The following is a 115343-nucleotide window of genomic DNA, read 5'->3' on the forward strand; positions in this document are numbered from 1 at the left end:
ATTGAGTCGTTTTTCGGGCCGACCTGGCCGGCCGTTTGGGCCCTGATCAAGATCGTGGCCATTGTGGCCCCCTTGATGCTGTGTGTGGCTTATCTGACTTACTTCGAGCGTAAGGTCATTGCCTACATGCACGTCCGCCTCGGCCCCAATCGGGTCGGGCCCCTGGGCTTGCTCCAGCCTATCGCCGATGCCCTGAAGCTTTTGATGAAGGAAATCGTCCTGCCTACGGGAGCGGATAAGCCGGTTTATCTGCTGGCGCCCATGCTGGCTATTGCGCCGGCCCTGGCTGCCTGGGCGGTTATCCCTTTCACCGATCATCTGGTGCTCGCCAATATCGACGCCAGCCTGTTGTACATCATGGCCATCTCTTCCCTGGGGGTGTACGGCATCATCCTGGCGGGCTGGGCCTCCAACTCCAAATACGCCTTCCTCGGCGCCATGCGTTCTGCTGCCCAGATGGTTTCCTACGAAATCGCCATGGGCTTCGCCTTGGTGACCGTGCTCATGGTGTCCAACAGTCTTAACCTGGTGGAAATCGTTCAGGGGCAGGGCAAGGGGCTGTTCGCGGCCAACGGGGTTTCCATTCTGTCCTGGAACTGGTTGCCCCTGTTGCCCATGTTTGTGGTCTATCTGGTGTCTGGCGTGGCGGAAACCAACCGGGCTCCGTTTGACGTGGCGGAAGGGGAGTCGGAAATCGTGGCCGGTTTCCACGTGGAATACTCCGGCATGGCCTTCGCCGTCTTCTTCCTGGCTGAATACGCCAACATGATTTTGGTGTCGGCCCTTACCTCCCTGCTGTTCCTGGGGGGGTGGTTGTCCCCGGTGTCCTTTCTGCCGGACGGCTTTTTCTGGTTGGCGGTGAAGATGTCCTTCGTGCTGTTCCTGTTCCTCTGGTTCCGGGCTACTTTCCCCCGTTACCGGTATGACCAGTTGATGCGCCTGGGCTGGAAGGTCTTCATTCCGGTTACCTTGATCTGGTTTATTGTGGTGGGCGTCTGGATGGTTTCGCCGCTCAATATTTGGAAGTGAGGAGTGCTGCCACATGGGCGCGATGAAAGATATATTTAAAAGCCTCTTCCTCAAGGAGCTTTTGCAGGGCATGTCGGTGACCGGCCGTTATTTCTTCGGCCGCAAGATTACCGTGCAATATCCGGAAGAAAAAACTCCCTTGAGTCACCGGTTCCGTGGGCTACACGCCCTGCGCCGGTACCCCAACGGGGAAGAGCGGTGCATTGCCTGTAAGCTGTGCGAGGCTATTTGCCCTGCCATGGCGATCACTATTGAAGCCGCTCCCCGGGAAGACGGTTCCCGGCGTACGACCCGCTACGACATTGACCTGACCAAGTGCATTTTCTGCGGTTTCTGTGAAGAAGCCTGCCCGGTGGATGCCATCGTGGAAACTCGGGTCTTTGAATATCACGGGGAGTCCCGTGGGGATTTGTATTACACCAAGCAAATGCTCCTGGCCAACGGGGATCGATATGAATCCCAGATTGCCGCCGACCGGGAAGCCGATGCCAAATACCGCTAACGGATAGAGCGATGGAATTCAAAACCCTGGTTTTTTACTTTCTCTCGGCGATTCTGCTGTTCGCCGCGTTGCGGGTGATTACTGCCCGTAACCCGGTGCATGCCGCTCTTTATCTGGTGCTGGGCTTTTTCACCGCCGGTGGGGTCTGGGCCTTGTTGCAGGCGGAATTTCTGGCCATCGCCATCATCCTGGTTTACGTGGGGGCGGTGATGGTGCTGTTCCTCTTCGTGGTGATGATGCTGGATATTAATCTGGAGCGCTTGAAGCAGGGCTTCTGGAGCTACCTCCCCCTGGGGGCCAGTATCGGGGTGCTGATGGCCATCGAGATGGGCCTCATTGTCGGGGGCCAGTATTTCCGGGTGTTTGATGTGGCCGGGAACGAAGCGGTGGGTTCCAACACCAAAGCCCTGGGTCGCCTCATTTATACCGATTACGCCTATCCCGTCGAACTGGCTTCCGCCATTCTCTTGCTGGCCTTGGTGGCGGCTATTGCCCTGACTTACCGGGGTGCCAAGAAGACCAAGTACACGGATCCGTCCCGGCAGGTATTTGTCAATGCCAAGGATCGGATACGCATCGTGAAGATGGAAGCGGAAAAGCAGGACTGAAACTTTCACAGTGCTTTAGCAAAAAATCGCTATTAGGAAGGCAAATGCTAACTCTGTCGCATTTCTTGGTGCTCGGCGCCTTATTGTTCGCCATCAGCGTGGTGGGGATATTCCTCAATCGGAAAAATCTCATCGTGCTGCTCATGGCCATTGAGTTGATGCTCCTCGCGGTCAACATGAACTTCGTTGCTTTCTCCCATTACCTGGGGGATTTGGCCGGGCAGGTGTTTGTCTTCTTTATTCTCACGGTCGCGGCAGCTGAATCGGCTATTGGTCTTGCCATTCTGGTGGTCCTGTTCCGTAACTTGCGCACCATCCACGTGGATGATCTGGATAGCCTTAAAGGTTGAGCACCCATGGACATGAAAAGCCTTTATCTTCTGGTTCCCCTGGCACCCCTGTTCGGTGCCCTGGTGGCCGGTCTGTTCTGCCGCATTTTGCCTCGCTGGATCGCCCACACGGTGGCGGTGCTTGGGGTCGCGGTGGCCTTTGGTGCCTCTGTCCTGATTTTTCAGGATGTGCTGGCTGGCCATGTGTTCAACGGTGCGGTCTATCAATGGCTGGCTGTCGGGGAATATAAATTTGAGGTGGGTTTCCTGATCGATACCCTGACCGCTACCATGATGCTGGTGGTCACCTCCGTTTCCCTGATGGTGCATATTTATACCATCGGCTACATGAAGGAAGACCCGGGCTATAACCGGTTCTTCAGCTACATCTCCTTGTTCACCTTCAGCATGCTGATGCTGGTGATGAGCAACAACTTCATGCAGCTGTTCTTTGGCTGGGAAGCGGTGGGTCTGGTTTCCTACCTGCTGATCGGTTTCTGGTTTACCCGTCCCACGGCCATCTTCGCCAACCTGAAGGCGTTCCTGGCCAACCGGGTGGGGGACTTCGGCTTCCTGCTGGGTATCGGCCTGATTATGGCCTACACCGGCAGCCTGGATTATCAGACTGTCTTCGCCAAGGCCCCGTCCCTGGTGGGGATCAATCTGCCTATTTCCGCCCACTGGCAGGTGGATCTGCTGAGTATTTCCTGCATCCTGCTGTTTGTAGGGGCCATGGGTAAATCTGCCCAGGTGCCGTTGCATGTGTGGCTGCCCGATTCCATGGAAGGCCCGACCCCGATCTCCGCCCTGATCCACGCGGCCACCATGGTGACCGCCGGGATTTTCATGGTGGCTCGGATGTCCCCCCTGTTTGAACTATCCGATACGGCCTTGTCCTTCGTTTTGGTGATCGGTGCTACCACGGCGCTGTTCATGGGCTTCCTGGGCATGATCCAGCACGACATCAAACGGGTCATTGCCTATTCCACCCTGTCCCAACTGGGTTACATGACTGTGGCCCTGGGGGTGTCCGCCTATCCGGTGGCTGTGTTCCATCTGATGACCCACGCGTTCTTCAAAGCTCTGCTGTTCTTGGGCGCTGGCTCCGTGATTATTGGTATGCACCATGACCAGGACATGCGCCATATGGGTGGGCTGCGCAAGTACATGCCTATCACCTGGATTACCACCCTGATCGGCTCCCTGGCCTTGATCGGTACCCCCTTCTTCTCCGGTTTCTATTCCAAGGATTCCATTATTGAGGCGGTGGCCCTGTCCCATCTCCCCGGTGCGGGTTACGCCTACTTCGCCGTGGTGGCCGGGGTTTTTGTGACCGCCTTCTATTCCTTCCGCCTCTATTTCCTGGTCTTCCACGGGGAAGAACGGTTCGGCAAGGCGGCTGAGCACGGTCACCATGACCATGAAGAAGAGCACCATGGCCTGCAGCCCGGGCAAAAGCCCCATGAATCTCCCTTGGTGGTGACCCTGCCCCTGATCGCCTTGGCCATTCCGTCCGTGGTGATCGGTTACTTCGCCATTGAGCCCATGCTCACCGGCGAATTCTTTAAGAACGTGATTTTCATCAACAGCACCGCTCACCCGGTAATGGAAGAGTTGGGTAAGGACTTCCACGGCGCTGCCGCCATGGGCTCTCAGGCCTTTACTTCCCTGCCGTTCATCCTGGCTCTGGCCGGGGTCGTGATCGCTTGGTTCTTCTACATGAAGCGTCCGGATATTCCGGCCACCATTCAAAAGCGTTTGGGCCTGATCAACACGGTGCTGGAAAACAAGTACTACTTCGACAAGTTCAACGAAGTGGTGGTGGGCGGTGGTGCCCGTCTGCTGGGCAAAACCCTGTGGAAGGTGGGGGATGTGACCATTATCGACGGCTTCTTCGTCAATGGTGCCGCCCGGGTGGTGGGCTGGGTGGCTTCGGTCATCCGCTTCTTCCAATCCGGGTACATCTACCATTACGCCTTCACCATGATCATTGGCGTGTTTGTGTTGCTGACCCTTTGGTTCAACCGCGTATAAGCTAGAAAAAGACTGGGAACGATATGTCTGGTAACTTGCTATCCCTTGCAATTTGGCTTCCTATCCTGGCCGGGGTGGTGGTCCTTGCCACCGGGTCGGATCGGAATGCGCCCCTGGCCCGCGTGTTGGCCCTGGTCGGAGCTGTCATCGGTTTTCTGGTGACCATTCCCCTCTATACCGGCTTTGACGTCAAGGCCAGTGGTATGCAGTTCGTGGAATTGTTGCCCTGGATTCCCCGCTTCAACATCAACTACCACCTGGGGGTGGATGGCATTTCCGTGCTGTTCCTGCTCCTCAACAGCTTCATTACCATTCTGGTGGTGTTGGCCGGCTGGCGGGTGATTCAACAGCGGGTGGCCCAGTACAATGCGGCCTTCCTCATCATGTCCGGCCTACTGAACGGCATTTTTGCCTCCCTGGACGGCATGCTGTTCTACGTCTTCTTTGAAGCTTCCCTCATCCCTCTCTACCTGATCATCGGTATGTGGGGCGGTCCCAACCGGGTTTACGCGGCCCTTAAGTTCTTCCTTTACACCCTGGCCGGTTCCCTGCTGTTCCTGCTGGCCCAGCTGTACCTGTTTTTCCAATCCGGGGGCTCTTTCTCCATCCAGGATTGGCAAAACCTGCCTCTGCCCATGACCGCCCAGATCTGGCTGTTCCTGGCTTTCCTGATCGCTTTTGCGGTGAAGGTGCCCATGTGGCCGGTCCATACCTGGCTGCCGGATGCCCACGTGGAAGCGCCTACCGGCGGTTCCGTGGTGCTGGCCGCCATTGCCCTGAAGCTGGGTGCCTACGGCTTCCTCCGCTTCTCCCTGCCCATTGCTCCTGATGCAGCCCATTCCCTGTCCGGCCTGATGATCGCCCTGTCCCTCATTGCCGTGATCTACATTGGCTTCGTTGCCCTGATTCAGGCCGATATGAAGAAGCTGGTGGCCTATTCCTCCATTTCCCACATGGGCTTCGTTACCCTGGGCTTTTTCCTCTTCTCCTCCCTGGGGATGGAAGGGGCCCTGGTACAGATGATTTCCCACGGCTTTGTGTCTGGCGCCATGTTCCTTTGCATCGGGGTGCTTTATGACCGCATGCACACCCGGCAGATCGCCGATTACGGTGGCGTGGTGAATACCATGCCTAAGTACGCTGCCTTCGCCATGTTGTTTGCCATGGCCAACTGCGGCCTGCCCGCCACCTCCGGCTTTGTGGGGGAATTCATGGTGATCCTGGGCTCCGTCAAGTACAACTTCTGGATTGGTCTGGCCGCCGGTACCACCCTGGTGCTGGGCGCTTCCTACACCCTGTGGATGTACAAGCGGGTTATTTTCGGCGCCGTGGCTAACAAGCACGTGGCGGAGCTGACCGATATCAACGGGCGAGAATTTTTCATCCTCAGTCTTCTGGCGCTGTGTGTATTGGCCATGGGGCTTTATCCTCTGCCCATTACCGAAGTGATGCATGTGTCGGTAAACGACCTCCTGCAGCACGTTGCCCAAAGCAAACTCCAATAATTGGTAGCCGACATGCTGAACTTTGTCTTGCCTGATTTTTATCCCGCCGCTCCCGAGATTTTCTTGCTGGTGATGGCGAGCGTGATTTTGCTCGTCGATCTCTTCGTCAAGGGGAGTAAGCGCACTCTGACCTTCCTCCTGACCCAGGCGGCCTTGGTGGGATGTATGGTGCTGACCTTCACCCATAGCGGGGTGGAGCCCACCTACACTTTCAGCAATATGTTTGTCAGCGATTTGCTCGGTGACCTGCTGAAGTTGATGCTCTACATCACCGTCTTCGTGGTTCTGGCCTATTCCTGGCGCTACGTTTCCGAGCGTCCGGAAATGGCCAAGGGCGAGTTCTACGTGCTGACCCTGTTTGCCACTCTGGGCATGATGGTGATGATTTCCGCCAACAATTTACTGACCATTTACCTGGGTCTGGAAATGTTGTCCCTGGCCGTTTATGCCATGGTGGCGATTAACCGTACCTCGGTGCAGGCCACGGAAGCGGCTATGAAGTATTTTGTTCTGGGCGCCCTGGCTTCCGGTTTGCTGCTCTACGGTATGTCCATGATCTACGGTGCCACCGGCACCCTGGAAATCACCAAGATCGCCGAGGCCATCAGTTCCGGTGCCGTAAATCAGGTGGTTCTGGTCTTCGGGTTGGTCTTCCTGGTGTCCGGCCTAGGTTTCAAGCTGGGCGTGGTGCCCTTCCACATGTGGATTCCTGACGTCTATCACGGTGCGCCCACCCCCGTAGCCATGTTCCTGGGCTCTGCGCCCAAGTTGGCAGCCTTTGCCATGGCTATCCGTCTGCTGGTGAATGGGCTGTTCCTCATGGCCCATGATTGGCAGCAAATGCTGATCATCATGTCCGTGCTGTCCATGGCCATCGGTAATCTGGCGGCCATTGCCCAGACCAATATCAAGCGCATGCTGGGCTATTCCGCCATTTCCCATATGGGCTTCATGTTGCTGGGGCTGGTGGCCGGTGTGGTGGGAGGGGATCCCCGCTATGCCCTGAACGCCTATAGTTCCGCCATGTTCTATGTGGTGACCTACGTGGTGATGAGCCTGGGCGCTTTCGGCGTCATCCTGCTCCTCTCCCGGGAAGGTTTTGAAGCGGACAACCTGGACGATTTCAAGGGCCTTAACAAGCGCAGCCCCTGGTTTGCCGCCGTGATGATGATGGTCATGTTCTCCATGGCCGGCGTGCCTTTCTTTGTGGGCTTCTTCGCCAAGTTCTCCGTTTTCCAAGCCATTATCGCCGCTGGCTATTACTGGATCGCCATCGCCGGCATCCTGTTCTCCCTCATTGGTGCTTTCTACTACCTGCGGGTGGTGAAGATCATGTACTTTGAGGCACCCACGGATGAAACGCCCCTGGCCGCTTCCCTTGGGGTCAAGGCGCTGCTTTCCGTCAATGGCTTGGCGGTGGCGGTCCTGGGGGCCTTTCCCCAGGTGCTAATGTCCCTCTGCGCTTATTCTTTACTGCGCTCTGTCTGAGGCTTACGCTCAAGCATCTCCACGCCCCGGCAATCCCGGGGCGTTTTTGTTTCCGTCCCTTGAAAAGGTAAGTGATGAAAGAATTTTCGGATCAGGAATTGGCCGAGCCCACCTTGAGTGAGGAGCAAATCTGGCGGGGGCGGTTGCTGGATGTGCGACGGGACCGGGTAGCCCTGCCGGACGGCAGGGAGGCGGTGCGGGAATATGTGGTCCATCCGGGGGCGGTGGTGATCATTGCCTGCCTGGAGGATGGCTCCCTGCTGTTTGAGCGCCAGTTCCGTTACCCACTGCATCGGGTCTTTCTGGAGCTCCCCGCCGGCAAGATTGATCCGGGGGAGGACATTCTCGCCACGGCCCGTCGGGAATTGCTTGAGGAAACGGGCTATGAGGCGGCCAGTTGGCGCCATCTGGGGGTCATGCATCCTTGCATCGGTTATTCCAACGAGCGCATTGAGATTTTTCTCGCCCAGGGACTACAGGAGCGGGGTCCGGCTCAGTTGGACGAAGGGGAGTATTTGACCTTGACCCGTCTTTCTTTGGAGGAAGCGGTGGCCCGGGTATTGGCTGGGGAAATTACGGACGCCAAGACCATTACGGCCTTGTTTTGGGCGGAGAAAGCACTGGCCGGGCAGGTTTAGGAAAGCCGGCGCGAAACTTTAGCCAGGAAGCCCCTGGCTGTTGGTGACCACCCGATCCCGGCCATTGTTTTTGGCCAGATACATGCGGGCGTCTGCCAGCTCCACCAGGGATTTCCAGTCCTGAACCCGGTCCTGGATACGCTCCGAGACGCCAATGCTGGCCGTGACTGGGCGGCCATCCGGTTTGGGCCCCAGACCACTCTGGCGCAGCCGTTGCAGGGCGGAAGTGGCCTGGCCCATGTCCGTATTGGGCATGATCAGCATGAACTCTTCCCCGCCCCAGCGGGCCAGGACATCGCCCCGCCGCAGGGTGTTGCTGATGGCCGTGGTGGTGGAGAGGAGCACCTCGTCCCCCGCTTCATGGCCAAAGGTGTCATTTACCGCCTTGAAGTTGTCCAGGTCGATAAAGGCCACCGTCAAAGGGGTGTTGGTGCGGGTGGAAATGACGTATTGGAGTTCCAGCACTTCCTCCCCGCTGCGTCGGGAAAAAATCCCGGTGAGAGGGTCCCGCACCGCCTGGCGCACCAGGGCGATCATGAAGGCCAGCTGGCTCAGGCCGGAAAGGGCGGAGACCCCGGCGATCAGGGTCAGGAGCCAGAAAGTGCCCGTGAAGGCAGGCCAGTCCTGGCTGGCCCGGGTGAGCAATCCCGCCAGTCCCTGGGCAATAAGCATGGGGGTAGCGAACATAATGCTTTCCACCAGGGTCAGGGGAAAGACAGAAAGTCCCGCCAGCAGCACAAAGGGCAGGAAGGCATACCCGGCTCCAATGGCTGCCTGGAGACCGGATAGGTGATAGGTCTGAAGCAGCTGATGGGAGGCGATATAGAACACCGTGGGAATGGCGAAGAGCAGGGCCATGGCCCGGTAGGCGTTGGGCAGGCTGCCCGTGGGGCGGTAATACAGGAGCAGATAGCTGAAGGCGGCGCAGGCTGCTAGCCGCATGCCCGCCAGATGGAGCCAGAGGGGAAAGGGGAAAAAGAGGTAATCCACCACGCTCCACAGGGGAGTGAGCACGGCGAAAAGAAAAGCCACCAGGCGCACCCGGTTCACGATCATGGTAGCCCGGCGACGAGTCAGCAGGGCCAGATGAAAGTGGGGAGACAAAAGCCAGGCCAGTTCCGCCTTATTCAATTCCCCCGGCATGAGCCCCGTCAGGCGATGCCAGACGATAAGGGCGAGCCGGGAGTCACTGGAAGAAGTGTCCTTGTATTCCACGATCGACTAAAGGCTTTCGGGCAGGCGTTGGTCTTGTGAAAAGGGGGCAGCGGGTCGCGTCCGCTACAAAAAAACGTTGTTGTAAAAGCATTTAACAGCGACATCCGAGAGAATACCCGAATTTGGTCCCAGGCAGGTTACGATAGCAAGCTTTTCGGGGGAGGTATGGGGCGCCAGCTGGCATCTTTGCAGGGATTGTCCGAGGCCATGGGGGAAATGGTGCAGAGCATCACGGCTCGCCGCCAGAGCCAGCCGGAAAAGGCGCTGGCGCACCTGGATCGGGCTCTGGCCCATACCCCCTTGTTCCTGCCAGCCTACATGGCCAAGGCGGAGCTGCTGCAAAGCCAGCACCGTTATGACCTGGCCCTAGCCGCCCTGAACCGTTATCTCCAGTATGTGCCGGATGAACCCCAGGCCCGGGAGCGGCGCCAGTCCCTGATCCGGGAAGGGGAAGCCTACTGGGGGGCGCAGATAGGGGCCCATGGAGAGGTGGGGGCGGCCTGGTTGTCCCGGGGGCGTTTCCGGCTGGAATTGGGGGATTATGAAGGGGCCCAGGCAGACCTGGAGCGAAGCCTGGCTTTGTCCCCGGACCAAGGGGAGGCATGGCTGGCCCTTGGCCAGGTTCTGGAAGCTCGGGGAGGGCTCCAGGCCGCCCTGGAAGCCTTGGCCCAGGCCGCCCGCCGGAATCCGGACCAGGCCTTGGCCTATCTCCATCAGAGCCGGGTACTCCGGGCCCTGAGGCGCCATCCGGAAGCCCAAGCCGCCGGGGAGCGGGGTACCGCCCTGGCCCCGGATATGGCGGCCGGATGGGCGGAATTGGCCCTGGCTTGCCTTTCCCGGGGAGATTTTCCCCGGGGCTGGGAACTCTGGGAATGGCGCTGGAAGACGGATCAGCTGCGGGGCTACCAGTTTTCCTCCCAGCCCCTGTGGCTAGGGGGGAGCCCCCTGAAGGGCAAGGTGCTGCTGCTCTGGGCGGAGCAGGGGCTGGGGGACAGCCTGCAGTTCTGCCGCTATGGGGCCGCCCTGGCGCCTTTCGCCGAGCAAATTTATCTGGCCGTCCCTTCGGGACTGGTTTCCCTGTTGGCCGCCCAGGGGTGGGGCCTTCAGGTTCTGGATATGGACGGCGCATTGCCGGATCACGATTACCAGTGTCCCTTGATGAGCCTGCCCCTGACCTGGTACCTGCTTACCGGGGAGGCCCGACCGCTGGCCTTCCCTAGCCCCTATCTTCGTGCTCCCATGGACCTGGGGGCGCGGACTTTCCCGAGCTCGAGCCAAAGCCAAAGCCAAAGCCAAAGCCAAAGCCCGTCCGGTTTGGCGGTGGAGGTCTGGTCGGCCGCCTTACCCCGTATCGGCCTGGTCTGGGCGGGGCGGCAGGTGGGGCTGGCCAATCCTTTCCGGGACATGCCCCTGTCTGCTCTGGCCCCCCTGCTGGATTTCCCGGCCCAGTGGTTTTCTCTGCAACCGTCCTTGCCCGAGGCAGACCAGAACAGTCTTTTGCTGGCCCGTTTTTGCAACGGACGCCCCCATTTCGCCGATTTTTCCCAGACTGCCGCCCTGGTGGATTCCCTGGATTTGGTCATTGCGGCCGATACGGCGGTCGCCCATCTGGCGGGAGCCCTGGGTAAGCCCTGTTGGCTCCTGCTGCGCAGTTCCGGGGAATGGCGCTGGGAAGTGGCGGCGGACCATTCCCCCTGGTATCCCAGTCTGCGCCTGTTTCGTCAAAGCCAGCTGGGGCAATGGGGGCCGGTGGTGGCCCAGGTGCTTACCGCCCTGAAAGAACGTTATCCGGCGGGGGCGCCCCAGGATCGGGGGGCTCAGTCTTCCCGGATATCCCCGTCCACGTAATACCAACGCTCCCCTATTTTGCGGAAGCGGCTGATTTCCTCCAGCCGGTGGGCTCGGCCGTTGAGTTTGTAGCGGGCCCGGTAGTGCACCTTGCCGGTTTCCCCTTCTCCGTCCCGACCTTGCTCCCGGGCCAGAATCTCCAGCCCTATCCATTGGGGGATGGGGGGGACGGCCAGATCCAGGCTGGCGGGGCGGGTATCCGGGGCCCAGGTGGCCAGTAGATAGTCCTCCAGCCCCCGGGCGTAGGCGCTGTAGCGGGAACGCATTAGGGCTTCCGGCGTGGGGGCTGGCTGGCCCCCGTGCCAGGGAGCACAGCACTCTTCATAGGTGTGGCCGGAACCACAGGGACAGACTTGGGGTTTCCGGGCTTTCATGACCCTTCCCCTTTAACCAGTTGGGCCACGGCCTGGAGGGGGGAGAGGATGAGAAATTGGGCGGGGGCCAGCTTACGCCGGGCCAGACGCAGCACTTCCTTATCCTTGCTGATCAGCCATTGGGCCCCGCCGACCGCGGCCAGCTCGAGAAATTTCTGATCGTCCCGGTCGCGGCAGCGGGGCAGGGGGGGAATGTCCGTCACTTCCACCAGGGTTACCCGTTGCCGGTAGGCCTGAAAAATGGCCGCCTGGGCCGGTGGATCGAGGCGAAACTGGGGATAGCCCAGGACCCGGGCCAATTCGTCCAGGGTGGCCGGGCTGGACAGGCAGCGCACTCCAGTGTCTTGCAGGGCGGCGGCCAGGGGGGCTAGGGCAGATTCCCGGAAGTGGTAGATATCCAGGACGATATTGGTATCCAGCACCCAGCTGGCCTGATTGGTGGGAGACGGCATGGGGGAGGGGAGCAAAACCCCCATTTTACCCGTTGGGGACGTGAAGCCCAGGAAACCCCTGTCCGGATGCCCAGGCGCTTGGGCTTCCCTGGCTGTTTTCTTGAGCTTTTCCGGTGCGGGATTTCCTTCTCCGGGCCCCAGGAAGGGGGACCGGGATGGCCGGATTTATTTGGAGTGGGGCTCCAGGGGGGAAATCATCTCCCGGCTTAAGGCCTGGGTCAGGCCTTCCAGCTCCCTTTCCGGGGAGGACGTTGAACTGGGCGCCTCCGCCACTTCGGCGGCGCTGGCGGTAACGGGGGCATTGCCCCAGGTGATGAGTTCCAGCCGCCCGTCCAGGTGTTCCACGATGCCGGTGCAGGAATCCACCCAGTCTCCGCAGTTGATGTAGAGCACCTCCTCCACTTGGCGCAGGGCGGCCCAGTGGATGTGGCCGCAGACCACCCCATCCAGCTGGCGCTCCTTGACGGCCCGCACCACCGAATCTTCGAAATTGAAGATGAAATTGATGGCGGTCTTTACCTTGCGCTTGGCGTAACCGGCCAGGGACCAGTAGCCGGTGAGGCCCAGGCGGCGGCGGAACCAGGACAGGCTGGTATTGATGCGCACCAGCAGGTTGTAAGCCATGTCCCCCAGCACCGCCACCCAGCGGTGGTAGCGGGTGACCTGATCGAATTCATCCCCGTGGACCAGCAGCAGGCGTTTGCCGTCGGCGGTGACGTGGATGTGTTCGTTTTGCACCCGGATGCCGCCGAAATCCAGGCCGTCGTGGGCCCGCAGGGCCTCATCGTGATTACCGGGAATAAGCATGACCTGACCGCCGTGGCGGGCCCGGCGGAGGATTTTCTGGACCACGGTGTTCTGGGCGGGGGTCCAGTAAATGCCCCGGCTCATGGACCAGAAATCCACGATGTCGCCGATCAGGTAAAGATGTTCGGAAGGATGTTCCCGCAGGAAATCCAGTAGCCGGTCCGCCTGGCAGGCCCGGGTGCCCAGGTGGACGTCAGAAATGAAGATGGCGCGTACTTGAACCATGATTGGGCGCCAAGCTTAGGCCCCCTGTGTGACGGCCGTATGAAGGGGCCCAGGGAATCCCGGGGGCGGATTTTTCCTCAGAAAGCGGGAAAAGTCGCCGGGGCCGGGCTGGTGCGGCGTCCTTGGCGCCAGGTTAAAGGGGGGGACTGCCGGGCGCCGCCGTCCCCTATACCCCCAGGGTCTGGCACACCGCTTCCCCCAGGGCCAGGGAGGCGGTAAGGCCTGGGGATTCAATACCGAAGAGATTTACCAGCCCGGGGACCCCGTGGTGGGCCGGGCCCTGGAGCTGAAAGTCGGCCCAGGCCCCGGGGGCGGCGATTTTGGGGCGAACGCCGCTGTAGGCCGGTTGCAGGGCTCCCTCCGCCAGCCCCGGCCAGTATTTGCGCACCTCTCCGTAAAAGGACTGGGCCCGCTCGGGAGCCACCCCGTAATCCAGATGCCCGGGATCGGCGCCGGGTAGCCATTCCACATCCGGCCCGAAACGGGCCTGGCCCCCCAGGTCCAGGGTCAGATGAACCCCCAGGCCCCCGGGCTCGGGCAGGGGATAGATAAGGTGGGAAAAGGGGGGGCGGCCACTCAGGCTGTAATAATTGCCCTTGGCGTAATGGGGGGCGGGCAGGGGGCCGGGAAAGCCTCGCCAGGCCCGGGCCACCTGGGTGGCCTGGAGTCCGGCGGCATTAATAACCAGCTCCCCGGCCAGGGCCATGGTTGCCCCCTCGCTGCCTTCCTCCCCCACCTGGAGGGCCAGCCGCTTGCCGTCCCAGTCTCCCCCCAGCACTGGGCTGTGGCAGACCAGGGTGGCGCCCCCCGCTTCCCCTTCCCCCAGTAGGGCCAGCATCAAACCATGGCTATCCACAATGCCCGTGCTGGGGCAGAGGAGGGCCGCCGTGCAGTGCAGGGCGGGCTCCAAGGCCTGGGCCTCCGGGCCGGAGAGGCGCTCCAGATCGGTGACCCCGTTGGCCAGCCCCTGGGCGTGGAGCTGTTCCAGGCGCCGCTCGCCCTCCCGGTCCGTGGCCACGATGAGCTTGCCGCAACGCCGGTGTCCGATCCCGTGGCTGGCGCAAAAATCGTAAAGCAGCTCCCGACCCTGGACGCAGAGCTGGGCCTTGAGGGAACCAGGGGGATAGTAGATGCCGCAGTGGATCACCTCGCTGTTTCGGGCGCTGGTCTCCTGGCCAAAGGCGCCGTGCTGTTCCAGGATGAGGGGGGGGATGCCCCGCCTGGCCAGGGCCCGGGCGCAGGCCAGGCCGACAACGCCGGCACCGATGACGATGGCGGGAACGGTTTCCATGGGGAGTCCGGGGGAAAGGGAAGGCCTCATTTTAACGCCACCCTGCTTCCCGGCTGGCCTGGGGACGGCCGGGAAAAGACCCTGGCGCGTTGAGGCCCCCCGGGGGGCGCGGTATAGTGCGGCATTCCCATGCTGCCCGAATGGCTTAAAGACGACCATGCCCGAAGTCCTGATGGATCACCGCCTGACCTTGACCGAAGTGCTGAAATTGCTGGTGGCGGACCATTGGGTGTCCAGTTCGGAGGCCAAGGCTCTGTCGGCGGAGCGCAAGCTCTATCGGGGAGATGCCCATCCCCTGGTGGTGATCGGGGAGCAGCAGTGGAAAAGCCTCCAGCCCCCCCATGCGGTGCTGACCACGGAGGTGCTCACCGAGTGGCTGGCGGACAAGGCGGATCTGGAATATCTGCACATTGATCCCCTGAAAATCGACTTTTCCTCCGTCACCGATGTGATGTCCAGCGCCTACGCCGGGCGCTTCAAGATTCTGCCCGTGGGGGTGACGGCCAGCGAAGTGGTGGTGGCCACCGCCGAACCCTTCATGCGGGAATGGGAAAAGGAAATGCAGCCCATCCTGCGCAAGGATATTCGCCGGGTGGTGGCCAATCCGGTGGATATCGCCCGCTATCTGGTGGAGTTTTACAACCTGGCCCGGTCGGTGAAAAAGGCCAACCGGTCCGGCGGGGAAAAATCCGGCCTGTCTTCCTTTGAGCAACTGGTGGAACTGGGCCGGGGCAACCGCCAGTTCGATGCCAACGACCAGCACATCGTCCATATTGTGGATTGGCTCTGGCAGTACGCCTTCGAGCAACGGGCCTCGGATATCCACCTGGAGCCCCGGCGGGACGTGGGCATTGTGCGCTTCCGCATCGACGGGGTGCTGCATCAGGTGTACCAGATTCCCATGGCGGTGCTCACCGCCATGACCAGCCGCATCAAGCTCCTGGGGCGCATGGACGTGATCGAAAAGCGCCGTCCCCAGGACGGCCGGGTAAAGACCCGGATGCCCGACGGCCAGGAGGTAGAACTGCGCCTTTCTACCCTGCCCACGGCCTTTGGGGAAAAGCTGGTGATGCGGATTTTCGATCCGGAAGTGCTGGTGCGGGATTTTTCCGAACTGGGTTTTTCCGACGAGGACCGGCTGCGTTGGCGCCAGATGACCGGCCACCCCAACGGCATTATCCTAGTCACCGGCCCCACGGGGTCGGGGAAGACCACCACCCTTTATTCCACCCTGAAGGCCCTGGCTACCCCGGAGGTGAATGTCTGCACCATCGAGGACCCCATCGAAATGGTGGAGCCCGCCTTTAACCAGATGCAGGTGCAGCACGCCATTGACCTGGGCTTTGCCGACGGGGTGCGGGCCCTGATGCGCCAGGACCCGGACATCATCATGGTGGGGGAAATCCGGGATCTGGAAACGGCGGACATGGCCATCCAGGCGGCTCTGACGGGCCACCTGGTGCTCTCCACCCTGCACACCAACGATGCCCCTTCCGCCATTACCCGGCTGCTGGACCTGGGCCTGCCCCCCTATCTGATCAACGCCACCCTGCTGGGGGTCATGGCCCAGCGCTTGGTGCGTACCCTTTGCCCCCATTGCAAACAGTCCGTGCCCATGAGCGAAACGGACGTGGCCACCTGGAATGCCCTGGTGTCCCCCTGGAAATCCCGTCGTCCGGCTCACATCCACCAGCCTGTGGGCTGTCTGGAATGCCGCATGACCGGCTACATGGGCCGGGTGGGGCTCTATGAACTGCTGCCCCTGACCCCGGAACTCAAGCATCTGATCCATCCCGATGCGGATGTGGCCAAAATCCGGGATCAGGCTTACCGCCAGGGCATGAAGCCCCTGCGGATTTCCGGGGCCATGAAGGTGGCGGCGGGCATTACCACCCTGGAAGAGGTGGTGAAGGTGGCGCCCCCCGCCGTTCAGCCCGAATAGGGCGGTTAGGCCAAGGGGGCGGCGGGCCGGACTTGGCCGAAAGGGCCGCGTTAGGGGCTCCTGAACCTACCGATCCCGCCTGGTTCCTGCTGTGGCAAAGGGCCGCAAGGGAGGGGAAAGGGCTGTTTTCTTGACCGGGATCAAGAAAGCTCGAGCCTTGACGGGGAAAATAGCGGCCCGTATGCCGAAAGTACTGGTATCGGTCCCCGGTTTCCCCTTTCCCCCGAGAGATTCCCATGGCTGTTGAGCTTTACAACGACGGCAAGCACGTCTGCCTTGCCTTCTACGACCTGATCGACGACGACCAGGACAATGTGGTCCAGTCCAACCAGTTCCTCATTGCGGACAATGGCCACGGCGCCCTGATCGACCCGGGCGGCAATATGACCTATTCCGGGCTGCTCATGGGCATGCAGAAATATTTCTCCTCCCGGGATCTGGACCTGCTCCTGGCCTCCCATGCGGACCCGGACATTATCGCTTCGGTGAATAAGTGGTTCGTGGCCTCCCACTGCAAGGTCATGATTTCCAATCTATGGATTCGTTTCGTCCCCCACTTCACCACGGGCCGGGACATTAGCGGCCGGGTCATCGGCATTCCGGACCGGGGCGCAGAAATTCCCCTGGGCAACTGTAAGCTGCAAGCCCTGCCGGCCCACTTCCTCCACGCCGAAGGTAATTTCCAGTTCTACGATCCGGTCTCCAAGATTCTCTTTTCCGGGGATCTGGGCACCTCCATCGTGACCCAGAAGGAAGCCCTGGAACCGGTGACGGACTTCGACGCCCATCTGCTCAAGATGCAGGGTTTCCATCACCGCTACATCGTTTCCAACAAAATCTGCCGTTACTGGGCGGCCATGGTCCGGCCCCTGGACATTGAAATGATCGTGCCCCAGCACGGCTGCCGTTTTGAAGGCAAGGAAATGGTCAAACGCTTCATCGACTGGGTGGAAGGCCTGGAGTGCGGGGTGGATCTGATGAACCAGTCCGATTATTCTCTGCCCGGCCTGCTCTGATCGGGGCGGGTTTCCCAAAAAGCCGGACCTCAGGTCCGGCTTTTTTATGGGTGTTGGCCGGATGTGGGTGGTAGCCGGGTGTTTTCCCTGGCCAGTTACAGCGTTTCGCCTCCGGCCTATTTCAGGCAGCGGATGGCGGCTTCCAGGCCCGCCGGGCTCAAGGGAAACATGCGTTGCCCCAGCAGCTGCCGGATGAGCCGGTTGGACGGGTGGAAAGACCAGTATTCCGGGGGCTCCGGATTTAGCCAGACGGCCCGTGGATAGGCGTTTAACAGACGCTGGAGCCAGACCTGACCCGCTTCCGGGTTCAGATGTTCCACGCTGCCATGGGGATGGGTGAGTTCGTAGGGGCTCATGGCCCCGTCCCCCACAAAGATGAGCCGGTAATCCGGGCCGTAGGTGTGGATCAGGTCCAGGGTGGCCAGGCCCTGGTCCCGGCGCCGCCGATTGTCCCGCCACAGTCTTTCATAGACGCAGTTGTGGAAGTAGAAATGCTCCAGGTGCTTGAATTCCAGGCGGCAGGCGGAAAACAGGGCGGCGCAGCGGGCCACGTGGGCGTCCATGGAGCCTCCCACATCCAGGCAGAGGAGAACCTTGACCCCATTGCGCCGTACCGGCCGCAGGCGAATATCCAGCAGGCCACCCTGGCGGGCCGTGCCCTTGAGGGTGGCGTCCATATCCAGTTCTTCCGCCGCCCCTTCCCGGGCGAAGCGGCGCAGCCGACGCAGGGCCAGCTGGAGATTCCGGTTATCCAGTTCGACCTGATCGTCCAGATTGCGGAACTCCCGCTTTTCCCAGACCTTCACCGCCTGGCCCTGGCCCCCCGGGCCGCCGATGCGCACCCCTTCTGGATGGTAGCCACCGTGGCCAAAGGGGGAAGTGCCGCCGGTGCCGATCCACTTGGCGCCCCCGGCGTGGCGTGCCTTCTGTTCTGCCAGACGCTGGGCTAGGGTGGCCATGAGCCGTTCCCAGCCTAGTTTTTCCAGGCGTGCCTTGTCCGCCTCCGAGAGGAGGCGTTGCCCCGCCAGCCTCAGCCAGTCTTCCGGCAGTTCCCGTTCCAAGCCCGCCGCCTGGGTGGTGGCTTTGAAATAGCTGGCGAAGGCCTGATCAAAGCGGTCATAGCGGCTTTCGTCCTTTACCAGGCAAAGCCGGGCCAGGTGGTAGAAATCTTCCAGCCCCGGGGGGATGAGCCGGGCTTCCAGGGCCGCCAGCAGGGTCAGGAGTTCGGTGGTGGAGACGGGCAGGCCCTGGCGCCGCAGGTGGAGAAGAAAGTCAGTCAGCATGGGCCGGGTCGGGGGCCCCCATGACCTGGTTGCGGCCCGCTTCCTTGGCCCGGTAGAGGGCGCTGTCCGCCGCTTCCACCAGGCGGTCCGGGGTGGTGCCGTGGTCCGGGTAGCAGGCTACCCCGGCGGAGACCGTGGCCTGCAGCTTGTCCCCTTCAAATTCCACGATCCGTTCGGCAAATTCCTGCCGCCAGGTTTCCGCCCGTTCCAGGGCGTGGGCCATGTCCATCTGGGGCAGGACCAGGAGAAATTCTTCCCCCCCGTAGCGGCAGGGCAAATCCCCGGCCCGGGCATGGTGGCGCAGGAATTCTCCCAACTGGCGCAGCACCTCGTCCCCGGCCCGGTGGCCGAAGCTGTCGTTGAGGTTCTTGAAGTGGTCGATGTCCAGCATCACCAGGGCCAGGGGATAGCCGTCCCGCTCGGCCCGGGCCATTTCCCGCTCCAGGGTTTCGTCCAGGTAGCGGCGGTTGTAGAGGCCCGTCAGGCCGTCCCGGGTGGCCTGATCCTTGAGCTTGTCCTGCAACAGGTTGATTTCCCGCAGCTGGGCTTCCAGACGCCGGTTCATGGCCTGGAGGGCGTCTTCATGGCGCTTCCGGGCGCTGATGTCCCGGGTGACGCCGCAAATGCCCACCCGACGACCATGGGCATCCACGATATTGGTGGCGTGGACCTCGGTCCAGATGGTGCTGCCGTCCCGGCATTTTTGCTCCAGCTCCATGAGCAAATAGGGGGTCTGCTGGCCCGCATCCCGCAGTTTCTGGTGTTCCAGGGTGATCTGGCGTACCTGGGCCATGGCCTGGGGGGGGAGCAAATCTTCCAGGGGATGGCCGATCACCTCGCTGGCGGGGAAGCCCCGCAGCCGCTCATCTGCCCCGTTGATATAGGTGAAGATGAAGTTACTGTCCATTTCCCAGATGATGTCGGCGGAGCGTTCCGCGATAAAGCGGAAGCGGGCCTCGCTTTCCCGCAGGGCCTCGTCCGCCTCCCGGCGCCGGGTAATATCGTTGCAGGCCACGATCATGGCCTCTTCCCCATCAAAGCCGGACAGGGCGGCGGAAATCAGCACCCAGCGCTCTTCCCCCCGGCCGTTGATGAGGCAGGCCTCAAAGTCCGTGACCACACTCCGGCTCTGGACCTGGGCTTTAAGCCAGGCCCGGTCCGCCGGGGTTTTGTAATAGGAAGGGGCGGGGCGGCCGATGCATTTTTCCTGGGACTGGCCCAGGAGCTGGGCGGCTCGCTGGTTGATGTAGAGCATCCGGTCGTTGTCCAGGCGGGTGATGAGGACCGGAAAGGGGGCGCTTTCCACCAGCAGGCGGTAGCGCCGTTCGCTTTCTTCCAACGCCCGCTGGATGCGGCGCCGGTCCGTTACGTCCTCCGCCAGGGAAATGGCAAAAGCCCCTTCCGGGGCGTCGGCCCCCCGCACCACCGCATTGCTCCAGTGGCACTGGATAATGCGGCCGTCCTTGGTGAGGTTGGTATTCACTTGGTAGAGGGGCACCGGGCTGTCGAACAGGGTGGCGGCGATGCCCAGCACCGTGGCCCGGGCTTCGGGGGCGACGATCAGGGAAAGGAAGTCCTGGCCCAGTACGTCTTCCCGGCGCCAGCCGAAGACCTCTTCCGCCCGGTGGTTCCATTCCAGCACCCGCATTTCCTTATCCCAGGCGAAAGCCGCCAGGGGCAGGGTTTGAAAGGCCACCCGGAAGCGGGCTTCGCTGGCCTGGAGATGCTTTTCCGTTTCCCGCAGGGCCCCCATTTGGCGCCCCATCTGCCGTTGCAGGCGGCGCAGATAAAGGGCGGCGAAGAATCCCCCCAGGGCCAGAAGGGCGGTGAGGAGAAAGAGCACCTCATGCCAGGGGGTAAGGCGGGGCGCCTCCGGCGGCTGATAGACGAAATCGGGCCAGGCCGTGGGCCCGGGGGCCAGCAGGCCCAGGGACTGGTAGGTGGCGACGATTTTCTGCCAGCGCTCTGGGAGCATGGTGCCCACGGCGATGATGTCCGGTTCCACCAGGGCCCGGGTGTGTTCCGCCTCGTAGCGCAGGTGGTCGTAGCTGTGGCGGGGAGAATAGTTGGCCTGAATGATGCGGATGGCTTCTTCCGGGTGCTCCAGGGCGTAATTCCAGCCTTGCAGGCTGGCCTGGCGGAAGGCTTCCACCTGACGGGGGTGGCGGTCCAGCTCCTGGCGGGAGGTGAACAGGGTATCCCCGTAGAAATCCACTCCCCCTTCCCGGGGGGTGAAGGCGAAATAGGGAATGCGGGCTTTTTCCAGATCGTAGGTTTCGTCGGTGACGTAGCCCGACAGGGCGTCCACCTTGCCCCGGATCAGGTCATCCGGAGTGAAGTCCCGCTCCACCGTATAGACCTTGGATAAATCCACCCCCTGGCGGCGCAGATAGGCCAGCAGCTCGGTTTCCCAGGGCTGGAGCCCCAGACGGCGGCCTTCCAGGTCTTTGGGGATGCGGATATCCCCCCCAGCCCGGACCAGGAGTACCAGGGGGGAGTGCTGGAAAATGGTGGCCAGGGCCACTACGGGCCTCCCCTGACCCCGGGCCAGGGCCAGTTCCGAATCGCTGATACCGAATTGGGCCCGGCCGGAGCAGACCTCCGTAATGGGGTTCTGGCCGGGGACAATTTCCTTGATATTCACCGCCAGCCCGGCTTCCCGGTAGTAGCCCTTGACCTGGGCCACGTAATAACCGGCGAACTGGAACTGGTGGCGCCACTTGAGTTGCAGGGTGATGGGGGTGAGCTGGGCCCAGGCCGCCAGGGGCAGGAGCAGGCAGCCCAGGGCCAGCCAGGCCCGGGGGCGGCGCCGGAGGGGGCGATGGGTTGGTGGCCGGGACGTGGGGCCCATGCCTAGGGCTCCCGCCGGTTAAAGGGAAGCCGGCCCAGGCAGAGATGGACATCCTGCTCGTTTTTCAGGAGGGCGCCGTGGAGGGGAGGCAGGGGGGCCGTGCCGCTCTCCGGGTGGAGGGCGGCGGGGGGGACTCCTTCCGCCAGGAGCAGTTTGAGCCAATCCAGGAGTTCGGAGGTGGACGGCTTTTTCTTCAGGCCCGGAATGTCCCGGAGCTGGAAAAATACCTTCAGGGCTTCCTTTAACAGGGCCTGGTGCAGATCGGGGAAATGGACTTGGACAATGGCCGCCAGGGTTTCCCGGTCGGGAAAACGGATGTAATGGAAGAAACAGCGGCGCAGGAAGGCGTCCGGCAATTCCTTTTCATTGTTGGAGGTAATGAACACCAGGGGCCGTTGCCGGGCCCGGACGGTCTGGCGGGTCTCGTAAACGTGAAATTCCATCCGATCCAGCTCCTGGAGCAGGTCGTTGGGGAATTCGATGTCCGCCTTGTCGATTTCGTCGATGAGCACCACCGCCCGAGTGTCGCAGTCAAAGGCCTGCCAGAGCACCCCTTTGACCAGGTAATGGGCGATGTCCTGGACCCGGGGATCGCCCAATTGGGAATCCCGCAGCCGGGAGACCGCGTCGTATTCGTAGAGCCCCTGTTGGGCCTTGGTGGTGGATTTGATGTGCCAGGTGTAGAGGGGCAGGTTCAGGGCCCGGGCTACCTCCTCCGCCAGCCGGGTTTTGCCCGTTCCCGGCTCCCCCTTGATGAGCAGGGGCCGCTCCAGAGTCAGGGCGGCGTTCACCGCCAGCATCAGCTCCGGCGGCGCCACATAGTCGGGGGAGCCTTGAAAACGTAGGGGGGTGGGGGTGGCGGTCATGGTTAATGGTGGCAACGGCAGCATGGCAGTATCCGGGAGCGCCGGAAGATTGGCAATGCGGCGGGCCGGGAGCCGGGGCGCTCCGGGAGGCGGGGGGAAGTCCGGGCATGGGCTTTGCTCCCCCGCTTGGATGTGTCCGGAATGTCCGCAATCCAACAGGGGTGCCCTTTGGGTTTTTCCATGGCAACCCGGATTTTAGACAAGAGATGGGGCCTTCCCCATCCCCATTCCTGGCGATGGGGGCGGGCTAGGAGATTGTACATAATGGTCCCTCTGGTACCCGGCCCGTCCCAAATCACCAGCCTGGGCGGGCTATTTCGAGAAAGTCGCTGCCGCCATGAAAATCAATCAGCCGGTTACCCAGCAAGAAATCCCCGTGCCCGAGGATGAATATCTGGTCTCCAAAACCGACCTCAAGGGCATCATTACCTACGCCAATGATGCCTTTGTAGCGGTGAGCGGTTTTTCCCGAACCGAGCTGATGGGCAAAAATCACAACGTGGTGCGCCACCCAGACATGCCGCCCCAGGCCTTTGCCGACCTGTGGGAGACGGTGAAAGGGGGCAATCCCTGGCGCGGGCTGGTGAAAAACCGGGCCAAGAACGGCGGTTTCTACTGGGTGCGGGCGGTGATTGTGCCCATTACCCGGGAGGGGCGGATCGAGGGCTACATGTCCGTGCGCACCCCTCCCAGCCGGGACCAGATCCGGGAAGCGGAGATTCTTTACCGGGATCTCCTGGCCCATCCGGAGCGCTCCCTGGGCAATACGAGCCCCTTCCGCCGCAGCTTGTCCCTGCGTACCCGCTTAAGGGCCATGCTCGGGGCCTTTGTACTGGTGGCTCTGATTCTGGCCGGTCTGGGCCTGTACGGCATGAACCAGTCCAACCAGGATCTGGTGGATCAGTATCAGCGGGAGCTGGTGCCCGCCGTCCAGGCCAATCAGGTGGCCCAACTGCTGGCGGAAAGCCGCAGCCAGGTGCTGCTGGGCTTGCAGCACGATCCGGCGGGCAATCTGGCCCGGCTCCACGACCATAGCATCCAGGTCCATGTGGGCCACCTGGAAGAAAACCGCCAGCGCACTTGGGAACTGCTTCGGGCCTTGGAACAGCAGGCCCAGGATTCGGTGGTGCGCCGGGATTTGGGAGAACTGATCCGCCTGCGCCAGATGTACAGTGACGAGGCCATGAAGCCCGCCCAGGAAGCCCTGAGCCGGGGGGATTTCCGGGCCGTGGAAAGCCTTCTGGTGAGCCGCATCAATCCCCATTACGCCCGGGTGGAAGAGGCCTGCCAGCGCCTGGCGGAGGATTTCAAGGGCGTGGCCCAGCGGGAATTTTCCCAGGCCAAGGCCCGTTATGAGCGTTTCCTCCTGTGGATGGGGGGCATCACCCTGGGAGTCCTGGCCCTGGCTTTTGGGGGTGGCTGGTTGCTGATCCGGGCCATCATCGAGCCGATCCGCCAGAGCGTGAATATTTTCCGGCGCATTTCCGAAGGGGATCTGCGGGGGGATATCGACATTTCCCGCCGGGACGAACTGGGCCGCCTGCTCTGCCAGCTGGCCACCATGCAGGTGCGCCTCAAGGTCATGCTGGACCAGATTCGCAATGCCACCGCTGGGGTGGAAGACCGCTCCCACGGTCTGCGGGAGGACATGGGGGGGGTGGTGGCCAAGTCCCAGCAGCAATTGTCCGACGTCCAGTCCGTGGCCGCTGCCACTGAAGAATTTTCCCAATCCGTGGCCGAGGTGGCCAGCCATGCGGGAGATACCGCTGGGGCGGCGGAGCAATCCACCACTCTGGTGCTCTCCAGCAATAGCCAGCTGGATCAGAGCATGGCCGCCACGGCCCAGGGGGTGAGCACGGTGAATGCGGCCAGCGCCAGTCTCCATGAGCTGAACGACGCCATTGTGCGCATCGGGGACGTAACCCGGGTGATCCAGGAAATCGCCAGTCAGACCAATCTGCTGGCCCTGAATGCGGCCATCGAAGCTGCCCGGGCCGGGGAGGCGGGCCGGGGCTTTGCCGTGGTAGCAGATGAGGTGCGCAAGCTGGCGGAGCGCACCACGGCCAGCACGGGGGACATTACGGCTACGGTGGAAGCCATCCAAAGCACCACCCGGGAGGCGGTGAGCCGCATGGAAAGCGCGGTGACCGAGGTGGAATCGGGCAATCAGTTGATGGGGGAGAGCGTGGCCGGGCTGGCGGGCATTACCCAGTCTTCCCGCCAGGTGACGGACATGGCCCGGCAGATTTCCGACGCCGCCCAGCAGCAGACCGTGGCCAGCCAGGAGGTAAGCCGGAGCATGGAACACATTTCCAGCCTCATCGAGCAGAACACGGCGGCGGCCCAGGATGCGGAACAGGCCACGGCAGCCCTGCTGGAACACACCAATCTGCTGCGGGAACTGCTGGCCGGCTTCCGCCTGAGGGCTTGAGGCAGGGGGCGGGGGTATTCGGGGCCCGGTTCCCCGGGGAACCATGGCGAGCGCGGGGGACAGGGCGATGCCCTCTCTTGAGGGCTCCCGGTCTAGGTTCCAGGCCCCGGGGCGATGAGATCCGCCTAGCGGGCCAGACTCTGGACCGCCGCCAGATATTCCTGGGGATCCACGGGGGCGCTGGCGGTCTGGGCCCGGTACACCGTTTCCCCCAGACATTCCAGAAGCCGGTGCTGGGCCTCGTGCTCATCCGTCAGCTTGCGGCAGAGCCGCTCATAGGCGTCCCGGATGCCCGGGGGCTGGTCGATGGAGAGCTGTTCCTGAATGGCCAGGTGGAGGGACAGATGGAGGAAGGGGTTCATCTGGCCTCCTTCCGGCGGCCATTCCCGGGCCAGGGCCTGGGCCTCGTCCTCTAGCAGTTCCCGGTATTCCGGATGGGGCAGAATGACCGCCACCGCCTGCTGTTCCATGGGCTCCAGGGGTTGCTGTTGCTGGTACTTGCGCCAGGCGGTGCAGAAAAATTGACGGACTTGATCGCGGCTGGGGCTAAACACGGGGGGCGGTCTCCGATGGGTGACTGAAGAGGGCGGTGAGGACCGTATTGTGCACCAGGGTACGGCCTTTCGGGCAGGGCAGGAGCTGGCCGCTGCCATACACCCCCAGGAGGGGCAGGTTGGGGAACTGGGCCTTCAGGGCCAGCCAGTCCCGGTCCTCGCCCCCATAAAAATAGGGGCCCCGGCCAATGCAGGAAAAAACCAGGGCGAAATCCGGGGCTGCCACCTCCTGGGCCAGGGCGGCGAGCCGGTCCCGCAATTCCTGTTCCGCCGCCAGGGGCTGGCGGATGGCCCAGACCAGCTGGCGTCCGGGGCGCAAAGGGGCGGCCAGGGTCAGGGACCGGTCCCCGTTGGCGGTGAGCAGGGGCACCAGTTCCGCCTCCTGGCGGGCCAGGGCCGCCGCCGGGGGGCTGTCCGCCAGCACGGCGGTGAGCTGGTGCAGGGGCAGGGGGGAACGCTGGCGCAGATCCGGGGGAAGGCGCCGCAGCAGGGCGTCCAGGGCCGGCTGGCCATCCACCTGGGTCAGATCGTGCCCCTGGCAGCGGGTGACCGTCGCCCCTTCTCCGAGAAAGCGTAGGCCGTGGGCGGCAGCGTAGTGGCCCCGGCTTCCCTTGAGGCGCAGATGGAGGGGGCCGGGAGCCAGGAGGCGACCGCCCTGCCAGAGGGGTAGGGGGGCCTGGGTGTTGCTATAGACCCCTCCCAGCCAGGAACCCGGGCCGGGAAGATGGTCCGGACTGCCGTAGGCCAGCCCGGGAAAGCCGTCCTCCGGGCCATGGGCGGTCTCCAGACCGAAGGGAGCGGCCAGGGCCAGGACGGCGACGGCGGGCCGGTCCAAGACCCAGCCGTCTTCGGTGAATAGGCCCGCCCCTATGCCCCCCGCCACCTGGAGACAATCGGCGGCCCGGGAGGCGGTGAGTACGGCGGCGGCTCCTGCCCGGGCGAAATCCGGGGTGAGGAAGAGGAGGAGGGCGCTGGCCCGGGCTGCGCCCTGGGCGGACAGGCGCGCCAGGGCCTGGTTTACGGCCTGATCCACCAGGGCGGGATGGGCGTCGTTACCGGAAACCAGGGCGGTGGCGGCGTACATGGCGGGTCCTTGGCCAGGGCTCAGGGGTGAAAGGGATAAGGGGAACGCCGCCCCCCCAGGGATGGGGCCTGGGCGGCGGGGTCAGACATGGGCGGGCTGGTCCGCCGTCTTCTCCGGATTTTCGCAGAGATCGGCGATGAGGCAGCGTTCGCAGTCAGGCTTTCTGGCCTTGCACACGTAGCGGCCCAGGAGAATGAGCCAGTGGTGGGCGTGTTGCTTGTATTCCCCGGGGGTGAATTTTTCCAGCTTGGTTTCCACTTCCAGGGGGGTCTTGCCAGGGGCCAGCCGGGTCCGGTTGGCAACCCGGAAAATATGGGTATCCACCGCAATGGTGGGATGGCCAAAAGCCACGTTGAGCACCACGTTGGCGGTCTTGCGGCCTACTCCGGGCAGGGCTTCCAGGGCGTCCCGGTCCTCTGGCACCTGGCCTCCATGGCGTTCCAGAAGCAGGTGACAGGTGGCGATGACGTTTTTGGCCTTGGTGCGGTAAAGGCCGATGGTCTTGATGTAATCCGCGACCCCGGCTTCCCCCAGAGCCAGCATGGCTTCCGGGGTGGGGGCGGCGGGAAAGAGGCGGCGGGTGGCTTTATTGACCCCCACATCCGTGGCCTGGGCCGAAAGGAGAACGGCGATGAGGAGCTGGAAGGGGGTGGCGTATTCCAGTTCCGTGGTCGGCGCCGGGTTGGCCGCCTGGAGCCGGGCGTAGATCTGGGCGCGTTTGGCGGCGTTCATGGCGGGCTTGGGGGCCGGGGCCTAGTGGCAACCGCCGGCGGTCACCGGTTCGGGAATGGGGCGCTGGGCCCGGCGGGCGGCCCGGGCTTCCACCCAGTTTTTCCAGGCCACCAGGCAGCCCAGCACAATGAAGGCGCCGGGGGGCAGGATGGAGACCAGGAAGCCCGGGTAGTTTTCCGGCAGAAGGCGCAGATGGGAAAGGCTGGGGACCACCAGTTCAATGCCGCCGAACAGGTTGCCCGTGCCGATCAGTTCCCGCAGCCCCCCCAGGAGGGAGAGGGTCCAGATCATGCCGACCCCCATCATGGCTCCGTCCAGGGCGGAGGCCAGGGGACTGTTCTTGGCGGCGAAGGCTTCGATCCGGGCCAGCACCAAGCAGTTGGTAATAATCAGAGGAATGAAAATGCCCAGCACCAGGTAGAGGCTGTGCAGGTAGGCATTCATGGTCAGGTCCACCATGGTCACCACGGCGGCGGCGATGAGGATGAACACGGGAATGCGGATTTCATGGGGAATGAAATTCCGCAGACAGGCCACAAAGAAATTGGACAGGGCCATGACTAGCAGGGTGGCCAGGGAGAGCATGAAGCCATTGACCAGACTGGTGGTGATGGCCAGCAGGGGGCACATGCCGAGAATCTGGACCAGGCTGCTGTTCTGCCGCCAGACCCCATTGAGCATGATGTCCTTGATTTCGGCGCGGCTGGGAAGAAAGGCCATGTTTTGTCTCGTGCAACGAAGAGTGGGTTATTTGGCGGGAACGGCCGGGGCGGCGAACAGCTCGTCCCGGTGGGCGTTGGCGTAGGCCAGGGCTTTTTTCACGGCCTTGACCACGGCCCGGGGTGTGACGGTGGCGCCGGCCACGGAATCAAAATGGCCGCCGTCCTTCTTCACCTTCCAGCCCTTTTCCTCCACCCGGGCGAAGGAAAGACCGGTGAATTGCTCGATCCAGGGATGATCCTTGTGCTTATTGTCTTTCTTGGGGTCGATGTAATCCCCCAGCCCCGGGGTTTCCTTGTATTCCGTCACCCGCACCCCGGCCAGTTCCCCGTTGGCCTTGACCGCCACCAGCATGCGGATTTTGCCCGCGTAGCCGTCCGGCGCCACCGCTTCCATCACCAGGGCGGCGGGCTGGCCCTGGAGCCGGGCCCGATAGATGAGGGATTTATCGTCCTGGCCCAGTTCCGGCGTGGGGGGAATCTGGGTTTCGTCCTGGAGCAGATTGTTGTCGTACAGGGCCTGGGGCAGCACTTCGCCGATGCTGCGCTGCTTTTCCTCGGCGGCGGAAGCTTCAATACCCGGCCGGGTGAGGGCGTAAATGGCTGCCAGCACGGCGGTAAAGACAATGACGAAAAGGAACAGGATGACGGCGGTGCGCGCCGCCAGAGTGGTGGCGCTGGGGTCTTTGACGGTCACCATGGCCTTAATCCTTTTGACCGAAAACCGGGGGTTGGGTGTACATGTCGATGAGGGGCACGCAGATATTCATGAACAGCACGGCAAAAGCCACCCCATCCGGATAGCCGCCGAAGACCCGGATCAGGTAGGTGAGCAGGGCCGCCCCGGCGGCGAAAATGATCTTGCCCCGGGGCGTGGTGGCGCCGGACACCGGATCGGTGGCGATGAAGAAGGCGCCCAGCATGGCGCCGCCGGAAAAGAGGTGGAACAGGGGATTGGCGAAAGCCGCCGGGTGGAAGGCCCAGAGCGCCCCGGAAAAGAGGGCCAGCACGGCCAGGAAGGTGCAGGGCACATGCCAAGTAAAGACCTTCTGCTGCCACAGCCACAGGCCGCCCAGCAGGTAGCCTCCGGCCACCCATTCCCAACCCTGGCCCGCCATGGTGCCGAACACCTTGGGATTGGCCAGAATGCCCGCCACGGTGGCATGGCCTTCACCCAGCTTCAGGGCGGTCTTCAGGCTGTCCAGGGGGGTGGCGCTGGTCACCGCATCCACCCGGGGCAGGCAGCCGAAAATGATTTGCAGCTGCTGGCCGAAATCCCCGCCGATCCCGGGCCACTGGGACATGAGGGAAGGGAAGGAAACGATGCATACCGCAAAGGCGATCATGGCCGGGTTGAAGGGGTTTTGCCCCAGGCCGCCATAGAGCTGCTTGGCGATGACGATGGCGAACAGCACTCCCACCACGGTGAGCCACCAGGGGGCCAGGGGCGGGAAGGTGAGGGCGATGAGCCAGGCTGTGACCAGGGCGGACAAGTCCCCCAGGAAGAGGCCCAGGGGCTTGCCCCGTACCTTGAGCATGGCCCCTTCCGCCACCAGGGCGGTGAGGCTGGCCAGGGCCAGCTGGACCAGGACGGCTGGGCCGAAGAAAAACACGTAGGCGACAATGCCGGGCAGCAGGGCCGCCAGCACTTTGAACATGACCCGCTGGACCGAGGCGCCCTTGAGCAGGTAGGGAGGGGTGGTGAAATCCATGGGAGATCCGTGCATCAATCCTGGGAATCGGCCCGGTCGGTCGTCTCGGGGGCGACCGCCGGAGCGGCGGGTGGGGTGGCCATTTCCGTCTTGGCCACTTCCTGGAAGCGGGCGCGGCGGGCCGCCAGGTCTTCTTCCTTGGCCTCGTCGGTGGGGGCTGCGGCCTGGGCCTGTTCATGCTCGGCCTTTTGCGCCCGGGCCCGGGTCAGGGCGGCAGCGATGGCGGCTTTTTTCGCCGCCTCCGGATCGTCGCCGGCAGCCGGGGCGGGAGTGCCTTCGCCAGCGGCGGCATCCGCCGCCTTTTTTGCGGCCTGGGCGGCCGCGGCTTTGGCCAGCTTGGCGGCTTTTTCCGCCTTTTCCCGTTCATCCCGAGCCTGCTTGAATTCGAACCGGCTCTTGGCCGCCTCCGCTGCCTTTTTCTCCTGTTCCCGGCTCCAGATTTCGCTCTTGGCGAAGCGGAAGTACTGCACCAGGGGAATGTGGGAGGGGCAGACAAAGGAGCAGCAGCCGCACTCGATGCAATCGAAGAGCTTGTAGGCCTGGGCCTTGCCGAAATTTTTGGCCCGGGAATGCCAGTACAGCTCAAAGGGCTGCAATTCGTGAGGGCAGGCCTTGGCGCATTCGCCGCAGCGGATGCAGGGCATTTCCGGGGGCGCCGGGGGAAAGAGGGCAGGGGAATGGGCGATCAGGCAGTTGGTGGCCTTGACCACCGGGGCCGCCAGGTCGGGCACCATGAAGCCCATCATGGGGCCCCCCATGAGGTAGCCGTCCGTATCCGCCTTGGGCTCGGCCAGCTTGACCAGTTCTTCCATGGGGGTGCCGATCAGCACTTCCCAGTTGCGGGGGGTGGCCACATTGCCGGTGAGGGTCACCAGGCGGGAGATCACCGGTTCCCCGTGGGCCAGGGCGCGCCAGGCGGTGTAGGCGGTGGCCACGTTGAAGCACTGCACCCCCAGGTCCGTGGAGCGCTTGCCGTTGGGCACTTCCTTGCCGGTGAGGACCCGAATCAGCTGCTTGGCGCCCCCCGCCGGGTAGCGGGTGGGAATCTGGATGATCTGGAAGTCTTGAAAGTCCGGCCCCAGGGCGGCCAGGGCGGCATTCATGGCAGCGTAGGCTTCCGGCTTGTTGTCCTCAATGCCCACCAGCACCTTCTTGGGCTTGAGCAGATCCCGGAAAATTCCCGCGCCCCGCAGCACTTCCTCGGCCCGTTCCCGCATCAGCAGGTCGTCGCAGGTGATGAAGGGCTCGCATTCCGCCCCGTTGATCACCAGCTCTTCCATGGGCACGGTCTTGCCCGCCTGGAGTTTGACGTGGCTGGGGAAAACGGCGCCCCCTAGGCCCACTACCCCGGCGTCCCGCAGCAGTTCCCGCACCTTCTCCGGGGCTAGCTGGTGGTAATCCACGGGCTGGCGTTCGATCCACCGGTCTTCCCCGTCCGGGGTAATGACCACGGAGGCGGTGCCCAGGCCCGAGGGATGGGGCGCCGGATGGAGGGCCACTTCTACCACCGTGCCCGAGGTGGGGGCATGGACGGCGGAGGAGACCCAACCGTCTGCCTCGCCAATGGGCTGGCCTTTGAGTACGTGGTCCCCGGTCTGTACCAGGGGACGAGGCGTGCCGCCGATGCTCTGGTGCAGGGGCACCACCACCCGGCTGGGGAGGGGCGCCACGGCAATGGGCTGGGTGACGGATTGGGCTTTGTTGTGGGGCGGCTTGACGCCCCCTTTGAATTTGAAAAGTTGCAGCATCAGGCGGCCTTTTTCACTTCAATGACCGGATATTTCCATTTCCAGTTATCCACCGTTTCCCGGACCGGTTCCATGGCAATGCATTCCACCGGGCAGGGGGCGACGCACAGCTCGCAGCCGGTGCAGAGGGAGGCGACCACCGTATGCAGCTGCTTCGCTGCCCCCACAATGGCATCCACCGGGCAGGCTTGCAGGCAGAGGGTGCAGCCGATGCAGGTGGCTTCATCCACCACCGCCACCTGCTTGGGTTTTTCCTCCCCGTCCAGGGGCTTGGCTTCCCGGCCCAGGAGTTCGGAGAGCTTGCGGATACCTTCCGCGCCCCCCGGCGGGCAGCGGTTAATGTCCGCTTCCCCCTTGGCGATGGCTTCCGCGTAGGGGCGGCAGCCGGGGAAGCCGCACTGGCCGCATTGGGTTTGGGGCAGGATGGCTTCCACCTTTTCCACCAGGGGGTCCCCCTCCACCTTGAATTTGATGGCGGCAAAGCCCAGGGCGGCGCCCAGAATGACGGCCCCCAGGGCCATGATGGCAACGGCGATCAGCATGTCAGTCGTATTTCGCGAACAAGGCGCTCCGGACGGCGGGCGCCGGGTTGAAAGTCATTGGTATTTGTCCAGGCCGGCAAAGCCCATGAACGCCAGGCTCATGAGGCCGCCGGTGACCAGGGCGATGGCGGTGCCCTTGAAGTAGGTGGGCACGTCGGCCCCCTGGATGCGTTCCCGGATGCCCGCAAAGAGGATCAGGGACATGGAAAAGCCGATGGAACTGGCGGCGCCGAATACCAGGGATTCCATGAAATTGAACTTGTAGCCCAGGGCCAGCAGGGGCACCCCCAGTACGGCGCAATTGGTGGTGATGAGGGGCAGGTAAATGCCCAGCACCTGGTGCAGCATGGGGCTGGTCTTCTGAATCACCATTTCCGTGAGCTGGACGATGGCGGCGATGGTGACGATGAAGGCGATGGTGCGCAGGTAAATGAGGTCGAAGGGGATCAGCAGGGTGTGGTCGATGATCCAGCTGGCCCCGGTGCCCAGGGTGAGCACGAAGGTGGTGGCCGCCCCCATGCCGAAGGCGGTTTCCAGCTTCTTGGAAACCCCCATGAAGGGGCACAGGCCAAGAATGCGCACCAGCACCACGTTATTGACCAGGGCGGCGCCGACGAAAAGGAAAATGTAGTGAGCGATCATGATGGGGTATCCGAACCGGGCATTATGGGGGGGCGAGGGGTAGGGAACAACCGCGTTATCAGTAGGCCTTTCCGTCTCCGGAACGGGATTGGATCAGGGGGCGCAGGGCGTTGACCGCTTCCCCCACCAGGGGCGGGCCCTGGTAAATGAAACCGGTATAGAGCTGGACCAGCTTGGCGCCGGCTTCCAGCTTCTCCCGGGCATTGGCGCCGGAGAGAATGCCGCCTACGCCGATGATGGGCACTTCCCCTTGCAGGGCCTGGGCTAGACGGCGGATGACGGCGGTGGACCGGTCCTTCAGGGGGGCGCCGGACAGGCCGCCGGTTTCATTCCCGTGGGCCAATCCCTCCACGCCCTGGCGGGAAAGGGTGGTGTTGGTGGCGATGACTCCGTCCATGTGGTGGCGGCGCAGCAGATCGGCGATGGCCTGGATTTGACCGTCTTCCAGGTCCGGGGCGATTTTCAGGACCAGGGGGGTGTGCTTTCCGTGGCGGTCCGCCAGGCGCTCCTGGGCCGCCTTCAACTGGCGCAGCAGGGCGTCCAGGGCTTCGTCTTCCTGGAGGCTGCGGAGATTCTTGGTATTGGGGCTGGAGATGTTGATGGTGACGTAGCTGGCCGCCTCGTACACCTTGTCCAGGCAGATCAGGTAGTCGTCCGCCGCCCGCTCAATGGGGGTGTCGAAGTTTTTGCCGATATTGATGCCCAGCACTCCCCCCCGTTTGGGGAAGGCCGCATGGGAAACGTTTTCCAGCAGGGCATCCACCCCCTGGTTGTTGAAGCCCATGCGATTCACGATGGCCTGGCGCTCCGGGATGCGGAACAGCCGGGGACGGGGATTGCCGGGCTGGGGCCGGGGGGTCACCGTGCCCACTTCAATGAAGCCGAAACCCACGGCGGCCAAGCCGTCGATGCAGGCCCCATCCTTATCCAGCCCCGCGGCCAGACCTACCGGATTGGGAAAGCGCAGGCCCATGATTTCCACGGGACAATCGGGCACTTTGCCTCCGGCCAGGCAGGAAAGCCCTGCGGCCTGGAGAAAGGACAGACTCCCCAGACCGAGGCCGTGGGCCTTTTCTGCGTCCAGGGAAAAAAGGATTTTGCGGGCGAGCTGATAAAACATAACCGGGCATTTTACCTCAAGCCCTGGTTTTTCCTCTCACTTTTGGCTTAAATTTTGCCGTGGGGACGGGGCCGGGCGGCCTTTTCCCGGTCAGCGCCCGTAGTCCAGGTCCGGCGGCAGACCGGCCCAATCCACCCATTCCCCCTCCCAAAGGGCTTCCATGGGGCGAAAGCGGGCTTTATAGGACATTTTCCGGCAATCCCGAATCCAGTAGCCCAGATACAGGTAGGGCAGGCCCAATTCTCCGCATAGGGCGATCTGCCAGAGCACGTTGTAGGTGCCCAGGCCCTGGCGGGCTCCGGGCTCAAAAAAGGTATAGACCGAGGAGAGGCCGTCTTCCAGCAGGTCGATGATGCTTACCATGACCAGCTCTTCCCCGTCCCGGAATTCCACCAGCCGGGTATCCACCCGGCTTTGCAGAAGAAACTGGGCGTATTGCTCCCGGTTGTCCTGGTCCATGCCGCCCCCGGAGTGGCGGGCCGCCTGGTAGCGCTGGTAGAGCTGGTAATGGCTGTCTTGGTAGAGCAGGGGCTGTTCCCGGGCTTGCAATCCGGCGTTGTCCCGAATTGCCCGGCGCTGGCTCCGGTCCGGCTGGAAGCGGGCCACGGGCAGGCGCACGGGGACGCAGGCCCGGCAACGGTCGCACCAGGGCCGATAGGTAAAAATACCGCTGCGGCGAAAGCCGGTCCGCACCAGTTCCCCATAGACCTCGCTGGTAATCAGGTGGGTGGGGGTGGCCACCTGGGAACGGGCTTCCCGGTCGTCCAGATAGCTACAGGGGTAGGGGGAAGTGGCGTAGTACTGGAGCAGGGAAAAGGGCAGCTCGGAATCGTTAAGCTGGGACATGGGGCTCCTTCCAGTCGAAATCCTCCTCCGCCCCGGTCCATAGGCCGGCGGGAGGTCCATCCCCGGTGTGACTCTCCAGCAGGGCCACAAATTCCTGCCGGGGAATGAGGCGGGCTCCCAGGGAAGCCAGATGGGGCGTGTGCATCTGACAGTCGATGAGCCGGAAACTCCGACGCTCCAAGAAACGGGCCAGATAGGCCGCCGCCACCTTGGAGGCATCCGTTCTGTGGGAAAACATGGATTCCCCATAGAACACCCGGCCCAGAGCCACCCCGTAAAGACCGCCCACCAGGGTATCCCCCTCCCAAGCTTCGACCGAGTGGGCCAGACCGAGTTCATGGAGATGGCGGTAGGCGGCCTGCATTTCCGGCACGATCCAGGTGCCCTGCTGGCCGTTGCGGGGGGTGGTGGCACAGGCCGTCAGTACCTGGGCAAAACTCCTGTCCAGACGCACCCGGTAGGTGCCCCGGACCAGGGTCTTACGGAGGGAATGGGAAATGTGAAACTGGTCCGGAAACAGCACCATGCGGGGGTCCGGGCTCCACCAGAGAATGGGGTCCCCGGGGGCGTACCAGGGAAAAATACCCTGGCGGTAGGCGGCCATCAGGCGCCGGGGGGACAAATCCCCTCCGGCGGCCAGAAGTCCGTTGGGCTCGGTCAGGGCCAGGTCCACCGGGGGAAAGCGTTCCGGAATGTCCGATAGCCAAGGAATCATGATCGTCCTTTTCCCCCCAAAGCCTCGGGCCGGGCCCTGGCCTCCCCGGGGAAAAGGGCGTGGCTGCTGGAGGCGGGGGAGGGGGAAAGAAAAGAGCCCATGGGCGGGGTTGGGGGTGGGGTCGGACTGTTCCTATAATGTCGCCTTTCTCGCCCAGCGTCGATCCCCCTGATGGGGAACGGGGCGGGAAGCGGCCCCGGGGGCATATCCCCGTCCGGTGGGCCGGTGTGGGGGCTTGCACCCCCTTTGTGCTTGGCCCTGTTTCGGAAAAAAAGGGCCCTTTTTTCTAGGATTTCCCGTGTTGTCTCGTTGCTATCGCTTTCTCTCCCTCCTCCTTTGTCTCTTTCTGGCTGCCTGCGCCACCGCCCCCAAGGGGCCCCAGCCCGGGGCCCAGGCACCCCAGGCCAAAACTCCCAAAATCGCCCTGGCCCTGGGGGGCGGCGCCGCCCGGGGCTTTGCCCATGTGGGGGTGATCAAGACCCTGGAAGCCCATGGCATCGTTCCCGACATGGTGGTGGGCACCAGCGCCGGTTCCGTGGTGGGGGCCCTCTACGCCGCCGGTTACAGCGGCTTTGAATTGCAGAAAATGGCCATGAAGCTGGATGAGGGCTCCATTACGGACTGGATGTTGCCGGAACGGGGGCTGCTCAAGGGAGAGGCTTTGCAGAAATTCGTCAATGACGCAGTGCGCCAGCAACCCATCGAACGCCTACGCAAGCCCTTCGGCGTGGTGGCCACGGATCTGCGTAGCGGCGACCCGGTGACTTTCCGCACCGGCAATACGGGCATGGCGGTACGGGCCTCCAGTACGGTGCCCGGGGTATTCCAGCCGGTGCGCATTGCTGGGCGGGAATATGTGGATGGGGGCCTGTCCAGCCCGGTGCCCGTGCGGGCCGCCCGGGCCATGGGGGCGGACATCGTCATTGCCGTGGATATTTCCGGCAAACCCAATAACGCCAAGGTGGGCGGGATGCTGGATGTGCTGCTCCAGACCTTCACCATCATGGGCTACCACCTGGGCCAGGAAGAACTGAAGAGCGCGGATATCGTCATCCGCCCCCGTATGCCCAGCATCGGTTCCACGGACTTCAATGCCCGTAACGAAGCCATTATGGAGGGGGAAAAAGCAGCCCTGGCGGCCATTCCCCTGATCAAGGCCAAGCTGGGACGGCGCTGAGCCGGAAGCCAGGGACTTCCGCCTTCCCTTTGATTCGGGGGAGCGGGAGTGCCCGGGGGATGGGGCCGGGCCCTTGCGGCCGTTGTCCCGTCCCATGCCCTACGGTGCCCCGCTCAAGCTTGAGTGGGGCTCTAAAGGGTGATGGGCAGGAGGCCCAACCCTTTTCCCCCTATACCGGATGCGGTTTTAGGGCAGGTCTGCCCGGTAGCCGTGGGAAGAAATAGGGGAAAGCTAGAAATCGACCAGGCAGGGAAGGGCGAGGGACGGACCTTAATGCTCAGAAAACGGGGTTGATCGCTGCGCCGGGGAGCCTGAAAAACAGGGGCTCGGAGAAAATCAGGGCGAAAAAAAACGGCGGAAATTCCGCCGTTTTTCTTGAATGGGATAAGTCTTACCGTTCCAGGATACGGCGGGCGCCGTCGAAGCGGGTCAGCCAGTAGCTCTGGCGCATGTCCTCCACCCGGACTTCGGCGCCGGGCTTGGGGGCATGGAGGAATTGGTTATTGCCCACGTAGATACCCACATGGGAGAAGGTACGGCGCATGGTGTTGAAAAACACCAGATCGCCAGGCTTCAGATCCCGGGGATCCACCTGGGTGCCGATTTCACTCATGGAACGGGCGGTGCGGGGGAGAACGGTGCCCAGGGATTCCCGGAACACATAACGGACGAAACCGCTGCAATCCAAGCCTTCTTCCGGATTGTTGCCGCCGTAACGGTAACGCACCCCTACGAATTCCAGGCCTTTGATGATCAGATCCTGAACACCGCTGGTGTAGCGCTTCAGGAAGGTGGGTTCGTCGCCCCGATCCGCCTTGGACTCTTCCGCTGCGGCAGGATGGGCCAGAATGGCCAGGGCCATGAGCGGAACCGCGAACTGGGATAGGAGTTTGCGTTTTTTAGCCATGGGTCCGGACTCTATTGGAAAATCAGCCCCTTGTAAACCGGTTTTACACTTCCTCTTAAGGGTTTGGCATGGCGGAAATGGCTATAATCCCTTGTCCCATTTAGGGAAAACCCTAGGTGGAAAAAGGGCTTTTGCCCGATCTTTGCCGGGGACAAAATCCCCAGACAGGCGTGGTCCCCGGTTTCATACAAAAACAAGGAGACAAACCCATGCAACAGCCGTTCAAGGCCTTTCTTATCGAAATGGTGGAAGGCAAGACCCTCAGCCATTTTGTCCAGCTGGAAGAAACCCAGCTGGACCCGGGAGATGTGCTGATCCGGGTGGCCTATTCCAGTGTCAATTACAAGGATGCTCTGGCGGCCACGGGCCAGGGCAAAATCATCCGCCGCTTTCCCTGTGTGGGGGGCATTGATCTCTGCGGCGTGGTGGAAGAAAGCGGCGATCCCCGCTATCGGCCCGGGGACCGGGTGGTGGCCACCAGCTTCGATATTGGGGTGGCCCACCATGGGGGTTACAGCCAGTTCGCCCGGGTGCCCGGGGATTGGGTGGTGCCTTTGCCGGCGGGTTTAAGCCTCTATGAGTCCATGGCCCTGGGCACGGCGGGTTTTACTGCCGCCCTGGGCATTATCCGTATGGAAGAAAACGGCCTCCGGCCGGACAAGGGGCCCGTGCTGGTCACCGGCGCCACCGGTGGGGTGGGCAGTCTGGCCATCGACATGCTGGCGGGCCTGGGCTACCGGGTCACGGCCCTCACGGGCAAGCCGGAAGAGGCGGATTATCTCCGTTCCCTGGGGGCGGAGGCGGTGGTGCTGCGCAGCACCCTGCCCCTGGATGAGCCCCGGGCTCTGGATAAGGGCCAGTGGGCGGGGGCGGTGGATAACCTGGGGGGCAATGTGCTGGCCTGGGTGGCCAGTACCATGCTCCAGGGGGGTACCATTGCCAGCATTGGCTTGGCGGCAGGCATGACCCTGAATACCACGGTGGCGCCCTTTATTTTGCGGGGGGTGAGCCTGTTGGGGGTGGATTCGGGCTATATCGGTGAACCTTACCGCCATGGGGTCTGGCAGCGTCTGGCCACGGACCTGAAGCCCCGCCATCTGCTGGAATTGACCCGGGAAGTGGGCTTTGACGACCTGCCCGGGGTATTCGATAGCTTTATCCAGTCCCGCTCCCGGGGCCGTCTGGTGGTGAAAATCGGGGAGGTGTGAGACGACCATGGAAAATGCCGCGCCGGAACTGCCCCGGCTACTGATCGTGGATGATTCCCGCATGGTGCGGGCGTCCATTATCAAACATCTGAAGGGCCGCTATGCCTACCGGGAAGAGGTGAATGGGGAGGCGGCCTGGCAGACCCTGGTGCTGGACCCCACCATCCGGGCGGTAATTTCCGATCTGGGCATGCCCGTGCTGGACGGCTTTGGCCTGCTGGAGCGGGTGCGTCAGTCCAAGCTGGCCCGGGTGCGCCAGTTGCCGGTGATCATGATTTCCGGCGACGAGGACGAGGAATCCCGGCAGCGGGCCAAGGCCCTGGGGGCTACGGACTTCATCACCAAGGGCATCGGCACGGTGGAACTTCTGGCCCGGCTGGAATCCCTGGTGCGCCTGGGCCGGGTGCAGGACGCCCTGGCCCAGAGCCGGGCGGCCCAGGTGAAAAATCCGGAGACGGGCCTATTTACCCGGGCCTATCTCACCGAGCAACTGGCCCAGGCCCTGTCCCTGGCCCGCCGTCATGGCCAGTCCCTAAGCCTGGTGGCCCTGAGCTTTGATCATTACGAAGCTCTTTGCCAGGCCCAGGGGCCAGCCTGGGTCAAGCTCCTGGAGGGACGCTTTCTGGAAATCCTGGGGGGCAATATCCGTAAGGAAGACAGCCTGGGCCATTACGCTCCCGGGGCTTACCTGATCCTCTGTCCGGAAACCTCCCTGGCGTCCAGCGAAGCCTTTTGCGAACGCCTGCGCCGAGCCGTGGCCACCGCCCAGGTGTCCGCCCAGGGCCAGCGCCTCCACCTTTCCGTGAGCATCGGTATCGCCAACAGTCTGCACACCCCGGAAGGGGAGGCCGAGGCCTTTCTCGGCCAGGCCGTGTGGCGCATGGAATCGGCTCTGGTGGCCGGGGGGGATCGGGTGGTGAGCCACAGCGGCGGCGCCTCTTCCGCCCCTGCCTGTCCCTCCCTGGAACAAGCCCTGGCTTGGCTGGCGGCGGGGGAAGGGGCCCAGCTCCGACCCCATCTGGGGGCCTTGGAAAGCCGGGTTTTCCCTATCCTGAAATTTTTGAATACTGAATTACAATGGGGCTTCCCGGTCACCGACCTGGAGCGCCGATTGGAGGACAAAGCGGAAGGGCGACATTAAAAAATCATAGGCCCGACGGCGTCCGCTCATAACCGTGTAGGAAGACAAAAAGGAAGGCCATGACCAGCTATCAAGCGTTTCACCGTCGTTCCATTGAACAGCCCGACGCCTTTTGGACCGAGCAGGCCCAAATGGTGGACTGGCACAAGCCCTTCGAGAAAGTGTGTGACTTTTCCCGTCCCCCTTTCGCCAAGTGGTTCGTGGGCGGAGAAACCAATCTTTGCTACAACGCGGTGGATCGCCACGCCGCTCAGCGCCCCAATGACCGGGCCCTGATCTACATTTCCACGGAAACCAACGAGGAAAAGATTTACAGCTTCGCCGAACTGCAACGGGAGGTGGAGCGCATGGCCGCCATCTACCAGAGCTTGGGGGTGAAGCAGGGAGACCGGGTCCTGATCTACATGCCCATGATCGCCGAGGCCTGCTTTGCCATGTTGGCCTGCGCCCGGATCGGGGCCATCCACTCCGTGGTGTTCGGTGGCTTTGCCTCCGGCTCCCTGGCTACCCGGATCGACGATGCCAAGCCCGTGCTGGTGGTTTCCGCCGACGCCGGGATGCGGGGCGGTCGGGCCGTGCCCTACAAGCACCTGCTGGATGAGGCCATTGAACTGGCCCAGAACAAGCCGGCCAAGGTGCTGATGGTGGACCGGGGCCTGGACCCGGACTTTAACAAGGTGCCCGGCCGGGATCTGGATTACGCCACCCTGCGGGCCCAGTTCATGGATGCCCAGGTGCCCGTTACCTGGGTGGAATCCTCCCATCCCTCCTATATTCTCTACACCTCCGGCACCACGGGTAAGCCCAAGGGGGTACAGCGGGATACCGGTGGCTACGCCGTGGCCCTGGCCTCCTCCATCAAGCACATCTACTGCGGTGCCCCGGGGGAAACCTTTTTCTCCACCTCCGACATCGGCTGGGTGGTGGGCCACTCCTACATCATCTACGGTCCCCTGATCGGTGGCATGTGCACCATCATGTACGAGGGCACCCCCCTGCGGCCCGACCCGGGCATCTGGTGGCAGATTGTGGAAAAGTACCGGGTGAACGTCATGTTCTCCGCCCCTACCGCCGCTCGGGTGCTGAAAAAGCATTCCCCCGACTACCTCCACAAGTACGACCTTTCCAGCCTGAAGCACCTGTTCCTGGCCGGGGAGCCCCTGGATCAGCCCACCCATGAATGGATCATGGGGGAACTGAATAAGCCGGTGATCGACAATTACTGGCAGACCGAAACCGGTTGGCCCATGCTCTCCACCGTGCGGGGCGTGGAAGACACCAAAATCAAGTTCGGCACCCCGGCCTTCCCGGTGTACGGCTACGACGTGCGCATTTTCCGGGAAGACGGTTCTGAGTGCGACGCCAACGAAAAGGGCATTGTGGGCGTGGTGCCGCCCCTGCCCCCGGGCTGCCTGTCCACCGTGTGGGGGGACGACGAGCGCTTCATCAACACCTACTTCAGCCTCTTCAAAGACCCCCTGGTCTATTCCTCCTTCGACTGGGGCATCAAGGACGAGGAAGGCTACCACTTCATCCTGGGCCGGACCGACGACGTGATCAATGTGGCGGGCCACCGCCTGGGCACCCGGGAAATTGAAGAAGCGGTCCAGGGCCATCCCGCCGTGGCGGAAGTGGCCGTGGTGGGGGTCAATGACCAGCTCAAGGGCCAGCTGCCCGTGGCCTTTGCCGTGGTCAAAGATCCGGCCCGGATCGCCACCCCCGAACTGGTGGCGGCCCTGGAAAAGGAAGTGATGAAAAAGGTGGACGAAAACCTGGGGGCCATCGCCCGCCCGGGTCGGGTCTACTTCATCGCCAACCTGCCCAAAACCCGCTCCGGCAAGCTGCTGCGCCGTTCCATCCAGGCCCTGGCGGAAGGCCGGGACCCGGGGGATCTGACCACCATCGAAGATCCGGGCGCCCTGGAGCAAATTCGCGCCGCCCTGGCCCACTAAAAGCCTGGGGCCGCCTCCGGGCGGCTTTCCCCGTATCGGCCCGCCGCCCTTCGCGGCGGGCTTTTTTCTGCCTGTTTTCTGAGCATTTCCCGGTCGCCTGGGGTATCCTTGGGCGCCCCCGGCCTCCCCAGTCCCGCTGGGCGGGCTTCTCCGGCCGCCTTTCCGGCCCCGGCGGGCTCTCAATCGCGCCCCTATTTCGCCTGACTGAATTTCTCCATGTCGTTTGCCTGGTTGTTTACCAATGCCCTGGCCTGGTGTCTCCTGCCACCGGGCAACAGTCTCCTGTTATTCCTCGTAGCCTGGGTGCTGCGCCGGGCCTGGCCCGAAGTTGCCCGGCTGGCCGCCCTGGTGGGCGGCGCCATGCTCCTTTTCCTCTCCCTGCCCGTGGTGGGGGAAGGCCTGCTCATCGCCCTGGAACCCGCGCCCCTGATGCCAGCGGAACTGGCCCAGGCCCAATGGAAAGCCGGCGCCATCGTGGTGCTGGGGGGCGGTCGGGATTTGGTGGCCCCCGAATACGGCGGCGAAACCGTCTCCCGGGAAACCCTGCAACGGCTCCGCTACGCCGCCTGGCTTCAGCGCCAGACCGGCCTGCCCATCCTGGTCACCGGCGGACGGCCCGACGGGGGCAAGGAAGCGGAAGGGCGCCTCATGAACCGGGCCCTGGAAGACGATTTCGGCGCCTGGGTGCGCTGGGAAGAAGACGGAGCCCGGAGCACCCGGGAAAACGCCAACAACGCGGCGGTTCTCCTGGCCCGGGACCATATCGGCACGGTGCTGCTGGTGAGCCACGGCTGGCACCTGCCCCGGGCCCAGGCCGCCTTTGAACGGGCCGGCCTCAAGGCCATTCCGGCGCCCACCGGCTTCACCCCCCATCCCCATACCCCCCTGGATTTCCTGCCCCAGCCCCGGGGCCTGGAATACTCCCGCCTGGCCCTCCACGAATGGCTGGGCCGCCTCTGGTATCTGGCCAGACGCTAGGAGGCTGCCTGCACGGCAGTGAACTCGGCTAACGACTACACCGTCGCCGAGCGCCATTTCTGAGCTGCCTACACGGCAGTGAACTTGGCGGTGAGGCGGATCAAGCGGGCCTCCAATTTCTGAGCTGCCTACACGGCAGTGAACGTCGAGGTGGATGTCCCACCGGTCTTCAGGCATTTCTGAGCTGCCTACACGGCAGTGAACTCGACGCCAAGCCCCCCCGCGCACCCCAAAAATTTCTGAGCTGCCTACACGGCAGTGAACGTCAGGCCCATGGACCGTTTCCACTTCGTCGGTTTCTGAGCTGCCTACACGGCAGTGAACAATGGGCTCTAACCCGACATCACTACCAGCATTTTCTGAGCTGCCTACACGGCAGTGAACTATGTGGCTTTCGGATGATTTAACAACCTTTTTTTCTGAGCTGCCTACACGGCAGTGAACCCGGAACGAACACGAAGCGCCGGAGCCGACAATTTCTGAGCTGCCTACACGGCAGTGAACGTGGGTGATCGACAGGCTCACGATGATCCTGTTTTCTGAGCTGCCTACACGGCAGTGAACTGCAAGCCGAGGCGGCGGCCAAGATTGTGAAATTTCTGAGCTGCCTACACGGCAGTGAACATTCAAACGGCATTAAAGGAAATGGGCCAAATTTTCTGAGCTGCCTACACGGCAGTGAACTGGTTTGGGGTGACAAGATCGTCCCCGCTGTTTTTCTGAGCTGCCTACACGGCAGTGAACTAGAGGGTTTTCCCTCCAGTGTCCCGATTATAAAGGCCTTTCCCCTATTTCCCCTGGTTGGACCCTTTTTTTCCGGGGGGCTGGGAAGGCCCGTGTTTGCTGGGGGTGGGCAGACGGGGAAAAAAAGGGTCTGCCATCCCCGGGGAGGGATCAGGGGCAGGGGGTAGGGTCGCAGGCGTCGCCGATGCCGTTGTGGTTGCAGTCCGCCTGGACGCCGTTATCCATGGGCCGGATGGGGTTGAAGAGGGCGGGGCAGTTGTCCTGGTCGTCCGGGACCCCGTCCCCGTCCCGGTCCGTGGGGCTGGGCAGGCCGCCGTAGCCGCTTTCCTTGCCTTCCACGGCGGGGCGGAAGGGGATGCAGCTGGGTTCTCCGTCCGGTACCCCGGGGAAGAAGAGGGGGTAGGAGTGGGGATTATGGGCCTGGAGGGCAGCGAAGCTTTCCTTCAGTTCCCGCGCCACGCAAAGACTTTTGTCTGCCCCGTTCACTCCCCCGGGCAGGGCTTCGCAGCCCGTGTTCCAGCCCGGTACCTGGGCGAACAGAGGGCTGTCCCCGTAGAGGGGCTGGCCGCCCCGTAGCACCAGGGCCACGTCTTCCACATTGGCGTCGATGACCGTGCGGTAGGGATCGGCGGCTCCGTCCTTGGCCAGGTAGACGGCCACATCCCCTTGCAGGCCCGGCTTCAGGCGACCGATCTGGTCCCCCAGATGGAGGGCGTCCGCCGGGTTGGCGGTGACCATGCGCCAGAGCTGGTCGTCAGCGTAGAAGCGGCTCAGGTTGTTGCGGTTATAGCGGTCGGCGCATTTCAGTTCCCGCAGCAGGTTCATGGAGCCGGAGGGGGTCCAGTCCGTGGCCAGGGCCACGGTCACGCCCTGGCGGCTGTAACGGGTGACCGGGGCGGTGTTGCCGTAGAGGGAAAGATTGGAGCGGGGGGACCAGACCACGGCGGCGTGGCGCTGGGCGAGCCGGTCCCCGTCTGCCCCGTCGGCGGCCACGGTGTGGATATAGGCGCCCTTGGCGGTAATCAGGCCCTGTTGGTCCAGACAGCGGATTTCGTTGTGGGCGGCGGCGTCAATGCCTTCCCCCACATGGGGCAGATAGCTTTGGTGGGACAGGGCCGTGTCCGGATCGTCGATTCTGGGATAGGCGCAATCTCCCACGTGGGGTGTTACGTCCTGGGCATCCCCCAGGGGGAAGGTGCTGTAGTTGGCGATATCGGCGCTTAGGCCCTCCATCAGGTCGGCCTTGTCCAGATTGCGCAGAAAGCCTGGGTTGCCCCCCGACCCGGCTATTGACGTGGTGCCGGAGAGTACCTGACGCACCTCCGCCCAGGCCCATTGCTCGCTGCTCTTGGCGGCCATGGGGGTGGGGCTGATGGGCTTGTGTTCAGGGGAACCCTTACGCCACTGGTTGCGTCGCTCGTAGCGTTCCTGACCCCATTGGGAGGGGGGATTCCAGTCGTAGGTAATGTGGTCGTGGGCGTTGATGAGCCCGGGGGAAATGACCCCGGTCGGGCAAATGATCTGGGTAGCGCCCTGGGTCAGGGCCTGGTCCGCCACATCGCAGCCCACGGCGGCAATTTTGCCATCCGTGCCGATGAGGACGCCGCCGCCCCGATAAACCCCGTCCGGCGCCAGTACCTGCCCCAGCAGGGCCAGGGCTCCGGAGCTACCGGGAATCACCTGACAGTTGCCGGCCACGGCGGGCAGGGGCGTGCATTGGAAAATGTGGGTGGTGTGGGGCGGCGCCTTGCGGGGCTTGGCCGGGGAAGTGTCTTCTTCCGGGGGCGTGGCGGCACAACCGGCCAGGGTCAGCAGGGCGGCAAGCAGCAGGGGGGCGGCGGCATGGGGGCGTAGGGGGGCGGACATGGATTTCCCTGGGGGAAGGCCCGGGCCAGGGGCTGGGGCGGTGAATGACGGGGGAATCTTAGGGCCAACCGGGGGCGGGGGCAAATGCCGGGGCGGCGGGGAAAAGGGCGGGAGGCGGAAGCATCGCGCCACCGGGGCCGGAGTCTGCCCAGGTTGGAATGTCCCGCCCGCCTTGAATCGGCCTGGGGGCAGGGGCGCCAGGGAGCAGATGCCTTGAGCTGGGCTTCCTGGCGGCTTTGCAAGGGCGTGGGCTTTCAGAGGGCGGGCTTCCCCCTCAAGAGATCAGGGCAGGCGCCCGGCCTTCTGGTTTTGCGCGGTGCTAAGGGGGTGGAATGAAGAGCCACTGAAAGTGGAGCAGGGCAGAGGAAGTGGGAAAAATGGCGCTGGAAAGGAGGCGCTTCCCCTGAAGCCGGGAGTGGCTAAACCCCTACCAGCCGGGGGGGTTCGTGGCTCCGTTCCGCCAGCCAGCCCAGACCCAGGCCGTTCAGGGCCCGGGGCAGGGCTTCCGGCCGGGCCGTGGCTTCCAGGACCAGCCGTCCCCGGCCCTGGGCGGCGCTCCCCGCCCGGCGTACGGCCTGGCGGGCCACCGCTTCCGCCACATCCACCAACTCGGCCCGACCTGCCACCAGGGGATTGAGCACGGGGGCGAGAAAGCCATAGTGGGTGCAGCCCAGCACCAGCCGGTCCGCCCCGGCGGCCAGCAAGGGTTCCACCGTATCCTTGACCGAGGCGACGAAGGCGGGCTCGGTGAAATTCAGGGCTTCCACCCGGGTGGCCCAGTTGGGGCAGGGGGCGATGTCCACCTGGACCCCTTCGCAATGGGTGCGGATGAGCCGGGCCAGCCGGTCGCTGCGGGAAGTGGATTCGGTGGCCAGGACGGCGATGTGTTTGCGGGGACTGGTCTTGGCGGCGGGTTTGACTCCGGGCTCCACCCCTACCACGGGCAGTTTGGGCAGTTCAGCCCGCAGGGCCTGGACGGCGGCGGCGGTGGCCGTGTTGCAGGCCACCACGATCATGCCGCAACCCAAGTCCGCCAGATGGTGGCCGATGGCCAGCACCCGGCCCCGGATAAAGGCGTTGCTGCGGGGGCCGTAGGGCATGTTGGCCGTATCCGCCAGAAAGGTCAGGTCCGCGCCGGGCAGGGCTCGGGCGATGGCTGCCAATACGGAAAGGCCTCCCAGGCCGCTATCAAAGATACCGATCATGGGCGCGCAGTATACGACGTTCCGCCAGACCGGGGGCGGCTGGGGGAGGGGAGAAGAAACGGGCTGGGACCGGGGGGCGCGGTGGCTGGGGGATGGGCTGGATTATTGAGATCAGCGGGGCCAAGAGGGGAAATGGGGTATCCGGGTATTCGGGCATTCGGACAGGCGGACAGGCGGACAGGCGGACAGGCGGACAGGCGGACAGGCGGACAGGCGGACAGGCGGACAGGCATCGGCCACGGGCAGGGTCGCTCCGGCCTGCCCGTGGCCGGAGGCGGTTTAACGCCAGCCGATTTCCCTGGCTGTGGCGGGGCCGATCAGGGTCCGGGCCAGGGAGGGGGGGATTTCCGCCCGGTTGGCACTTAGGGGAATGCGCCCGGCCATGAGCTCTGCCCGGTACTGGGGCAGGAGGGGCTGTTGTTGGGGATCTGCGTAGCCCTCCGGAAAGCGGGGCTGGTTGTTGCCCGGCTCGTATTTGTCCGTGGCCCCCAGGGTGTGGAGCAGTTCATGGGTGGCCACCACCTGGTTTTCCCCTTTCTGCCGGTCGCTGGCGAAAAGGTGCACCACCCCCAGCAGACCCTTTTCCAGCCCGGCGGAATGGGGCACGGCTGGATTCAGGGCCGGGTCGTGATAAATCAGGTAAAGGCGGATGCGGGGCTTGGGGCTGAGGGCCGGGGTGTGGCGCCAGGCCCAGTAGCGCAGCTGGAGGCTCCAGCTAATGGCGTTCAGGACGCTACCTTCCCGGGGTTGGGCCGGCGGCAGTTCCCGGACTTCCGGAGCCAGGCTTAAGGCCACGGGCAGCAGTTCCGGGATGCCGTAGCGCTGGGCTTCCTCATTCAGGTAGTCCGCCATGGGCTGGAAATCCTCCCGGGTCAGCCGGGCCAGGTAGTGGCGGGTCACCGGGCTGTCGTCCCCGGCAATGGGAATGACCGCCACCTGCAAGGTACTGTTCCAGGCCGTGGCGTGGCGTTTCTGTTGCCAGGCGGAGAGGGCCACGCTGGCCAGGATGAAGAGCAGGACGGCAATACGGAGACGGCGCCACATGGGAGAAAAGGGTCCGTTGGTGGCCTCCCCCACCAGCGGGCGGCGGGACGGCAAAATGGAAAGGCGGCGTCGGGCTCCGCCTCTTCTGGATTAGAGGAGGAGCCCGGGATGGGCCGGAAAGGGAGCAGCATAGCCCAGCCGGAGCGGGGCTTACAAGCGGGGAAATATGCCTGGGGCAAGGAGTGGGGTGGTGCCGAATCGGGGGAAGTAGGGACTGAAAAAGCGGGGAAAGACGCTGGAAAACGCGGGGCAAAAGGTGCGGAGAAAGCGAGGAAAAGGGGCCGCAAAGGTGGCTGAAATTGGGGGGGGGTGGGGCTGTAGTGGTGGGGTTGGAGTGGGGGCGGAAAAGAGCCCCCACGAAGGTGGGACGATGACGGGCTAAGTTTCGCCCGTTGCAACGGCCAGGCGCCGCCGGTGGTCCATAAAAAACGGGGCGCCGTGGCGCCCCGTGGTGGCTATGCTCGGAGTTAGCCTAGTGGTGGCCTGCGGTGAGCAGATCCACCGGCAGCTTGCCGATTTTCACCAGCCATTCGTGGGGACCGGACTTATGCACCGCATTGCCGGTGGAATCCACGGCAACGGTGACGGGCATGTCCTGGACCTCGAATTCATAGATGGCTTCCATGCCCAGATCGGCAAAGGCCAGCACCTTGGCGGACTTGATGGCTTTGGACACCAGATAGGCGGCGCCCCCCACGGCCATGAGGTAGGCAGCCTTGTTGTCCTTGATCGCCTGGATGGCCACCGGACCCCGTTCTGCCTTGCCTACCATGGAAATGAGGCCGGTCTGTTCCAGCATCATGCGGGTGAATTTGTCCATACGGGTGGCGGTGGTGGGGCCGGCGGGGCCCACCACTTCCTGACCCACCGGGTCCACCGGACCCACGTAGTAGATGACCCGGTTGGTGAAATCCACGGGCAGCTTTTCCCCCTTGGCCAGCATGTCGGCGATGCGCTTGTGGGCGGCGTCCCGACCGGTGAGCATTTTGCCGTTGAGGAGCAGCTTTTGGCCCGGTTTCCAGGCGGCCACCTGTTCCTTGGTCAGGGTGTTCAGGTCCACCCGGGTGGCGGCCTTGGTGTCCGCCGTCCAGGTGACGGCAGGCCAATCTTCCAGCTTGGGCGCGGCCAGCTTGGCCGGGCCGGTGCCGTCCAGGTGGAAGTGGATGTGCCGGGTGGCGGCACAGTTGGGCACCAGGGCCACGGGTAGATTGGCGGCGTGGCAGGGGTAATCCAGCACTTTCACGTCCAGCACGGTGGTGAGGCCGCCCAGGCCTTGGGCGCCAATGCCCAGGGCGTTGATTTTTTCGTAGAGCTCTAGACGCAGCTCTTCCGCCCGGTTCTGGGCGCCCCGGGCCTTGAGTTCGTGGATATTCACCGGGGCCATGATGGATTCCTTGGCCAGGAGCATGGCCTTTTCCGGCGTGCCGCCGATGCCTACGCCGATAATCCCCGGGGGACACCAGCCGGCGCCCATGGTGGGCACGGTCTTGAGAATCCACTCCACCAGATCGTCGGAGGGGTTGAGCATGGCGAACTTGGACTTGGCTTCGGAGCCGCCGCCCTTGGCGGCGCAGATCACTTCAATGCCGTCCCCGGGGACAATTTCGTAGTGCACTACCGCCGGGGTGTTGTCCTTGGTGTTTTTCCGGGCGCCGGCCGGATCGGCCAGCACGGAAGCCCGCAGGGGATTTTCCTGGTTGGTGTAGGCGCGACGCACCCCTTCATTGACCATTTCCTGGACGCTCATGGTGGCATCGCCCCACTGGACGTTCATGCCCACCTTGAGGAAAACCAGGCCGATCCCCGTGTCCTGACAGATAGGACGGTGGCCTTCGGCGGCCATGCGGGAATTGGTCAGGATTTGGGCGATGGCGTCCTTGGCGGCGGGGGATTCTTCCCGCTCATAGGCTTCGCCCAGGGCCTTGATGTAGTCCAGAGGGTGATAACAGCTGATGTACTGGAAGGCGTCCGCAATGGAGGCGATCAGGTCTTCCTGGCGAATGGTGCTCATGGATGAGTCCTCAGTGCTTGGGTTGGAGGTTGAGGGTCTGGCCCATGACCTTGTCGGTCAGCGCCAGCATGAAAGCGGAAATGACGAAGGTGAGGTGAATGCCGATCTGCCACCCCATCACCCGGTCGTCCAGCTGGGCGGCGTTGATGAAGCTTTTCAGGAGATGGATGGAGGAAATACCGATCAGGGCGGTGGCCAGCTTGACCTTGAGTACCCCTGCATTGACGTGGGAAAGCCATTCGGGCTGATCCGGATGGTTTTCCAGTTCAAGCCGGGAAACGAAGGTTTCATAGCCGCCGATGATGACCATGATGAGCAGGTTGGCAATCATCACCACGTCGATCAGGCCCAGGACGATGAGCATGATCTCCGTATCGGTCAGCGCGCCCGCCTGGCCCACCAGATGGGCCAGTTCCACCATGAACTGATAGACATACACCCCTTGGGCGACGATCAGACCCAGGTAGAGGGGAGCCTGGAACCAGCGGCTCCAGAAAATAAAGGCTTCCATGCGTTGGGGAATTTTTTTCATGGTTTTTGTGCGCTGCAAGAGTTGGGGAATTCTTGTGGCCGGGCCAGGATTCTAGCATGGCTAGATGCCTGATTCCCCCGGCTTTTCATGGTGCGGCGCAGCGCAGCCATGTAAGGGGAATGTAAGGCGCGCCGCGTCTAATTCACCCCGTCCCAAGCCCGTCCTGTTTTAAACGGGGGGCCGGATTCCAGGCGGTGGCAGCTTTCCGGGCCCGCAGGAGCGATGACCGGGCGCCCTGCCCAAGTCCCGACCTTCGGGTCGGTAACAAACATAAAGCAGAGGAGATACCTATGTCCCAGATCGAATCGGTTCTTCACGAAAATCGCGTGTTCCCGCCCTCCGAAGCCATGGTCAAGCAGGCCGCCGTTTCTGGCATGGCCGCTTATGAAGCCCTGTGCAAGGAAGCGGAAACCGATTACACCGGTTACTGGGGCCGTCTGGCCCGGGAACATGTGGTCTGGAATAAGCCTTTCACCTCCGTGCTGGACGAAACGGATGCCCCTTTCTACAAGTGGTTTGCCGACGGCAAGCTGAACGTCTCCTACAACTGCCTGGACAAGAATGTGGAAGCCGGTCTGGGGGACAAGGTGGCGATCATTTTCGAAGCCGACGGGGGCGCGGTCACCAAGGTGACCTACAAGGAACTGCTCGCCCGGGTCAGCCGCTTCGCCAATGTGCTCCGTGCCCAGGGCATCAAGAAGGGTGACCGGGTCCTGATCTATCTGCCCATGTCCATCGAAGGGGTGGTGGCCATGCAGGCCTGCGCCCGGATCGGCGCCATTCACTCCGTGGTGTTCGGCGGCTTCTCCGCCAAGTCCCTGGAAGAACGGGTGCTGGATGCGGGGGCCGTGGCCATCATCACCGCCGACGAACAGACCCGGGGCGGCAAGAATATTCCCCTCAAACCGGCGGTGGATGATGCCCTGACCATGGTGGGGGATCGGGGCGCGGTGAAGACCGTGATCGTCGCCAAGCGTACCGGCGGCGCCTGCCACATGGTGGCGGGACGGGATCAGTGGTGGCATGAGCTGGAAGCGGGCCAGTCCGACGTCTGCGAACCCGAATGGGTGGAAGCGGAACATCCCCTGTTCCTGCTCTACACCTCCGGTTCCACGGGCAAGCCCAAGGGGGTCCAGCATTCCTCCGGTGGCTACCTGCTCCACGCCGTGCTGACCATGAAATGGACCTTCGACCTGAAGCCGGAAGATGTGTTCTGGTGCACCGCCGACATCGGCTGGGTGACCGGCCACACCTATATCACCTACGGCCCTCTGGCCTGCGGCGGCACGGAAATCGTTTTTGAAGGCATCCCCACCTACCCGGACGCCAGCCGCTTCTGGAAAATGATCCAGGATCACCGGGTCTCCATTTTCTACACCGCGCCCACGGCCATCCGTTCCCTGATCAAGGCGGCGGATTCCAATGGGGCGGTTCATCCCAAGAACTTCGATCTGAGCTCCCTGCGCCTGCTGGGCTCCGTGGGGGAACCCATCAATCCGGAAGCCTGGATGTGGTACTACGAAAACGTGGGGGGCAGCCGCTGCCCGATTCTGGACACCTTCTGGCAGACTGAAACCGGCGGCCACATGATCACTCCTCTGCCCGGGGTAACGCCCCTGGTGCCCGGTTCCTGCACCCTGCCGTTTCCCGGCATTCAGGCCGCCATCGTGGATGAAACCGGGGCCGACGTGGAGTGGGGCAAGGGAGGCTTCCTGGTGGTGAAAAAGCCCTGGCCTTCCATGATCCGCACCGTCTGGGGCGATCCGGAGCGGTTCAAGAAGTCCTATTACCCGGAAGACCTGGGGGGCCGGCTGTACCTGGCCGGGGACGGGGCGGTGCGGGATGCCAAGACCGGCTACTTCACCATCATGGGCCGTATCGACGACGTGCTGAACGTCTCCGGCCACCGCATGGGCACCATGGAAATCGAATCGGCCCTGGTGGCCAATCCCCTGGTGGCGGAAGCCGCCGTGGTGGGCCGTCCCGACGACCTGACCGGGGAAGCCATCTGCGCCTTCGTGGTGCTCAAGGGACCCCGCCCCTACGGGGACGATGCCAAGAGGGTGACCAAGGAGCTCCAGGACTGGGTGGGCCGGGAAATCGGACCCATCGCCAAGCCCAAGGACATCCGCTTTGGGGAAAACCTGCCCAAGACCCGCTCCGGCAAGATCATGCGCCGTCTGCTGCGGGCCCTGGCCAAGGGCGAGGAAATCACCCAGGACGTGTCCACCCTGGAAAACCCGGCCATTCTGGACCAATTGAAGCAGATTGCCGGTTAGTCCGGCGGGGGAACGGGGGCGCTCGCCAGGGGGGCTTTTCGCGCCGCCGTTCCCCGGCGGCACCGCTCGAGCAGGGGCGGTGCCGGTTCCATAACAAGCCCGCAAGGGCAGGCAGGTTACAGAGGAGTAAGGAGGAGGAGACACCCGGAATGGGGACAGAACATCGCCCTGTTCGACACTCTGTAGGCGGCACGGCATAATCCGCCGGCCGTTCTGAAGGGCCGGCGCGGCGTCCGCGTCGGCCCCTTTCTTTGCCCTAGGCGCCCAAAAACAAGGTTGATTGCCGGGAGTAGCGCCCATGTCCGCCAACGCGACCCAATTATTGGTATCCGCGACCCTGGATTTCCTGCGTCGCCATTCCCCCTTTGACCGCATGGAGGCGGAGCCCCTGCGCTATCTGGCGGAGCGCCTAAAGCTGGCCTATTTCCCCAAGGACGCCCCCATCCTGACCCCGGAAATGGGCTCTCCCCGGACCTTTTTCATTATCCAGCGGGGCAAGGTGGTGGCCCGCCAGGTGGGGGAGGTGAATGTCACCGAATATTCCTCCCTGATTTTGGGGCCGGGGGAATGCTTCCCCATCGGCGCCGTGACTGCCCAGCGCCCTTCCACCAACACCTATGTGGCCCTGGACGATGTGTTCTGCTACCAATTGGAAGCGGAAGACTTTTTCGCCGTGATGGCCATGAGCCAGGTGTTCAACCTGTTCTGCACCCAGTACATCGCCAGCCTCCTGACCCAGTCCCGGCAGCAGCTCCAGGTCCAGTTCGCCCAGCGGGCGGTGGAGCAACAGTCCCTCAACACCCCTCTGGCCGCCCTGGTAAAACGGGAGCCCGTTTCCTTCGCTCCGGAAACGCCCTTGCGGGAAGCCCTGGAAGCCCTGGACAGCCAACGTCTGGGGTCCGTGGTGGTGGCGGACGGGGAGGGCAAGCCCCTGGGCATTTTCACCCAGAGCGATCTGCTACACCGGGTGGTGCTGGCCGGGGTGGGGCTGGAAGCCCCCATTGCCCAGGTCATGTCCAAGCGGCCCCTGGCCCTGGCGGCCAATGCCTTTGCCTATGACGCGGCCCTGGCTATGGCCATGCACGGCATTCGCCACGTGCTGGTGGTGGATGACCTGGGTCGCCTCAAGGGGGTGGTGTCGGAGCGGGATCTGTTCGCCCTGCAACGGGTGGGCCTGCGCCAGATTCGCCAGGAGGTGGAAACGGCGCCGGATCTGGCCTCCCTCAGCCAGGCTAGCCAGGACGTGCACCAACTGGCGGAAAACATGTTGGCCCAGGGGGTGGGGGCGGAACAGCTGACCCAGTTTATTTCCGCCTTGAACGACACCATTACCCGCCGGGTACTCCAGCTCAACCTGGAAAAACACGATCTCTACGGTATTGAATGGGCCTGGCTGGCCTTCGGCTCGGAAGGCCGGGATGAGCAGACCTTCGCCACGGACCAGGATAACGGCATCATCTTCATCTGCCCCGACCTCATGGACCGGGACCAGCTCCAGCTGCGCCTCCTGGATTTCGCCCGGGATGTGAATGGGGATCTGGACCGCTGCGGCTTTCCCCTGTGCAAGGGCAATATCATGGCGGGCAACCCGGAGCTGTGCCTGACCCTGGAAGGCTGGCAGGAAAAGTTCTCCCACTGGGTGCGCCACCCGGCTCCGGACGCCCTCTTGGCTGCCACTATTTTTTTCGATTTTCGGGTGCTCTACGGGGAGGAAAGCCTGGGCAAACGTCTGCGCCAGTGGCTCATGGGCCTGACCGGCGCCAATCCGGCCTTTCTGCGCATGATGGCGGGCAACGCCCTGCAAGTAGCTCCCCCCCTGGGCAAAATCCGGGACTTTGTCACCGATGGGGACCCGGAACACCCGGGCACCATTGACTTGAAAAAATACGGCGCCCGGCTTTTCGTGGATGTGGCCCGGATTTACGCCCTGTCCACCGGCATTCACAACACCAACACGGTGCAGCGCCTGCGTCTGGCCGGGGCCCGTCTGGGCATGCAGGGGGAAGAGCTGGGGGGACTGGTGGATTCCTTCCACTTCATCCAGCTGCTGCGCCTGCGGCACCAGCACTTGGAGGCGGAGCCCGGGGCGTCGGGAGACAATCGGATTGTGCCGGAACAGCTCAATGAGTTGGATCGGCGCATTCTCAAAGAATCCTTCCGTCAGGTCCGCAAACTCCAGGCCCGGCTCAAGCTGGACTACCAGTTATGAGCCTCTGGTCCCGCCTGCTTGACCGCTGCCGGGGCCGCCCCGCGCCCCTGCTGGATGCCGGGGCGGCAGCCCGGCTGGAAGCCTGGCGAGCCCAGCCGGAGGCGGATCTGAAGCTGCCCCATTTCCGTACCCGTTACGTGGTGGTGGATGTGGAAACCAGCGGCCTGGACATGATGAAGGACCGGCTTATTTCCATTGGCGCCGTGGCGGTGAACGGGGGGCTCATCGATTTCCATGACGCGTTCGAGGTCATCCTGCGTCAGGAAGAGGTGAGCGATACGGACAATATCTTGCTCCACGGCATCGGCGGTTCGGCCCAGCGGGCGGGGCGGGAGCCGGTGGCGGCCCTGCTGGATTTCCTCGATTACATTGGCAAATCGCCCCTGGTGGCCTACCACGCCCGCTTTGATGAAACCATGATCGCCCGGGCTATGGCTCGCCGCTTGGGGGAGCCCTTTCGGCGCCCCTGGCTGGATCTGGCCTGGGTCATGCCCGAACTCTACCGGGAACGGCTGGACGTGCTGGCTACTCTGGACCGCTGGCTGGAAATGTTCGACATCGAAAATATCCAGCGCCACAACGCGGTCTCCGACTGTTACGCTACGGCCAAATTGCTTCAGGTGGCTCTGGCCCGGGGCACCCAGAAGGGCGCGGATACCCCGGCCAAGCTGATGGAACTAGAGCGTATGCGGCGCTGGATGCGCCGGGCGGGGTAAGCCCCCTTAGTCAAAGGATTGATCCGGGATGGACCCGTTTGCCCAGCGTCTGAAACGTTACTACTTGGCCTATACGGGCGGCTTTCTCCTGTTTGTCGCCTTCCTGGCCTGGCTGGAGTCCCTGGGGCTGCCCGGGCGCTGGATCGGCTACGCCTTTCTCTTCTTCACCCTGCTGGTGTACGCCACCATCGGCCTATTGACCCGTACCGCCGATGTGGCCGAATACTACGTGGCCGGCCGCCGGGTGCCGGGCCTCTTCAACGGCATGGCCATCGGGGCGGACTGGCTGAGCGCGGCTTCCTTCATCGGCCTGGCCGGAACCCTTTATCTGTCGGGCTTTCAGGGCCTGGCCTATATCCTGGGCTGGACCGGGGGCTATGTGCTGGTGGCCCTGTTTCTGGCTCCCTATTTGCGCAAATTCGGCCAATACACCATCCCGGATTTTCTCGGTGCCCGCTATGGTGGCAACGGCGCCCGGCTGGTGGGGGCCGGAGCGGCCATTCTTACCTCCTTCATCTACGTGGTGGCCCAGATTTACGGGGTGGGGCTGATCACCAGCCGCTTTGTCAGCCTGCAATTCGAAATCGGGGTTTTTGTGGGCCTGGCAGGCATCCTGGTGTGTTCCTTCCTCGGGGGCATGCGGGCCGTGACCTGGACCCAGGTGGCCCAGTACATTGTCCTCATCATTGCCTATGTGACGCCGGTGGCTATTCTTTCCTACCAAGTTACTGGGGTACCCGTGCCCCAGGCGGTTTATGGCCGGGTGCTGCAACAGGTGGGGGGGCTGGAAGATAAACTTTTCCATACTCCGGCGGAGGAGGAGGCTCGGGCCCTTTATCAAGCCCGGGCGGATGCCTACGGGGAAAAAATCCGGCGCCTGCCCGCCTCCCTGGGGGAAGAGCGGCAGCGCCTTACGGAGGAAATCAACCGGCTTAAGGCGGGTAATGCTTCCATGCGGGAGGTGGTGGCCCTGGAGCGGGAGCGCCGGGATTTGCCCCAGACCCCGGAAGGGGCCCGGGCCCTGTGGTCGGCGGACCAGCAGGCGGCCCAGGATCAGGCCCGGGTGCCCCAGCGCCACGCCCAGGCCTTTCCCGGGGGAACCTCGGCGGAATCCTGGTCCGCTCGCTTGAATTTTCTCTCCCTCATGTTCTGCCTCATGGTGGGCACGGCGGCCTTGCCCCATGTGCTGATGCGCTACTACACCACCCCCTCGGTGCGGGAAGCCCGGGATTCGGTAGCCTGGTCCCTCTTTTTTATTCTGCTGCTCTACCTGACGGCTCCGGCCTATGCGGTGTTCGCCAAGTACGAGATTTACGCCCACGTAATCAATATGCCCATCGCCCATCTGCCCTCCTGGGTGTCGGCCTGGGGCAAGGTGGGCCTGATTCAGATCGAGGACATCAACCATGATGGACTGCTCCAGCTGGCCGAGCTGTCCCTCAATCCGGATGTGATTGTGCTGGCTACCCCGGAAATCGCCGGACTGCCCTATGTGGTGTCCGGCCTGGTAGCCGCTGGGGGGCTGGCAGCGGCTCTGTCCACGGCGGATGGCCTGCTGCTCACCATCACCAACGCCCTGTCCCACGACATCTATTACAAAATCGTCCGGCCCCACGCTTCCACCCAATGGCGTTTGGTGGTGTCCAAATCCCTGCTGCTGGTGGTGGCCATCCTGGCGGCCACCATGGCTTCCCTGCGCCCGGCTTCCATTCTCTATATGGTGGCCTGGGCTTTTTCCCTGGCCGGCGCGGCATTTTTCCCCGCCCTGGTCCTGGGTATTTTCTGGAAACGGGCGAATCGGGCCGGGGCCCTGGCGGGCATGGTGGTGGGCCTGGGGGTTACCCTCTATTACATGCTGCGGGTGAATTTTGCCGGCATTCCCTGGCTCGGCCTGCAAAGCATGGGCATGGAGCCCTGGTTTGGTATTCAGAGCACGGCGGCAGGGGTGTGGGGCATTCCCGCCGGATTTTTCACCATTGTGGTGGTGAGCTTATTGACCAAAGCGCCGGACCCGGCCACCCAGGCCTTGGTGGACGATGTGCGCTTTCCCCGTCTGCGCTAAAAGGAGATTGGTGTCATGACTCTCAGCGATGGACAAAAGCGTCACTGGCGACTTAATCGGCGGATGACCCTGGCCTTTCTCCTGGTCTGGTTTTTGGTGAGCTTTGTCGCCAGCTTTTTTGCTGCCGACCTGAATCAATGGACCTTGGCCGGATTTCCCCTGGGCTTTTATATCGGGGCCCAGGGTGCGCCCCTAGTGTTTCTGTTGCTGGTGGTGGTCTACGCCCGGGTGATGAACCGGCTGGATGTGAGCTGTCAGGTGCAGGACGGGGAGGGCTGATGTCGCCTTTTCAAGCTGCATGGGGTAGGGGCAACCATGGGGGATAGGGGGCTGGTCCTGGTCCTCCACCTGCTTCGGGCCTGGGTGGAGGTGGCCGGTCTGGCCCTGCTAGGCCAGGGCGCGGTGGGCCTTATGGCGGGCCGGGACAGGGCGCGTAATCCCATCTACGCCCTGTTTTTCTGGATCGCCCGGCCGATGTGCGTGCCGGTGGAAAAAATTTTCGCCTCCCGCCTGTCGCCCGGGAGCTGCGCTGGGCTTACCTTTATCCTCTTGTTTCTACTATGGATTGGCCTGGCGGTGGCCATTTTGGTAGTGCAAGCCTGAGGCCGAGAATGGGCGGTAGGGGGGAATTTTTTGGCAAAAAAGTCCCGAATGGGCTTGGTGATTAAATAGGTCTTTGCTACAATGCGCGCCTTCCACGGAGAGGTGGATGAGTGGTTTAAGTCGCACGCCTGGAAAGCGTGTATAGGGTAATACCCTATCGGGGGTTCGAATCCCCCCCTCTCCGCCAAGTTTCCCAACGAAGCGAACATTCAGGAAAAAGGTAGAGATCATGCTGTTCCGAACTAGCACTACCCAGGTTGTTTCCGCCTGAGCGAGTTCGCCTTCGTTATAAATCCAAAAAAAGTGTGGCTCGTCCGCACTTTTTTTTTGTCCTGAGTTTGCCTCGGGATGTGTCGTCGGAGAAATCTAATGCCTGCGATCAAGTTGCCGGACGGTTCCGTCCGTTCCTATCCCGCCCCCCTGTCCGTTGCGGACGTGGCGGCTTCCATCGGTGCCGGTCTGGCCCGAGCCGCCCTGGCGGGCAAAGTGAATGGCAAGGTGGTGGATACCTCCCACCTGATTGACCAGGATGTGGATCTGGCCATCCTAACGGACAAAGATCCGGAAGGTCTGGACGTGATCCGTCACTCCACCGCCCACTTGCTGGCCTATGCGGTAAAAGAGCTTTATCCGGAAGCCCAGGTGACCATCGGCCCGGTGATCGAAAACGGCTTTTACTACGACTTCGCCTATTCCCGCCCCTTTACCCCGGAAGATCTGGCCGCCATCGAAAAACGCATGGCGGAGCTGGTGAAAAAAGATATCCCCATCAGTCGGGAAGTCTGGAAGCGGGACGATGCGGTGAAATTTTTCCTGGGTCTGGGGGAAAAATACAAGGCGGAACTGATTGAAGCCATTCCCGCCGATCAGGATATTTCCCTTTATCGGGAAGGGGATTTCATCGACCTTTGCCGTGGCCCCCACGTGCCCAGTACGGGCAAGCTCAAGGTGTTCAAGCTGATGAAGGTGGCCGGGGCCTACTGGCGCGGCGATTCCAAGAACGAGATGCTACAGCGCATCTACGGTACCGCCTGGGCCAAGAAGGACGACCAGGAAGCCTATCTGCACATGCTGGAAGAGGCGGAAAAGCGGGACCACCGGCGCATCGGCAAGCAGCTGGATCTCTTTCATATGCAGGATGAAGCGCCGGGGATGGTGTTCTGGCACCCCCGGGGCTGGGCCGTCTGGCAAGAAATCGAAAGCTACATGCGTCAGGTGTATCGGGATAACGGCTACAAGGAAGTCCGTTGTCCCCAGATTCTGGACCGCAGCCTGTGGCAAAAGTCCGGGCACTGGGATCACTACAAAGATCACATGTTTACCACCGAGTCCGAGAAGCGGGACTACGCCATCAAGCCCATGAATTGCCCGGGCCATGTGCAGGTGTTCAACTCCGATCTCCGCTCCTACCGGGATTTGCCCCTGCGTTACGGGGAATTCGGTTCCTGCCACCGGAATGAAGCATCCGGCGCCCTCCACGGCTTGATGCGGGTGCGGGGCTTTGTCCAGGACGATGGTCACATTTTCTGTACGGAAGATCAGATCGAAGCCGAAGTGAAGGCTTTCAACGCCCTGGTGAAAAAGGTTTACGGGGATTTTGGTTTCGACCATGTGGCGGTGAAGCTGGCCCTGCGTCCCCAGGATCGGGTGGGTTCCGACGAAATCTGGGACAAAGCGGAAACTGCGCTGCGCAGCGGTCTGCGGGCTTCCGGTCTGGAGTGGAGTGAATTGCCCGGGGAAGGGGCTTTTTACGGCCCCAAGATCGAATTCCACATCAAGGACGCCATTGGCCGTTCCTGGCAGTGCGGCACCATGCAGGTGGATTTCTCCATGCCCGGCCGCCTCGGTGCGGAATACGTGGGGGAAGACAATGCCCGTCACGTGCCCGTGATGCTGCACCGGGCCATTCTGGGCTCCCTGGAACGCTTTATCGGTATTTTGATCGAAAACTACGCGGGTTCCCTGCCGTTGTGGCTTTCTCCGGTCCAGGTCATTGTCCTGAATATTTCGGAAAAACAAGCAGAATATGCCGCCCAGGTGGCGGAAAAGCTCCGGGCCGTAGGGTTCCGGGCGGAAGCGGATTTGCGTAACGAAAAAATTACTTATAAAATACGAGAACATAGCTTGAACCGGTTGCCCTATCAGCTTGTCGTTGGCGACAAGGAAAAGGAAACCGGCATGGTGGCCGTGCGTACTCGCGGTGGTCAGGATTTGGGGCAAATGCCCTTGGAAAGCCTGATCGAGCGGCTTCAGGAAGAAGTCGCTACGCGTAAGGGCACGGCTTAGTTTTTGTCCGCTTCCGGCGGCTGTTTTTTGGAGATTGAACCATCGCTGCAATACAGCAGAAGACGCACCGCGTCAATGAAGAAATCACAGTACCCGAAGTTCGGTTAATCGGGGAAGAGGGCGAACAAGTCGGCGTTGTCAGCATTCGGGCGGCGTTGAGCATGGCGGAAGAAGCTGGCGTGGATCTGGTTGAGATCGCGCCCCTGGCTAAACCGCCTGTATGCCGAGTGATGGATTACGGTAAGTTCAAGTATCACGAAGCCAAAAAGCAGCACGAAGCCAAGCAGAAACAACGGCAGGTGCAGATCAAGGAAATCAAGTTGCGTCCGGGAACGGACGAAAACGATTACCAGATCAAGCTGCGGAATATGACCCGTTTCCTGGGGGAAGAAGACAAAGTCAAAGTGACTTTGCGTTTCCGCGGGCGGGAAATGGCTCACCAAGACATCGGCATGCGTCAGCTGGAGCGTATTAAGGCTGACCTGGGTACGGTGGCTGTGGTGGAACAAATGCCTAAGATGGAAGGCCGTCAAATGGTGATGGTCTTGGCGCCGGCGAAGAAAAAGCCGGTGGCCCAGCCCGAGGCTGCCGAGTAAATCGATTTTGTTGTACCGCGCCGGGGTCGCTCCCGGGGCGTTAATAAGTGGGTTCGGGTTATCAAGTGCTCCCGTCGGGGGACACCTGGATTCATGGAAAAATAGGAGCATGCTATGCCCAAAATGAAGACGAAGACCGGGGCCGCCAAGCGGTTCAAGGTCCGCTCCAGTGGAAGCATCAAGCGTTCCCACGCGTTCAAGCGCCACATCCTGACCAAGAAGACCACCAAGAGCAAGCGTCAGCTCCGTGGTATGGAAACGGTGCATGAAACCAATATGGCCGCCGTGCGGGCCATGATGCCTTACGCGTAAAGGAGTGAACAATGCCTCGAGTTAAACGTGGTGTAACGGCGCGGGCGCGCCATAAAAAGGTTCTGGACCAAGCCAAGGGCTACCGGGGTCGGCGTAAAAACGTCTATCGGGTTGCCAAGCAGGCGGTGATGAAGGCCGGTCAATACGCTTACCGTGACCGTCGCCAACGCAAACGTCAGTTCCGCGCCCTGTGGATTGCCCGTATCAATGCGGCTGCCCGGGAAGTGGGCCTGAAGTACAGCACCTTCATGAATGGCCTGAAGAAGGCTCAGATCGAAGTGGACCGCAAGGTGCTCGCCGATCTGGCGGTGTTCGACAAGCCGGCTTTTGCCGCGCTGGCCAATCAGGCCAAGGCGAGCCTCGCTGCCTAAGCGCGTCTAGCGCGAAAAAAAGGAGGCTTCCGCCTCCTTTTTTTTCTGCTGTCCCCGCCGCCCGGGGCGGCAGACGATTTCCGGGCGGTTCCCTTAACGAGTGACGTGGAATTTTCCATGCAGAATCTCGATCAGCTTGTCAGCGAAGCCGCTACGGCCTTCGCCTCCATTCAAGACCCGGATGCCCTGGAACAGGCGAAAGCCCGTTACCTGGGGAAGAGCGGGCAAATTACCGAATTGTTGAAAGGCCTGGGAAAACTGCCGCCGGAAGAGCGTAAAGCCGCCGGGGCGGACATCAACCGGGCCAAGGCAGCCATTGAAGCGGCCCTCAACGGCCGGCGGGAAGCCTTGCGTCAGGCGGCGCTGGAAGCCCGTTTGGCTGAGGAAGCCCTGGATGTGACCCTGCCCGGGCGCGGTCAGCCCCGGGGCGGTCTCCATCCCGTGACCCGCACCCTGGAACGGATCGAAACCCTGTTTCGCTCCATCGGTTTTCAGGTGGCGGACGGTCCGGAAATTGAAACGGACTTTTTCAATTTCACCGCCCTGAATACCCCGGAAAATCACCCGGCCCGCTCCATGCACGACACCTTCTATCTGGAAGATACCCAGGGCAAAGTGGAGGAGGGGGTGTTGCTGCGCACCCATACCAGCCCGATCCAGGCGCGCTACATGCAGGCCCACGTGGCCCGCTATGCCCATCTGGAAACCATGCCGGAAATTCGCATCATTGCCCCCGGCCGGGTTTATCGGGTGGATTCGGACGCTACCCACTCCCCCATGTTCCATCAGGTGGAAGGCTTGTGGGTGGGTGAGGACATTTCCTTCGCCGACCTGAAAGGGGTGATTGCCGACTTTCTCCGCCGCTTCTTTGAGAGCGACGATCTGAAAGTGCGTTTCCGTCCCTCCTTTTTCCCCTTTACCGAGCCTTCCGCAGAAATTGACGTGGCCTTCATGAGCGGGGCCCTGGAAGGCCGGTGGTTGGAAATTGCCGGCTGTGGCATGGTCCATCCCAATGTGCTGCGCTACGCTGGAATTGATCCGGAGCGCTATACCGGCTTTGCTTTCGGTATGGGGCCGGACCGGCTCACCATGCTGCGCTACGGGGTCAATGACCTGCGTTTATTCTTCGACGGCGACCTGCGTTTCCTGCGCCAATTCGTTTGAGTTAGGAATTTTCCGTGAAATTTTCCGAATCCTGGCTGAGAACTTTCGTTAACCCGGCCCTTTCCAGTGCTGAGCTGTCCCAACTTCTGACCATGGCCGGTCTGGAAGTGGAAGAGGAAGAGCCGGTAGCCCCGGCATTCTCCCAAGTGGTGGTGGCCCAGGTGCTGGCCGTGGAAAAACACGCCAACGCGGACCGCTTGAACGTGTGCCAAGTCCAAGTGGGCGAAGGCGCCCCGGTCCAGATTGTCTGTGGCGCTCCCAATGTGGCCGCCGGCCTTAAGGTGCCCTGTGCCCTGCCCGGGGCCAAGTTGCCCGGGGATTTCAAGATCAAGGTGGCCAAGGTGCGGGGGGTGGAATCCTCCGGCATGCTTTGTTCTGCCAAGGAACTGGGGCTGGCGGAAGAATCCTCCGGGCTGCTGGTATTGCCGGAAGACGCCCCGGTTGGGGAGAGTATCCGCCGCTACCTGGATCTGGACGATACCCTGTTTACCCTGAAGCTGACCCCCAACCGGGCCGACTGTCTATCCCTCACCGGGGTGGCCCGGGAAGTGTCCGCTCTCACCGGGGTGGCCGCGGTCTATCCGGAAGTGACGCCGGTGGCCGTGGGTGGCACGGTGACCCGTAACGTCCAACTGGGGGCGGGGGATGCCTGCCCCTTGTATTTCGGCCGGGTGATTCGAGGCGTAAACGCCAAGGCGGCCACGCCGGAATGGATGCGTCGGCGGTTGGAACGGAGCGATATTCGCCCCGTCTCCGCCATCGTGGACATCACCAATTACGTGCTTTTGGAGTTAGGCCAACCGCTTCACGCCTTCGACAACGGCTTGCTGCAAGGGGATATCCAGGTGCGCTGGGGCCAGGCGGGTGATCGCCTAACCCTGCTGAATGGCCAGGAAATCGCTCCCAAGGCGGATGAATTGGTCATTGCCGACCAATCCGGGCCCCTGGCCCTGGCTGGCATCATGGGGGGTACCGCCAGCGGTATTAGTCTGGAAACCCAGGAACTGTTCCTGGAATCCGCCTTTTTCGATCCCCACGCCATTGCCGGGCGGGCCCGGCGTTACAGCTTTTCCTCCGACGCCTCCCACCGCTTTGAACGGGGGGTGGATTTCGGGGGCTGCGCCCGGGCCATGGAACGGGCTAGCCAGTTGATCCTGGAAATCTGCGGTGGGGAAGCTGGTCCTCTGGTACAAGCCCAAACCGCCTTGCCCCATCGTCATCCGGTGCGCCTGCGTACGGCCCGGGTGGGCAAAATCCTGGGCGTTCCCTTTATCTCTGAGCGTATTGGTGAATTGCTTTCCCGTTTGGGGCTGAGTTTCCAACGGGAGGGGGATAATTTTCTGGTGACGCCCCCCACTTTCCGCTTCGACATTGAAGTGGAAGAGGATTTGATCGAAGAAGTGGTGCGGGTGCACGGCTATAACGAAATTCCCGCCCGTCCCCCCAAGGCGGCCATGACCATGCTGCCCTGGAGCGAGGATCAGCGGCCCGTTCAGCGGCTGCGGCAAATCCTGGCCGATGCTGGCTATCAGGAGGTGATTAACTTTGCCTTCGTGGAAGCGGCCTGGGAAGCGGATTTCGCCCAGAACGATAGCCCCATCCGTCTGGCCAATCCTATCGCCAGCCAAATGGGGGTGATGCGCACCTCCCTGATCGGCGGGCTGGTTTCCACTCTGAACAACAACCTGAAGCGTAAACAGGAGCGGGTCCGGGTTTTTGAAACGGGTCGTTGCTTCTGGCGTCAGGAAGGGGGCAGTCCGGTGCCCGGCTTCGCCCAGCCCTGGAAACTGGGCGGCCTAGCCTATGGTCCTGCCGCACCGGAGCAGTGGGGTCAGTCCCATCGCCTGGTGGACTTTTTCGACCTCAAGGGGGATTTAGAGGCTCTGCTCCAGCCGGCTGTCGCCCGTTTTGAGAAGGCCCAGCATCCGGCCCTGCATCCGGGGCGGGCGGCGGCTCTTTCGGTAGCCGGCCAGACCATTGGCGTTATCGGGGAGCTCCATCCCCGCTGGGTGCAGAAATACGGTTTGCCCCATGCGCCGGTGGTGTTCGAGCTGGATTTGCATGCCCTGCTGCAAGGACGCTTGCCCCGGTTTGAAGAACTGTCCCGCTTCCCCGCTGTGGTCCGGGATTTGGCCGTGGTGGTAGATCAATCCCTGGCCTTCCAGACCCTGCTGGACGGTTTGAAAGCCGCCCATCCTCCCCTGGTAAAAGACATCCAGCTCTTCGATGTTTACACCGGAAAAGGGGTGGAGGAAGGGAAAAAAAGCCTTGCGTTACGTATAGTTATGCAAGATACTCAAAAAACTTTGCAAGATGTGGAAGTGGATGCTGCCGTAACGGCCCTGGTGCAAATTCTGGAGCGCCAGTTTGCCGCCAAGCTGCGCGTCTAGCCCGGGATTTATATGACGCTGACCAAAGCAGAACTGGCCGACCTGTTGTTTGAAAAAGTCGGTTTGAATAAGCGGGAGGCCAAAGACATGGTCGAGGCCTTCTTCGAAGAAATTCGTAATGCCCTGGAACGGGGGGAAGGGGTCAAACTCTCCGGTTTTGGCAATTTCCAGTTGCGGGACAAGCCCCAACGACCCGGGCGCAATCCTAAAACCGGGGAAGAAATTCCCATTACCGCCCGTCGGGTGGTGACCTTTCATGCCAGCCAGAAGCTGAAGGCGGAAGTGGAACAGTCTTACCATGGACAATAATTCCAAAGAACTCCCCAAGGAAGCGTTGCCGCCCATTCCGGCTAAGCGCTATTTCACCATCGGTGAAGTGAGTGAGTTGTGCGGGGTGAAACCCCATGTGCTGCGCTACTGGGAACAGGAGTTTTCCCAGCTGAAACCGGTGAAACGGCGGGGGAACCGCCGCTATTACCAGCATCATGAAGTTCTTTTGGTGCGGAGAATTCGGGAACTCCTTTACGATCAAGGGTTTACGATTAGCGGTGCCCGTCATCGCCTTGAGGAAATCAGCGAACAGGAAGCCGGGCCAACCCCCGCCGCTATTCGCAAGGAGCTGGAGAGCATTGCAGAATTGCTGCATGTTTGAAAAAAGACTTCCAAAAGTCGAAAAAACCTGTATAATTCTTCTTCTCGAGTCGGGGCGTAGCGCAGCCTGGTAGCGCACTTGCATGGGGTGCAAGGGGTCGCGAGTTCGAATCCCGCCGCCCCGACCATTTATTTTAAAAAAACCGGTAGCCATACCGGTTTTTTTTTTGTCCCTAATCCGGCTCTGGTCGTCGGACTCCTTAAAGTTCCTAAACCTAGGTTTAGGACTCCTTCCTGAACCGGTTTTGGGGCATTGGCATATTCCTCTGTCCCTATTCTTTTGTCTTGTTTCCATGGTTTTGGTTGCCTGGGCTGAAATGGGCTATTGCAATTTATATTGCCGAAACCGATTTATTCCTTATAAAATAAGTTCGCGGACGTTTTTCAATTCCTGAAAGACGAGAAATAGTGGAGAAGCGAATATGGATATTTCTACGTTGTCCCTCGTTGAGCTGCAGGACCTGCTGCAACAAATCCCCGCCGAAATCAAAAAGCGTGAGGAACAGGACAAGCAGAAGGTTTTAGATGAGTTAAAGGCTTTGGCCGAATCCCGTGGTTTTTCCCTGGATTCCCTGGTAAAAGCCAAGGAAAAAGGTAAAGTCAAAGCGGTGCGGACGGTGAAGGCTAAATATCGCAATCCCGCCAATCCCGAACAAACCTGGACCGGTCGTGGTCGCAAACCCCAATGGGTAGCCGAATGGATTGCCGGTGGCCGTTCCATTGATGAACTGGCGGTTTGAGCGAAGTCTGGCTTAAGGGATAGGGCGCTGCATGCGTATTCTGCTGAGTAATGACGATGGCTATTTTTCCCCGGGTATTGAACTGTTATCCCAAGCGTTGGGGGATATTGCTCACGTCACGGTGGTTGCACCGGAGCGGGATCGAAGCGGTGCCAGTAATTCCCTGACCTTGGACCGCCCGCTGTATTTGCGGCGGGCGTCCAATGGCTTTTATTTTGTAAATGGCACACCTACGGATTGTGTCCATTTGGCTGTTACGGGAATGCTGGACAGTTTGCCCGATATGGTGGTCTCTGGAATTAACCACGGCTCCAATATGGGGGACGACACCGTTTATTCCGGTACGGTGGCGGCGGCTACGGAAGGCTATTTATTAGGAATACCTTCCCTAGCGGTTTCTTTGACCGGAAAAGAATTCAAGCATCTGGATACGGCGGCCCGGGTAGCCCGGGAGCTGGTTTTGAAATTCCAGAATAAGGCTTTCCCCAATCCCCTGTTGCTAAATGTCAATGTGCCGGATGTGCCATATGACCAATTGGCCGGACAACGGGTAACCCGTTTGGGGCGGCGCCATAAGGCGGAACCGGCGGTAAAGACAAAAACCCCCCGGAATGAAACCGTCTATTGGGTAGGGGCCGCCGGGTCGGCCCAGGACGCGGGGGAGGGCACGGATTTCTGGGCCATTCGCCAGAAATTGGTTTCTTTGACTCCCTTGCAATTGGATTTAACCCATACCGGCCAAATGCCCGCAGTGCAATCCTGGCTGGAAGGATAAGGGCATGGTTACCGGGATCGGCATGACTTCCACCCGCACCCGTTTGCGCATGGTGGATCGGCTGCGGGAGCGGGGCATTCAGGATGAAGCGGTGCTTTCCGCTATCGCCACGGTGCCCCGGCATATTTTTGTGGAAGAGGCCATGGCCCACCGGGCCTATGAGGATACGGCCTTACCTCTGGGGTGCTCCCAGACCATATCCCAGCCCTATATCGTGGCCCGCATGATCGAATTGCTGCGCCAGGGCCGGGAGGCCAGCCTGGCGGGGGGCTTGGGCAAGACCCTGGAGATTGGCGCTGGCTGCGGTTATCAAGCTGCCGTGCTGGGAGAACTGACGGACCAGGTCTATGCGGTGGAACGGATCGAGCCCCTGCTGAACAAAGCCAAAGCCAATCTGCGCCAGTTGCAGCAGTTCCATGTCCGCCTACAGTACGCGGATGGCCAGTTGGGGCTACCGGCCGCGGCCCCCTTCGATTCCATCATTGTGGCGGCGGCAGCTCCCCGGGTGCCCCCCGCCCTTTTGCAGCAACTAGCGCTTGGTGGCAGAATGGTGCTCCCTGTGGGAAGCGCTGAGCAACAGCTCCATCTGGTCGAGCGAACGCCTCAGGGCTTCCTCGAAACCAAATTGGAGGGCGTGCGGTTCGTGCCCTTGCTGTCGGGAGTCGAATGACCAAATCCTTCCATGCCCTGCCAGCCTTAGTTTTCGCGACTTTCTTGGCGGGCGTCCTTGCCGGGTGTGCCAGTTCCGGTTCCCCCGCGCCGGTGGAGCAACGGGGCGGAGCCGCTCGTAGTGCGGCCCCCGCCGTGAGCGCCAACAGCGACGAATTCTATACGGTGCGTAAGGGAGATACTCTTTACGCCATCGCCAGTTCCCACGGCCAGTCCTTTCGCGACATTGCCTCCTGGAACAATCTGCAGGATCCCCACCACATCGAAGTCGGCCAGCAGCTGCGGGTAAAGCCGCCCAAGGACGACGGAGTGGCCAAGCCCATGCCCGTAGGTTCCCAGGTGGTGGAAAAGCGTTCCCTGGAGGGAGCCTCCGCTACGCCCGCCGCCGCTGCCAGTGGGGACGGGGTGAAGCGGGAGCCCAAGGCCGGAAAAGAAGCCTATTCGGATCAGGCCTACGCCAAATACCAGGGCGGTAGCGGGGCCACCAAGGCCAGCAAGGCCCCCGCCACGCCTGCCAAGGCGGAAGAAGGGGCGTCAGGGGTGGCCGCTTCCGGCCTAGCCTGGGGTTGGCCCGCCAGCGGCAAGGTACTTTCCGGTTTCGGCCATAGTGGCGGCAAGGGGCTGGAAATCAGCGGCCGCACCGGTGACCCGGTGTATGCGGCGGCGGACGGCAAGGTGGTTTATGCGGGGAGCGGCTTGCCCAGCTACGGCAAGCTGGTGATCGTGAAGCACAATGCTTCTTTCCTTTCCGTCTATGCCCACAACAGCGCCATTCTGGTGAAGGAAGGTCAGCAGGTTTCCCGGGGCCAGAAAGTGGCGGAAATCGGCAGTACGGGGGCCGATGGGGTGAAGCTTCACTTTGAAATCCGCCGTCAGGGAAATCCGGTGGATCCTCTCCAATACCTACCTAAGCGTTAGCGATGCCCAAGCCGCCCGAGTTCGCCGAAGACCCAGAGGATGACTTCGACGGTTCGGAGCTTGAGGCGGCTTTGCCCCTGGAAAAAGAGGAGGACGGCCCCGCCGACGCGGCGGTGGACGTGCTCAACGATGTCACCCAGCTCTATCTCAACGAAATCGGTGCTAAATCTTTGCTGGCGCCGGATCAGGAGTTGGCGCTGACCCGGGCGGTGCGGGCCGGTGACTTTGGCGCCCGCCAGAAAATGATTGAGCACAATCTGCGCTTGGTGGTGAATATCGCCAAACGCTATCTGAACCGGGGCGTTCCCCTCTTGGATCTGGTGGAGGAAGGCAACCTGGGCCTGATCCATGCCCTGGAAAAATTTGATCCCGAGCGGGGTTTTCGTTTTTCCACCTACGCCACCTGGTGGATACGCCAGAGCGTGGAGCGTTTTCTCATGAACCACGGCCGCACCATTCGCCTGCCCATCCACGTCATGAAGGACGTTCATGCGGTCCAGCGGGCCGGCTATCAGCTGGACGGCGATGCTCATCCGGACAGTAGCGCTATCGCCCGCATCGGAGAAAAGCTGGGGCGTAGCCCGGAGGACATCCGGAAAATTCTGGCCTGGGGCGAATATGCGGCTTCCCTGGACACCCCCCTGGAAGGGGATGACCGGCATAGTCTGGGGGATCTGGTGGCGGATGAGACCGGTATCGACCCGGAGCAGCTGCTCCAGGAGAGCCAGTTAAGCCGTCTGGTGGCCCATTGGCTGGACCAGCTGGGGGAGAAACAGCGCTTTGTAGTGGAACGGCGCTACGGCTTCCACGACCAGGAAATTGCCACCCTGGAAAGCATTGCCAGCGAACTGGGGGTGACCCGGGAGCGGGTGCGCCAGATTCAGGTAGAAGCCCTCACCCAATTGCGCCGCATCATCCGCCGGGGCGGTATCGCCCGGGATACCCTGCTGTAGCCCGTCTCCGTTGTTTCCGGGGCGGGTATCTTCTTTCGCTGGCCCTCCCTAACTAGTGTTTCTTCTTGGCCTTGTTTCCCGCCGGGTGACGGTGGCCAGCCTTTTTCTGGCTTTGTCCCAAGGCGGGGCGATGACGGCTTGCTCGGCCGCTGGGGCTGGGCGCGGCGGGAGCGGCATTGCCGATTACCCCTTCCCCGGGCTGTTCCCGGGCGGCCCTGACCGCTTCTCCCAGTTGGAACACGGACATGGCGTAAAAGCTGGAGTGGTTGTAGCGGGTGATGGCGTAGAAATTGGCGTGGCCGATCCAGTCCTCATCCGGCATTTCCGGGGTATCCAGGGCAATCAGGGCCAGGGGCTCGTCGTACTGGGCTGGGGGGATGGGCAGGCCGCGCTGGGCCAGTTCTGCGCCCTGGTAGCGGGGCTGGCTTCCGGTGGTTAAGTCCGGCGGAAAGTACAGCCCTCCCGGTAAGGGCTCGGCAATGGGGGCGCCGGGTTGCCAGCCATGCTCATGGAGAAAGCGGGCCACGCTGCCGATGGCGTCATCTGGGCTGTGCCACAGGTCGATGTGGCCGTCCCCGTCAAAATCCACCCCGTAGCGGCGCTGGCTGCCGGGCATGAATTGGGGAATGCCGATGGCGCCGGCGAAGGACCCTTTGACGCTCATGGGGGGAATACCGTTTTCCCGGGTGAGGAGGAGAAACTGCTCCAGTTCCCCCCGGAAAAACTCGGCCCGGGGCGGGTAATTAAATGCCAGGGTGGCCAGGGAACGGAATACGTTGAAGCGGCCCATGTGCCGTCCGTATTCGGTTTCCACGCCAATAATGGCCACAATGATTTCCGCCGGGACGCCGAATTCTGCTTCCGCCTTGGCCAGGGTGGCCGGGTGCTGGTTCCAGAAAGCCACGCCTTCCCGGATGCGCCGATCGGTCAGAAACTGGGCCCGGTAACGCTGCCAGGAACGGCTTTCAGCGGAGACCCCTGGAAGAATGGCGGTGAGGACCGTGTCGTTGGGTTCCACGGACGCGAACATGGCTTCCAGGGCGGCCCCGTCATAGGCGTACTTCTGGCCCATGTCCGAGATGAATTGGGTCACTTCCGGATTGTCGGAAAAGCTGCTCTGGGCGTAGAGGGGGGCGTGGCAGCCCAGCCCGGTCAGACAGGCTAGGATCAGGGATGGGATGATTTTCAAGATGGTCTCCCGACCGGCTGCCGGAATTTTCCGGGCGGCCCGTCGTTATGCATGGCAATGATTTTCTGCCGGAGGGGCGGAGCCTCACTTCGGAGGCGGGGCTTGGCCAGAAGGCCTTGGGATGGCCTCCAGGCCAATAGGGACGGGCACTTCCCCTGGGGAGCCGGAGCTATCCGGTGTCCCCCCCATATCCCCGGAAGACCGGCTCCAGCATTGGCTGGGAGGGGCCATTGTACCCGACTCCCCTGGGGGCGCCAGGGAGCGGGCCGGTACGTCGCCAAGGCCCGGCGGGCCTGATTCGCTTCTGGGCCAGGGAGCAAAGGGGCATGGCTTGTGGCTTTGGGGCAATGGCGCAATAATCCCCAAGAGGAGACTCGCACTTGATACGACTATATCTATAACCCGAGGCGTGGCCCTGCGGCCCCGTTCTTTCACCCCGGAAGCACTCAAGTGACCACCACCGCCTTCATCACCCATCGTGATTGCCATCTTCACGATATGGGCTCCTTTCACCCGGAGAGCCCGGCCCGCCTGTCCGCCATCAGCGATCTCATGATCGCCCAGGGGCTGGACCCCTATTTCAGCTACTACGATGCCCCCCTGGCGACCATGGACCAGCTGCTCCGGGTCCATCCGGCGGCCTATCTGGAAAAGCTCAAGCGTAGCGTACCCACCACCGGCATCATCCACCTGGACCCGGATACGGCCATGAATCCCCACACCTGGCAGGCGGCGTTACGTTCCGCCGGGGCCGGGATACTGGGGGTGGATCTGGTCATGAAGGGGGAGGTAGGGAATGCCTTTTGCGCCATCCGTCCGCCTGGCCACCATGCGGAGCGGGAGAGCGCCCTGGGCTTCTGCTTCCTCAACAATATTGCGGTGGCGGCCCGCCATGCCCTGACGGCCCACGGCCTGTCCCGGGTAGCCATTGTGGATTTTGACGTACACCACGGTAATGGCACGGAGGACGCTTTCAAAGATGAGCCCCGGGTGCTCATGACCGGCATGTTCCAGCATCCCTTCTTCCCCTACAGCGGCGCCGATACGGTGGCGGAGAATATGTGCAATATTCCCCTGCCTGCCGGGACCGGGGGGGAGGAATTCCGCATGGTGGTGACCGATATCTGGCTGCCCCGGCTCTATGAATTTAAACCAGAGCTGTTGCTGATTTCCGCCGGTTTCGACGCCCATTACGAAGACGACATGGGCAGCATGAAATTGGTGGAATCCGATTTCGCCTGGGTGACCCAGCAGCTGCGGCGGGTGGCGGAACACTGCTGTCAGGGCCGTATCGTTTCCATGCTGGAAGGGGGCTATGTGCTTTCCGCTCTGGCCCGGAGCGTGGTGGCCCACCTGCGCGCCCTTTCCGATCTGTGAGGGATTTCCCTACCCCGGGGAGGCTATTAGGCCTTTCCGGCGGTGTCGGAAGGCTCTTTCACTTCCCGTTACACTTCCGCCCCGGTCTTTCGGGGTAGAATTGCCGAGTTAATTTTCACCCCATGACTTTTCCCATGATTACCGGTTCCATTGTCGCCCTCGTGACGCCCATGTTCGAGGATGGCAGCCTCGATATCGACAGTCTGCGTCGTCTCATCGATTTCCATGTCCAGGAAGGTTCCGATGCCCTGGTCATTGTCGGCACCTCCGGCGAATCCGCCACGGTGAATGTGGATGAACATGCGGAGCTGATCAAAGCCTCCGTGGAACAGGCCGCTGGCCGTATTCCCATCATCGCCGGGACGGGAGGTAATTCCACCGCCGAAGCCATCGAACTCACCCGCTTTGCCAAGAGCGTGGGGGCCGATGCCTGCCTGTCCGTGGTGCCCTACTACAACAAGCCCACCCAGGAAGGCATGTACCAGCATTTCAAGGCTATCGCCGAAGCGGTGGATGTGCCGGTGATTCTCTACAACGTTCCGGGACGGACGGCGGCGGATATGTCCAATGACACCGCCCTGCGTCTGGCGGAAATCCCCAATATCGTGGGCATTAAGGACGCCACCGGTCAGCTGGACCGGGGTTGCGACCTGCTGGCCCGGGCGCCGGCCGACTTCGCGGTCTATAGCGGCGATGACGCCAGCGCCCTGTCCCTGATTCTCATGGGGGCCAAGGGGGACATTTCTGTCACCGCCAATGTGGCGCCCCGCCTTATGCATCAGATGTGTGCCGCCGGTCTGGCCGGGGATGTGCAGACCGGTCGGGAACTCCATTTCCGCCTCTTGGGGCTGCACCGTCACCTGTTCTGCGAATCCAACCCGATTCCGGTGAAGTGGGCCGTTCATCGCCTGGGGCTGATCCCTGGCGGTATCCGTTTGCCCCTTACCCCCTTGTCTGCCGACAAGCAGGAACGGGTGCTGGCCGCCATGCGTCAGGCCGGGGTGCTGGCTTAAGCCAGGCCCTTTGCCATCAACTGGGAAATCTATGAAGCTGACCTCCTTCGTTCCGGCTTTGACCGGCCTGTTGCTCCTTTCCGCGTGCAGCGACTTTAGCCTGATGCCCGAGTCGAAAAAGGTGGATTACAAGTCCGCCGCCAAGACCCGGGCCCCTTCCCTGGAAATTCCCCCCGATCTCACCTCACCGGGCAAGGATGACCGCTATGCGGTACCCGACATGCCGGGGGGCAAGAAGGGCACGGCTACCTATTCGGAATACAACGCGGAACGGACGTCGCCCCAGGCCAAGGTGCAGAACACGGAATTGCTGCCCCAGGTGGATAAAGCCCACATCGAACGGGCCGGGTCCCAACGCTGGCTGGAAGTGTCCGGGTCTCCGGATCAGGTCTGGGATCTGGTCAAGGATTTCTGGCAGGAAAACGGCTTTGTGATTGCCCAGGAAACCCCGGAAGCCGGGGTCATGGAAACGGACTGGGCGGAAAACCGGGCCAAGCTGCCCATGGATTTCATCCGCAATACCCTGGGCAAACTCCTGGATTCCCTCTACTCCACGCCGGAGCGGGATAAATTCCGTACCCGCCTGGAACCGGGGGAAAAAGCCGGGACTACGGATATTTTCATCAGCCACCGGGGCATGTATGAAGTGTACATTTCCGAAGGTCGGGATCAGACCCGTTGGGAACCTCGCCCGGCGGACCCGGACCTGGAAGCGGAAATGCTGCGTCGCCTGATGGTGCGCTTCGGTACGGAAGAAAAACACGCCACGGCCATGGTTCAGGCGGCCAAGACCCAGCAGCCGGATCGGGCCACTTTGACCAAGACGGCGGATGGTGCCTCCTCCCTGATGGTGCAGGAGCGGTTTGACCGGGCTTGGCGTCGGGTTGGGCTGGCCCTGGACCGGGTAGGCTTCACGGTGATGGATCGGGATCGGACCAAGGGTCTGTTCTACGTTCGCTATGTGGATCCGGAAGCGGATGCCCAAAGCCAGAAGGGCGACGACAAGGGCTTCCTGTCCAAGCTGGCCTTCTGGAAGAGCGACAAGAAGACCGACCCGGATAGCAAGATTCAGTATCAGGTCTTCGTTAAGGAAACGGACAGCGGTTGCGCAGTGCAGGTTCTTTCCAAGGAAGGCGGCGTGGATCGTTCCGATACGGGCAAGAAGATTCTGGGTCTGCTCTACGATCAGTTGAAGTGATGCGCTTTGCTTCCCTGGGAAGCGGCAGCCGGGGCAACGCCCTGGTTGTCGCCAGCGGGGAGACGGTGGCGCTGCTGGATTGCGGCTTTTCCGTTAAAGAAACGGAACGCCGGTTGGGCCGCCTGGGGCTGGAAGCCCAGCAGATCAGTGGTCTGTGGGTGACCCACGAACATAGCGATCATCTGGCCGGTGTCAGCCGACTAGCCCGCAAATACGCCATTCCCGTCTGGCTCACCCCGGGAACCCTGGCGGCTACCTCACCGGACGTCTGGTCCGGCGTCGAGGTAAAGCTCTGTCAGGCCGGCGAATCTGTGGCCTGCCGAGACCTCCAAATTTTTCCCTACGCGGTCCCCCATGATGCCCGGGAGCCGGTGCAATACGTCTTTACCGACGGGGCCCGGCGCCTGGGGATACTCACGGATGCAGGGGAGCCTACCCCCCATATTCTGGAAATGCTGGCGGCTTGCGATGGTCTGGTGCTGGAGTGCAATCACGATCCGGAGTTGCTGGCTCGTTCCTCCTATCCGGATAGTCTGAAGCGGCGGGTGGCGGGACGGTTTGGTCATTTGGCCAACGGGGCGGCGGCGGATCTGTTGGGGCAGCTGGATGTCCGGCGCCTGCAGCACGTGGTGGCCGCCCATCTCAGTCAGGAAAATAACCGTCCCGAATTGGCGATGGCTGCCCTGGCCGGGGTATTGGGGTGTGCTACCGAGGAAGTAGAGGCGGCGTCCCAGGCTTATGGGTTTGCCTGGCGGGATCTGGCCTGAAAGATAATCGAGGCCGGGAGGAAGTTAGGAAGGGGCTTGGGAATAAGGTGGTGATGGAAAATCCAGGGCTGTCCTGAATTCGGGTTTTATCGGATTTTAGGCAATAAAAAAGCCGGCCCAAAGGCCGGCTTTTCGCATTGCTACAGACTGATTACTTAGCAGCGGAATCAGAAGGAGCGGCAGCAGCGGAATCAGCAGGAGCGGCAGCAGCAGAATCAGAAGGAGCGGCAGCGGCGGAGTCAGCAGGAGCAGCGGAAGGAGCAGCAGCAGGAGCTTCAGCGGCAGGAGCGGGAGCAGGAGCAGCGTCTTCCTTCTTGGAGCAAGCGGAAACAGCCAGAGCAATCAGAGCAGCAACGAGGAGAGAATGTTTCATTGTCGATTCCCTATCGATAAAGAATATTACGAATCCAAAAGGATCCTAAAAATTTTCAGGCGGTTAACCAGGGGGGTCAACCAGTTCGAAATTATAGCACTTTTTTTATTTGTGAATAGGGGTTCGCTGCACTGCGACATTTAAAATGCATGTTACAGGCCCAGGGGCGAGGCGGAAAGCGGGGTACAGCCTTCTGCCAGAATGTCCTGGAATCGCTGTATATAAGGGCGACAGGCGGCTTTATCCGCCACCAGAATTTTCCCTCGGGACTGATTTTGATCAAAACGGATGATTCCCCAGGCCTCGTCAATTAAAAGGCTGGCGTCCGACAGATTATCCAGGTGGGGTGGTGTTTGCAGTAACTGGAAGCGGGGAGCGTAACGGCGCAGCAGGTCCATAAGCCGGGGGCGGCGGGTGAGGGTAGGTTCGGGACGCTGTAATACCAGGGTGAGCTGGTGTGGGGGGCGGGCCAGAAAGGGCTGCAATAGGGCGATGGCAGCCGGGCTCTCCAAGGGAAAGCTTTCCAATTGGCGGTCAAAGATCCGGATGTGGCCTTGGGCCTGGGGCAATAATTGAAGCAGGGCCTGGGCCATTTCCGCCTGGCTGAGGATAGGGCTTTCGCTCATGGGAAAGGGAGGAAAGGAAAAGCCTTCATCTTAAATGGGGCTTGGTGTTAAGGGTAAATCTTGTCCAGGACAGGTGGCGGAGAGGGGGCTGAAGAAAAGGGGGGCGAGGCTGATAAAATCCCTCTTTTGCCCGGATTGTTCGACCATGCCCGTTGGAATTATTGAATCTCTGGACCATGACGCCCGTGGGGTGACCCACCTGGAAGGCAAAACCATTTTTGTGGAAGGCGCCTTGGTGGGGGAAAAGGTGGAATACGCCAGTTTCCGGCGCAAAAATTCCTATGAGCTGGCTGAAACCACTCGGGTCATTAAAGCATCCCCCTTCCGGGCCCAGCCCCGTTGCCCCCATTTCGGCGTGTGTGGTGGATGCAGCATGCAACACCTGGACCATGGTGCCCAGGTGGCGGCCAAGCAGCGGGTACTGGAAGACAATCTCTGGCATATCGGTCGGGTCCGCCCGGAGCAGCTGTTTCCCCCCATCTATGGCCAGCCCTGGGGCTATCGGCACCGGGCCCGGTTGACGGTGCGCATGGTGCAGAAAAAGGGCGGCGTGCTGGTGGGATTCCACGAAAAAAAGAGCAGCTATGTGGCGGATTTGCAAAGCTGCGCCATTCTGCCCCCCCAGATTTCTCAGTTGATTCTGCCTATGCGCCAGATGTTCAGCCGCCTTTCTATCCGGGAACGGCTGCCCCAGGTGGAAGTGGCGGTGGGCGCCCATTGCACCGTGCTGGTTCTGCGTATTCTGGAGTCCCTGAATGACGGGGATGAGGCCTTGCTGCGCCAGTTTGCCGATGAACACGGGGTAGTGCTCTATCTTCAGCCCAAAGGGCCGGAATCGGTGTACCGCTTTTACCCCCGGGAAGCTCCGGACTTGACCTATGAATTGCCCGAATTCGACCTGTCCATGGGGTTTGCTCCCACGGAATTCACTCAGGTTAATCCGGCCATCAATCGGGTGTTGGTGCGGCGGGCCATGAGTTTGCTGGCTCCCCGGGAGGGGGAGCGGGTGGCGGATATGTTCTGTGGCCTGGGGAATTTCACCCTGCCCATCGCCCGTTCCGGAGCCCAGGTCACCGGTATTGAAGGGAGTCAGGCCCTAGTGGATCGGGCCGGGGAAAATGCCGCCGCCAACGGTCTGGCGGAGCGTACCCGGTTCGGTGTCGCCAATCTGTTTGAGTGCACTCCCGAATCCCTGGCGGCCCTGGGCCATTTCGACAAAATGCTCATCGATCCGCCCCGGGAAGGGGCTATTGATCTGGTCAAAGCCCTGGGGGAAGACGGCCCTCGGCGAATTGTCTATGTTTCCTGCAATCCGGCCACCCTGGCCCGGGATGCGGCGGTATTGACCCATCAGCAGGGGTACCGTTTCCTCGGTGCCGGAGTGGTCAATATGTTCCCCCACACCTCCCACGTGGAATCCATCGCCCTGTTCGAGCGGCCGGAAGGCTTTGTGCGGAAACTGACGGTGGATCCGGAGGGGGGGGAGGCGGTTTCCCCGGCGGCCGAAGCCACCCGGGGGGAGTAACCCCTTACCGTCCCCGGAAGGGGGCGGATCATGGGCGGGCGGGTGCTACGGCCTAGTGTTGCTTTTAGGGGAGTGGCTGGAACTTGGCCATTCCCCGGCCCGTCATGGCCCGAAAATCAGGATTCGCTTTCCCCGTCACCCTGACGGTCCAGCAGATTCTGCTCCCAGGCCGCCATGAGTAGGAAGCCCAGCAGCAGGAGCAACTGGGCGACGGCGAAAACGGTCATGGAATGGGCGCCCCAGCCCAGGAGGGCGGGGAGGAGGAGGGCGCCGCTGCCGAAAAAGTCTGTGCCTCGGGTCTTCATTGCAGTACTCCAAACAAAATTTCATTTCCTGCACCAACACTGCATAAACCGGGCCACATGGAGGATTTTCCCTGAGGGATCAAGGGGGTTTCTTCCGCCGTTGGCGATTTCCCGAGGAAAAGTAGGAGCTGTTCGAGGCGATTCATGGGGCTAGGACCAGGGATGTAACTATTACTTTAGTTCTATTATCCTCTTGAAAAATGCGGGGGCCAAGGGGGCTGGCGGGGGCGGTTTCGGAAGTTGGGGGATGCCCTGTTTTGGTGCTTATTGGCTTGGGGACGCACCGGGGCCGGGAGGAGAATTTTGACGCGGGATCAGAGGCTTACCCGGGATTACCAGGTCTGTGTTAGCGTGGCATTGGGGCCTGGGTGGGACGGGGAATTTGCCCTTTAGGGTGGGTTCCCGGGGCGGTGGCGTCCAGGCGGGGGAAGCTCCGGGCGTTGCTGTCCGCCAAGGGCAGGGCTAACGATTTCCGAGCAGGGCCGCCAAAATCTGAACGATTCGGGAAGTACCGGGATTTCCCGCTGTTTTTGTCATGAACTACAACAACGAAGGAGACATCCATGTCCACCTCAACTCCCTCCCTAGCTCCGGGAGGCAAGAAACCCCTGAATATTTCCCTTATTGGTGGCCTCTTGGGGGTACTGGCTGCCGTAATCATTGAGCTGTTGCCCCTGGGGGGCGGGCTTCCCGTGGCCGGGCACCATATGCTGGCCATCCTGGCTTTCGCTGTGATTGTCTGGATCAGCGAGGCTATGGATTACACGGTGAGTTCCATCCTCATTTCCGCCCTGATCATTTTTCTGGTGGGGAGTGCCCCTGATATGGCCGATCCCAGCAAGGTGATCGGTACCCAGAAGGCCCTCAAACTGGCACTGGGCGGTTTTTCCAATTCCGGTCTGGCCCTGGTGGCCGCCGCCTTGTTTATTGCGGCGGCTATGACCGTGACCGGCCTGGATCGGCGCATCGCCTTGTTCACCATGTCCCACATCGGGGCGGGGGGAAAGCGGGTGCTCATTGGCTCCATCGTGGTGACCATTCTCCTGAGCTTTATTGTCCCCAGCGCCACGGCCCGTACCGCCTGCGTGGTGCCCATTATGCTGGGGGGCATTGCTTCCCTGAAGCTGGATAAAAAAGGGCCTTTGGCAGCGTCCATCATGATTACCATCGCCCAGGCCACCAGTATCTGGAATATCGGCATTCTCACTTCTGCCGCCCAGAATCTCCTGTCCCGGGGCTTTGTGGAAAAGGCCTTTGGAGCGGAGCATGCCCTGACCTGGATTGATTGGTTTATCGCTGGCGCCCCTTGGGCTATCGCTATGTCCGTGGTGCTCTTTTTTGTGGTGCGCCGAGTGTTGCCGCCGGAGATCGAGACCATTCCCGGGGGCAAGCAGGCCATGGCCGATTCTTATGCGGCCCTGGGGCCCATGAGCGGCGCAGAAAAGCGCCTTCTGACCCTGTCCCTGGTGTTGCTGGGCCTATGGGCTACGGAGGGCAAGCTGCATAACCTGGATACGGCCTCCACCACCATTGGGGGCATTGCCCTGATGCTTTTGCCTGGCGTGGGGGTTATGAGCTGGAGCGAAGCCCAGAAGCGCATCCCCTGGGGCACGGTGCTGGTGTTCGGGGTGGGAATCAGCCTGGGGACGGCTCTGCTGGATACCAAGGCAGCGGCCTGGCTCTCCACCTTTGTGGTGCAGATGTTCCATCTGGACACCCTGTCTGCCTTTGGTATCTTCGCCGTGCTGTCCGCCTTCCTGATTCTTATCCACCTGGGCTTTGCCAGCGCCACGGCTCTAACGGCGGCCCTGCTCCCCATTCTCATCAGTGTGCTGACCAGCCTGCCAGGCCCCATCAACGCTGCCGGCATTACCATGCTCTTGGCCTTTACCGTAAGTTTCGGTTTCGTGCTGCCGGTAAATGCTCCCCAGAATATGGTCTGCCTGGGGACGGAAACCTTTACCACTCGCCAATTCACCCTGGTGGGCCTATGGCTGACCGGCATCGGTTACCTCATGCTGCTGCTCTTTGCCCTGACCTGGTGGCCTCTGCTGGGGTTGATCTGAGGTTCGCCGAGGAAGGGCTTATCCCCCACCAAGCCGGCTATAAGCCGGCTTTTTTGTGGGTAAAAAGGGGGGATGGTGCCCTCGCCGGTTAAAGGGGGGGCTAAATAAGCCTTTGCTATTTCCTCTTGGGGCGGGATATCTAAGGAATGGGGCCTGACAGAAGGGAAAAGAGCCGGCCCCGGGACTTGGGGCAGGAGGATAAGTGATAGCCTTGCTCAGCCAACAGCTGCCTAGCGGCTTGAATTGCGGAGCACGAGCCTGACGAGAAGGAAGCGGCAGAGTCACTCGCCGGAGTTCAAGGCGAAGGTGGCGCTTGCCGCCTTGCGAGGCGACAAGACGGTGGCTGAGTTGGTCCAGCTGTTCGATGTTCCTCCCAACCAGATCCGACTGGAAAAGGCATTTGTTGGAACGCTCGTCGCAAGTCTTGGGCGATAGAGGGCCAAGGCGAAATCGCCCGACACCACGGCGATGGGGCTCAAGATCGCGGACTTAGCGCTGAAAAATGATTTTTTAGAAAAAGCGCTCACCAAGGCGGGCATGTTGAGCGCAAGACAATGATCGACTGCAGCCATGATCTATCGATGGTCCGGCAATGCCGGATTCTCGGCATTGCCCGCTCAACGGCGTATTACACGCCCGCACCGATCTCGCCTGAGGATGTGGGGCGGATGCGCCGGATCCATGAACGGCATCTGAAGTTCCCCTTCGCCAGCAGCCGGATGCTTTGCCAGGACGGGCATGCCGTTGGTCGCAAGCGGGTGCAAATGCTGATGAAGAAAATGGGCATCGAGGTGTTTTATCCCAAGCCCAACACCCGTCAGCCACATGCCAAGCATCCGATTTCCCCGTATCTTCTCAGGCTGTGAATAACGCTAACAGCGCAGGGCTCCACTTATCTCAGAGGAAATTCTGTCCAAAAAAACGGGGCTAGCTCTTTTTTAACGAAATTGTTAGAAATATCGGCATTTCTTTAAGTTCATTCATCTGGGAGACCTCAGCCGCAGCGGGCATCACATCCCCCCATTAATCTGAAAGGGATGGCTATGGTGAACGTCTGTCCAACTTCCGGACCCTGACGTTGTTTCGGGGGCGAAGGGGAGGCGGTGCTGCCGCGCAAACCTGCTATCATGATTCGCGGGGCCACGTATCAAAAATACACATAACATTTCCCTCTCTGCGTTCAATTTTTTTCTATCCCCATGAGAATTGCTGTTCTTGAAGATGAGCCCGAGCATGCGGCTCAATTGACACGAGTTTTAGATGAGGTGGGTTACGCGTATCAGTGCTATGGCACGGGGAAAGCCCTATTGCTTGGCCTGGTTCGGGAAACGTTTGATGTCCTGGTGCTAGATTGGATGCTACCGGATGCAGACGGTATCGCTGTACTGGACCAGCTCCGTTCCCGCAGTATCTCCACCCCGGTCATGTTCACCACGAGCCGCGATGCGGAAGCGGACATTGTGGAGGCCTTAACCCACGGGGCGGATGATTACCTGGTGAAGCCCATCCGGCCCAACGAGTTCCTGGCGCGTTTGCAGGTGCTGACGCGGCGCTCCAGCCTGGCGACTATGGATACCCTGCTTGAGGTGTCTCCTTACCGCTTCGACTTGGCGACGGGTAAAGCCTGGGTGGGGCAGGAAGCGGTCATATTGACGACCCGTCAATTCGCGTTGGCCGTATTTTTCTTCCGCAACCCCGGGAAACTCCTTTCTCGCACCCATCTTCTGGAGACGATCTGGGGCGTAGGTGCGGAAATACAAACCCGTACCCTTGAAATCCACGTCAGCCAGTTACGCAAATTACTGGGTTTGATGCCGGAAAACGGCTGGCGTATTACGTCGGTGTATGGACATGGTTATCGACTTGAACCTTTGGCCTAAAACTTCCCTGATCCTAGCTTTTGTCGGCTGCCTGGGGGGCATTGGAGGGGCGTCGGCCGGCGAAGATGCGCAAATCGCGGTCCGTCCCGGGGATACCCTCATCAGCTTGTCCCAACGTTATCTGGATCGTCCCGAGCGTTGGCTGGCGCTGAAATCCTTGAATCATGTTCCGGACGAATTCCACCTTCAGCCCGGCAGCATGATTCGTCTGCCGGCGCAGTGGTTGCGCTGGACAAAAGGCCGTGCGGAGGTTCTCCATGTGACCGGTAAGGTCAGCAGTGACCAGGGGATGGTCGCGAAGGGGATGAAGTTGCCGGAAGGCGATCATATCGATACCGGCAGCGATGGCATCCTGACCCTGAAGCTGCGCAATGGCGCTACGGTAGTGTTTCCTCCCGGAACACGGGCCCGTCTTGGGGAATTGAAACAAATTAGCGGCGCGCCTATGGAACGTACCGTGATTGATTTAGAGGCGGGGAGCGCGGAAAGCCATGTGCCCTCACTGAAAGCGTCCGATTCCCGTTTTGAAGTACGGACGCCGCGCGTGGTGACCGCTGTGCGAGGGACCCGTTTCCGCGTGGGGAGCGAAGGTGAGGAAAGCCATCACGAGCTGATCGAAGGTAAGGTTTGGATTGCAGGGAAACGTACCCAGGCGACCTTGAATCCCGGTGAAGGGGTCGTGGCAGAGGCTGGCCGAGTCGGAAAACCCGTGGCCTTGCCCCCGGCTCCCGATGTTTCCGAATTGCCGAAACGGGTAGAACGTACTGTTGTGAGTTTTTCCGTACCGCCGCTCGCTGGTGTCGCTAAGTGGCATTGGCGTCTGGCCGCCGATGCCGACTTTACCCTTCCCCTCAAAGATGAACGGACATCGTCCCCGACTTGGATCATGGCGGGGGTACCGGACGGGGACTATTTCCTTGCGTTGCGTACGGTGGATGCCCATGGTCTGGAGGGGCGGGATGCCGTTCAGCCCATTGCCGTGCGGGCTCACCCGGAACCTCCGCTGATGCTTTATCCCTCCCCGAAGGGATTTTCTGCCGGGAAAGTCCATTTTTCGTGGGCTGAAGCGGAGGGGGCCGCGACTACCCGGCTTCAGATGGCAAGTGATCCGAATTTTGAACGAATCCTGGTTGATGTCCCTGCCGTGGCTGCTCGGGAATTGACCTTGGCCGACCCGGTTTCCCCCGGGGACTATTGGTGGCGTCTGGCTTCGCGCCGAGCGGATGGTTATCAGGGCCCCTTTGGCGATGGTGCCCATTTCCACCAGCTTGCCCCCACGGAAGTCGCTCCCCCGTCTTTATCGAAGGATGGCTTGCATGTGGCCTGGTCCGGGCCCCAGGACTTACGTTATCGGGTTCAGTTGGGAGACGACGTCAATTTTTCTGCGCCGCCTAGGGAAATCGAAGTCACCGGCACCTCGGCCCAGTTTCCGACACCGAAATCAGGGCTCCATTTCATCCGCATTCAGCCGGTGCTTGCCGATGGCAGTGCTGGCCCCTGGTCCACTCCCCAGCGTTTTGAAGTGCCGTCGAATCTGCCGTGGTGGGCGCTGGTTTTGGTCTTGCCGTTGCTGTGATTCACCGGCGCCTGCTGGGAGAGTGGCTATTATTGCTGCTGCTCCTGGTGACCTTTGTTGTGGTGGCTCTCCACGGGCGCTGGTTGGAGCGGGCGGATATTTGGGCCTATGACTGGGCCATCAAATTAAACGCCGAACCCGCCGCGGTGCGTGGCGCCAGGGCGCCTGTCCTGGTGGCCATTGATGAAGCCAGCCTGGCTCGCCTGGGGCGCTGGCCTTGGTCCCGGGAAAAACTGGCCGAGATTCTGGATTGTCTGTCCCGGGATCAGGCGGGGCCCGTCTTGTTGGACATCATTTTGGCCGAACCAGCCTCTTCCCTTGAAGATGCCCATTTGGCCCAGGCCATCAGGCACTATCCGGGGCGAGTGGTGTTGCCTGTCTACGGGGTAGAGACCGGAAGGGGGGGCGGCAATTCAGCCCCTTCCCCTGTTTCGGACCGTGGCTGTTCTGGGCCATGCGGAAGCGGCGGTGGATTCGGACGGCATCGTCCGACGTATTCATCCTTCTGAAGTGATCGGGGGCATGGGGTTGCCCCACATTAGTTGGGTAATGGCTGGAGTGGCACCTCCTCACCGGCCTGAGGCCCGGTTGATCCAGTTCTCCGGCCCTAGTGGCTCCTATGCGCGGGTGTCTGCCGCCGCGCTTTTGGCGGGGGAAGTCCCCCCCTCCACGCTTAAGGGGCATCCCGTGTTGGTTGGGGCTACCGCCGTGGGTCTGGGCGACACCGTGGCTACGCCCTTGTCCGGGCGGAATGGTGAAATGTCTGGCGTCGAGTTCGTGGCCAATGTACTGACGGCCGTCCAGACCGATGGGTTGATCCGCCCCGCTTCTTTGGCGGCGACTTTGGTGCTGTCTCTCCTGCTGTTGCTTGGGGTGCTGATTGCCTATCTGTTGGTGCCGTTGACGATGGCCTTGGCAATGACCTTTGTGGTGGCTGCCGGTAGCGTTCTCGGTGCCGTTCTGGCCTTGAAGTGGGCGGGCGTGTGGTGGCCACCGGCGACCACCGTGCTGGGGGTTTGCGTGGCCTATCCCCTATGGAGCTGGCGTCGGCTCGAAGCCAGTGTTACGGCCATGGCGCGGGAAACCGGGCGGATCGCTTCCCTGGTGCCGGCTTCTGTGGATGCGGTACTTCCGCACCAAACGTTTCTAGATCCGGTGGAATCCCGGATTCAGGCGATTTCGGCAGCGGTGGACCGGGTAGCCGCTGGGATTGCCATTGAAGCGGGGCCGGCGGAACGGAAAGCGCTTCGGGACGATACGTTACGTCATCTGGCCCATGACCTGCGCGCACCCCTGATTTCGTTACGGGGTCTGGCGGAGGCGTTGGAACGTTCCGAGGTCGGGGAGGCGGAGGATCTCGTGGCCCGGGTGGATGCCTGCGCACGCCGGGCCTTGGATTTGTCGGAGCAATTCCTGCTTTTTGGCCGCGCCGATAATATTGTGGCGACCGATTTTGGGGAAGTGGACTTGGTGGAACTGCTACACCAAGTGGCCGATGATCTTTGGGAAGATGCCCGCCGCCATCAGGCGGCCATCGAGCGCGACAGCATTGCTGAAAACTGGTGGGTGCAAGGGGATTATCGGCTGTTGTCTCGGGCGCTATTGAATCTCGGCTGGAATGCCCTGCGCTATGGGCCGGAAGGGGGCACCCTGACCTTTTTCTTCCAGCGAGACCCGGCGGGAGGGGTGCGCCTGGGGGTCCGTGACCAGGGGAGGGGATTTGATCCCCAGGAAGGGACCTCCACTGCCAAAGCTTCGCCGATAGGCAGCTATGGGCTGGGGCTGACCTTCGTGCGCAAGGTTGCCGAACGGCATGGTGCCGTATTCGCCGTGGACCTGGGGGAAGACGGCTTCTCGGCGTTTCTGCTGTTTCCAGCTCAGCCCCGTTAGCATCGCCCGGTTTTTGTTCTACGGATTCTCCTCTGCGCTCTCTTTGGGGTAGCCTGGGCCGCTAGTTTTTGGGTTAGTGAATTATCGCTTCGTCATTTCTGTAAATGTTCTCATCCTATGGCTTGAGCATTCTTTACAGTCTGTTTCGCTCCTCTCTCTATACTCCTTCGCAGCAATTTCAATCAGTACTTCGGGCCGTAACGGTCTGTGCGTTTTTCTGCTTACCCTCAAAGAAGCCTTTGCTATGCGTGATTTGCTGCCCACTTTGAGCTTTTTTTTCCGCGGACCTGTTGCCCCGCGTTTCGCTTTTCGTCGGCTGTTCCTGGCGTTCGTGTCGTCAATGGCGCTGGCTTTGCCTACCCAGCGGACAACCTAGCACTATTTATACCGGGCGGATAACCGAGCTGCAGATCACGCTCTCCAACAGCGATTTGTTGGCGCCTATTTCCAATGTGGCTTTTGCCGGGGCCACTACCAGTAACGGTATGTTGTCCGGCACGCTTCCCAATGGATTGAAAGTAGCAGGAGCAGCGACTTATAGCTGTTATCACCCGTCGTCGGTAACCCGTGAATAACGCTACCAGCGCCGGGCGCTACTTATCTCCGTGGAAATTCTGTCCAAACAAACGGGGCCAGCTCTAAATGAAGGGAGATCAGATAATGTTTTTTGTGATTATGGCTGGGGCCCGATTATGTTTTTATCGTATTACTTAGGTTATATTTTTCGAAATTGTGGGCGAGAGAACAAATTGTAAATTAGTGTATTTTTGCGACCTATTTCACGAAAACAGCCCGATTAAAAAAGAGGCGGCAAGATATAATATCAATGTAGATCAATGCGTTAGCGATGCGATTAGGGATGCCAGAGCTACGCTCTTTTACCGAGCGCTGGTAATGCGTTTATCATAATCGCTTGTCGCGCATATTTTGGAGAGTAGAACTATGGTTGCTTCCGTTAAAAATGCATGGACTCATCTAGTTGGGATTGCCTCCCTGCTGCTGCTGGTCTCCTGCGCCACGGCCCAGTCTGTTCCTGCCAACAATGGGGAATCCGCAAAAAGTGATGTGGACCAGTTGCTAGCCAAAGCCTACCTGCAAATCGAAAGCAGCGACTACAAAGGGGCTGAAGAGTCCTTGCTACAAGCCCAGCAGAAAGACAAGGACAATCTTTGGGTAATCCATAACCTGGGGGTTGTTTATCAGCGGACGGGCAGAAATGCCCTGGCCTTGGAAGAATATGACAAAGTTTTGGCTGCTGAGCAGGAATCGATTAAATCGGGGAAAGCGCCTAAGTACGCCTATTGGCGGGACCGTTTGAGCGACGTTTCCGCGGCGAACAAAAAATTGCTCCTTAAAAAAGAAAATGGGGCAGAGCAGCCGATCCAAAAGCCTGATCGGGCGGTGATGTCCGACATTAAGCAACAGATTCTGGCGGTAGTCGAAAATTGGAAAAAGACCCTGGAAGACAAAAACGTAGCCAATTACCTGTCCCTGTACGGGGAGGGTAGCCAGGAAGCGGCCAAGCAAGCTTGGACGATGGATGGGAACCGGGGACTGTTAGGGAAAGAAGTGAAATTGATCGGGCGCCCGGTGGTGATGGTGGATTCTCCGGAAAGCGTCAAAGTTTCTCTGAAGCTGCAAAACAAAGAAGACGGGTATCTCCGCAAAGGATTGGTCTTTGCGAACGATAAAGGTCGCTGGGTTATTAAAGAAGAGTATTAGCCGGAAATAATATAGGTTGAATTCTTTTTTATAATTAAGTCTATTGTGGTGATGCTATGAGCAAAAAAAATCCTGGAACCTCTTCTCGAACCCCGAAAAAAAATGGCAAGGGGAAGGTGGCGCAGCATGCCCAGCCACAGGATGAAGTGCTCGGTAATCCTGGGGACCCTAAACAGCCCAATAAAGACGATCAAGCCAATGCGGTAGATAACAGCCAGCCGAACGGCACCACTTCGTCCTCGGACGGGATGGGCGGTCAGGGGCTGGCGGGAGATTCCGTCAATCTGAATGATACGGAGGCCATGGCGTCTCCCGATGCCGCCGTCAGCTCCTATCTGAACGAGGGGGGCGACAACGGTACGCCAATTGCCGTTTTATCCAATGATGCAGCGGGGTATGCCGACCCTGACCTGATTTTGAACCAGGAAGCCCCGGCTTTCGGTTTCGTGGCTCCCTTGTCCCTCCTGGGTGGGGCTGCCGGAGCTGGCGCGGCCGCGGCCGCCGCTGCTTTGGCGTCAAACCAGGCACAACAAAACGGCAATGGACAGAATGGGGGCGGACAGAACGGTGGCAATGGGGGCGGGCAAGTTGCAACTCCGACCATCACCAGCCTGGAAGACAGCGTTGGGAGCGTCCAGGGTGCCGTTGCGCCTAATGGCGTGACGGACGACACCCACCCGATCCTGAACGGGACGGCTCCGGCCGGAACTACGATCCAGGTATACGACAACGGTAACCTGTTGGGCAGCACCACGGCGGACAGTACCGGTCACTGGGCCTACACCCCGACCACAAGCCTGGTGGACGGCCCCCACAGCTTCACGGTAACGGCGACCAACAGCGCGGGGACCGTAAGTCCCGCATCCAGCGCCTACGGGATTACGGTAGACACAGTGGCGCCGGCGGCGCCGGTGATCAGCAGCCTCAGTGACGACGTGGGGAGCGTACAAGGCACAGTAGCCAATGGCGGCCAAAGCGACGACCCGACCCCGAGCCTGACGGGTACCGCCGAAGCCGGCAGCACCGTGCAAATCTACGACGGTGCCGCCCTGCTAGGCAGCACCACGGCGGACAGTACGGGTCACTGGAGCTACACCCCGGCCACGGGCCTAACGGAAGGAGCCCACAGCTTCACGGCGGTGGCCACCGATCCCGCCGGGAACCGGAGCGGCGCCAGTAGCGCCTACGGCGTCACCCTGGACTACACGGCCCCGAGCGGCACCACGGGGGCCCTGGACCCGTCCTCGGATACCGGCACCCTGGGAGACAACCTGACGAGCGACACGACGCCGACCCTAACCGGGGCCGCGGAAGCGGGCGCCCAGGTCGAAGTTACGGTGAACGGTAAAACCTACAGCACCACGGCGGACAGCACAGGCCACTACAGCATCACGGTACCGAACAGCGATGCCCTGACGGACGGGAGCTACACCCCGAGCATCAAGGTGACAGACGCTGCCGGAAATAGCAGCACCACCGCTGGCACCCCCTTCACCATCGATCACACGGCGCCGACGGCGCCGGTGATCACCACGGTGACCGACAACGTGGGAGCCGTGACCGGTGCCCTGACGAACGGCGCCACCACGGACGATGCCACTCCCACGGTCCAAGGGACCGCCGAAGCAGGGAGCACGGTAGCCATCTACGACGGCGCCACCCTGCTGGGGAGCACCACCGCGGACAACAACGGTAACTGGACCTACACCCCGGCGACCCCGCTCCTGACGGGAAGCCATGGTCTGACGGCGGTCGCGGAAGACGCCGCGGGGAACCAGAGTGGGGTGAGCAACCGGTTCGACCTGACCCTGATCGGCAGCGGAGCGCCGGCCGCGCCGGCGATCCTGAACGTACTGGACGACGTAGGTCCGATCACGGGGAACGTGACCAAGGACAGCGGCGTGACCGATGACGCCCACCCGGAAATCAAAGGGACCGCGGAAGCGGGCGCCACGATCCAGGTGTACGACAACGGAACCCTGCTGGGGAGTACCACGGCGGACAGCACGGGCAACTGGAGCTACACCCCGACAACCGCCCTGACGGACGGCCCCCACGGCATCACGGCCACGGCGACCAACGGAGCGGGGAACACCAGCCCGAGCACGGGCGTGTACGGCTTTAGCGTGGATACCACCGCCCCGAGCGGCACCACGGGGGCCCTGGACCCGTCCTCCGACACCGGGACCCCGGGAGACAACCTGACGAGCGACACCACGCCGACGGTAACGGGCGCGGCGGAAGCCGGTGCTAAGGTCGAAGTCACGGTGAACGGCAAGACCTACAGCACCACGGCGGACAGCACGGGCCACTACAGCGTGACCGTGCCGAGCAGCGATGCCCTGACGGACGGGAGCTACACCCCGAGCATCAAGGTAACGGACGCTGCCGGGAACAGCAGCACCACCGCCGGCACCCCCTTCACCATCGATCACACGGCGCCAGCGGCCCCGGTGATCACCACGGTGACCGACAACGTAGGGGCCGTGACCGGCGCCCTGACGAACGGCGCCACCACGGACGACGCCACTCCCACGGTCCAAGGGACCGCCGAAGCAGGCAGCACGGTAGCCATCTACGACGGCGCCACCCTGCTGGGGAGCACCACCGCCGACAACAACGGTAACTGGACCTATACCCCGGCGACCCCGCTCCTGACGGGAAGCCATGGGCTGACGGCGGTGGCGGAAGACGCCGCGGGCAACCAGAGTGGGGTGAGCAACCGGTTCGACCTGACCCTGATCGGCAGCGGAGCGCCGGCAGCGCCGGCGATCCTGAACGTACTGGACGACGTGGGTCCGATCACGGGGAACGTGACCAAGGACAGCGGCGTTACGGATGACGCCCACCCGGAAATCAAAGGGACCGCGGAAGCGGGCGCCACGATCCAGGTATACGACAACGGAACCCTGCTGGGGAGTACCACGGCGGACAGCACGGGCAACTGGAGCTACACCCCGACAACCGCCCTGACGGACGGCCCCCACGGCATCACGGCCACGGCGACCAACGGAGCGGGGAACACCAGCCCGAGCACGGGGGTTTATGGCTTTAGTGTAGACACCACGGCCCCCAACGCCCCGGTAATCAAGAGCGTGACGGACGACGTGGGGGCTGTGCAAGGCACCCTGCACTCTGGTGCCACCACGGACGACGCCACCCCGACCCTCAACGGAACGGGAGAAGCGGGAGCCACGATCAAGCTCTACGACGGCAGCACCCTGCTGGGGAGCACCACGGTAGATAGCAACGGCAACTGGAGTTACACCCCCACGCAGCCTCTGACGGACGGCGCCCACAGTCTGAGCGCGACCCAGACGGACGTAGCCGGGAACACCAGCCCGAGCACGAATAACTTCCCCTTCACGGTGGACACCAGCAGCGTCAGCACCCCGACCATCATCACGGTGCAAGACAGCGAAGGGCCGATCCAAGGAGCCGTGCCCCAGAACGGAGTGACGGACGACGCCCACCCGACCCTGAACGGGACGGCGCCGGCGGGAACCAGGGTAAAGGTGTACGACAACGGCGTGGAGCTGGGGAGTGTGGTAGCAGATAGCCATGGCTACTGGGCCTACGTCCCGAGCGTGCTGACGGACGGTCCCCACAGCTTCACGGTAACGGCGACCAACAGCGCGGGGACCGTAAGTCCCTCATCCAGCGCCTACGGGATTACGGTAGACACGGTAGCGCCGGCGGCCCCGGTGATCAGCAGCCTCAGCGACGACGTGGGCAGTGTGCAAGGCACAGTAGCCAACGGGGGCCAAAGCGACGACCCCACCCCGAGCTTAAGCGGCACGGCGGAAGCGGGGGCCACAGTCCAGGTGTACGACAACGGCAGCCTGCTGGGCAGTACCGTCGCCACTAGCAGCGGCACCTGGAGCTACACCCCGGCCACAGGCCTAACGGAAGGGGCCCACAGCTTCACGGCGGTGGCCACGGACGTAGCGGGCAACCGGAGCGGAGCCAGTAGCGCCTACGGCGTCACCCTGGATTACACCGCCCCGAGCGGCACCACGGGTGCCCTGGACCCGTCCTCGGATACCGGCAAGCCGGGAGACAACCTGACGAGCGATACCACGCCGACGGTAACGGGCGCGGCGGAAGCGGGTGCTAAGGTCGAAGTCACGGTGAACGGCAAGACCTACAGCACCACGGCGGACAGCACGGGCCACTACCGCGTGACCGTGCCGAACAGCGACGCCCTAACGGACGGAAGCTACACCCCGAGCATCAAGGTGACGGACGCTGCCGGGAACAGCAGCACCACCGCCGGTACCCCCTTCACCATCGACAGCACCGCTCCGACGGGGACCACGGGCGCCCTGGCAGCGGTGGCCGGTAACGACACGGGCACCCTGGGAGACAACCTAACGAGCGACACGACGCCGACCCTAACGGGCGCGGCGGAAGCGGGCGCGCAGGTCGAAGTCACGGTGAACGGCAAGACCTACAGCACCACGGCGGACAGCACGGGCCACTACAGCATCACGGTACCGAACAGCGACGCCCTGACGGACGGGAGCTACACGCCGAGCATCAAGGTGACGGATGCGGCCGGAAATAGCAGCACCACCGCCGGCACCCCCTTCACCATTGATCACACGGCGCCAGCGGTCCCGGTGATCACCACGGTGACGGACGACGTGGGCGCCGTGCAAGGCACCCTGCACTCTGGTGCGACCACGGACGACGCCACCCCGACCCTCAACGGGACGGGAGAAGCGGGAGCCACGGTCAAGCTCTACGACGGCAGCACCCTGCTGGGGAGTACCACGGTAGACAGTAACGGTAACTGGACCTACACCCCCACCACCCCCCTGACGGACGGCGCCCACAGTCTGAGCGCGACCCAGACGGACGTAGCCGGGAACACCAGCCCGAGCACGAATAACTTCCCCTTCACGGTGGACACCAGCAGCGTCAGCACCCCGACCATCATCACGGTGCAAGACAGCGAAGGGCCGATCCAAGGAGCCGTGCCCCAGAATGGAGTGACGGACGACGCCCACCCGACCCTGAACGGGACGGCGCCGGCGGGAACCACAGTAAAGGTGTACGACAACGGCGTGGAGCTGGGGAGTGTGGTGGCGGATAGCCATGGCTACTGGGCCTACGTCCCGAGCGTGCTGGTGGACGGGACCCACAGCTTCACAGTGACGGCGACCAACAGCGCGGGGACCGTAAGTCCCGCATCCAGCGCCTACGGGATTACGGTAGACACAGTGGCGCCGGCGGCCCCGGTGATCAGCAGCCTCAGTGACGACGTGGGGAGCGTACAAGGCACAGTAGCCAACGGGGGCCAGAGCGACGACCCGACACCGAGCCTGACGGGTACCGCCGAAGCCGGCAGTACCGTGCAAATCTACGACGGTGCCGCTCTGCTGGGTAGCACCACGGCGGACAGTACGGGTCACTGGAGCTACACCCCGGCCACGGGGCTGACGGAAGGAGCCCACAGCTTCACGGCGGTGGCCACCGATCCCGCCGGGAACCGGAGCGGCGCCAGTAGCGCCTACGGCGTCACCCTGGACTACACGGCCCCGAGCGGCACCACGGGGGCCCTGGACCCGTCCTCGGATACCGGCACCCTGGGAGACAACCTGACGAGCGACACGACGCCGACCCTAACCGGGGCCGCGGAAGCGGGCGCCCAGGTCGAAGTTACGGTGAACGGTAAAACCTACAGCACCACGGCGGACAGCACAGGCCACTACAGCATCACGGTACCGAACAGCGATGCCCTGACGGACGGGAGCTACACCCCGAGCATCAAGGTGACAGACGCTGCCGGAAATAGCAGCACCACCGCTGGCACCCCCTTCACCATCGATCACACGGCGCCGACGGCCCCGGTGATCACCACGGTGACGGACAACGTAGGGGCCGTGACCGGCGCCCTGACGAACGGCGCCACCACGGACGATGCCACTCCCACGGTCCAAGGGACCGCCGAAGCAGGGAGCACGGTAGCCATCTACGACGGCGCCACCCTGCTGGGGAGCACCACCGCCGACAACAACGGTAACTGGACCTACACCCCGGCCACCCCGCTCCTGACGGGAAGCCATGGGCTGACGGCGGTGGCCGAAGACGGCGCGGGCAACCAGAGTGGGGTAAGCAACCGGTTCGACCTGACCCTGATCGGCAGCGGAGCGCCGGCAGCGCCGGCGATCCTGAACGTACTGGACGACGTGGGTCCGATCACGGGGAACGTGACCAAGGACAGCGGCGTGACCGATGACGCCCACCCGGAAATCAAAGGGACCGCGGAAGCGGGGGCCACGATCCAGGTGTACGACAACGGCAGCCTGCTGGGCAGTACCACGGCGGACAGCACGGGCAACTGGAGCTACACCCCGACGACCGCCCTGACGGACGGCCCCCACGGCATCACGGCCACGGCGACCAACGGAGCGGGGAATACCAGCCCGAGCACGGGCGTGTACGGCTTTAGCGTAGATACCACGGCGCCGAGCGGTACCACGGGGGCCCTGGACCCGTCCTCGGATACCGGCACCCTGGGAGACAACCTGACGAGCGACACGACGCCGACGGTAACGGGCGCGGCGGAAGCGGGCGCCCAGGTCGAAGTCACGGTGAACGGCAAGACCTACAGCACCACGGCAGACAGCACGGGCCACTACAGCGTGACCGTGCCGAGCAGCGACGCTTTGACGGACGGGAGCTACACCCCGAGCATCAAGGTGACGGATGCGGCCGGGAACAGCAGCACGACCCAAGGCACCCCCTTCACCATTGATCACACGGCGCCGACGGCCCCGGTGATCACCACGGTGACCGACAACGTAGGGGCCGTGACCGGCGCCCTGACGAACGGCGCCACCACGGACGACGCCACTCCCACGGTCCAAGGGACCGCCGAAGCAGGCAGCACGGTAGCCATCTACGACGGCGCCACCCTGCTGGGGAGCACCACCGCCGACAACAACGGTAACTGGACCTATACCCCGGCGACCCCGCTCCTGACGGGAAGCCATGGGCTGACGGCGGTGGCGGAAGACGCCGCGGGCAACCAGAGTGGGGTGAGCAACCGGTTCGACCTGACCCTGATCGGCAGCGGAGCGCCGGCAGCGCCGGCGATCCTGAACGTACTGGACGACGTGGGTCCGATCACGGGGAACGTGACCAAGGACAGCGGCGTTACGGATGACGCCCACCCGGAAATCAAAGGGACCGCGGAAGCGGGCGCCACGATCCAGGTATACGACAACGGAACCCTGCTGGGGAGTACCACGGCGGACAGCACGGGCAACTGGAGCTACACCCCGACAACCGCCCTGACGGACGGCCCCCACGGCATCACGGCCACGGCGACCAACGGAGCGGGGAACACCAGCCCGAGCACGGGGGTTTATGGCTTTAGTGTAGACACCACGGCCCCCAACGCCCCGGTAATCAAGAGCGTGACGGACGACGTGGGGGCTGTGCAAGGCACCCTGCACTCTGGTGCCACCACGGACGACGCCACCCCGACCCTCAACGGAACGGGAGAAGCGGGAGCCACGATCAAGCTCTACGACGGCAGCACCCTGCTGGGGAGTACCACGGTAGACAGTAACGGTAACTGGACCTACACCCCCACCACCCCCCTGACGGACGGCGCCCACAGTCTGAGCGCGACCCAGACGGACGTAGCCGGGAACACCAGCCCGAGCACGAATAACTTCCCCTTCACGGTGGACACCAGCAGCGTCAGCACCCCGACCATCATCACGGTGCAAGACAGCGAAGGGCCGATCCAAGGAGCCGTGCCCCAGAATGGAGTGACGGACGACGCCCACCCGACCCTGAACGGGACGGCGCCGGCGGGAACCACAGTAAAGGTGTACGACAACGGCGTGGAGCTGGGGAGTGTGGTGGCGGATAGCCATGGCTACTGGGCCTACGTCCCGAGCGTGCTGGTGGACGGGACCCACAGCTTCACAGTGACGGCGACCAACAGCGCGGGGACCGTAAGTCCCGCATCCAGCGCCTACGGGATTACGGTAGACACAGTGGCGCCGGCGGCCCCGGTGATCAGCAGCCTCAGTGACGACGTGGGGAGCGTACAAGGCACAGTAGCCAACGGGGGCCAGAGCGACGACCCGACACCGAGCCTGACGGGTACCGCCGAAGCCGGCAGTACCGTGCAAATCTACGACGGTGCCGCTCTGCTGGGTAGCACCACGGCGGACAGTACGGGTCACTGGAGCTACACCCCGGCCACGGGGCTGACGGAAGGAGCCCACAGCTTCACGGCGGTGGCCACCGATCCCGCCGGGAACCGGAGCGGCGCCAGTAGCGCCTACGGCGTCACCCTGGACTACACGGCCCCGAGCGGCACCACGGGGGCCCTGGACCCGTCCTCGGATACCGGCACCCTGGGAGACAACCTGACGAGCGACACGACGCCGACCCTAACCGGGGCCGCGGAAGCGGGCGCCCAGGTCGAAGTTACGGTGAACGGTAAAACCTACAGCACCACGGCGGACAGCACAGGCCACTACAGCATCACGGTACCGAACAGCGATGCCCTGACGGACGGGAGCTACACCCCGAGCATCAAGGTGACAGACGCTGCCGGAAATAGCAGCACCACCGCTGGCACCCCCTTCACCATCGATCACACGGCGCCGACGGCGCCGGTGATCACCACGGTGACCGACAACGTGGGAGCCGTGACCGGTGCCCTGACGAACGGCGCCACCACGGACGATGCCACTCCCACGGTCCAAGGGACCGCCGAAGCAGGGAGCACGGTAGCCATCTACGACGGCGCCACCCTGCTGGGGAGCACCACCGCGGACAACAACGGTAACTGGACCTACACCCCGGCGACCCCGCTCCTGACGGGAAGCCATGGTCTGACGGCGGTCGCGGAAGACGCCGCGGGGAACCAGAGTGGGGTGAGCAACCGGTTCGACCTGACCCTGATCGGCAGCGGAGCGCCGGCCGCGCCGGCGATCCTGAACGTACTGGACGACGTAGGTCCGATCACGGGGAACGTGACCAAAGACAGCGGCGTGACCGATGACGCCCACCCGGAAATCAAAGGGACCGCGGAAGCGGGCGCCACGATCCAGGTGTACGACAACGGAACCCTGCTGGGGAGTACCACGGCGGACAGCACGGGCAACTGGAGCTACACCCCGACGACCGCCCTGACGGACGGCCCCCACGGCATCACGGCCACGGCCACCAACGGAGCGGGGAACACCAGCCCGAGCACGGGGGTTTATGGCTTTAGTGTAGACACCACGGCCCCCAACGCCCCGGTAATCAAGAGCGTGACGGACGACGTGGGGGCTGTGCAAGGCACCCTGCACTCTGGTGCCACCACGGACGACGCCACCCCGACCCTCAACGGAACGGGAGAAGCGGGAGCCACGATCAAGCTCTACGACGGCAGCACCCTGCTGGGGAGCACCACGGTAGATAGCAACGGCAACTGGAGTTACACCCCCACGCAGCCTCTGACGGACGGCGCCCACAGTCTGAGCGCGACCCAGACGGACGTAGCCGGGAACACCAGCCCGAGCACGAATAACTTCCCCTTCACGGTGGACACCAGCAGCGTCAGCACCCCGACCATCATCACGGTGCAAGACAGCGAAGGGCCGATCCAAGGAGCCGTGCCCCAGAACGGAGTGACGGACGACGCCCACCCGACCCTGAACGGGACGGCGCCGGCGGGAACCAGGGTAAAGGTGTACGACAACGGCGTGGAGCTGGGGAGTGTGGTAGCAGATAGCCATGGCTACTGGGCCTACGTCCCGAGCGTGCTGACGGACGGTCCCCACAGCTTCACGGTAACGGCGACCAACAGCGCGGGGACCGTAAGTCCCTCATCCAGCGCCTACGGGATTACGGTAGACACGGTAGCGCCGGCGGCCCCGGTGATCAGCAGCCTCAGCGACGACGTGGGCAGTGTGCAAGGCACAGTAGCCAACGGGGGCCAAAGCGACGACCCCACCCCGAGCTTAAGCGGCACGGCGGAAGCGGGGGCCACAGTCCAGGTGTACGACAACGGCAGCCTGCTGGGCAGTACCGTCGCCACTAGCAGCGGCACCTGGAGCTACACCCCGGCCACAGGCCTAACGGAAGGGGCCCACAGCTTCACGGCGGTGGCCACGGACGTAGCGGGCAACCGGAGCGGAGCCAGTAGCGCCTACGGCGTCACCCTGGATTACACCGCCCCGAGCGGCACCACGGGTGCCCTGGACCCGTCCTCGGATACCGGCAAGCCGGGAGACAACCTGACGAGCGATACCACGCCGACGGTAACGGGCGCGGCGGAAGCGGGTGCTAAGGTCGAAGTCACGGTGAACGGCAAGACCTACAGCACCACGGCGGACAGCACGGGCCACTACCGCGTGACCGTGCCGAACAGCGACGCCCTAACGGACGGAAGCTACACCCCGAGCATCAAGGTGACGGACGCTGCCGGGAACAGCAGCACCACCGCCGGTACCCCCTTCACCATCGACAGCACCGCTCCGACGGGGACCACGGGCGCCCTGGCAGCGGTGGCCGGTAACGACACGGGCACCCTGGGAGACAACCTAACGAGCGACACGACGCCGACCCTAACGGGCGCGGCGGAAGCGGGCGCGCAGGTCGAAGTCACGGTGAACGGCAAGACCTACAGCACCACGGCGGACAGCACGGGCCACTACAGCATCACGGTACCGAACAGCGACGCCCTGACGGACGGGAGCTACACGCCGAGCATCAAGGTGACGGATGCGGCCGGAAATAGCAGCACCACCGCCGGCACCCCCTTCACCATTGATCACACGGCGCCAGCGGTCCCGGTGATCACCACGGTGACGGACGACGTGGGCGCCGTGCAAGGCACCCTGCACTCTGGTGCGACCACGGACGACGCCACCCCGACCCTCAACGGGACGGGAGAAGCGGGAGCCACGGTCAAGCTCTACGACGGCAGCACCCTGCTGGGGAGTACCACGGTAGACAGTAACGGTAACTGGACCTACACCCCCACCACCCCCCTGACGGACGGCGCCCACAGTCTGAGCGCGACCCAGACGGACGTAGCCGGGAACACCAGCCCGAGCACGAATAACTTCCCCTTCACGGTGGACACCAGCAGCGTCAGCACCCCGACCATCATCACGGTGCAAGACAGCGAAGGGCCGATCCAAGGAGCCGTGCCCCAGAATGGAGTGACGGACGACGCCCACCCGACCCTGAACGGGACGGCGCCGGCGGGAACCACAGTAAAGGTGTACGACAACGGCGTGGAGCTGGGGAGTGTGGTGGCGGATAGCCATGGCTACTGGGCCTACGTCCCGAGCGTGCTGGTGGACGGGACCCACAGCTTCACAGTGACGGCGACCAACAGCGCGGGGACCGTAAGTCCCGCATCCAGCGCCTACGGGATTACGGTAGACACAGTGGCGCCGGCGGCCCCGGTGATCAGCAGCCTCAGTGACGACGTGGGGAGCGTACAAGGCACAGTAGCCAACGGGGGCCAGAGCGACGACCCGACACCGAGCCTGACGGGTACCGCCGAAGCCGGCAGTACCGTGCAAATCTACGACGGTGCCGCTCTGCTGGGTAGCACCACGGCGGACAGTACGGGTCACTGGAGCTACACCCCGGCCACGGGGCTGACGGAAGGAGCCCACAGCTTCACGGCGGTGGCCACCGATCCCGCCGGGAACCGGAGCGGCGCCAGTAGCGCCTACGGCGTCACCCTGGACTACACGGCCCCGAGCGGCACCACGGGGGCCCTGGACCCGTCCTCGGATACCGGCACCCTGGGAGACAACCTGACGAGCGACACGACGCCGACCCTAACCGGGGCCGCGGAAGCGGGCGCCCAGGTCGAAGTTACGGTGAACGGTAAAACCTACAGCACCACGGCGGACAGCACAGGCCACTACAGCATCACGGTACCGAACAGCGATGCCCTGACGGACGGGAGCTACACCCCGAGCATCAAGGTGACAGACGCTGCCGGAAATAGCAGCACCACCGCTGGCACCCCCTTCACCATCGATCACACGGCGCCGACGGCGCCGGTGATCACCACGGTGACCGACAACGTGGGAGCCGTGACCGGTGCCCTGACGAACGGCGCCACCACGGACGATGCCACTCCCACGGTCCAAGGGACCGCCGAAGCAGGGAGCACGGTAGCCATCTACGACGGCGCCACCCTGCTGGGGAGCACCACCGCGGACAACAACGGTAACTGGACCTACACCCCGGCGACCCCGCTCCTGACGGGAAGCCATGGTCTGACGGCGGTCGCGGAAGACGCCGCGGGGAACCAGAGTGGGGTGAGCAACCGGTTCGACCTGACCCTGATCGGCAGCGGAGCGCCGGCCGCGCCGGCGATCCTGAACGTACTGGACGACGTAGGTCCGATCACGGGGAACGTGACCAAAGACAGCGGCGTGACCGATGACGCCCACCCGGAAATCAAAGGGACCGCGGAAGCGGGCGCCACGATCCAGGTGTACGACAACGGAACCCTGCTGGGGAGTACCACGGCGGACAGCACGGGCAACTGGAGCTACACCCCGACGACCGCCCTGACGGACGGCCCCCACGGCATCACGGCCACGGCCACCAACGGAGCGGGGAACACCAGCCCGAGCACGGGGGTTTATGGCTTTAGTGTAGACACCACGGCCCCCAACGCCCCGGTAATCAAGAGCGTGACGGACGACGTGGGGGCTGTGCAAGGCACCCTGCACTCTGGTGCCACCACGGACGACGCCACCCCGACCCTCAACGGAACGGGAGAAGCGGGAGCCACGATCAAGCTCTACGACGGCAGCACCCTGCTGGGGAGCACCACGGTAGATAGCAACGGCAACTGGAGTTACACCCCCACGCAGCCTCTGACGGACGGCGCCCACAGTCTGAGCGCGACCCAGACGGACGTAGCCGGGAACACCAGCCCGAGCACGAATAACTTCCCCTTCACGGTGGACACCAGCAGCGTCAGCACCCCGACCATCATCACGGTGCAAGACAGCGAAGGGCCGATCCAAGGAGCCGTGCCCCAGAACGGAGTGACGGACGACGCCCACCCGACCCTGAACGGGACGGCGCCGGCGGGAACCAGGGTAAAGGTGTACGACAACGGCGTGGAGCTGGGGAGTGTGGTAGCAGATAGCCATGGCTACTGGGCCTACGTCCCGAGCGTGCTGACGGACGGTCCCCACAGCTTCACGGTAACGGCGACCAACAGCGCGGGGACCGTAAGTCCCTCATCCAGCGCCTACGGGATTACGGTAGACACGGTAGCGCCGGCGGCCCCGGTGATCAGCAGCCTCAGCGACGACGTGGGCAGTGTGCAAGGCACAGTAGCCAACGGGGGCCAAAGCGACGACCCCACCCCGAGCTTAAGCGGCACGGCGGAAGCGGGGGCCACAGTCCAGGTGTACGACAACGGCAGCCTGCTGGGCAGTACCGTCGCCACTAGCAGCGGCACCTGGAGCTACACCCCGGCCACAGGCCTAACGGAAGGGGCCCACAGCTTCACGGCGGTGGCCACGGACGTAGCGGGCAACCGGAGCGGAGCCAGTAGCGCCTACGGCGTCACCCTGGATTACACCGCCCCGAGCGGCACCACGGGTGCCCTGGACCCGTCCTCGGATACCGGCAAGCCGGGAGACAACCTGACGAGCGATACCACGCCGACGGTAACGGGCGCGGCGGAAGCGGGTGCTAAGGTCGAAGTCACGGTGAACGGCAAGACCTACAGCACCACGGCAGACAGCACGGGCCACTACAGCGTGACCGTGCCGAACAGCGACGCCCTAACGGACGGAAGCTACACCCCGAGCATCAAGGTGACGGACGCTGCCGGGAACAGCAGCACCACCGCCGGTACCCCCTTCACCATTGATCACACGGCGCCTACTGCCCCGGCAATTACCACGGTCAGCGACAATGTGGGCAGCGTACAAGGGACGGTAGCCAACGGCGGCCAGAGCGACGACCCGACACCGAGCCTGACGGGTACCGCCGAAGCCGGCAGCACCGTGCAAATCTACGACGGTGCTGCCCTGCTAGGCAGCACCACAGCGGACAGTACGGGCCACTGGAGTTACACCCCGGCCACGGGCCTAACGGAAGGAGCCCACAGCTTCACCGCGGTGGCCACCGATCCCGCCGGCAACCGGAGCGGAGCCAGCAGCGCCTACGGCGTCACCCTGGACTACACCGCCCCGAGCGGCACCACGGGTGCCCTGGACCCGTCCTCGGATACCGGCAAGCCGGGAGACAACCTGACGAGCGACACGACGCCGACCCTAACGGGCGCGGCGGAAGCGGGCGCCCAGGTCGAAGTCACGGTCAACGGTAAAACCTACAGCACCACGGCAGACAGCACGGGCCACTACAGCGTGACCGTGCCGAACAGCGACGCCCTAACGGACGGGAGCTACACGCCGAGCATCAAGGTGACGGATGCGGCCGGGAACAGCAGCACCACCGCCGGCACCGCCTTCACTATCGACAGCACGGCGCCAGCGGCGCCGGTGATCACCACGGTGAAAGACGACGTCGGCGCTGTCCAAGGGACCCTGCACTCTGGTGCTATTACGGACGATGCCACCCCGACCCTCAACGGGACGGGAGAAGCGGGAGCCACGGTTAAGCTCTACGACGGCAGCACCCTGCTGGGGAGCACCACGGTAGACAGCAACGGCAACTGGACCTACACCCCCACTACCCATTTGGCGGACGGTACCCACAGTATCAGCGCCACCCAGACGGATGGGGCGGGGAACACCAGCCCGAGCACGAATAACTTCCCCTTCACGGTGGACACCAGCGCGGTGGGCCTGCCGGCCATCACCAGCCTGCAGGACGATGTCGGCAGCGTCCAAGGAGCGGTAGCGACCAACGGGGTGACGGACGACACCCAGCCGACCTTAAGCGGGACGGCCCCGAAGGGGACCACGATCCAGGTGTACGACAACGGCTACGCCCTGGGCACCACCACGGTGGACAGTACCGGCCATTGGACCTACACCCCGACCACCAGCCTGGCGGACGGCCGGCACACCTTCACGGTGACGGCCACCAACGGCGCCGGGACGGTCAGTGCCGGGTCGGCGGCCTACGCCGTCACGGTGGACACCACGGCCCCGGCGGCCCCGGCAATTACCACGGTCAGCGACAACGTGGGCAGCGTGCAGGGCACGGTAGCCAACGGGGGCCAAAGCGACGATCCCACCCCGAGCCTGAGCGGCACGGCGGAAGCGGGCAGTACGGTCCAGATCTACGACGGTGCCACCCTGCTGGGCAGTACCGTAGCCAGCAGCAGCGGCACCTGGAGCTACACCCCGGCCACGGGGCTGACGGAAGGGGCCCATAGCTTCACCGCGGTGGCCACCGATCCTGCCGGGAACCGGAGCGGAGCCAGCAGCGCCTATGGCGTTACCCTGGACTACACCGCACCGAGTGGCACCACGGGGGCCCTGGAACCGTCCTCGGACACGGGCAAGCCGGGAGACAACCTGACGAGCGATACCACGCCGACGGTAACGGGCGCGGCGGAAGCGGGTGCTAAGGTCGAAGTCACGGTGAACGGCAAGACCTACAGCACCACGGCGGACAGCACGGGCCACTACCGCGTGACCGTGCCGAACAGCGACGCCCTGACGGACGGGAGCTACACCCCGAGTATCAAGGTGACGGATGCGGCCGGGAACAGCAGCACGACCCAAGGTACCGCCTTCACCATCGACAGCACCGCTCCGACAGGGACCACGGGCGCCCTGGCGGCGGTGGCCGGTAACGACACGGGCACCCTGGGCGACAACCTGACGAGCGACACGACGCCGACGGTAACGGGCGCGGCGGAAGCCGGAGCTAAGGTAGAAGTCACCATTAACGGTAAAACCTACAGCACCACGGCGGATAGCACGGGCCACTACAGCGTGACCGTGCCGAGCAGCGATGCCCTGACGGACGGGAGCTACACGCCGAGCATCAAGGTGACGGATGCGGCCGGGAACAGCAGCACGACCCAAGGTACCGCCTTCACCATCGACAGCACCGCTCCGACAGGGACCACCGGCGCCCTGGCGGCGGTGGCCGGTAACGACACGGGCACCCTGGGAGACAATCTAACGAGCGACACGACGCCGACGGTAACGGGCGCGGCGGAAGCGGGTGCTAAGGTCGAAGTCACGGTGAACGGCAAGACCTACAGCACCACGGCGGACAGCACGGGCCACTACCGCGTGACCGTGCCGAACAGCGACGCCCTGACGGACGGGAGCTACACCCCGAGTATCAAGGTGACGGATGCGGCCGGGAACAGCAGCACGACCGCGGGCACCCCCTTCACCATCGATCACACGGCGCCGTCCGCTCCAGTGATCACCGCGGTGATGGACAACGTGGGTTCGATCCAGGGGGCGTTGACCAATGGTGGTCAAAGCGACGATTCAACCCCAAGTTTGAGCGGTACGGCGGAAAAAGGGAGCACCGTCCAGATTTACGACGGCAATACCCTGCTGGGCACGACTACGGCGGACAGTAGCGGGAACTGGAGCTACACCCCGGGTACCGGCCTAGCGGAAGGGGCTCACAGCTTTACGGCGGTAGCCACCGATCCTGCTGGCAATCGGAGCAGCTCCAGCTCAGCGTTTAACGTTACCCTGGATTACACCGCGCCAGCCGCTCCGGTGATCAGCTCTATCCTGGATAACGTGGGAGCCCAGACAGGAAATCTGGCCAGTGGTGCCATGGCGGATGATCCCACCCCAACCTTGCAGGGCACCGCCGAAGCCAATAGCGCCATTACCATTTACGACGGCAATACGATCATTGGCCAGACCGTCACGAATGGGGCTGGAAATTGGACCTTTACCCCCACGGTCACCGGATTTAGTCATCAGTTTTCCGTGACGGCGACGGATACGGCCGGGAATGTGAGCGGCCATAGCGCTAATTTTGTTTATAACTACAACAACCCGCCCGTGGCGATTGCAGATCAGGCCACAATTACTATCCCGACCCAGGCGGTGTTTTATTATTCCTACGGCAATACCCTGGGGTATTTCGATCCTGCCACGGGGGCAAGAACCATCATTAACGGTAATACCGGACATGCTTTGAACGGTCTTGCTGTGGCATCGGATGGAACTTTGTATGCCACTTCGGGGACGGAAGCCGGAAATCTTTATAAGATTAATACTTCCACCGGTGCGGCGACCCTGGTCAGTCATTACAATGCCGGGGGGCAGGGGCTTTATAGCCTGTGCGCTGACGGAAACGGCATGCTCTATGGTACCGGATCAGATGGACGGCTTTATTCCATTAATCCCCTTACCGGTGCTACCACCCAGGTGGGAACTTTTGGAAGTTATTCCACGGCGGGGGATTTGCTTTACTCCAATAACGCCATTTACATGTCCACGATTGATAACAAATTGGTGGAATACGATTTATCGACCAATACGGTTTCAGTCATTATTTCCGCTCTGCCCGCCCGCCTTAATGGGTTGGGGCGTTACGGGGATGGGACGGTTTATGGCATCACGGATGCGGGTGGTGTCTATACCATTGACCTCACCAACGGCGTTGCGACCAATACGGGCATAACCATTACGGGTAGCCCTGCTGTATCTGACGCGGCGTCTACCGTGACGGACGGTGTTACTGCGACGATCAACGGGGATGTAACGCCGGGGACGGCGGATCAGGATTACGATCCGGATGGAAATGCCATTTCCGTCACCGGGGTGGTGGCCGGTAATTCCGCAGCCGCAGCTGGTGGCCTGAATACCGTTATCCATGGGGTTTACGGTAATTTGGTTATGCAGGCCGACGGTACCTATAAATACACCGTAGATGGCACCCTGGCGACTACCCAGGCTCTGGAAAAAGCCAGTAATGGGGTACATACCCCCCAGGCCTATTACGTGGATGCTGGTGGGAATATCGGTATTCTGGACCCCACCACCGGTGCCAGCCATGTGCTTGGTTATAGTGGTGTGGGTGCCCTCTACGATATTGCAACAACGCCGGACGGTAAGTTGTATGGCATTACCAATGGGGATATTTTATACAGCATTGATACGACGACTGGTGCCGCGACAAAAATAGGCAGTTCCGGTATTGCGGGATTTGCTTCTTATGGCCTTGTTTCCGATAGTAATGGCCTGCTCTATGATTTTGGTACCAACGGCGCTATTTATACGGTAGATAAAGCTACCGGTAAGGCGACTTATTTGGATCGCTTTAATGTTAATAATACCGGCTGGGCAGATGATGGTATCTATTACAACAATGCCTTGTATGCGGTGACCACCAGTGGCCAATTGGTGAAATATGATTTGAGTACCCATGCCACCACCGTGGTGATGTCCGGTTTGCCTGGCAATATGTATGGCATGGAAGTGGGGGGGAACGGCATCATTTATGGTTTCAGAGGCGATGGGGAGATTTATACCTATGACCTCAACGCGGGAACCTATACGGATACCGGCCTAACCATCGGGCATTCCATCTATGGCACCGCCTCCGCGGCCGTTACTGTCGATGCTTCCTCCCTCTTCGGTCAGGATGTCTTTACCTACACCATTACGGATGAGCACGGGCAAACCAGTACGACTACCCTAACCATCAATGTTACCGATTCCCTGAATACCGTTACCGGTGGGACGGGCAATGACGTAATCCACAACATTGGTGGCGGCCAGTTTGATCAGGCGTACGGCCAGGCGGGGGATGACACCATCGGTATTGCCAGCAGCCAATTTGCCACGGTTTCCGGCGGAACCGGTACGGATACCCTGGCCTTTGAAAGCGGCAATATTTCCCTGAATCTGGCTAATGTGGGCAGTAAGGTCCAAGGCTTTGAGGTCTTTGACCTGGGCAGTAATGCCTCCACCACCGCCCATAATTCCCTGAGCCTCCGTGCGGCGGATGTGTTGACCCAGCTGTCCGGGGATGGGGCCAGTATTCACCTGGAAGTGAAGGGGGAATCCACCGATACGGTCCATTTGCTGGCCACTACCAGCAGCTCCAGTTGGGCCCAGACCGGCACCCAGACTGCGGGGGGAATCACCTATAACGTCTATCACGACGCCAGCTTCAACAATACGGCGGCAGACGTTTGGGTACAGCAGGGAATCGCCGTTACCTATGGTTGAAATCGTTATATGATGGGGAAAAGAGGGTAAGCTGGCTTGCCCTCTTTTTTTTCGGCAAAAGGGGATGAAATACCATAAATGGGGGTGGCTGTCCGGCAGGAATGGGAGAAGGACAACCCGCTGTGATTAACCGTAATAGGTCCGATATTTCGACATCGCGAGATGTGCATGCGTCTAATAAAGTTTTCTGTTTTTGTGGTGGGGGTGTTGGCGGCCTCCGCTGTTTTTCCCCAGGGCGCCAATGATAAAAAAGCCAATGGGGGATTGCTGGCGAAAGACAGCCGGGGGGATGGGGATAATGCCCCCTTGAGTATGCTGAAATTGTCTTACGAATTGTCGGGGGAAAAGCAGCCGGCCCCCCTTTCGGAGTTTTCCAAACATATTAATTTCCCAGCGGATATGTGGTCCCTGGCCCGGATTGCGGTGGAAAACCATCCGGCCATTCGGGACGCCCTGGCCCAATTGGCCCAGCAGCAGGGTAATGTGGATGTGGCTAAAGCCGGTTATTACCCCAAATTCACCGCTGGGGTGAATACGGCCAAATACAGCAATTACTACGGCAATAGCCGGGTATTTTCCGTTTCCGCCTCCCAGATGCTCTACGACTTTGGCAAGGTGGAAGGCCAGGTGGATCAGGCTCGGGCCAATGTGCTGAAGCAGCAGGCCCAGGCCTTTGCCCAGATCGACGATACGGCCATGCAGGCGGCCCAGGCGGTGAATACGGTGCATCGCTACCAAATGGCTCTCCTGGCAGCCCAGCAGCAGCAGAAGGCGGTGGCGGATATCGTGGAACTGGTGCGCATGCGCTACCAGGGCGGGGTCATCACCGCCTCCGAATTTCTCCAGGCCAAGTCCCGGTTGGAATCCGCCAATGCCCTGCTGCGCCAGCAGAACACTATGCTGGATCAGGCCCGGGAGCATTTGCAGTCCTTCCTCGGCGGCGGCCAGTTACCCGCCCGGCTGGAAAGCCCTGAGCGGGAACTAGAGCAGGCGTGGAGCCCCAAGGAAGTGGATTTGAACCTGCTCCCCAAGGTGGTGGTGGCGGTGGCGGATCGGGCCATTGCCCAGGGGGCGGTGAAATCCGCCGTGGCGGACCAATACCCCACCATTTCCTTTGATGTGGATGCCAGCAAACCCTGGCAGGGCTCGGTCAATCCGGCGGACCCCACCTCCAATAACTGGTATCACGTGGCTTCCGTCAATGTGACCAGCCCCGTGTTTCAAGGCGGTATGACCCAGGCCCGGGTCCGGGCCGCCCGGGAAAGCCTGCGGGGGGCGGATGCCCGGGTGGATAAGGCGCGCCTGGACGCGGCGGACTCCATTCGCTCCCTGAAGGTGCAGGTGCTGGGGATACAGCAGCGCCTGGCGTTGCAAAAAGATCGGGTGGCCAGTATTTCCCAGGCCAGCGACTTGTACGGGGACCAATATAAGTTGGGCACCCGCTCCCTGATTGATTTGCTCAATTCCGTTAGTGAAATCTATCAGGCCCGTACGGACGTGATTAATACGGAACACGATATGTGGGAAATGATGGTGGAGTATTTCGCCGTGACCGGAAAAATACGTGAAGTGTTTGCCCTGGATAACAGCAATATTCAAGGGATGGATATCGAACCATGAGTCCTAATATCCGGCAGAACCCCCAGAACTACGAGGCCTGGCTCGAAGCCATGCTGGTGGTGGCCCGCCACTACCGGGTGGAGTGTTCGGAAGAACAGGCCAAGGGGGAAATTACCTGGCGCCAGGGCTTGTCCGGCGATGAGTTGCTGACCCGGATCGCCCGGCGCATTGGCTTGGATAGCCGTTTCCTGGCCTGTGAACCCAGTTTGCTGGACCCGGTCCATTTGCCCCTAGTGGTGGAATTCGCCGCCGGTCAGGTGGGGGTGGTGGTGGGGCTGGACGGCGCAGGCCAGGCCAAGGTCCTGCTGAGCGGGGAGGGGGGTATCGCTTCCCTTTTCAGTTCGGCGGATTTGGCCCGGGAAGCCCATAAGATCGGCATTTTCCGTCCCCTGCGCTCCCTTTCCGACAGCCGGGTGGATGAATATATCAAGCCCGTTCAGGCCAATTGGCTGTGGGACATTCTGCGCCAGGACTGGAAACGGCATGTGGATATTGCCCTGGCGTCCATGGGGGCCAATGTGCTGGCCCTGGCGGGCACCATTTTTTCCATGCAGGTCTATGACCGGGTGATTCCGGCCCAATCCGAGCCGTCCCTGTGGGTGCTGTTCGGCGGTGTCTTGCTGGCCATTGTCTTCGAATTCATCTTTCGCCTGATGCGGGCCCACATTTCGGATTACGTGGGCAAACGGGCGGATTTACGTATATCCGACATGGTCTTTGGCCGGGCCCTGCGCATCAAAAACGATGAGCGGCCCAAATCCACGGGCTCCTTCATCGCCCAGATTCGGGAGCTGGAGCAGATCCGGGAAATGGCGGCCTCCACCACGGTGGGGGTACTGGCGGATATTCCCTTTTTCGTCTTTTTCGTCTGCATTGTCTGGCTCATCGGCGGGGAACTGGTCTGGGTGCCCATGGCGGCCATGCTGCTCCTGGTGATTCCGGGCCTGTTGGTGCAAAAGCCCCTGGCGGAATTTTCCCGGGAAGGCCTGCGGGAATCCTCCATCCGCAACGCCATTCTGGTGGAGTCGGTACAGAACATCGAGGACATCAAATTGCTCCGGGCCGAACCCCGGGTGCAGGCCCAATGGAACCACGTCAATGAGGTAGCAGCCACCCTGGGGGTCAAGCAGCGCTTTTTGACCAACATGCTGCTGGGGTGGATACAGGAGGTGCAGAGCCTGGTCTATGCCACCATTTTGCTGGTGGGGGCCTATCTGGTCATGGATGGCAAAATCACCACCGGTAGCCTGGTGGGGGTGAGCATTCTGTCTTCCCGCATGCTGGCGCCCCTGGCCATGCTTTCCGGGGTTTTTGCCCGCTGGCAGCAGGCCAAGGTGGCCAAGGAAGGTCTGGATCAGCTGATGCAGAAGGGGGTGGACCAGCCGGAAGGGGAGCGCCGGGTGCATCGGCCCAATTTGCTGGGCCATTACACCTTGAACCAGGTGGCCTATACCTACGGGGAAGCCAATACCAAGCCCGTGCTCCAGAATTTGTCCCTGGAAATTCAGGCCGGGGAACGGGTCGCCATTCTGGGCCGTAACGGCTCGGGGAAATCCACCCTGCTCAATGTGCTCTCCGGGATGCGCACTCCCCAGAAGGGGGAATTGATGCTGGACGGCATTGCCCTCCATCTGCTGGATACGGCGGATGTGCGGCGGGACGTGGCCTACCTGACCCAGAGCCCCATGCTCTTTTTCGGCACCCTGCGGGAAAACCTTGCCCTGGGCAAACCCCTGGCGTCGGATCAGGAAATTTTTGAAGCCTTGAGCCTGTCGGGGGCCCTGGATTTTGTTCAGGGGCTGCCCGGTGGTCTGGACTATGTGATCCAGGAAGGGGGCTACGGTCTTTCCGGGGGCCAGCGCCAGGCCATACTTCTGGCCCGGACCCTGATTATCCGGCCCAATATCCTGCTGCTGGATGAACCTACCACCTGGCTGGACGACGCCAGTGAAAAAGCCCTGGTGGAGAAGCTGAGCGCCTGGGTTCCCGGCCGCACCCTGGTGGTGGCCACCCACCGTTTGGCCCTGCTCCATTTGGTGGAGCGCATTGTGGTTATCGACAATGGCCGGGTGGTGCTGGATGGCCCCAAGGAGCGGGTGCTGGCCCAGCTGTCGGGACAAACTACGCCGGATCAGGGAGCCTAGGATGAAGGATTTGGAAACCGGGAAACAACCGGAAAAGGCCCCGGGTCAGCCCCGGGCCGTTATGCCCCCCAGTGCCCTGCCCAAGGCCGGGACCGGGGGACGGAAAAATCTGTCGGACCGCATTGCCCATGCCCTGACCGTCGGGGAGCATCTGCCCGGCGCTTCCCTGACCGTGTATCTGCTGCTGGCGGTGTTGGTGGTGTTCTGGATTTGGGCCAGCCTGTTTGACTTAGATGAGGTGGTGACGGGCACGGGGAAAATTGTGCCCACCTCCAAGGATCAGCTCATCCAGTCCCTGGAAGGGGGCATCCTCACCAATCTGCGGGTCCATGAAGGGGACATGGTCAATGTGGGCCAGGTCCTGGCCCAGCTGGACCGGACCCGTACAGCCTCCGCCGTGGGGGAAAGCGAATCCCGTATGCGGGCGGCCCAGGCCACCATTGCCCGGCTGCGGGCCGAGCTTAACAACGCCCCGTTGGCGTTTCCCCCGGAGGTGCTTAAAGACCCGGAACTGGTGAAGAGCGAAACCTCCTATTACCACTCCCGGAAACAGGGGCTGAACGACAATCTGGCTGCCATCGACAATACCCTGCGCCTGATCCGCAACGAACTGGATCTGACCGAGCCCCTAGCGGCCAAGGGGGCCGCCAGCCAGGTGGAAGTGCTGCGCCTGCGCCGCCAGGTGAGCGAACTTCAGGCGAAAAAGGTAGATTTGCTCAGCCAGTATCAGGTCAAGGCCCGGGAAGAACTGTCCAAGGCGGAAGCGGAAATGGCTGCCCAGAAATCCATTACGGAAGGCCGGGAAGACTCCCTCAATCGCCTGACCTTGCAGGCTCCGGTGCGGGGGGTGGTGAAGGATATCCAGGTGAATAGCGTGGGGGGCATTATTCCGCCCAACGGCACGGTCATGTCCATTGTGCCTAGCGGCGAGCAGCTGCTGGTGGAAGTCCACGTTTCGCCCCGGGACATCGCCTTTATCCATCCGGGCCAGGAAGCCATCGTTAAGGTCAGCGCCTACGACTATTCCATCTATGGAGGGCTCAAGGGCCGGGTCAGCGTTATTTCCCCGGACACCATCCAGGACGAAATCAAAAAGGACAATTACTACTACCGGATCTATATCCGTACCGCCAGCGACCAGCTGAAAAACAAGGCGGGCAAGGCCTTCCCCATTGTGCCCGGCATGGTGGTGACGGCGGATATCAAGAGCGGTAGCAAGTCCATCATGAATTACCTGCTCAAGCCCTTCAATAAGGCCAACGAGGCCCTGCGGGAGCGGTAACGGTTTCCTCCCCCCGGCAAAATGTGGAAAATCCCGCCTCCTGGGGAGGTGGGTACCCGGCCATGGGGCGGGAAGATCCGGCCTTCCCCTTGGGGGCGAAGGGATGGGGAGTGGCATGATGGCAGGGCAAAACGTAGGGGGTGAGTTGCGGGGGCCGCTGGACGGGCGCCTCTGGCTGGCCCCCATGGAGGGGCTGGCGGACTATGTGCTGCGGGACATTCTGACCCGCATCGGCGGTTACGACGGGGCCGTGTCCGAGTTTATCCGGGTGTCCGGCTCCCTGTTGCCCCTCCGTTCCTATCAGCGCCTTTGCCCGGAAATCGCCCAGGGGGCCCGCACCCCGGCGGGTACTCCCATGGTGGTACAACTGCTGGGCAGCGACCCGGACTGGCTGGGGCGCAATGCCGCCCGTCTGGCGCCCTGGGCCCCCCACGGTATCGATCTCAATTTCGGCTGTCCCGCCAAGACCGTGAATAAGCACGGGGGCGGGGCCATGTTGCTGGCGGACCCGGAGCTGCTGCAGCGCATCGTCGCCACGGTACGGGCCGCCGTCCCTGCCACCGTGCCGGTTTCCGCCAAAATGCGCCTGGGCATTGGGGATACGGCCCGGGCTCTGGATTGCGCCCGGGCCCTGGCGGCGGGGGGCGCCGCCTGGCTGGTGGTCCATGCCCGGACCAAGGAAGAGGGCTACCAGCCCCCGGCCCATTGGGAATGGGTGGCCCGCATCCGGGAAGAGGTGAGTGTGCCTGTGGTGGCCAATGGGGAAGTCTGGAGCGTGGCGGATTGGCGCCGCTGCCGGGCGGTGAGCGGGGCGGCCGATGTGATGGTGGGCCGGGGGGCGGTGGCGGACCCCTTCCTGGCCCGGCGCATTCGGGGGCTGGCTCCGGAGCAGGCGGGGCCGGCGGACTGGCTGGTCCTTTTGCCCTATCTCCACGCCTATTGGCAGGGGGTGCTGGCCAAGGTGGCGCCCCACCATGCCCCGGGCCGTCTCAAACTCTGGCTCAATCTCCTACGCCGCACCTGGCCGGAGGCCGCCACCCTGCTGCTGGCCCTGCGGCCCTTGACCACGGTGCCCGCCGTATCCGCCCTGCTGGCGCGGACCTTGGCCGAAGCCGGGGTGGCGCCTGCGTCCATCCTTTCTCTGGAAGTCCCCCGGGACTGAGGGTGCGTCTAGGCCGTGCCCTGTTGTTTTGGAGGGGCGGGTAGGGTGCAGAATGGGGCTAGATGAAAGCGCCGCAATGCCGCCACCCCTATGTGTCCGGCCATGTGGGTGGCACGTTGGTTTCCGCCATCCGCCATCCGCCACCCGCCACCCGCCACCCGCCACCCGCCACCCGCCACCCGCCACCCGCCACCCGCCACCCGCCACCCGCCAGCGGTCAGCGGTCAGCGGTCAGCGGTCAGCCCAGCCCAGCCCAGCCCAGCCCAGCCGCCCGGGCTCCGGGCTCCGGGCTTTTAGGGCAAAGGGCAAAGGGCAAAGGGCAGGGCGCCCGCCTGAACCTATTCCTCCTGCCCTGGTTTCTCCCGGTACCGGTGAACAAAAAAGCCCGCCTTTTTCGGCGGGCTGATAGGGGGAGACTGAACTCAGGCCTGGGTGTTGATCAACTGGCCCACGGTGTGGCCGCTGGTATTTACGGAAGGGGCGGCTGCCTTAGGGGCTTGCTGGGTCTGTTGATCCTGCTTTTCCTGGCTGGCCCGGAGTTGCTTGGCCTGATCGGCGGCTTCCGTTTGGCGGGTACTTTGGGCACGGTAGAGTTCGGATACCGAACTGGCATTCACTGCGCTCACGCTCATGGGGGCTCTCCTGTAAGGTTCTTGGGCCAAGACGGGATGGCCCTACTGAAATCTACGTCTGAATTTTCTATAACTTTATGCCTATTGAGAAAAAAGGCAATAGGCTGGAAACGCCCGTCAATTAAGGCGCTCCGTCCCTATGACCGGGACGGCCAAGGCCCAGGCTCTCCTCCGACTAGGGATACATTGGGGATGGCCGGTTTCCGCGCCCCCATTCTGGCACAGGCGGGGGGAAAAGCCGATGGCCATGGTTTGGAAAAACCCTTGGGGATACCCGGGGACGCCTCGGTTAAAATTGGCCCATGAACGCTTCCACCCAGCCTACCCCTTCCTCAAAAACCGGCCCCTCCTCCCTGGATGAACGGTCGGTCGCTCCTGCCCCCGCCGGGGAACTGTCCCCCTGTCAGCGCTGCGGCGCCTGCTGTGCTGCCTACCGGGTGGATTTTCATCCGGCGGAGCTGGCCGGGGGGGCTTACGCCTGGGGAGAGGGGGTGCCCCGGGAACTCACCGTGCCGGTGACCGCCCAGCTGGTGCGCATGGCCGGTACGGACGCCCAGCCGCCCCGCTGCGTGGCCCTGGAGGGGGAGGTGGGGGTGGCTGTGGGCTGCTCCCTTTATGCTTCCCGTCCTTCCCCCTGCCGGGAATTCAATCCCCTGGCGGAAGTGGGGGTGACCGATGAGGCCTGCGCCCGGGCCCGGCGGCGCCACGGTCTGGCGCCCCTGCCCCGTGGGGAAATGGGGTGATGGCCGCTGGTAAAAAAGGCCTTAACCCTCTCTCCCAAGGGGTAAAAGCCGGACAAACCGGGAAAAAGTCCAGCAACGATGGGGCTTCCCACGGGAAAAGGGGCGCCAAACGGGTTAAAATCCCGGTTCGACCTCATAAAAAGACGGAACATAAGATCATGTCAGAGAAACAGCGTGAAATTACCCTAAGATTCCTGGCCCAGCCCACCGATGTGAATTTCGGCGGCAAGGTGCACGGGGGCACGGTGATGAAATGGATCGACCAGGGCGGTTATGCCTGCGCCGTGGGCTGGAGCGGGCGCTATTGCGTCACCGCCTACGTGGGCGGTATCCGCTTCTACAAGCCCGTGCTGGTGGGTAGCCTGGTGGAAGTGACCTCCCGGGTTATCTACACGGGCCGCACCAGCATGCACATCTCCGTGGATGTGCGGGCCGGGGACCTGAAGGACGGGGAATTCACCAAGACCACCCATTGCGTCATGGTATTCGTGGCGGTGAACGACCACGGCAACCCCACCCCGGTGGACAAGTGGGAACCGGTCAGCGAATCGGACAAGGCCCTGGAACAATATGCTCTGAAGCTCATGGACCTGCGCAAGGGCATCGACGCAGAAATGAGCAAGTATTTCCTGCCGGTGGAAACCGAGTAGTTTGGGTTTGATTGGGCCCCGATGCAGGTTGGCGGCTCCCCATAAAAAAGGGCGGATTTTCCGCCCTTTTTTATGGCCCTTATGGCCCTATTGGGCCAGCCTCAGTCCAGAGTACGCCGGAAAGTCTTCAGCCCCAGGCCTAGAACGGCGCCCATGAAGGCCAGGATGGGCCACAGGTGGGGCCAAATCTGGGTCAGGCCGTTGCCTTTGAGCAGAATGCCCCGTACCAGGATGAGGAAGTGGGTGAGGGGCAGGATGCTGCCCACGGTCTGGGCCCAGGCGGGCATGCCCCGGAAGGGGAACATGAAGCCGGAGAGGAGCATGGAGGGCAGGAAGAAAAAGAAGGTCATCTGCATGGCCTGGAGCTGATTGCGGGCCAGGGAGCTGAAGGTGATGCCCAGGGTCAGGTTGGCGCAGATGAAGATCAGCACCACGGCGCAGAGCAGGGGCAGGCTGCCCAGCATGGGCACGGCGAAGAGCCAGCGGGCGGCCGCCAGAATCAGGACCACCTGGATCAGGCCGATGAGTACGTAGGGCGCCACCTTGCCGGTCATCACTTCCAGGGGGGTGGCCGGGGTGGCCAGGAGATTTTCAAAGGTGCCCCGTTCCCTTTCCCGGGTCATGGCCAGGCTGGTCATCATTACCATGGTCATGGTCAGGATCACCCCCAGGAGCCCGGGGACGATGTTGTAGGCGGTGAGGGCCTCCGGGTTGTAGCGCCGGTGCAGGCGCAAATCCACCCCCGGATTGGCGCCGACCCGGGGTTCCAGCCCCGGGGCGCCGCGACCGGGCAGGTCCGGGGCGAAGACGGTCTGGCCCAGCTGGTTGAGAACGCTGAT

General features: G+C 62.4%; 88 protein-coding genes, 2 tRNA genes and 1 CRISPR repeat array (2 of these 91 cut by a window edge). Of the genes, 57 read left to right on the top strand and 33 right to left on the bottom strand.

The genetic code is table 11. From position 1 onward, the window contains the following. From nuoH to Azoinq_RS12240, 8 genes are all read left to right on the top strand, one after another. A protein-coding gene (gene nuoH / locus Azoinq_RS12205) for an NADH-quinone oxidoreductase subunit NuoH (RefSeq protein ID WP_216128693.1) crosses the window boundary here: on the top strand, positions 1-1029 show its 3' portion. Its footprint begins 9 nt before the window's first position; only the last 1029 of its 1038 coding nucleotides appear in the window; its start codon lies off the left edge, out of view; it ends in the stop codon at positions 1027-1029. A 13-nt stretch (positions 1030-1042) separates the two neighbouring features. Then, positions 1043-1531: an NADH-quinone oxidoreductase subunit NuoI gene (gene nuoI, locus Azoinq_RS12210; protein ID WP_216128691.1), complete on the top strand. Its 489-nt coding sequence runs from the start codon at positions 1043-1045 to the stop codon at positions 1529-1531. Between the two features lie 11 nt (positions 1532-1542). Further along, positions 1543-2139 (top strand): NADH-quinone oxidoreductase subunit J, encoded by a 597-nt coding sequence (locus tag Azoinq_RS12215; protein ID WP_216128689.1) that lies wholly within the window; start codon positions 1543-1545, stop codon positions 2137-2139. Between the two features lie 44 nt (positions 2140-2183). Then, positions 2184-2489 (top strand): NADH-quinone oxidoreductase subunit NuoK, encoded by a 306-nt coding sequence (gene nuoK / locus Azoinq_RS12220; RefSeq protein ID WP_216128687.1) that lies wholly within the window; start codon positions 2184-2186, stop codon positions 2487-2489. 6 nt (positions 2490-2495) lie between these two features. Next, positions 2496-4502 carry an NADH-quinone oxidoreductase subunit L gene (nuoL, locus tag Azoinq_RS12225; RefSeq protein WP_216128685.1) on the top strand — a complete coding sequence of 669 codons (2007 nt, stop codon included), beginning with the start codon at positions 2496-2498 and terminating at the stop codon, positions 4500-4502. Positions 4503-4525: 23 nt separating this feature from the next. Next, on the top strand, positions 4526-6007 hold the full coding sequence (locus tag Azoinq_RS12230; protein WP_216128683.1) for an NADH-quinone oxidoreductase subunit M: 1482 nt from the start codon (positions 4526-4528) through the stop codon (positions 6005-6007). Between the two features lie 15 nt (positions 6008-6022). Beyond that, positions 6023-7495, top strand: a complete 1473-nt coding sequence (nuoN, locus tag Azoinq_RS12235; RefSeq protein ID WP_216132452.1) for an NADH-quinone oxidoreductase subunit NuoN — start codon at positions 6023-6025, stop codon at positions 7493-7495. A gap of 74 nt (positions 7496-7569) precedes the next feature. Continuing rightward, on the top strand, positions 7570-8133 hold the full coding sequence (locus tag Azoinq_RS12240) for an NUDIX domain-containing protein (protein WP_216132448.1): 564 nt from the start codon (positions 7570-7572) through the stop codon (positions 8131-8133). A gap of 18 nt (positions 8134-8151) precedes the next feature. Here Azoinq_RS12240 and Azoinq_RS12245 read toward each other — a convergent pair whose 3' ends face one another. Then, positions 8152-9348 (bottom strand): GGDEF domain-containing protein, encoded by a 1197-nt coding sequence (locus tag Azoinq_RS12245; protein WP_232368481.1) that lies wholly within the window; start codon positions 9346-9348, stop codon positions 8152-8154. A 165-nt stretch (positions 9349-9513) separates the two neighbouring features. Here Azoinq_RS12245 and Azoinq_RS12250 point away from each other — a divergent pair, with 165 nt between their 5' ends. Next, on the top strand, positions 9514-11196 hold the full coding sequence (locus Azoinq_RS12250) for a tetratricopeptide repeat protein (protein WP_216128681.1): 1683 nt from the start codon (positions 9514-9516) through the stop codon (positions 11194-11196). Here the strand turns inward: Azoinq_RS12250 and Azoinq_RS12255 are convergent. The 4 genes from Azoinq_RS12255 to Azoinq_RS12270 all read right to left on the bottom strand — a co-directional run bounded on the left by Azoinq_RS12255 (position 11166) and on the right by Azoinq_RS12270 (position 14345). After that, positions 11166-11570: a YchJ family protein gene (locus Azoinq_RS12255; protein WP_216128679.1), complete on the bottom strand. Its 405-nt coding sequence runs from the start codon at positions 11568-11570 to the stop codon at positions 11166-11168. The genes Azoinq_RS12250 and Azoinq_RS12255 overlap by 31 nt on opposite strands. Next, complete coding sequence (locus tag Azoinq_RS12260) at positions 11567-12022, bottom strand: putative toxin-antitoxin system toxin component, PIN family (RefSeq protein WP_216128677.1); 456 nt, start codon at positions 12020-12022, stop codon at positions 11567-11569. The genes Azoinq_RS12255 and Azoinq_RS12260 overlap by 4 nt, the downstream gene beginning before the upstream one ends. A 165-nt stretch (positions 12023-12187) precedes the next feature. After that, positions 12188-13054 carry a UDP-2,3-diacylglucosamine diphosphatase gene (locus Azoinq_RS12265; RefSeq protein WP_216128675.1) on the bottom strand — a complete coding sequence of 289 codons (867 nt, stop codon included), beginning with the start codon at positions 13052-13054 and terminating at the stop codon, positions 12188-12190. A gap of 166 nt (positions 13055-13220) precedes the next feature. Beyond that, positions 13221-14345 (bottom strand): NAD(P)/FAD-dependent oxidoreductase, encoded by a 1125-nt coding sequence (locus Azoinq_RS12270; protein ID WP_216128673.1) that lies wholly within the window; start codon positions 14343-14345, stop codon positions 13221-13223. Positions 14346-14502: 157 nt separating this feature from the next. On the opposite strand from Azoinq_RS12270, the gene Azoinq_RS12275 reads away from it, so the two are divergent. Continuing rightward, positions 14503-16287: a GspE/PulE family protein gene (locus tag Azoinq_RS12275; RefSeq protein WP_216128671.1), complete on the top strand. Its 1785-nt coding sequence runs from the start codon at positions 14503-14505 to the stop codon at positions 16285-16287. Between the two features lie 236 nt (positions 16288-16523). Next, complete coding sequence (locus Azoinq_RS12280; RefSeq protein ID WP_216128669.1) at positions 16524-17303, top strand: oxygen-binding di-iron domain-containing protein; 780 nt, start codon at positions 16524-16526, stop codon at positions 17301-17303. Positions 17304-17419: 116 nt separating this feature from the next. Here Azoinq_RS12280 and Azoinq_RS12285 read toward each other — a convergent pair whose 3' ends face one another. Genes Azoinq_RS12285 through Azoinq_RS12295 form a run of 3 tightly spaced genes read right to left on the bottom strand, consistent with a single transcriptional unit; the run spans position 17420 to position 22303 of the window. Then, positions 17420-18586: a vWA domain-containing protein gene (locus Azoinq_RS12285; RefSeq protein WP_216128667.1), complete on the bottom strand. Its 1167-nt coding sequence runs from the start codon at positions 18584-18586 to the stop codon at positions 17420-17422. After that, the gene (locus tag Azoinq_RS12290) at positions 18576-21437 is read right to left on the bottom strand and encodes a PAS domain S-box protein (RefSeq protein WP_216128665.1); all 2862 of its coding nucleotides are present in this window, start codon (positions 21435-21437) and stop codon (positions 18576-18578) included. The genes Azoinq_RS12285 and Azoinq_RS12290 overlap by 11 nt, the downstream gene beginning before the upstream one ends. A 2-nt stretch (positions 21438-21439) precedes the next feature. Further along, positions 21440-22303, bottom strand: coding sequence for an AAA family ATPase (locus Azoinq_RS12295; protein WP_216132442.1), 864 nt, complete (start codon positions 22301-22303; stop codon positions 21440-21442). Between the two features lie 337 nt (positions 22304-22640). Here Azoinq_RS12295 and Azoinq_RS12300 point away from each other — a divergent pair, with 337 nt between their 5' ends. Further along, on the top strand, positions 22641-24734 hold the full coding sequence (locus Azoinq_RS12300; protein WP_216128663.1) for a methyl-accepting chemotaxis protein: 2094 nt from the start codon (positions 22641-22643) through the stop codon (positions 24732-24734). Positions 24735-24859: 125 nt separating this feature from the next. Here Azoinq_RS12300 and Azoinq_RS12305 read toward each other — a convergent pair whose 3' ends face one another. The 12 genes from Azoinq_RS12305 to aat form a co-directional block, all read right to left on the bottom strand. After that, positions 24860-25288: a DUF1841 family protein gene (locus Azoinq_RS12305; protein WP_216128661.1), complete on the bottom strand. Its 429-nt coding sequence runs from the start codon at positions 25286-25288 to the stop codon at positions 24860-24862. Then, positions 25281-26372 (bottom strand): FIST C-terminal domain-containing protein, encoded by a 1092-nt coding sequence (locus Azoinq_RS12310; RefSeq protein WP_216128659.1) that lies wholly within the window; start codon positions 26370-26372, stop codon positions 25281-25283. The genes Azoinq_RS12305 and Azoinq_RS12310 overlap by 8 nt, the downstream gene beginning before the upstream one ends. A gap of 81 nt (positions 26373-26453) precedes the next feature. Then, entirely contained in the window at positions 26454-27104 is a 651-nt protein-coding gene (nth, locus tag Azoinq_RS12315) for an endonuclease III (protein WP_216128657.1), read from the bottom strand. Positions 27105-27125: 21 nt separating this feature from the next. Further along, entirely contained in the window at positions 27126-27824 is a 699-nt protein-coding gene (locus Azoinq_RS12320) for an electron transport complex subunit E (protein WP_216128655.1), read from the bottom strand. Positions 27825-27851: 27 nt separating this feature from the next. Continuing rightward, the gene (rsxG, locus tag Azoinq_RS12325; protein WP_216128653.1) at positions 27852-28523 is read right to left on the bottom strand and encodes an electron transport complex subunit RsxG; all 672 of its coding nucleotides are present in this window, start codon (positions 28521-28523) and stop codon (positions 27852-27854) included. Positions 28524-28527: 4 nt separating this feature from the next. Further along, positions 28528-29535 (bottom strand): RnfABCDGE type electron transport complex subunit D, encoded by a 1008-nt coding sequence (locus Azoinq_RS12330; RefSeq protein ID WP_216128651.1) that lies wholly within the window; start codon positions 29533-29535, stop codon positions 28528-28530. Positions 29536-29549: 14 nt separating this feature from the next. After that, complete coding sequence (gene rsxC, locus Azoinq_RS12335; protein ID WP_216128649.1) at positions 29550-31283, bottom strand: electron transport complex subunit RsxC; 1734 nt, start codon at positions 31281-31283, stop codon at positions 29550-29552. Continuing rightward, positions 31283-31825 (bottom strand): electron transport complex subunit RsxB, encoded by a 543-nt coding sequence (gene rsxB / locus Azoinq_RS12340; RefSeq protein WP_216128647.1) that lies wholly within the window; start codon positions 31823-31825, stop codon positions 31283-31285. The genes rsxC and rsxB overlap by 1 nt, the downstream gene beginning before the upstream one ends. A 54-nt stretch (positions 31826-31879) precedes the next feature. Beyond that, positions 31880-32464, bottom strand: a complete 585-nt coding sequence (rsxA, locus tag Azoinq_RS12345) for an electron transport complex subunit RsxA (protein ID WP_216132441.1) — start codon at positions 32462-32464, stop codon at positions 31880-31882. A 61-nt stretch (positions 32465-32525) separates the two neighbouring features. Then, positions 32526-33587, bottom strand: a complete 1062-nt coding sequence (locus Azoinq_RS12350) for a quinone-dependent dihydroorotate dehydrogenase (protein WP_216128645.1) — start codon at positions 33585-33587, stop codon at positions 32526-32528. Between the two features lie 90 nt (positions 33588-33677). Then, the gene (locus Azoinq_RS12355) at positions 33678-34433 is read right to left on the bottom strand and encodes an arginyltransferase (protein ID WP_216128643.1); all 756 of its coding nucleotides are present in this window, start codon (positions 34431-34433) and stop codon (positions 33678-33680) included. After that, complete coding sequence (gene aat / locus Azoinq_RS12360) at positions 34420-35148, bottom strand: leucyl/phenylalanyl-tRNA--protein transferase (RefSeq protein ID WP_216128641.1); 729 nt, start codon at positions 35146-35148, stop codon at positions 34420-34422. The genes Azoinq_RS12355 and aat overlap by 14 nt, the downstream gene beginning before the upstream one ends. Before the next feature lie 298 nt (positions 35149-35446). On the opposite strand from aat, the gene Azoinq_RS12365 reads away from it, so the two are divergent. Continuing rightward, entirely contained in the window at positions 35447-36325 is an 879-nt protein-coding gene (locus Azoinq_RS12365; RefSeq protein ID WP_216128639.1) for a patatin-like phospholipase family protein, read from the top strand. Between the two features lie 391 nt (positions 36326-36716). Here the strand turns inward: Azoinq_RS12365 and Azoinq_RS12370 are convergent, their stop codons facing one another. Further along, positions 36717-37232, bottom strand: a complete 516-nt coding sequence (locus tag Azoinq_RS12370; protein WP_216128637.1) for a C40 family peptidase — start codon at positions 37230-37232, stop codon at positions 36717-36719. A gap of 209 nt (positions 37233-37441) precedes the next feature. On the opposite strand from Azoinq_RS12370, the gene Azoinq_RS12375 reads away from it, so the two are divergent. The 4 genes from Azoinq_RS12375 to Azoinq_RS15245 all read left to right on the top strand — a co-directional run bounded on the left by Azoinq_RS12375 (position 37442) and on the right by Azoinq_RS15245 (position 42511). Next, positions 37442-38440: an oxidoreductase gene (locus Azoinq_RS12375; RefSeq protein ID WP_216128635.1), complete on the top strand. Its 999-nt coding sequence runs from the start codon at positions 37442-37444 to the stop codon at positions 38438-38440. 7 nt (positions 38441-38447) lie between these two features. Beyond that, the gene (locus Azoinq_RS12380) at positions 38448-39581 is read left to right on the top strand and encodes a response regulator (RefSeq protein WP_216128634.1); all 1134 of its coding nucleotides are present in this window, start codon (positions 38448-38450) and stop codon (positions 39579-39581) included. Between the two features lie 59 nt (positions 39582-39640). Beyond that, positions 39641-41533 carry a propionate--CoA ligase gene (locus tag Azoinq_RS12385; protein WP_216128632.1) on the top strand — a complete coding sequence of 631 codons (1893 nt, stop codon included), beginning with the start codon at positions 39641-39643 and terminating at the stop codon, positions 41531-41533. Between the two features lie 216 nt (positions 41534-41749). After that, positions 41750-42511: a YdcF family protein gene (locus Azoinq_RS15245; RefSeq protein WP_408627069.1), complete on the top strand. Its 762-nt coding sequence runs from the start codon at positions 41750-41752 to the stop codon at positions 42509-42511. Between the two features lie 56 nt (positions 42512-42567). Continuing rightward, positions 42568-43255: direct repeats of the CRISPR family, unit length 28 nt; unit sequence TTTCTGAGCTGCCTACACGGCAGTGAAC. Positions 43256-43405: 150 nt separating this feature from the next. On the opposite strand, the gene Azoinq_RS12395 is transcribed toward Azoinq_RS15245, so the two are convergent. From Azoinq_RS12395 to Azoinq_RS12415, 5 genes are all read right to left on the bottom strand, one after another. Continuing rightward, the gene (locus Azoinq_RS12395) at positions 43406-45121 is read right to left on the bottom strand and encodes an amidohydrolase family protein (RefSeq protein WP_216128630.1); all 1716 of its coding nucleotides are present in this window, start codon (positions 45119-45121) and stop codon (positions 43406-43408) included. A gap of 419 nt (positions 45122-45540) precedes the next feature. After that, a complete protein-coding gene (gene murI / locus Azoinq_RS12400; RefSeq protein ID WP_216128628.1) occupies positions 45541-46326 on the bottom strand; it encodes a glutamate racemase in 786 nt (261 codons plus the stop codon). A gap of 279 nt (positions 46327-46605) precedes the next feature. Further along, a complete protein-coding gene (locus Azoinq_RS12405; RefSeq protein ID WP_216128627.1) occupies positions 46606-47370 on the bottom strand; it encodes a hypothetical protein in 765 nt (254 codons plus the stop codon). Positions 47371-47842: 472 nt separating this feature from the next. Next, the gene (locus tag Azoinq_RS12410; RefSeq protein ID WP_216128625.1) at positions 47843-49381 is read right to left on the bottom strand and encodes a fumarate hydratase; all 1539 of its coding nucleotides are present in this window, start codon (positions 49379-49381) and stop codon (positions 47843-47845) included. A 10-nt stretch (positions 49382-49391) separates the two neighbouring features. Further along, positions 49392-49913, bottom strand: a complete 522-nt coding sequence (locus Azoinq_RS12415; protein ID WP_216128623.1) for a TIGR00645 family protein — start codon at positions 49911-49913, stop codon at positions 49392-49394. A gap of 290 nt (positions 49914-50203) precedes the next feature. On the opposite strand from Azoinq_RS12415, the gene acs reads away from it, so the two are divergent. The 21 genes from acs (at position 50204) to rpoS (ending at position 69607) form a co-directional block, all read left to right on the top strand. Then, a complete protein-coding gene (gene acs / locus Azoinq_RS12420; RefSeq protein WP_216128621.1) occupies positions 50204-52192 on the top strand; it encodes an acetate--CoA ligase in 1989 nt (662 codons plus the stop codon). A 298-nt stretch (positions 52193-52490) separates the two neighbouring features. Next, positions 52491-54401 (top strand): DUF294 nucleotidyltransferase-like domain-containing protein, encoded by a 1911-nt coding sequence (locus tag Azoinq_RS12425; protein WP_216128619.1) that lies wholly within the window; start codon positions 52491-52493, stop codon positions 54399-54401. Further along, positions 54398-55117, top strand: a complete 720-nt coding sequence (locus Azoinq_RS12430) for a 3'-5' exonuclease (protein WP_216128617.1) — start codon at positions 54398-54400, stop codon at positions 55115-55117. Before Azoinq_RS12425 ends, Azoinq_RS12430 begins: the two co-directional genes overlap by 4 nt. A 28-nt stretch (positions 55118-55145) precedes the next feature. Further along, entirely contained in the window at positions 55146-57179 is a 2034-nt protein-coding gene (locus Azoinq_RS12435; protein WP_216128616.1) for a sodium:solute symporter family protein, read from the top strand. A 15-nt stretch (positions 57180-57194) separates the two neighbouring features. After that, positions 57195-57458, top strand: coding sequence for a DUF4212 domain-containing protein (locus Azoinq_RS12440; RefSeq protein WP_216128614.1), 264 nt, complete (start codon positions 57195-57197; stop codon positions 57456-57458). 36 nt (positions 57459-57494) lie between these two features. Beyond that, entirely contained in the window at positions 57495-57782 is a 288-nt protein-coding gene (locus tag Azoinq_RS12445; RefSeq protein WP_216128612.1) for a hypothetical protein, read from the top strand. A gap of 96 nt (positions 57783-57878) precedes the next feature. Then, positions 57879-57969, top strand: a tRNA-Ser gene (locus Azoinq_RS12450). A 182-nt stretch (positions 57970-58151) separates the two neighbouring features. Beyond that, positions 58152-60068 (top strand): threonine--tRNA ligase, encoded by a 1917-nt coding sequence (thrS, locus tag Azoinq_RS12455; protein ID WP_216128610.1) that lies wholly within the window; start codon positions 58152-58154, stop codon positions 60066-60068. Between the two features lie 107 nt (positions 60069-60175). Then, positions 60176-60664 carry a translation initiation factor IF-3 gene (gene infC, locus Azoinq_RS12460; protein WP_232368622.1) on the top strand — a complete coding sequence of 163 codons (489 nt, stop codon included), beginning with the start codon at positions 60176-60178 and terminating at the stop codon, positions 60662-60664. A gap of 114 nt (positions 60665-60778) precedes the next feature. Continuing rightward, positions 60779-60976 (top strand): 50S ribosomal protein L35, encoded by a 198-nt coding sequence (rpmI, locus tag Azoinq_RS12465; RefSeq protein WP_216128607.1) that lies wholly within the window; start codon positions 60779-60781, stop codon positions 60974-60976. Between the two features lie 11 nt (positions 60977-60987). Continuing rightward, positions 60988-61347: a 50S ribosomal protein L20 gene (gene rplT / locus Azoinq_RS12470; RefSeq protein WP_216128605.1), complete on the top strand. Its 360-nt coding sequence runs from the start codon at positions 60988-60990 to the stop codon at positions 61345-61347. Positions 61348-61464: 117 nt separating this feature from the next. Beyond that, positions 61465-62511: a phenylalanine--tRNA ligase subunit alpha gene (gene pheS, locus Azoinq_RS12475; protein ID WP_216128603.1), complete on the top strand. Its 1047-nt coding sequence runs from the start codon at positions 61465-61467 to the stop codon at positions 62509-62511. A 14-nt stretch (positions 62512-62525) separates the two neighbouring features. Beyond that, a complete protein-coding gene (gene pheT / locus Azoinq_RS12480; RefSeq protein ID WP_216128601.1) occupies positions 62526-64901 on the top strand; it encodes a phenylalanine--tRNA ligase subunit beta in 2376 nt (791 codons plus the stop codon). Between the two features lie 6 nt (positions 64902-64907). Beyond that, positions 64908-65210 (top strand): integration host factor subunit alpha, encoded by a 303-nt coding sequence (locus Azoinq_RS12485; protein ID WP_216132435.1) that lies wholly within the window; start codon positions 64908-64910, stop codon positions 65208-65210. Further along, entirely contained in the window at positions 65200-65553 is a 354-nt protein-coding gene (locus Azoinq_RS12490; protein ID WP_216128599.1) for a MerR family transcriptional regulator, read from the top strand. Before Azoinq_RS12485 ends, Azoinq_RS12490 begins: the two co-directional genes overlap by 11 nt. Positions 65554-65603: 50 nt before the next feature. Then, positions 65604-65680, top strand: a tRNA-Pro gene (locus Azoinq_RS12495). A gap of 294 nt (positions 65681-65974) precedes the next feature. Then, positions 65975-66292, top strand: coding sequence for an H-NS histone family protein (locus Azoinq_RS12500; RefSeq protein ID WP_216128597.1), 318 nt, complete (start codon positions 65975-65977; stop codon positions 66290-66292). Positions 66293-66323: 31 nt separating this feature from the next. Then, a complete protein-coding gene (gene surE / locus Azoinq_RS12505; RefSeq protein WP_216128595.1) occupies positions 66324-67067 on the top strand; it encodes a 5'/3'-nucleotidase SurE in 744 nt (247 codons plus the stop codon). A 4-nt stretch (positions 67068-67071) separates the two neighbouring features. Continuing rightward, a complete protein-coding gene (locus Azoinq_RS12510; RefSeq protein WP_216128593.1) occupies positions 67072-67737 on the top strand; it encodes a protein-L-isoaspartate(D-aspartate) O-methyltransferase in 666 nt (221 codons plus the stop codon). After that, entirely contained in the window at positions 67734-68654 is a 921-nt protein-coding gene (locus Azoinq_RS12515) for a peptidoglycan DD-metalloendopeptidase family protein (protein ID WP_216128591.1), read from the top strand. The genes Azoinq_RS12510 and Azoinq_RS12515 overlap by 4 nt, the downstream gene beginning before the upstream one ends. A 2-nt stretch (positions 68655-68656) precedes the next feature. Beyond that, entirely contained in the window at positions 68657-69607 is a 951-nt protein-coding gene (gene rpoS, locus Azoinq_RS12520; RefSeq protein WP_216128590.1) for an RNA polymerase sigma factor RpoS, read from the top strand. 52 nt (positions 69608-69659) lie between these two features. Here rpoS and mltB read toward each other — a convergent pair whose 3' ends face one another. Continuing rightward, complete coding sequence (gene mltB, locus Azoinq_RS12525) at positions 69660-70796, bottom strand: lytic murein transglycosylase B (protein ID WP_232368483.1); 1137 nt, start codon at positions 70794-70796, stop codon at positions 69660-69662. A 450-nt stretch (positions 70797-71246) separates the two neighbouring features. On the opposite strand from mltB, the gene Azoinq_RS12530 reads away from it, so the two are divergent. The 4 genes from Azoinq_RS12530 to Azoinq_RS12545 all read left to right on the top strand — a co-directional run bounded on the left by Azoinq_RS12530 (position 71247) and on the right by Azoinq_RS12545 (position 75151). Then, a complete protein-coding gene (locus Azoinq_RS12530; protein WP_216178419.1) occupies positions 71247-72173 on the top strand; it encodes a histone deacetylase family protein in 927 nt (308 codons plus the stop codon). A 134-nt stretch (positions 72174-72307) separates the two neighbouring features. Beyond that, positions 72308-73186: a 4-hydroxy-tetrahydrodipicolinate synthase gene (dapA, locus tag Azoinq_RS12535; RefSeq protein WP_216132429.1), complete on the top strand. Its 879-nt coding sequence runs from the start codon at positions 72308-72310 to the stop codon at positions 73184-73186. Positions 73187-73217: 31 nt separating this feature from the next. Next, positions 73218-74384 (top strand): outer membrane protein assembly factor BamC, encoded by a 1167-nt coding sequence (gene bamC / locus Azoinq_RS12540; RefSeq protein ID WP_216128588.1) that lies wholly within the window; start codon positions 73218-73220, stop codon positions 74382-74384. Next, the gene (locus Azoinq_RS12545) at positions 74384-75151 is read left to right on the top strand and encodes an MBL fold metallo-hydrolase (protein ID WP_216128586.1); all 768 of its coding nucleotides are present in this window, start codon (positions 74384-74386) and stop codon (positions 75149-75151) included. The genes bamC and Azoinq_RS12545 overlap by 1 nt, the downstream gene beginning before the upstream one ends. Positions 75152-75302: 151 nt before the next feature. Here the strand turns inward: Azoinq_RS12545 and Azoinq_RS12550 are convergent, their stop codons facing one another. Both Azoinq_RS12550 and Azoinq_RS12555 read right to left on the bottom strand, forming a co-directional pair. Then, positions 75303-75524, bottom strand: coding sequence for a hypothetical protein (locus Azoinq_RS12550; RefSeq protein ID WP_216128584.1), 222 nt, complete (start codon positions 75522-75524; stop codon positions 75303-75305). 152 nt (positions 75525-75676) lie between these two features. Then, complete coding sequence (locus Azoinq_RS12555; RefSeq protein ID WP_216128582.1) at positions 75677-76150, bottom strand: DUF7931 domain-containing protein; 474 nt, start codon at positions 76148-76150, stop codon at positions 75677-75679. 145 nt (positions 76151-76295) lie between these two features. On the opposite strand from Azoinq_RS12555, the gene rlmD reads away from it, so the two are divergent. After that, positions 76296-77675, top strand: coding sequence for a 23S rRNA (uracil(1939)-C(5))-methyltransferase RlmD (gene rlmD / locus Azoinq_RS12560; RefSeq protein WP_216128580.1), 1380 nt, complete (start codon positions 76296-76298; stop codon positions 77673-77675). 116 nt (positions 77676-77791) lie between these two features. Here the strand turns inward: rlmD and Azoinq_RS12565 are convergent, their stop codons facing one another. Then, positions 77792-77980 carry a hypothetical protein gene (locus tag Azoinq_RS12565; RefSeq protein WP_216128579.1) on the bottom strand — a complete coding sequence of 63 codons (189 nt, stop codon included), beginning with the start codon at positions 77978-77980 and terminating at the stop codon, positions 77792-77794. Positions 77981-78543: 563 nt separating this feature from the next. Here Azoinq_RS12565 and Azoinq_RS12570 point away from each other — a divergent pair. Further along, positions 78544-80046: a DASS family sodium-coupled anion symporter gene (locus Azoinq_RS12570; RefSeq protein ID WP_216128577.1), complete on the top strand. Its 1503-nt coding sequence runs from the start codon at positions 78544-78546 to the stop codon at positions 80044-80046. 281 nt (positions 80047-80327) lie between these two features. Here Azoinq_RS12570 and Azoinq_RS12575 read toward each other — a convergent pair whose 3' ends face one another. Next, complete coding sequence (locus Azoinq_RS12575; protein WP_216128575.1) at positions 80328-80618, bottom strand: hypothetical protein; 291 nt, start codon at positions 80616-80618, stop codon at positions 80328-80330. Between Azoinq_RS12575 and Azoinq_RS12580 the strand changes: the two genes are divergently transcribed. From Azoinq_RS12580 to Azoinq_RS12630, 11 genes are all read left to right on the top strand, one after another. Further along, positions 80601-80912: a hypothetical protein gene (locus tag Azoinq_RS12580; RefSeq protein WP_216128573.1), complete on the top strand. Its 312-nt coding sequence runs from the start codon at positions 80601-80603 to the stop codon at positions 80910-80912. The genes Azoinq_RS12575 and Azoinq_RS12580 overlap by 18 nt on opposite strands. 333 nt (positions 80913-81245) lie before the next feature. After that, a complete protein-coding gene (locus Azoinq_RS12585) occupies positions 81246-81926 on the top strand; it encodes a response regulator transcription factor (RefSeq protein ID WP_216128571.1) in 681 nt (226 codons plus the stop codon). Then, positions 81898-83502 carry a FecR family protein gene (locus Azoinq_RS12590; RefSeq protein WP_216128570.1) on the top strand — a complete coding sequence of 535 codons (1605 nt, stop codon included), beginning with the start codon at positions 81898-81900 and terminating at the stop codon, positions 83500-83502. The genes Azoinq_RS12585 and Azoinq_RS12590 overlap by 29 nt, the downstream gene beginning before the upstream one ends. 62 nt (positions 83503-83564) lie before the next feature. Then, positions 83565-84011, top strand: coding sequence for a CHASE2 domain-containing protein (locus Azoinq_RS15250; protein WP_408627119.1), 447 nt, complete (start codon positions 83565-83567; stop codon positions 84009-84011). Continuing rightward, complete coding sequence (locus Azoinq_RS15145) at positions 83971-85392, top strand: sensor histidine kinase (RefSeq protein ID WP_269751317.1); 1422 nt, start codon at positions 83971-83973, stop codon at positions 85390-85392. Before Azoinq_RS15250 ends, Azoinq_RS15145 begins: the two co-directional genes overlap by 41 nt. Before the next feature lie 942 nt (positions 85393-86334). Beyond that, the gene (locus tag Azoinq_RS12605) at positions 86335-87114 is read left to right on the top strand and encodes a tetratricopeptide repeat protein (protein ID WP_216128564.1); all 780 of its coding nucleotides are present in this window, start codon (positions 86335-86337) and stop codon (positions 87112-87114) included. Between the two features lie 146 nt (positions 87115-87260). Continuing rightward, positions 87261-106271, top strand: coding sequence for an Ig-like domain-containing protein (locus tag Azoinq_RS12610; protein WP_216128562.1), 19011 nt, complete (start codon positions 87261-87263; stop codon positions 106269-106271). 168 nt (positions 106272-106439) lie between these two features. Beyond that, positions 106440-107891 (top strand): TolC family protein, encoded by a 1452-nt coding sequence (locus Azoinq_RS12615; RefSeq protein ID WP_216128560.1) that lies wholly within the window; start codon positions 106440-106442, stop codon positions 107889-107891. Next, positions 107888-110035, top strand: coding sequence for a type I secretion system permease/ATPase (locus Azoinq_RS12620; protein ID WP_216128558.1), 2148 nt, complete (start codon positions 107888-107890; stop codon positions 110033-110035). The genes Azoinq_RS12615 and Azoinq_RS12620 overlap by 4 nt, the downstream gene beginning before the upstream one ends. 1 nt (position 110036) lies before the next feature. Further along, positions 110037-111317: an HlyD family efflux transporter periplasmic adaptor subunit gene (locus tag Azoinq_RS12625; protein ID WP_232368484.1), complete on the top strand. Its 1281-nt coding sequence runs from the start codon at positions 110037-110039 to the stop codon at positions 111315-111317. Positions 111318-111432: 115 nt separating this feature from the next. Further along, positions 111433-112479 (top strand): tRNA dihydrouridine synthase, encoded by a 1047-nt coding sequence (locus tag Azoinq_RS12630; RefSeq protein WP_232368485.1) that lies wholly within the window; start codon positions 111433-111435, stop codon positions 112477-112479. A gap of 422 nt (positions 112480-112901) precedes the next feature. Here the strand turns inward: Azoinq_RS12630 and Azoinq_RS12635 are convergent, their stop codons facing one another. Then, the gene (locus tag Azoinq_RS12635; RefSeq protein ID WP_216128556.1) at positions 112902-113111 is read right to left on the bottom strand and encodes a hypothetical protein; all 210 of its coding nucleotides are present in this window, start codon (positions 113109-113111) and stop codon (positions 112902-112904) included. Positions 113112-113413: 302 nt separating this feature from the next. Between Azoinq_RS12635 and Azoinq_RS12640 the strand changes: the two genes are divergently transcribed. Together Azoinq_RS12640 and Azoinq_RS12645 are read left to right on the top strand one after the other, a co-directional pair. Next, the gene (locus tag Azoinq_RS12640; RefSeq protein WP_216128554.1) at positions 113414-113854 is read left to right on the top strand and encodes a YkgJ family cysteine cluster protein; all 441 of its coding nucleotides are present in this window, start codon (positions 113414-113416) and stop codon (positions 113852-113854) included. A gap of 158 nt (positions 113855-114012) precedes the next feature. Beyond that, the gene (locus tag Azoinq_RS12645; RefSeq protein ID WP_216128553.1) at positions 114013-114504 is read left to right on the top strand and encodes an acyl-CoA thioesterase; all 492 of its coding nucleotides are present in this window, start codon (positions 114013-114015) and stop codon (positions 114502-114504) included. A gap of 101 nt (positions 114505-114605) precedes the next feature. Here Azoinq_RS12645 and Azoinq_RS12650 read toward each other — a convergent pair whose 3' ends face one another. Further along, on the bottom strand, positions 114606-115343 hold the 3' portion of the coding sequence (locus Azoinq_RS12650; protein WP_232368486.1) for an ABC transporter permease. Its footprint extends 450 nt past the window's final position; only the last 738 of its 1188 coding nucleotides appear in the window; its start codon lies beyond the right edge, outside the window — the gene reads right to left on this strand; it ends in the stop codon at positions 114606-114608.

This window comes from Azospira inquinata (genome assembly GCF_018905915.1).
Lineage (GTDB): Bacteria > Pseudomonadota > Gammaproteobacteria > Burkholderiales > Rhodocyclaceae > Azospira > Azospira inquinata.

Excerpts from the sequence above, each read along its gene's own strand:
- Azoinq_RS12585 (WP_216128571.1), top strand. The coding sequence starts at position 81,246 with ATGAGAATTGCTGTTCTTGAAGATGAGCCCGAGCATGCGGCTCAATTG.
- Azoinq_RS12370 (WP_216128637.1), bottom strand. The coding sequence starts at position 37,232 with ATGGCTAAAAAACGCAAACTCCTATCCCAGTTCGCGGTTCCGCTCATG.
- rsxG (WP_216128653.1), bottom strand. The coding sequence starts at position 28,523 with ATGGTGACCGTCAAAGACCCCAGCGCCACCACTCTGGCGGCGCGCACC.
- Azoinq_RS12295 (WP_216132442.1), bottom strand. The coding sequence starts at position 22,303 with ATGACCGCCACCCCCACCCCCCTACGTTTTCAAGGCTCCCCCGACTAT.
- dapA (WP_216132429.1), top strand. The coding sequence starts at position 72,308 with ATGATTACCGGTTCCATTGTCGCCCTCGTGACGCCCATGTTCGAGGAT.
- Azoinq_RS12500 (WP_216128597.1), top strand. The coding sequence starts at position 65,975 with ATGGATATTTCTACGTTGTCCCTCGTTGAGCTGCAGGACCTGCTGCAA.
- rpmI (WP_216128607.1), top strand. The coding sequence starts at position 60,779 with ATGCCCAAAATGAAGACGAAGACCGGGGCCGCCAAGCGGTTCAAGGTC.
- nth (WP_216128657.1), bottom strand. The coding sequence starts at position 27,104 with ATGAACGCCGCCAAACGCGCCCAGATCTACGCCCGGCTCCAGGCGGCC.
- Azoinq_RS12215 (WP_216128689.1), top strand. The coding sequence starts at position 1,543 with ATGGAATTCAAAACCCTGGTTTTTTACTTTCTCTCGGCGATTCTGCTG.
- Azoinq_RS12445 (WP_216128612.1), top strand. The coding sequence starts at position 57,495 with ATGGGGGATAGGGGGCTGGTCCTGGTCCTCCACCTGCTTCGGGCCTGG.
- Azoinq_RS12380 (WP_216128634.1), top strand. The coding sequence starts at position 38,448 with ATGGAAAATGCCGCGCCGGAACTGCCCCGGCTACTGATCGTGGATGAT.
- Azoinq_RS12290 (WP_216128665.1), bottom strand. The coding sequence starts at position 21,437 with ATGGGCCCCACGTCCCGGCCACCAACCCATCGCCCCCTCCGGCGCCGC.
- Azoinq_RS12620 (WP_216128558.1), top strand. The coding sequence starts at position 107,888 with ATGAGTCCTAATATCCGGCAGAACCCCCAGAACTACGAGGCCTGGCTC.
- Azoinq_RS12285 (WP_216128667.1), bottom strand. The coding sequence starts at position 18,586 with ATGCTGACTGACTTTCTTCTCCACCTGCGGCGCCAGGGCCTGCCCGTC.
- Azoinq_RS12590 (WP_216128570.1), top strand. The coding sequence starts at position 81,898 with ATGGTTATCGACTTGAACCTTTGGCCTAAAACTTCCCTGATCCTAGCT.
- acs (WP_216128621.1), top strand. The coding sequence starts at position 50,204 with ATGTCCCAGATCGAATCGGTTCTTCACGAAAATCGCGTGTTCCCGCCC.
- Azoinq_RS12250 (WP_216128681.1), top strand. The coding sequence starts at position 9,514 with ATGGGGCGCCAGCTGGCATCTTTGCAGGGATTGTCCGAGGCCATGGGG.
- Azoinq_RS12320 (WP_216128655.1), bottom strand. The coding sequence starts at position 27,824 with ATGGCCTTTCTTCCCAGCCGCGCCGAAATCAAGGACATCATGCTCAAT.
- Azoinq_RS12640 (WP_216128554.1), top strand. The coding sequence starts at position 113,414 with ATGAACGCTTCCACCCAGCCTACCCCTTCCTCAAAAACCGGCCCCTCC.
- Azoinq_RS12555 (WP_216128582.1), bottom strand. The coding sequence starts at position 76,150 with ATGAGCGAAAGCCCTATCCTCAGCCAGGCGGAAATGGCCCAGGCCCTG.
- Azoinq_RS12260 (WP_216128677.1), bottom strand. The coding sequence starts at position 12,022 with ATGCCGTCTCCCACCAATCAGGCCAGCTGGGTGCTGGATACCAATATC.
- nuoI (WP_216128691.1), top strand. The coding sequence starts at position 1,043 with ATGGGCGCGATGAAAGATATATTTAAAAGCCTCTTCCTCAAGGAGCTT.
- Azoinq_RS12510 (WP_216128593.1), top strand. The coding sequence starts at position 67,072 with ATGGTTACCGGGATCGGCATGACTTCCACCCGCACCCGTTTGCGCATG.
- Azoinq_RS12565 (WP_216128579.1), bottom strand. The coding sequence starts at position 77,980 with ATGAAGACCCGAGGCACAGACTTTTTCGGCAGCGGCGCCCTCCTCCTC.
- Azoinq_RS12270 (WP_216128673.1), bottom strand. The coding sequence starts at position 14,345 with ATGGAAACCGTTCCCGCCATCGTCATCGGTGCCGGCGTTGTCGGCCTG.
- Azoinq_RS12255 (WP_216128679.1), bottom strand. The coding sequence starts at position 11,570 with ATGAAAGCCCGGAAACCCCAAGTCTGTCCCTGTGGTTCCGGCCACACC.
- Azoinq_RS12350 (WP_216128645.1), bottom strand. The coding sequence starts at position 33,587 with ATGTTTTATCAGCTCGCCCGCAAAATCCTTTTTTCCCTGGACGCAGAA.
- Azoinq_RS12280 (WP_216128669.1), top strand. The coding sequence starts at position 16,524 with ATGGCTGTTGAGCTTTACAACGACGGCAAGCACGTCTGCCTTGCCTTC.
- nuoK (WP_216128687.1), top strand. The coding sequence starts at position 2,184 with ATGCTAACTCTGTCGCATTTCTTGGTGCTCGGCGCCTTATTGTTCGCC.
- Azoinq_RS12375 (WP_216128635.1), top strand. The coding sequence starts at position 37,442 with ATGCAACAGCCGTTCAAGGCCTTTCTTATCGAAATGGTGGAAGGCAAG.
- nuoL (WP_216128685.1), top strand. The coding sequence starts at position 2,496 with ATGGACATGAAAAGCCTTTATCTTCTGGTTCCCCTGGCACCCCTGTTC.
- rsxB (WP_216128647.1), bottom strand. The coding sequence starts at position 31,825 with ATGCTGATCGCCGTTGCCATCATGGCCCTGGGGGCCGTCATTCTGGGC.
- Azoinq_RS12425 (WP_216128619.1), top strand. The coding sequence starts at position 52,491 with ATGTCCGCCAACGCGACCCAATTATTGGTATCCGCGACCCTGGATTTC.
- murI (WP_216128628.1), bottom strand. The coding sequence starts at position 46,326 with ATGATCGGTATCTTTGATAGCGGCCTGGGAGGCCTTTCCGTATTGGCA.
- Azoinq_RS12385 (WP_216128632.1), top strand. The coding sequence starts at position 39,641 with ATGACCAGCTATCAAGCGTTTCACCGTCGTTCCATTGAACAGCCCGAC.
- Azoinq_RS12625 (WP_232368484.1), top strand. The coding sequence starts at position 110,037 with ATGAAGGATTTGGAAACCGGGAAACAACCGGAAAAGGCCCCGGGTCAG.
- Azoinq_RS12490 (WP_216128599.1), top strand. The coding sequence starts at position 65,200 with ATGGACAATAATTCCAAAGAACTCCCCAAGGAAGCGTTGCCGCCCATT.
- rlmD (WP_216128580.1), top strand. The coding sequence starts at position 76,296 with ATGCCCGTTGGAATTATTGAATCTCTGGACCATGACGCCCGTGGGGTG.
- Azoinq_RS12330 (WP_216128651.1), bottom strand. The coding sequence starts at position 29,535 with ATGGATTTCACCACCCCTCCCTACCTGCTCAAGGGCGCCTCGGTCCAG.
- Azoinq_RS12435 (WP_216128616.1), top strand. The coding sequence starts at position 55,146 with ATGGACCCGTTTGCCCAGCGTCTGAAACGTTACTACTTGGCCTATACG.
- Azoinq_RS12580 (WP_216128573.1), top strand. The coding sequence starts at position 80,601 with ATGATCGACTGCAGCCATGATCTATCGATGGTCCGGCAATGCCGGATT.
- Azoinq_RS12645 (WP_216128553.1), top strand. The coding sequence starts at position 114,013 with ATGTCAGAGAAACAGCGTGAAATTACCCTAAGATTCCTGGCCCAGCCC.
- Azoinq_RS12550 (WP_216128584.1), bottom strand. The coding sequence starts at position 75,524 with ATGAAACATTCTCTCCTCGTTGCTGCTCTGATTGCTCTGGCTGTTTCC.
- aat (WP_216128641.1), bottom strand. The coding sequence starts at position 35,148 with ATGATTCCTTGGCTATCGGACATTCCGGAACGCTTTCCCCCGGTGGAC.
- Azoinq_RS12275 (WP_216128671.1), top strand. The coding sequence starts at position 14,503 with ATGCCCGAAGTCCTGATGGATCACCGCCTGACCTTGACCGAAGTGCTG.
- Azoinq_RS12395 (WP_216128630.1), bottom strand. The coding sequence starts at position 45,121 with ATGTCCGCCCCCCTACGCCCCCATGCCGCCGCCCCCCTGCTGCTTGCC.
- rplT (WP_216128605.1), top strand. The coding sequence starts at position 60,988 with ATGCCTCGAGTTAAACGTGGTGTAACGGCGCGGGCGCGCCATAAAAAG.
- Azoinq_RS12545 (WP_216128586.1), top strand. The coding sequence starts at position 74,384 with ATGCGCTTTGCTTCCCTGGGAAGCGGCAGCCGGGGCAACGCCCTGGTT.
- Azoinq_RS12230 (WP_216128683.1), top strand. The coding sequence starts at position 4,526 with ATGTCTGGTAACTTGCTATCCCTTGCAATTTGGCTTCCTATCCTGGCC.
- Azoinq_RS12265 (WP_216128675.1), bottom strand. The coding sequence starts at position 13,054 with ATGGTTCAAGTACGCGCCATCTTCATTTCTGACGTCCACCTGGGCACC.
- Azoinq_RS15245 (WP_408627069.1), top strand. The coding sequence starts at position 41,750 with ATGTCGTTTGCCTGGTTGTTTACCAATGCCCTGGCCTGGTGTCTCCTG.
- Azoinq_RS12605 (WP_216128564.1), top strand. The coding sequence starts at position 86,335 with ATGGTTGCTTCCGTTAAAAATGCATGGACTCATCTAGTTGGGATTGCC.
- Azoinq_RS12410 (WP_216128625.1), bottom strand. The coding sequence starts at position 49,381 with ATGAGCACCATTCGCCAGGAAGACCTGATCGCCTCCATTGCGGACGCC.
- Azoinq_RS12575 (WP_216128575.1), bottom strand. The coding sequence starts at position 80,618 with ATGGCTGCAGTCGATCATTGTCTTGCGCTCAACATGCCCGCCTTGGTG.
- Azoinq_RS12515 (WP_216128591.1), top strand. The coding sequence starts at position 67,734 with ATGACCAAATCCTTCCATGCCCTGCCAGCCTTAGTTTTCGCGACTTTC.
- rsxC (WP_216128649.1), bottom strand. The coding sequence starts at position 31,283 with ATGCTGCAACTTTTCAAATTCAAAGGGGGCGTCAAGCCGCCCCACAAC.
- Azoinq_RS12440 (WP_216128614.1), top strand. The coding sequence starts at position 57,195 with ATGACTCTCAGCGATGGACAAAAGCGTCACTGGCGACTTAATCGGCGG.
- Azoinq_RS12570 (WP_216128577.1), top strand. The coding sequence starts at position 78,544 with ATGTCCACCTCAACTCCCTCCCTAGCTCCGGGAGGCAAGAAACCCCTG.
- Azoinq_RS12300 (WP_216128663.1), top strand. The coding sequence starts at position 22,641 with ATGAAAATCAATCAGCCGGTTACCCAGCAAGAAATCCCCGTGCCCGAG.
- Azoinq_RS12310 (WP_216128659.1), bottom strand. The coding sequence starts at position 26,372 with ATGTACGCCGCCACCGCCCTGGTTTCCGGTAACGACGCCCATCCCGCC.
- Azoinq_RS12415 (WP_216128623.1), bottom strand. The coding sequence starts at position 49,913 with ATGAAAAAAATTCCCCAACGCATGGAAGCCTTTATTTTCTGGAGCCGC.
- Azoinq_RS12635 (WP_216128556.1), bottom strand. The coding sequence starts at position 113,111 with ATGAGCGTGAGCGCAGTGAATGCCAGTTCGGTATCCGAACTCTACCGT.
- thrS (WP_216128610.1), top strand. The coding sequence starts at position 58,152 with ATGCCTGCGATCAAGTTGCCGGACGGTTCCGTCCGTTCCTATCCCGCC.
- Azoinq_RS12615 (WP_216128560.1), top strand. The coding sequence starts at position 106,440 with ATGCGTCTAATAAAGTTTTCTGTTTTTGTGGTGGGGGTGTTGGCGGCC.
- Azoinq_RS12405 (WP_216128627.1), bottom strand. The coding sequence starts at position 47,370 with ATGTGGCGCCGTCTCCGTATTGCCGTCCTGCTCTTCATCCTGGCCAGC.
- pheS (WP_216128603.1), top strand. The coding sequence starts at position 61,465 with ATGCAGAATCTCGATCAGCTTGTCAGCGAAGCCGCTACGGCCTTCGCC.
- surE (WP_216128595.1), top strand. The coding sequence starts at position 66,324 with ATGCGTATTCTGCTGAGTAATGACGATGGCTATTTTTCCCCGGGTATT.
- Azoinq_RS12355 (WP_216128643.1), bottom strand. The coding sequence starts at position 34,433 with ATGTCCCAGCTTAACGATTCCGAGCTGCCCTTTTCCCTGCTCCAGTAC.
- Azoinq_RS12630 (WP_232368485.1), top strand. The coding sequence starts at position 111,433 with ATGATGGCAGGGCAAAACGTAGGGGGTGAGTTGCGGGGGCCGCTGGAC.
- bamC (WP_216128588.1), top strand. The coding sequence starts at position 73,218 with ATGAAGCTGACCTCCTTCGTTCCGGCTTTGACCGGCCTGTTGCTCCTT.
- Azoinq_RS12430 (WP_216128617.1), top strand. The coding sequence starts at position 54,398 with ATGAGCCTCTGGTCCCGCCTGCTTGACCGCTGCCGGGGCCGCCCCGCG.
- rpoS (WP_216128590.1), top strand. The coding sequence starts at position 68,657 with ATGCCCAAGCCGCCCGAGTTCGCCGAAGACCCAGAGGATGACTTCGAC.
- Azoinq_RS12240 (WP_216132448.1), top strand. The coding sequence starts at position 7,570 with ATGAAAGAATTTTCGGATCAGGAATTGGCCGAGCCCACCTTGAGTGAG.